Annotated in this window: 83 protein-coding genes and 3 pseudogenes; 70 read left to right on the top strand and 16 right to left on the bottom strand. The window is 46.0% G+C overall.

Annotated features, from left to right (window positions below; all coding sequences use genetic code 11):
• The first annotated feature begins 540 nt into the window (after positions 1-540).
• The 3 genes from pheS (at position 541) to pheT (ending at position 4,569) form a co-directional block, all read left to right on the top strand.
• Positions 541-1,587 (top strand): phenylalanine--tRNA ligase subunit alpha, encoded by a 1,047-nt coding sequence (pheS, locus tag STRDD12_RS03620; protein WP_066915232.1) that lies wholly within the window; start codon positions 541-543, stop codon positions 1,585-1,587.
• Positions 1,584-2,096, top strand: a complete 513-nt coding sequence (locus tag STRDD12_RS03615) for a GNAT family N-acetyltransferase (protein ID WP_066915230.1) — start codon at positions 1,584-1,586, stop codon at positions 2,094-2,096. Before pheS ends, STRDD12_RS03615 begins: the two co-directional genes overlap by 4 nt.
• 67 nt (positions 2,097-2,163) lie before the next feature.
• A complete protein-coding gene (pheT, locus tag STRDD12_RS03610) occupies positions 2,164-4,569 on the top strand; it encodes a phenylalanine--tRNA ligase subunit beta (protein WP_066915228.1) in 2,406 nt (801 codons plus the stop codon).
• 87 nt (positions 4,570-4,656) lie between these two features.
• Here pheT and STRDD12_RS03605 read toward each other — a convergent pair whose 3' ends face one another.
• Genes STRDD12_RS03605 through STRDD12_RS03595 form a run of 3 tightly spaced genes read right to left on the bottom strand, consistent with a single transcriptional unit; the run spans position 4,657 to position 6,085 of the window.
• Positions 4,657-5,004 carry a metal-sulfur cluster assembly factor gene (locus STRDD12_RS03605; protein ID WP_066915227.1) on the bottom strand — a complete coding sequence of 116 codons (348 nt, stop codon included), beginning with the start codon at positions 5,002-5,004 and terminating at the stop codon, positions 4,657-4,659.
• Between the two features lie 21 nt (positions 5,005-5,025).
• Complete coding sequence (gene gloA / locus STRDD12_RS03600) at positions 5,026-5,406, bottom strand: lactoylglutathione lyase (RefSeq protein ID WP_066915226.1); 381 nt, start codon at positions 5,404-5,406, stop codon at positions 5,026-5,028.
• A 10-nt stretch (positions 5,407-5,416) separates the two neighbouring features.
• On the bottom strand, positions 5,417-6,085 hold the full coding sequence (locus STRDD12_RS03595; RefSeq protein WP_066915224.1) for an NAD(P)H-dependent oxidoreductase: 669 nt from the start codon (positions 6,083-6,085) through the stop codon (positions 5,417-5,419).
• 276 nt (positions 6,086-6,361) lie between these two features.
• On the opposite strand from STRDD12_RS03595, the gene tuf reads away from it, so the two are divergent.
• The gene (gene tuf / locus STRDD12_RS03590) at positions 6,362-7,558 is read left to right on the top strand and encodes an elongation factor Tu (RefSeq protein WP_066915222.1); all 1,197 of its coding nucleotides are present in this window, start codon (positions 6,362-6,364) and stop codon (positions 7,556-7,558) included.
• A 216-nt stretch (positions 7,559-7,774) separates the two neighbouring features.
• Complete coding sequence (gene tpiA / locus STRDD12_RS03585) at positions 7,775-8,533, top strand: triose-phosphate isomerase (RefSeq protein WP_066915221.1); 759 nt, start codon at positions 7,775-7,777, stop codon at positions 8,531-8,533.
• A gap of 77 nt (positions 8,534-8,610) precedes the next feature.
• On the opposite strand, the gene STRDD12_RS03580 is transcribed toward tpiA, so the two are convergent.
• The 3 genes from STRDD12_RS03580 to STRDD12_RS03570 are packed head-to-tail and all read right to left on the bottom strand — an operon-like array spanning position 8,611 to position 11,925.
• Positions 8,611-9,810 carry an aminoacyltransferase gene (locus STRDD12_RS03580; RefSeq protein ID WP_066915219.1) on the bottom strand — a complete coding sequence of 400 codons (1,200 nt, stop codon included), beginning with the start codon at positions 9,808-9,810 and terminating at the stop codon, positions 8,611-8,613.
• Positions 9,810-10,619, bottom strand: coding sequence for a sugar-phosphatase (gene yidA, locus STRDD12_RS03575; protein ID WP_066915217.1), 810 nt, complete (start codon positions 10,617-10,619; stop codon positions 9,810-9,812). The genes STRDD12_RS03580 and yidA overlap by 1 nt, the downstream gene beginning before the upstream one ends.
• Complete coding sequence (locus STRDD12_RS03570) at positions 10,609-11,925, bottom strand: HD domain-containing protein (RefSeq protein WP_066915215.1); 1,317 nt, start codon at positions 11,923-11,925, stop codon at positions 10,609-10,611. Before STRDD12_RS03570 ends, yidA begins: the two co-directional genes overlap by 11 nt.
• An 89-nt stretch (positions 11,926-12,014) precedes the next feature.
• Between STRDD12_RS03570 and STRDD12_RS03565 the strand changes: the two genes are divergently transcribed.
• Both STRDD12_RS03565 and STRDD12_RS03560 read left to right on the top strand, forming a co-directional pair.
• Positions 12,015-12,413 carry a YwiB family protein gene (locus STRDD12_RS03565; RefSeq protein ID WP_082753054.1) on the top strand — a complete coding sequence of 133 codons (399 nt, stop codon included), beginning with the start codon at positions 12,015-12,017 and terminating at the stop codon, positions 12,411-12,413.
• 231 nt (positions 12,414-12,644) lie between these two features.
• Positions 12,645-15,338 carry a cation-translocating P-type ATPase gene (locus STRDD12_RS03560; protein ID WP_066915211.1) on the top strand — a complete coding sequence of 898 codons (2,694 nt, stop codon included), beginning with the start codon at positions 12,645-12,647 and terminating at the stop codon, positions 15,336-15,338.
• Between the two features lie 66 nt (positions 15,339-15,404).
• On the opposite strand, the gene STRDD12_RS08070 is transcribed toward STRDD12_RS03560, so the two are convergent.
• A complete protein-coding gene (locus STRDD12_RS08070; protein ID WP_082753053.1) occupies positions 15,405-15,686 on the bottom strand; it encodes a DUF1294 domain-containing protein in 282 nt (93 codons plus the stop codon).
• Entirely contained in the window at positions 15,683-16,474 is a 792-nt protein-coding gene (locus STRDD12_RS03555) for an ABC transporter ATP-binding protein (protein ID WP_066915209.1), read from the bottom strand. Before STRDD12_RS03555 ends, STRDD12_RS08070 begins: the two co-directional genes overlap by 4 nt.
• Positions 16,475-16,607: 133 nt before the next feature.
• Between STRDD12_RS03555 and STRDD12_RS03550 the strand changes: the two genes are divergently transcribed.
• From STRDD12_RS03550 to alaS, 17 genes are all read left to right on the top strand, one after another.
• Positions 16,608-17,720, top strand: a complete 1,113-nt coding sequence (locus STRDD12_RS03550) for an AI-2E family transporter (protein WP_066915207.1) — start codon at positions 16,608-16,610, stop codon at positions 17,718-17,720.
• Positions 17,721-17,789: 69 nt separating this feature from the next.
• Positions 17,790-19,124 carry a hemolysin family protein gene (locus STRDD12_RS03545; protein WP_066915206.1) on the top strand — a complete coding sequence of 445 codons (1,335 nt, stop codon included), beginning with the start codon at positions 17,790-17,792 and terminating at the stop codon, positions 19,122-19,124.
• Positions 19,125-19,370: 246 nt separating this feature from the next.
• A complete protein-coding gene (gene pflA / locus STRDD12_RS03540) occupies positions 19,371-20,159 on the top strand; it encodes a pyruvate formate-lyase-activating protein (RefSeq protein ID WP_156471460.1) in 789 nt (262 codons plus the stop codon).
• 234 nt (positions 20,160-20,393) lie between these two features.
• Positions 20,394-21,776 carry a UDP-N-acetylmuramoyl-tripeptide--D-alanyl-D-alanine ligase gene (locus STRDD12_RS03535; RefSeq protein WP_066915202.1) on the top strand — a complete coding sequence of 461 codons (1,383 nt, stop codon included), beginning with the start codon at positions 20,394-20,396 and terminating at the stop codon, positions 21,774-21,776.
• 18 nt (positions 21,777-21,794) lie between these two features.
• Positions 21,795-23,015 carry a hypothetical protein gene (locus STRDD12_RS03530; RefSeq protein WP_066915199.1) on the top strand — a complete coding sequence of 407 codons (1,221 nt, stop codon included), beginning with the start codon at positions 21,795-21,797 and terminating at the stop codon, positions 23,013-23,015.
• Positions 23,015-23,725, top strand: a complete 711-nt coding sequence (locus STRDD12_RS03525) for a YwaF family protein (protein WP_066916214.1) — start codon at positions 23,015-23,017, stop codon at positions 23,723-23,725. Before STRDD12_RS03530 ends, STRDD12_RS03525 begins: the two co-directional genes overlap by 1 nt.
• Before the next feature lie 189 nt (positions 23,726-23,914).
• A complete protein-coding gene (locus STRDD12_RS03520) occupies positions 23,915-24,295 on the top strand; it encodes a RidA family protein (protein ID WP_066915197.1) in 381 nt (126 codons plus the stop codon).
• A gap of 113 nt (positions 24,296-24,408) precedes the next feature.
• Complete coding sequence (locus STRDD12_RS03515) at positions 24,409-25,089, top strand: DUF1003 domain-containing protein (protein WP_066915195.1); 681 nt, start codon at positions 24,409-24,411, stop codon at positions 25,087-25,089.
• Between the two features lie 300 nt (positions 25,090-25,389).
• The gene (gene rapZ / locus STRDD12_RS03510) at positions 25,390-26,280 is read left to right on the top strand and encodes an RNase adapter RapZ (RefSeq protein ID WP_066915193.1); all 891 of its coding nucleotides are present in this window, start codon (positions 25,390-25,392) and stop codon (positions 26,278-26,280) included.
• Positions 26,277-27,254 carry a YvcK family protein gene (locus STRDD12_RS03505; protein ID WP_066915191.1) on the top strand — a complete coding sequence of 326 codons (978 nt, stop codon included), beginning with the start codon at positions 26,277-26,279 and terminating at the stop codon, positions 27,252-27,254. Before rapZ ends, STRDD12_RS03505 begins: the two co-directional genes overlap by 4 nt.
• On the top strand, positions 27,251-28,162 hold the full coding sequence (whiA, locus tag STRDD12_RS03500) for a DNA-binding protein WhiA (RefSeq protein WP_066915189.1): 912 nt from the start codon (positions 27,251-27,253) through the stop codon (positions 28,160-28,162). The genes STRDD12_RS03505 and whiA overlap by 4 nt, the downstream gene beginning before the upstream one ends.
• A 2-nt stretch (positions 28,163-28,164) precedes the next feature.
• Positions 28,165-29,562 carry a C69 family dipeptidase gene (locus STRDD12_RS03495; protein WP_066915188.1) on the top strand — a complete coding sequence of 466 codons (1,398 nt, stop codon included), beginning with the start codon at positions 28,165-28,167 and terminating at the stop codon, positions 29,560-29,562.
• A gap of 108 nt (positions 29,563-29,670) precedes the next feature.
• On the top strand, positions 29,671-30,363 hold the full coding sequence (locus STRDD12_RS03490) for a phosphoglycerate mutase (RefSeq protein WP_066915186.1): 693 nt from the start codon (positions 29,671-29,673) through the stop codon (positions 30,361-30,363).
• A gap of 185 nt (positions 30,364-30,548) precedes the next feature.
• Positions 30,549-31,256, top strand: coding sequence for an O-methyltransferase (locus tag STRDD12_RS03485; RefSeq protein WP_066915184.1), 708 nt, complete (start codon positions 30,549-30,551; stop codon positions 31,254-31,256).
• 53 nt (positions 31,257-31,309) lie between these two features.
• Entirely contained in the window at positions 31,310-32,512 is a 1,203-nt protein-coding gene (locus tag STRDD12_RS03480; RefSeq protein ID WP_082753052.1) for a peptidyl-prolyl cis-trans isomerase, read from the top strand.
• Between the two features lie 232 nt (positions 32,513-32,744).
• On the top strand, positions 32,745-33,230 hold the full coding sequence (locus tag STRDD12_RS03475) for an LURP-one-related family protein (protein WP_066915182.1): 486 nt from the start codon (positions 32,745-32,747) through the stop codon (positions 33,228-33,230).
• Positions 33,231-33,263: 33 nt separating this feature from the next.
• Entirely contained in the window at positions 33,264-35,885 is a 2,622-nt protein-coding gene (alaS, locus tag STRDD12_RS03470; RefSeq protein ID WP_066915180.1) for an alanine--tRNA ligase, read from the top strand.
• Between the two features lie 45 nt (positions 35,886-35,930).
• Here the strand turns inward: alaS and STRDD12_RS03465 are convergent, their stop codons facing one another.
• From STRDD12_RS03465 to STRDD12_RS03455, 3 genes are read right to left on the bottom strand one after another with little or no spacing between them, the layout of a single operon-like run.
• Positions 35,931-36,713, bottom strand: coding sequence for a hypothetical protein (locus STRDD12_RS03465; RefSeq protein ID WP_066915178.1), 783 nt, complete (start codon positions 36,711-36,713; stop codon positions 35,931-35,933).
• A gap of 14 nt (positions 36,714-36,727) precedes the next feature.
• Positions 36,728-37,423, bottom strand: a complete 696-nt coding sequence (locus STRDD12_RS03460; RefSeq protein ID WP_066915176.1) for an ABC transporter ATP-binding protein — start codon at positions 37,421-37,423, stop codon at positions 36,728-36,730.
• Complete coding sequence (locus STRDD12_RS03455) at positions 37,404-37,790, bottom strand: GntR family transcriptional regulator (protein WP_066915175.1); 387 nt, start codon at positions 37,788-37,790, stop codon at positions 37,404-37,406. Before STRDD12_RS03455 ends, STRDD12_RS03460 begins: the two co-directional genes overlap by 20 nt.
• Before the next feature lie 465 nt (positions 37,791-38,255).
• On the opposite strand from STRDD12_RS03455, the gene STRDD12_RS03450 reads away from it, so the two are divergent.
• The 12 genes from STRDD12_RS03450 to STRDD12_RS03390 all read left to right on the top strand — a co-directional run bounded on the left by STRDD12_RS03450 (position 38,256) and on the right by STRDD12_RS03390 (position 52,748).
• Entirely contained in the window at positions 38,256-39,623 is a 1,368-nt protein-coding gene (locus STRDD12_RS03450) for an MFS transporter (protein ID WP_066916210.1), read from the top strand.
• Between the two features lie 183 nt (positions 39,624-39,806).
• Positions 39,807-40,742, top strand: a complete 936-nt coding sequence (gene msrB, locus STRDD12_RS03445) for a peptide-methionine (R)-S-oxide reductase MsrB (RefSeq protein ID WP_066915173.1) — start codon at positions 39,807-39,809, stop codon at positions 40,740-40,742.
• Between the two features lie 174 nt (positions 40,743-40,916).
• Positions 40,917-42,461 (top strand): peptide chain release factor 3, encoded by a 1,545-nt coding sequence (locus STRDD12_RS03440; RefSeq protein WP_066915171.1) that lies wholly within the window; start codon positions 40,917-40,919, stop codon positions 42,459-42,461.
• Positions 42,462-42,992: 531 nt separating this feature from the next.
• On the top strand, positions 42,993-44,726 hold the full coding sequence (locus STRDD12_RS08065) for an SP_1767 family glycosyltransferase (RefSeq protein WP_082753051.1): 1,734 nt from the start codon (positions 42,993-42,995) through the stop codon (positions 44,724-44,726).
• Between the two features lie 29 nt (positions 44,727-44,755).
• A complete protein-coding gene (locus STRDD12_RS03425; protein WP_066915167.1) occupies positions 44,756-45,502 on the top strand; it encodes a CPBP family intramembrane glutamic endopeptidase in 747 nt (248 codons plus the stop codon).
• A gap of 101 nt (positions 45,503-45,603) precedes the next feature.
• Positions 45,604-46,320, top strand: a complete 717-nt coding sequence (gene nagB, locus STRDD12_RS03420) for a glucosamine-6-phosphate deaminase (RefSeq protein WP_066915165.1) — start codon at positions 45,604-45,606, stop codon at positions 46,318-46,320.
• Positions 46,307-47,026 (top strand): pseudouridine synthase, encoded by a 720-nt coding sequence (locus STRDD12_RS03415; protein ID WP_066915163.1) that lies wholly within the window; start codon positions 46,307-46,309, stop codon positions 47,024-47,026. Before nagB ends, STRDD12_RS03415 begins: the two co-directional genes overlap by 14 nt.
• Positions 47,027-47,271: 245 nt before the next feature.
• On the top strand, positions 47,272-48,834 hold the full coding sequence (locus STRDD12_RS03410) for a 2-isopropylmalate synthase (RefSeq protein ID WP_066915161.1): 1,563 nt from the start codon (positions 47,272-47,274) through the stop codon (positions 48,832-48,834).
• A gap of 12 nt (positions 48,835-48,846) precedes the next feature.
• Positions 48,847-49,884: a 3-isopropylmalate dehydrogenase gene (gene leuB / locus STRDD12_RS03405; RefSeq protein WP_066915159.1), complete on the top strand. Its 1,038-nt coding sequence runs from the start codon at positions 48,847-48,849 to the stop codon at positions 49,882-49,884.
• Between the two features lie 16 nt (positions 49,885-49,900).
• Positions 49,901-51,274 (top strand): 3-isopropylmalate dehydratase large subunit, encoded by a 1,374-nt coding sequence (leuC, locus tag STRDD12_RS03400; protein ID WP_066915157.1) that lies wholly within the window; start codon positions 49,901-49,903, stop codon positions 51,272-51,274.
• Positions 51,275-51,868, top strand: a complete 594-nt coding sequence (gene leuD, locus STRDD12_RS03395) for a 3-isopropylmalate dehydratase small subunit (RefSeq protein WP_066915155.1) — start codon at positions 51,275-51,277, stop codon at positions 51,866-51,868.
• A 94-nt stretch (positions 51,869-51,962) separates the two neighbouring features.
• Positions 51,963-52,748: an L-threonylcarbamoyladenylate synthase gene (locus tag STRDD12_RS03390; RefSeq protein ID WP_066915154.1), complete on the top strand. Its 786-nt coding sequence runs from the start codon at positions 51,963-51,965 to the stop codon at positions 52,746-52,748.
• 159 nt (positions 52,749-52,907) lie between these two features.
• On the opposite strand, the gene STRDD12_RS03385 is transcribed toward STRDD12_RS03390, so the two are convergent.
• The 4 genes from STRDD12_RS03385 to STRDD12_RS03370 form a co-directional block, all read right to left on the bottom strand.
• The gene (locus STRDD12_RS03385) at positions 52,908-53,360 is read right to left on the bottom strand and encodes a universal stress protein (protein ID WP_066915152.1); all 453 of its coding nucleotides are present in this window, start codon (positions 53,358-53,360) and stop codon (positions 52,908-52,910) included.
• Between the two features lie 62 nt (positions 53,361-53,422).
• Positions 53,423-54,040, bottom strand: coding sequence for a Pr6Pr family membrane protein (locus tag STRDD12_RS03380; protein WP_066915150.1), 618 nt, complete (start codon positions 54,038-54,040; stop codon positions 53,423-53,425).
• Positions 54,037-54,315: a GIY-YIG nuclease family protein gene (locus STRDD12_RS03375; protein WP_066915148.1), complete on the bottom strand. Its 279-nt coding sequence runs from the start codon at positions 54,313-54,315 to the stop codon at positions 54,037-54,039. The genes STRDD12_RS03380 and STRDD12_RS03375 overlap by 4 nt, the downstream gene beginning before the upstream one ends.
• Positions 54,302-55,066: a tRNA1(Val) (adenine(37)-N6)-methyltransferase gene (locus STRDD12_RS03370; protein WP_066915146.1), complete on the bottom strand. Its 765-nt coding sequence runs from the start codon at positions 55,064-55,066 to the stop codon at positions 54,302-54,304. The genes STRDD12_RS03375 and STRDD12_RS03370 overlap by 14 nt, the downstream gene beginning before the upstream one ends.
• A gap of 116 nt (positions 55,067-55,182) precedes the next feature.
• On the opposite strand from STRDD12_RS03370, the gene STRDD12_RS03365 reads away from it, so the two are divergent.
• The 19 genes and pseudogenes from STRDD12_RS03365 (at position 55,183) to STRDD12_RS03275 (ending at position 76,053) form a co-directional block, all read left to right on the top strand.
• Positions 55,183-55,935 carry a lysophospholipid acyltransferase family protein gene (locus STRDD12_RS03365; protein ID WP_066915144.1) on the top strand — a complete coding sequence of 251 codons (753 nt, stop codon included), beginning with the start codon at positions 55,183-55,185 and terminating at the stop codon, positions 55,933-55,935.
• A 97-nt stretch (positions 55,936-56,032) separates the two neighbouring features.
• Positions 56,033-56,542 (top strand): QueT transporter family protein, encoded by a 510-nt coding sequence (locus STRDD12_RS03360; RefSeq protein WP_066916206.1) that lies wholly within the window; start codon positions 56,033-56,035, stop codon positions 56,540-56,542.
• A 39-nt stretch (positions 56,543-56,581) separates the two neighbouring features.
• Entirely contained in the window at positions 56,582-58,540 is a 1,959-nt protein-coding gene (gene ligA, locus STRDD12_RS03355) for an NAD-dependent DNA ligase LigA (RefSeq protein ID WP_066915142.1), read from the top strand.
• Positions 58,541-58,551: 11 nt separating this feature from the next.
• Positions 58,552-59,592 (top strand): diacylglycerol kinase family lipid kinase, encoded by a 1,041-nt coding sequence (locus STRDD12_RS03350; protein ID WP_066915140.1) that lies wholly within the window; start codon positions 58,552-58,554, stop codon positions 59,590-59,592.
• Between the two features lie 333 nt (positions 59,593-59,925).
• Entirely contained in the window at positions 59,926-60,912 is a 987-nt protein-coding gene (locus tag STRDD12_RS03345) for a CPBP family intramembrane glutamic endopeptidase (protein ID WP_231853440.1), read from the top strand.
• A gap of 87 nt (positions 60,913-60,999) precedes the next feature.
• Positions 61,000-62,987: pseudogene (gene uvrB / locus STRDD12_RS03340) on the top strand (excinuclease ABC subunit UvrB).
• 242 nt (positions 62,988-63,229) lie between these two features.
• Positions 63,230-64,252: a glycosyltransferase family 52 gene (locus STRDD12_RS03335; RefSeq protein WP_066915138.1), complete on the top strand. Its 1,023-nt coding sequence runs from the start codon at positions 63,230-63,232 to the stop codon at positions 64,250-64,252.
• The gene (locus STRDD12_RS03330; protein WP_066915137.1) at positions 64,249-65,649 is read left to right on the top strand and encodes a lipopolysaccharide biosynthesis protein; all 1,401 of its coding nucleotides are present in this window, start codon (positions 64,249-64,251) and stop codon (positions 65,647-65,649) included. Before STRDD12_RS03335 ends, STRDD12_RS03330 begins: the two co-directional genes overlap by 4 nt.
• 9 nt (positions 65,650-65,658) lie before the next feature.
• Positions 65,659-66,686, top strand: a pseudogene (neuB, locus tag STRDD12_RS03325) (N-acetylneuraminate synthase).
• Positions 66,687-66,705: 19 nt separating this feature from the next.
• Positions 66,706-67,731, top strand: a complete 1,026-nt coding sequence (locus tag STRDD12_RS03320) for an acyltransferase family protein (protein ID WP_066915135.1) — start codon at positions 66,706-66,708, stop codon at positions 67,729-67,731.
• Positions 67,732-67,734: 3 nt separating this feature from the next.
• Positions 67,735-68,886, top strand: a complete 1,152-nt coding sequence (neuC, locus tag STRDD12_RS03315; RefSeq protein WP_066915133.1) for a UDP-N-acetylglucosamine 2-epimerase — start codon at positions 67,735-67,737, stop codon at positions 68,884-68,886.
• On the top strand, positions 68,883-69,512 hold the full coding sequence (locus STRDD12_RS03310) for an acetyltransferase (protein ID WP_066915131.1): 630 nt from the start codon (positions 68,883-68,885) through the stop codon (positions 69,510-69,512). The genes neuC and STRDD12_RS03310 overlap by 4 nt, the downstream gene beginning before the upstream one ends.
• A gap of 10 nt (positions 69,513-69,522) precedes the next feature.
• Positions 69,523-70,758, top strand: coding sequence for a cytidylyltransferase domain-containing protein (locus STRDD12_RS03305; RefSeq protein WP_066915128.1), 1,236 nt, complete (start codon positions 69,523-69,525; stop codon positions 70,756-70,758).
• 114 nt (positions 70,759-70,872) lie between these two features.
• Complete coding sequence (locus STRDD12_RS03300; RefSeq protein WP_066916204.1) at positions 70,873-71,385, top strand: GAF domain-containing protein; 513 nt, start codon at positions 70,873-70,875, stop codon at positions 71,383-71,385.
• Complete coding sequence (gene dnaX / locus STRDD12_RS03295; RefSeq protein ID WP_066915126.1) at positions 71,385-73,043, top strand: DNA polymerase III subunit gamma/tau; 1,659 nt, start codon at positions 71,385-71,387, stop codon at positions 73,041-73,043. The genes STRDD12_RS03300 and dnaX overlap by 1 nt, the downstream gene beginning before the upstream one ends.
• Before the next feature lie 25 nt (positions 73,044-73,068).
• Complete coding sequence (locus STRDD12_RS03290) at positions 73,069-73,761, top strand: MmcQ/YjbR family DNA-binding protein (RefSeq protein ID WP_066915125.1); 693 nt, start codon at positions 73,069-73,071, stop codon at positions 73,759-73,761.
• Between the two features lie 47 nt (positions 73,762-73,808).
• Positions 73,809-74,336, top strand: coding sequence for a ribosome maturation factor RimM (gene rimM, locus STRDD12_RS03285; protein ID WP_066915122.1), 528 nt, complete (start codon positions 73,809-73,811; stop codon positions 74,334-74,336).
• Positions 74,326-75,054 (top strand): tRNA (guanosine(37)-N1)-methyltransferase TrmD, encoded by a 729-nt coding sequence (gene trmD, locus STRDD12_RS03280; protein WP_066916202.1) that lies wholly within the window; start codon positions 74,326-74,328, stop codon positions 75,052-75,054. Before rimM ends, trmD begins: the two co-directional genes overlap by 11 nt.
• A gap of 3 nt (positions 75,055-75,057) precedes the next feature.
• On the top strand, positions 75,058-76,053 hold the full coding sequence (locus STRDD12_RS03275; RefSeq protein ID WP_066915120.1) for an NAD(P)/FAD-dependent oxidoreductase: 996 nt from the start codon (positions 75,058-75,060) through the stop codon (positions 76,051-76,053).
• Between the two features lie 179 nt (positions 76,054-76,232).
• On the opposite strand, the gene STRDD12_RS03270 is transcribed toward STRDD12_RS03275, so the two are convergent.
• On the bottom strand, positions 76,233-76,613 hold the full coding sequence (locus STRDD12_RS03270) for a DUF6556 family protein (RefSeq protein ID WP_066915118.1): 381 nt from the start codon (positions 76,611-76,613) through the stop codon (positions 76,233-76,235).
• Between the two features lie 188 nt (positions 76,614-76,801).
• Between STRDD12_RS03270 and STRDD12_RS03265 the strand changes: the two genes are divergently transcribed.
• The 15 genes and pseudogenes from STRDD12_RS03265 to STRDD12_RS03200 form a co-directional block, all read left to right on the top strand.
• Positions 76,802-77,944 (top strand): cysteine desulfurase family protein, encoded by a 1,143-nt coding sequence (locus STRDD12_RS03265; RefSeq protein ID WP_066915116.1) that lies wholly within the window; start codon positions 76,802-76,804, stop codon positions 77,942-77,944.
• An 8-nt stretch (positions 77,945-77,952) separates the two neighbouring features.
• Positions 77,953-79,167, top strand: a complete 1,215-nt coding sequence (gene thiI, locus STRDD12_RS03260) for a tRNA uracil 4-sulfurtransferase ThiI (RefSeq protein WP_066915114.1) — start codon at positions 77,953-77,955, stop codon at positions 79,165-79,167.
• A gap of 348 nt (positions 79,168-79,515) precedes the next feature.
• Entirely contained in the window at positions 79,516-80,529 is a 1,014-nt protein-coding gene (locus STRDD12_RS03255; protein WP_066915112.1) for a sugar transferase, read from the top strand.
• 18 nt (positions 80,530-80,547) lie between these two features.
• Positions 80,548-81,780, top strand: a complete 1,233-nt coding sequence (secY2, locus tag STRDD12_RS03250; RefSeq protein ID WP_066915110.1) for an accessory Sec system protein translocase subunit SecY2 — start codon at positions 80,548-80,550, stop codon at positions 81,778-81,780.
• 22 nt (positions 81,781-81,802) lie between these two features.
• Positions 81,803-83,392 carry an accessory Sec system protein Asp1 gene (gene asp1, locus STRDD12_RS03245; protein WP_066915108.1) on the top strand — a complete coding sequence of 530 codons (1,590 nt, stop codon included), beginning with the start codon at positions 81,803-81,805 and terminating at the stop codon, positions 83,390-83,392.
• A complete protein-coding gene (gene asp2 / locus STRDD12_RS03240; RefSeq protein ID WP_066915106.1) occupies positions 83,382-84,956 on the top strand; it encodes an accessory Sec system protein Asp2 in 1,575 nt (524 codons plus the stop codon). Before asp1 ends, asp2 begins: the two co-directional genes overlap by 11 nt.
• Positions 84,957-85,934 carry an accessory Sec system protein Asp3 gene (asp3, locus tag STRDD12_RS03235; RefSeq protein ID WP_066915104.1) on the top strand — a complete coding sequence of 326 codons (978 nt, stop codon included), beginning with the start codon at positions 84,957-84,959 and terminating at the stop codon, positions 85,932-85,934.
• Positions 85,931-88,311: pseudogene (gene secA2 / locus STRDD12_RS03230) on the top strand (accessory Sec system translocase SecA2). Before asp3 ends, secA2 begins: the two are co-directional and overlap by 4 nt.
• Before the next feature lie 26 nt (positions 88,312-88,337).
• Positions 88,338-89,843, top strand: coding sequence for an accessory Sec system glycosyltransferase GtfA (gtfA, locus tag STRDD12_RS03225; protein WP_066915102.1), 1,506 nt, complete (start codon positions 88,338-88,340; stop codon positions 89,841-89,843).
• On the top strand, positions 89,840-91,162 hold the full coding sequence (gene gtfB / locus STRDD12_RS03220; protein WP_066915100.1) for an accessory Sec system glycosylation chaperone GtfB: 1,323 nt from the start codon (positions 89,840-89,842) through the stop codon (positions 91,160-91,162). Before gtfA ends, gtfB begins: the two co-directional genes overlap by 4 nt.
• A 12-nt stretch (positions 91,163-91,174) precedes the next feature.
• Complete coding sequence (locus STRDD12_RS08335) at positions 91,175-91,348, top strand: hypothetical protein (RefSeq protein WP_197456648.1); 174 nt, start codon at positions 91,175-91,177, stop codon at positions 91,346-91,348.
• Between the two features lie 848 nt (positions 91,349-92,196).
• The gene (locus STRDD12_RS08480; RefSeq protein ID WP_066915098.1) at positions 92,197-97,743 is read left to right on the top strand and encodes an accessory Sec-dependent serine-rich glycoprotein adhesin; all 5,547 of its coding nucleotides are present in this window, start codon (positions 92,197-92,199) and stop codon (positions 97,741-97,743) included.
• 284 nt (positions 97,744-98,027) lie between these two features.
• Positions 98,028-99,821, top strand: a complete 1,794-nt coding sequence (locus tag STRDD12_RS03210; protein WP_066915096.1) for a KxYKxGKxW signal peptide domain-containing protein — start codon at positions 98,028-98,030, stop codon at positions 99,819-99,821.
• Between the two features lie 219 nt (positions 99,822-100,040).
• A complete protein-coding gene (locus tag STRDD12_RS03205) occupies positions 100,041-100,586 on the top strand; it encodes a GNAT family N-acetyltransferase (RefSeq protein WP_066915094.1) in 546 nt (181 codons plus the stop codon).
• Between the two features lie 259 nt (positions 100,587-100,845).
• Positions 100,846-102,655 (top strand): accessory Sec-dependent serine-rich glycoprotein adhesin (locus STRDD12_RS03200; RefSeq protein ID WP_197456647.1); only part of this gene is annotated, 1,810 nt, incomplete at its 3' end.

Genomic DNA, 102,655 nt, shown 5'->3' with positions numbered 1-102,655 from the left:
GCGGTCTTGTCGGCAATAAAACATAAGATTTCTCCTTTGGTAAACTAGAGTTTGTAACAACTCTGTAACATCCTTAATTTTAGCATAACAATCGGGGGAGGGTCAAGACTTGGTGAAGGAAAGAGACAGTTTATGAAAAATGTCCCTGCTACTAATTGCTATCGCGGAAAAGCGCTATCGGTTTATTCGCTAGTGACAGATACTAGGGGAACTTAGAATGGTATAGGTGTCTCTCCTTAAATGGGCTGGCTAGCAAATGACGGCAGGGCACTCTTGAATTTCATAGTTTTTTTTGTTACACTAGTAAGGAATTAAATAGCCGTCTTTTGAGACTAGTAAGCGCAGATGACACCACAAGGGAGTGTAGGGCATGGACTGGAACCCTACTTGGCCGATACCCGCTGAATTCACTCAATCCAAGACCCAGAAGCAAGGCCTTTTGCAAAAAAAGGTGAAAACGGATGGTACCGCGTGACAACGCTCCGTAATGTTGTCAGGCGGTTTTTTTCTTGTCTGAGACGGCCCATCATTGGAGGAAATATGTCAAAAATTGAAGAACAGTTGCAAGAACTGCGTGAAGAAACCTTGTCTTCTTTGCAAGCTTTTGGTGCAGAAAGTGCCAAAGACTTGCAAGACTTGAGGGTTTCTGTCCTAGGGAAAAAAGGGTCTCTGACTGAAATTCTGAAAGGCATGAAACACTTGTCTGCCGAAGAGCGTCCCAAGGTTGGAAAGATTGTCAATGAAGCGCGAGATGTGCTGACCGAAGCTTTTGAAAAGCGCGCAGCCCTAATCGAAGAAGCATTGGTGGCAGCTAAGCTGGCGAGTGAAAGTGTGGACGTTACCCTACCTGGTCGTCAGATTCCTGCTGGCAATCGCCATGTCTTAACCCAAACCAGTGAAGAAATCGAAGATATTTTCATCGGAATGGGCTACCAAGTCGTAGACGGTTTTGAAGTGGAACAGGACTACTATAACTTTGAGCGGATGAACTTGCCCAAAGACCACCCGGCACGTGATATGCAAGATACCTTCTATATCACAGAAGAAATCTTGTTGCGGACGCATACCTCACCGGTTCAGGCAAGGGCCATGGATGCCCATGATTTTAGTCAGGGACCCCTTAAGATGATTTCACCAGGGCGTGTTTTCCGTCGTGACACAGATGATGCGACCCACAGCCATCAGTTCCATCAGATTGAAGGCCTAGTGGTCGGAGAAAATATTTCCATGGCTGATTTGCAGGGAACGCTTCAGCTCATCGTGCAAAAGATGTTTGGTGCTGACCGCAAGATTCGTTTGCGCCCGTCTTATTTCCCATTTACGGAACCATCTGTCGAAGTCGATGTCTCTTGCTTTAAGTGTGGGGGAGCCGGCTGTAATGTCTGCAAAAAGACCGGCTGGATTGAAATCATGGGGGCCGGCATGGTTCACCCTCGGGTGCTTGAAATGTCAGGCATCGATCCTAGCCATTACTCAGGTTTCGCCTTTGGTTTGGGTCAAGAACGTGTGGCGATGTTGCGCTATGGGATTAACGATATCCGTGGTTTCTACCAAGGGGATGTTCGTTTTTCAGAGCAATTCAAATGAGCATCCGACACGTTAAACTGAGTGAAATTCCCCGCTTGTCTGAGCTGGCTAAAACCACCTATACCGAAACGTTTGGCTATGCCAACACAGCTGAACAATTAGAAGCCTACTATGCCAAAGCATACGCCCATGAGGTGTTAATGGCTGACTTGCTGGACCCTGAGTCAGAGACCTTTTTCCTTTTTCATGAGGGGCAACTGGCTGGTTACCTCAAGGTCAATTGGGGACAAGCCCAGACGGAGCAAGACTTGCCGGATGGATTTGAGATTCAACGGCTCTATATCCGTCAAGCTTTTCAAGGGCATGGTTTGGGTCAGAAGTTGTTTGGTTTTGCCTTAGATTTAGCCAAGGAAAGGGGCTTTGACTGGGCCTGGTTAGGTGTCTGGGAGGCCAATGAGAAGGCGCAGGCCTTTTATCGAAAACAGGGCTTTGAACGCTTTGGTCAGCATGTCTTTTTGATGGGGGATAAGGTTGACGTGAATTGGTTGCTCAAAAAACGATTGACGTAAACTGGCAGTTTTGCCTGTTTGATGAGAAAAGAAAGGAAAAGCACTCCAAGTGGAGGCTATCTAAATTATGTTAGTAAGTTACAAATGGTTAAAAAATCTCGTGGACATCGAGGTGCCAAGTGCTGACTTGGCGGAAAAAATGTCAACGACAGGTATTGAAGTAGAAGGGGTAACCTCACCGGCAGAAGGATTGTCCAAAATCCTTGTTGGAGAAGTCTTATCCTGTGAGGATGTGCCGGATACCCACCTGCATCTTTGTCAGGTTGATGTAGGGGAAGAAGCCCCTCGACAAATTGTCTGTGGTGCTCCGAATATCCGTGCCGGTATCAAGGTTATTGTGGCCTTGCCTGGCGCTCGGATTGCGGATAATTACAAAATCAAAAAAGGCAAGATTCGTGGTTTAGAATCCTTAGGCATGATTTGTTCTTTGGGGGAATTAGGCATTTCTGACTCAGTTGTCCCCAAAGAATTCGCCGATGGTATCCAAATCTTACCTGAGGATGCTCCTGTTGGGGAGTCAGTCTTCCCTATTTTAGATTTGGATGATGAGATTATTGAACTTTCTATTACGCCAAATCGTGCGGACGCCCTCTCTATGCGTGGCGTGGCCTATGAAGTTGCAGCCATTTACGATAAGCCAGTCAACTTAACTAGTTTTGAACTGACTGAAAGTGACCAATCAGCTAGCGATGCGATTGCTGTTCGTATCGACAGTGACAAGGCTAGCTTTTATGCGACCCGTGTTTTGGACAATGTGACCATCGCCCCAAGTCCACAGTGGTTGCAAAACTTGCTCATGAATGCTGGAATTCGTCCTATTAACAATGTCGTGGACGTGACCAACTATATCCTCATCTACTATGGTCAACCCATGCATGCCTTTGACTTGGACACCTTCGCAGACAAAACGATTGCGGTGCGTCAAGCTTTGGCCGGAGAGCACCTCGTGACCCTTGATGGCGAAGACCGTGAATTAGAGACCAGTGACTTGGTCATTACCGTGGCTGATAAACCTGTTGCCTTGGCCGGTGTTATGGGGGGTGCAGCTACAGAGATTTCTGACCAGACCACACGTGTTGTATTGGAAGCAGCTGTCTTTGATGGCACAACGATTCGCAAGACAAGTGGCCGACTAAACCTGCGTTCGGAGTCGTCTTCTCGGTTTGAAAAAGGCATTAACCTGGCAACGGTGACCGAAGCCCTGGATGCTGCAGCAAGCTTGATTGCAGAACTCTCTGGCGCTAGTGTGCGTTCAGGTGTTATTGCAGCAGGAGACCTGGATACTTCAGATGTCACTGTCTCAAGTAGTCTAGCGGATGTCAACCGTGTTCTTGGGACAGCACTAACCCACAGTGATATCGAAGATGTCTTTCGTCGCTTGGGCTTCGGCTTGACTGGAAATGGCGAGCACTTCACGGTGAGCGTTCCTCGCAGACGTTGGGACATCAGCATCGAAGCAGACCTTTTCGAGGAAATTGCGCGGATTTATGGCTACGATAAACTACCAACTAGCCTACCTAAGGACGCAGGGACTGCTGGGGAGTTGACTGCTACACAAAAATTGCGCCGCAAGGTTCGCACCGTGGCCGAAGGGGCTGGTCTGTCTGAAATCATTACCTATGCCTTGACCACACCAGAAAAAGCGACAGCCTTTACCTTGGCACCGTCACATCTGACCGAGTTGATGTGGCCTATGACAGTTGAACGTTCTGTTTTGCGCCAAAGTATGGTACCTGGTATCTTGGATACGGTAGCCTACAATACTGCCCGTAAAAATGGGGATTTGGCCCTCTATGAGATTGGGAAAGTCTTCGAACAAACAGGTGACCCCAAAAAAGACCTGCCACAGGAAAACAATCATTTTGCCATTGCTTTGACAGGCCTTGTTCAGGCTAAAGATTTCCAAACCCTGGCTCAGCCTGTGGACTTTTTCTACGCCAAGGGTATCCTAGAAGCCCTCTTTGATCGTTTGGGCTTGGCGGTGACCTACCAAGCTAAGACTGATTTGGCAGGTATGCACCCAGGACGTACGGCAAGCCTTCATCTGGGAGATCGTCTGATTGGATTTGTCGGTCAAGTACACCCCAATACCGCAAAAGCTTATGGCATTCCAGAAACCTATGTAGCCGAGTTAGACCTAACTGCTATCGAAAATGCCTTAACTCCAGCGCAAGCATTTAATGAAATTACCAAATTCCCAGCAGTTACCCGAGACATAGCTCTCTTGCTGAAGGATGAGGTTACCCATCAAGAAGTCCTTGATGCGATTTTGGCTGCAGGTGTCAAACGCCTGACTGACATCAAACTCTTTGACGTCTTTTCAGGTAACAAATTAGGCCAAGGTTTGAAATCAATGGCCTATAGCCTAACCTTCCAAAACCCTGAAGACAGCCTAACAGACGAAGAAGTCGCTCGTTATATGGCTAAAATTCAAAAATCCTTGGAAGAAAAGGTGCAAGCAGAAGTGCGTTAAACCAAAAAAGACCAGCCTATTGGCCGGTCTTTTCGTTTTATTCAATCATGAGCTGAAATCCAGATTTTATACTGGCCAATCTGCTAATCAGCGTGGGCTGATGCCTAAGGTAATCCGACCCAGACGGCTGATGCGCGTCATTTTCCAGACAGGGGTCCAAGTGACTTCGATTTTTGAAGAGGTGATCCCTGGGACATGTTGGAGTTTATCAGCCAGTTCGGCAGGCAGGGTATCTTCACACCCACAGTTGCGGTCAGTGAAGGTCATGAGCACCCGGCAATGGCCGGCCTCATCAACGGTTACTTCGTAAATTAATCCTAAGTTATAGATATCCAACTCAATTTCAGGGTCTCGTACTTGTTCAAAAACGGCGATGAGCTCCTCGCTCATGGCTTCTGCCTTTGGGTTGGCCGTGATATCCTCACGAAAGGTCATAGTCGCTCCTTTACTAGCTTTTTAAAATTGGTTTAAGTCGATAATTTCAATCTTGTAGCCATCAGGGTCTTGAATGAAATAAAAGAGTGGTGGCGTACCAGGTAATCCAGCAAGGTCAGTGACGGGATAGCCAGCTTCGACATGGGCCGCATGACTGGCTGAGAGATCGTCAACACCAACAGCGATATGGCCATAACCATTGCCCAAGTCATAAGCTTCATGCCCATAATTATAGGTTAATTCTAGCTCATAAGTTTCATCGGGAAGTCCCAGATAGACCAGAGTAAATGCAGCTTCTGGGAAATCACTTCGCCGTTTTTCCACGAAACCTAAAGCTTCTTTATAAAACTTTAGAGAGGCCTCTAAGTCTTTGACACGAATACATGTATGTAGCATTTTCATCCTTAACTCCTTATTTCCAGAAAATAACGTCCTTACGATCTTTGCGGCTTCGCCTGTGTTTGGGCTCCTCGGCGCGGTAACCAAGGGATAACATAACAGAAATGCCTTCTGTCTCAGGGTCTAAGACCTGGTATTCAGCTAGGACACGATTGACAGACTCATAATGAAACCCTTCAATCGGACAAGAGTCAATGCCTAGTAGACTGGCCGTCATCATCATATTGCCCAGAGCGATATAGGTTTGTTTGGCAGACCATTGCCAAAGTTCATGAGTTGACTCTGCAATCCCTTGGTCCTTTTTTTGAAAGTCCTCGTACCGTGCCAAGCGTTGTTGAATCGTAAGCTCATCGGTCAAGCCACGGCGGACCAAACTTTGATAGACATTGTCCGAATCATAGCGCACATCCTTAGAGGCGATGAGCAAGACAAAGTGGCTAGCCGTTTCAAGTTGTGTTTGCGCACCCCAGGCATAGGGCTTGATAGCCGCTTTAATTTCAGGGTTTTCTAAAACAACAAAACGCCAAGGTTCCAACCCGATAGAAGAAGGGGCCAGCCAAGCGCTATCTAAAATGGTCGCCAAATCCGCCTTGGGAATTTTACGCTCGGAGTAGACCCGCACAGCGGTTCGGAAATCCAAAGCCTGTCGAATGTCTTGGGGACTTAAGAAAGGTTTGTTCATTTTCGCCTCCTTATAAAGGATTATTTTCTTATCATACCACTTTTTTAAAAAAAGAACTAGCTTCTTTGTATATTTCGTCGAAATATTCTGAAAATAATAGCCGAGCATATCCAGAAAATAGACTTTTTTAAGAAAGCAGCTTAGCGAAGGAAAATACGAAAAAACCCACCCTTAGCGCTTGCATTTTCTATTTTATTTGTTAAAATAGTAAGGAAAGTTAGACTGTATTGCCTACTGTCTATCTATAAAATATATTTTATTGGAGGCTTTTCCTAAATGGCAAAAGAAAAATACGATCGTAGTAAACCACACGTTAACATTGGTACTATCGGACACGTTGACCATGGTAAAACTACATTGACAGCAGCGATCACGACTGTATTGGCACGTCGTCTTCCATCTTCTGTTAACCAACCAAAAGACTACTCATCTATCGATGCAGCTCCAGAAGAACGCGAACGCGGAATCACTATCAACACTGCACACGTTGAGTACGAAACTGAAAACCGTCACTACGCGCACATCGACGCGCCAGGACACGCGGACTACGTTAAAAACATGATCACTGGTGCTGCCCAAATGGACGGTGCGATCCTCGTAGTTGCTTCAACTGACGGACCAATGCCACAAACACGTGAACACATCTTGCTTTCACGCCAAGTTGGTGTTAAATACCTTATCGTCTTCATGAACAAGGTTGACTTGGTTGACGACGAAGAATTGCTTGAATTGGTTGAAATGGAAATCCGTGACCTCTTGTCAGAATACGATTTCCCAGGTGATGACATTCCAGTTATCCAAGGTTCTGCACTTAAAGCCCTTGAAGGTGATGCTGAACAAGAAGATGTTATCATGGAATTGATGAAGACTGTTGACGAGTACATTCCAGAACCAGAACGTGACACTGACAAGCCTTTGTTGCTTCCAGTCGAAGACGTGTTCTCAATCACTGGACGTGGTACTGTTGCTTCAGGACGTATCGACCGTGGTACTGTTAAAGTCAACGACGAAGTTGAAATCGTTGGTATCAAAGAAGAAATCCAATCTGCAGTTGTTACCGGTGTTGAAATGTTCCGTAAACAATTGGACGAAGGTATTGCAGGGGATAACGTTGGTGTCCTTCTCCGTGGTATCCAACGTGATGAAATCGAACGTGGTCAAGTATTGGCTAAACCAGGTTCAATCAAACCTCACACTAAATTCAAGGGTGAAGTTTATATCCTTACAAAAGACGAAGGTGGACGTCACACTCCATTCTTCAACAACTACCGTCCACAATTCTACTTCCGTACAACTGACGTAACTGGTTCAATCGAGTTGCCTGCAGGTACTGAAATGGTTATGCCTGGTGATAACGTGACAATCGACGTTGAGTTGATTCACCCAATCGCCGTAGAACAAGGTACAACTTTCTCTATCCGTGAAGGTGGACGTACTGTTGGTTCAGGTATCGTATCTGAAATCGAAGCTTAATTCGATTTAGTTCCCAACACAAAATAAGTCAGACAAAGAGCCTGGGGCGAAAGCCCTAGGCTCTTTTTTTGTGACATTTTTGAAAATATTCAGAGAGGCAAGAAATTTACACAAAGTTTGCGGGGAGAATGAGACAAATGTGGGATGGTTACTTTATTTTAAGGGAAAAAAATGGTAAAATAGAAGGCGAAAATAAATAAAAAAGAGGTATGTGAAATGTCACGTAAACCATTTATCGCCGGTAACTGGAAAATGAACAAAAATCCAGAAGAAGCTAAAGCTTTTGTTGAAGCTGTTGCATCAAAATTGCCTTCAGCTGACTTGGTTGAAGCTGGGATTGCAGCACCAGCAGTTGATTTGACAGCTGTGCTTGCTGCAGCTAAAGGATCAAACCTGAAAGTTGCTGCGCAAAACACTTACTTTGAAAACGCTGGTGCCTTCACTGGTGAAACAAGCCCACAAGTGTTGAAAGAAATTGGTACTGACTACGTGGTTATTGGTCACTCAGAACGTCGTGATTATTTCCATGAAACAGATGAAGACATCAACAAAAAAGCCAAAGCTATCTTTGCTAACGGTCTTTTGCCAATCATCTGTTGTGGTGAGTCTTTGGAAACTTACGAAGCTGGTAAAGCTGCCGAATTTGTTGGTGCCCAAGTATCAGCTGCTTTGGCTGGTTTGACTGATGAGCAAGTTGCTGCATCTGTTATCGCTTATGAACCAATCTGGGCTATCGGAACAGGTAAATCTGCTTCTCAAGACGACGCTCAAAAAATGTGTAAAGTTGTCCGTGACGTGGTTGCTGCAGACTTCGGTCAAGCGGTTGCTGACAAAGTTCGTGTTCAATACGGTGGTTCTGTAAAACCTGAAAATGTTGCTGAATACATGGCATGTCCAGACGTTGATGGCGCACTCGTTGGTGGCGCATCTCTTGAAGCAGAAAGCTTCTTGGCACTTTTGGACTTCGTAAAATAAGACAAAAAAAGCCAGCGAATGCTGGTTTTTTTATTGAAAAAATCTCACGAATAAGCATTCTGTGAGATTTTTTGTTTTTATGAGGATTTGCGGCGATTGTAGGCCCAGAGAGCTAGTGGGGCTAGTGGACTGGCTGAGAGAGTGAATTCCCCAATATATTCTTCAATCATCGGGTTGAAGTTGGATTTGAATTTGGTTAGACCATCATCTAATGTGCCTTCAACCCCTCCCATATTGGCCCAAATAATGCCATCAGCATAGGCATCTTCAAAGACTTTAGGGTATAAGGCGTATTGTGGGTAGAATTTCTTAAAGGCATCATTCATACCGGCATAGAGCATTTCCATGACATTGCCATAACCGACAGAAAGGATACCGGCAATAACCAGCTCGTCAGGATACTGGCTGACAAATTCTTCAAATTCGGCGATATACTTGGTAACGGAATTCTTTTGTTGGGTCAATTTGGTCAGTCGCTTTTTCTGATGCGCTTCAGTAGCATCAAGGTCTTTTTCAATCTGTGCCAGCTGGTCCTTGTACTCTTGTAGACGCTGGGGCAGATTGACTTTGGCTAAATGCAGGTAAGCATCGTCTCCGTAGACGGTCATCATTTTCGTGAAATAATCGTGATTACGCAAGGCAACCCCTTTGCGGTCTTCTGTCAGAGCGACCACATCTGCAAAGTCGCTGACTTGGTCGATACCGGCACGGAAAACGTGAACCCCGCGGTTAGTCGCATCTTTTAGTAAGCGCTTGGTGTGTTTTGGGAATGTTTTGAGAATGTCATCGCTGGTGTAAACATTGGCCTGAAAACGTGGCTGGATGGTTTCTGCGATTTCACTGGTCCGTCCTTGCCACTGGGCGCCAGCAGTAGTGAGATTTTCAATAGCAGCTAGCGTTTCTGGGTTTTCTTCAACAGTTTCACCGATATGATACTGTTTGAGTAAAAGAGCAGGGTCAAACTTGATAAAGAGTGCCTTTTGTGTTTTGGCATAGGCCTTGAGGCTATCTAAGACAAAAGTAACCAATGCTAAGTCTTGATAATCCATAACAGGCCCTCGAGGGACGTAAAGCATGGCCATGCCCAAGGGAAGGTGGCGGATGAGTACTAGGGCCGATGCCACTAATTGACCATCTTTGTAAAAGCCGAGGCGTTGACTGCCCCAGTTATCCTTGATTTGGGCCCAGTTGGCACTTTGAAGGAGATTGGTCTGCTGGCTGTTTTTGACAAAGTCATCGTGCTCTTGAGCTGAAATTCCTACTTTATAGGTAAACATTAGTCTAAAACCCACTTTCTAAGCGCATAAGCTACGCCATCTTCATCGTTGGACTTGGTAATATGTTTGGCGATTTTTTTCACTTCAGGGACGCCATTTTCCATGACAACGGGATGTCCGACCACTTCTAACATAGCGCGGTCGTTTTCCTCATCGCCGATAGCCATCAGTTGGTCAGGCGAAAAACCCAATTTTTCGGCCAAGTGAAGGACAGCAGCGCCCTTGCTGACAGTTTTTGGCATGAATTCTAGGTAGAAGGGTTTGGATTTGACGATGGTAAAACGGTCGTAAAATTCTTGCGGAATCCGTGAGATGGCCTGGTCAAGGAGGTCAGGTTCGTCAATCATCATGATTTTGACGATTTCCTTATCAGGCATCTCTTCTGGGGTACGGTAAAAGATAGGCATGCTGACCAAAGTGGCTTCGTGGACAGTGTATTTACCAATGTTTCTGTTGGCTGTGTAAATGCCTTCTTTTGTGATAGCATGCAAATGAACCCCCAGCTTACGGCTGAGAAATTCAATATCTAAATAATCTTCATAACTGAGGGGTTCTCGAATGATGTCTTCTTCGGTGGCAGTGTCTTGGACCAGACCTCCATTAAATGTAATGACATAGTTGTCTGGGTGACGTAGGTCTAATTCTTCCAGTAAGTTTTGGACGCCAGCGATTGGGCGACCAGTGGCAATCACGAATTTTACCCCAGCTTCACGAGCTTCTTTGACGGCTTTTGCCACTTCGGGGGTCACTTCGTTTTTTGAGTTCAGTAGGGTGCCGTCGATATCGACAGCAACGAGTTTAATACTCATGGGGGTCTCCTTTAAATTGGCCATTGTGGATATGGGCGGAAAAGTCTCGGTGGGCCTGGGCGAAAAGGTGGTTATCTTCCTGCATTTCGCGTGGGAAATAAAAGCGCCTATCGCCATAACTTGTCCCAGTTAGGGCGGCCACGAGGGGTGACAGTTGCGATAGCTCTACAGAGGTGCCGTCACCTTCTAAAATATCAATCTGCGTCCGAGAGTTTTTCACATCTGGCTTGTAGATGTCGTAGGGCAGGTCAAAATTGAGGTGGATGGCTGTGTAGTAGTCAGGGTCAAAGCCAACCTCTGCCACGAGATGGCGTAACAGATCGAGACCTTGTAGGTCGTCTTGCGCAAAAGTGATAGACTTGAAAATACGACGATTGATAAAGCGACTAGCCAAGTCAGATAAGATAATATCGTCAGCTTCCATCCAGGTTTGAAAGTAGGTGTTGAGCACCCCGTCGTCTAATTTGAGGTAATCCTCTAAGGTGAAGCGATTTTCCAAAAAAGGAATCAAGCGTGGGGCAGTCCTGTCAAAATAAGCCTTATGCTCCACCTCTTGGTAGAGTAACTTGGCCCGTTTTAGCAGATTTTTAAGGATGACTTCCATGGCGCGGGTAGCGGGATGGAAGTAAACCTGCATATACATCTGAAAACGGCTGACAATATAGTCCTCAACAGCATGCATCCCGTGAAAATCAAAGGCGATGCCATTGGGCACGGGGCGCATGACCCGCAAGATACGGGTCAAATCGAATTCTCCGTAGGTTGCTCCTGTAAAATAGGAGTCCCGTAAGAGGTAATCCATCCGATCGACATCGATCTGGCTAGAAATGAGTTGCACGACCTGCTTATTGGGATAGGTGTGGTTGATGACACTCGCGACCTTGCTAGGGAAATCAGGCCCTTGTTGCAGTAAGATGCGGTGGATTTCTGTCTCCGGCCCTAAAATGATGGCCTGGGTGATGGCCTCGTGGTCGGTGTCAAATAGGCCCTCGAAAGTATGGGAATAGGCCCCATGCCCGATATCATGCAAGAGAGCAGCTGTCATGGTTAGGAGGCTCTCCTTACTGTCCCAAACCGAAGCGTATTTGCGATCGAAGAGCCGAGTGACCCGTCGTGCAATTTCGTAAGCTCCTAGGCAGTGGGAAAAACGGCTATGTTCGCCCCCGTGAAAGGTAAAGGAGCTGGTTCCTAGTTGTTTGATGCGTCTTAGCCGCTGGAATTCACGGCTATTGATAAGCTGGTGAATCATGGGATGGTCCACATGGATGTAATCATGAACGGGATCCCGAAAGACTTTTTCAATCATACCTCTTATTATACTAGAATTTAAGAAGAATTTCCTTGCGGGAGCTGGCCTTTCTTGAAAGAATCTGTAGAACTTGCTAAAATAGGGCCATGCTAAGGATTCATATTAAAAACACGGTTCGGATGAACACGGAAATAGATGTTATCGAAGAAGTCTATCAAGGAGAAGTCGTGGAAAAAGGGGCAACTCTCTACCTGCGCTACCGTAATCAAGAAAATGAGCAGGTGGTCCTTAAGGGCTCAGACCAAGAATGGGTCATGTCCCGATTTTCAAGGCCCAAGTCTATCATGCGCTTTTCGGTGGAGGGGCTGACGCAGAGCTTTTTTGTAACCCATCAGGGACAGTTACCCATTTATATCCAGACCCAGTCTTTGGTCTATGAAAAAAATCGTTCTCAGGTCAGTATGTCTTATAGCCTCTACCTGGACGCGGAAGGTCAAGAGGAGTTGGCGCATTATGACTTGCTGGTTTCCTGGGGAAATTTTTAGGGCGCTATCTTGACCCAGCCTTATTTTTCGTGTAAAATAATGGGAAATAAGGGAGTAGCCGACGGAAATATCCGTGGCAAGGTCGTCAATCCGAAAGCAATTTCCGGCCTTGTCTTAAACAGCGAGACTTGTTTCTAAAAACAGGTCTCTTTTTTATGTTTATAAAATGGAGACTTCCCCTAAGCTAGCAATTTTGCTTAGCGATGAGACACCATAAGAGGAGGAACAAACGTGTCCAAAGAACAACTTAAACAGAGCTTTTTTGCCCAAGACCCCCAAACGGTTTTGGCAGAGCTCGATTCGACACCAGAGGGGTTGAGTCAATCCCAAGCACAAGAGCGCTTGCAAACCTATGGCGCCAATGAGCTTGAGGCTGGCGAAAAACGGAGTCTTCTGGCAAAATTCATCGATCAATTCAAGGATTTGATGATTATCATTTTGCTGATAGCCGCAGCCTTATCTGTTGTGACAGAAGGAATGCACGGCTTGACAGATGCCATCATTATCTTGGTGGTTGTTATCCTAAATGCGGCCTTTGGTGTATACCAAGAAGGGCAGGCTGAGGCGGCTATAGAAGCTTTGAAAGATATGTCAAGCCCTATGGCACGTGTTCGCCGAGATGGGCAAGTCATGGAAATTGACTCCAAAGACTTAGTGCCAGGTGATATTGTACTTTTGGAGGCTGGTGATGTGGTGCCGGCGGATATGCGTCTTTTGGAAGCCGCTTCCTTAAAGATTGAAGAAGCTGCCCTAACAGGTGAGTCTGTACCAGTCGAAAAAGACGTGACCAGCTCAGTTGCAGCAGATGCTGGTATCGGCGATCGCCTCAACATGGCTTATCAAAATGCCAATGTGACATACGGTCGTGGTGTAGGTCTGGTGACCAATACAGGAATGTACACTGAGGTGGGGCATATTGCAGGGATGTTGGCGGATGCCGATGAAACGGATACCCCGCTCAAGCAAAGCCTCAATAATCTTTCTAAAGCCTTGACTTACTTGATTGTAGCCATTGCAGCCATTACCTTTGTTGTCGGTGTCTTTATTCGTCACGAAGCCCCTCTTAATGGTTTGATGACTGCAGTAGCTCTGGCTGTTGCTGCTATTCCTGAAGGGTTGCCTGCCATTGTAACGGTCGTTCTCTCCCTAGGGACTCAAACTCTGGCCAAACGGCATTCGATTGTGCGGAGTTTACCAGCTGTTGAAACGTTGGGGTCAACAGAGATTATTGCTTCAGATAAAACGGGAACCTTGACCCAAAATCAAATGACCGTTGAAAAAATTTATTATGATGGGGCTATCCACGAAGCCAGTGAACCAATTGCGCTGGGCTTAGAGTTGCCACTTTTGCGTTCGGTAGTACTGGCCAACGACACCAAAATTGACCCTGATGGCAAGTTAATCGGAGACCCGACGGAAACAGCCTTCATTCAGTATGCCTTGTCACAAGGCTTTGATGTGGCGGGCCTTTTGGCCAAATACCCACGTGTTGCTGAGCTTCCATTTGACTCTGACCGCAAGTTGATGTCAACCATTCACCAAATGCCAAATGGGCAATTCCTGGTGGCTGTTAAGGGGGCGCCAGATCAGCTGTTGAAGCGTTGTGTCTCTCGTGATAAGGCTGGCGATATTGCGCCTATTGATGCTGCAACAACGGAACTCATCCAAAGCAGCAATAGGGCTATGGCTCATGAAGCCTTACGTGTTTTGGCGGGGGCCTATAAGGTGATTGACCAAGTGCCAGACGAGGTAACGGTTGATACGATTGAAAGTGACCTTATCTTTACAGGTATGATTGGGATGATTGACCCTGAGCGTCCTGAAGCTGCAGAGGCTGTTCGTGTCGCTAAAGAAGCTGGTATTCGTCCGATTATGATTACAGGTGACCACCAAGATACGGCGGAAGCCATTGCCAAACGTCTGGGTATCATTGATGAAAATGATACAGAAGACCATGTCTTCACAGGTGCTGAACTCAATGAGTTGACGGATGAAGAGTTCCAAAAAGTCTTCAAACAATATTCTGTGTATGCGCGTGTATCGCCTGAACATAAGGTGCGTATTGTCAAAGCTTGGCAAAATGACGGCAAGGTGGTCGCCATGACAGGTGATGGGGTCAATGACGCGCCATCTCTCAAAACAGCTGACATTGGTATCGGTATGGGGATCACAGGAACAGAAGTTTCTAAAGGGGCTTCCGACATGGTCTTGGCAGACGATAACTTTGCAACCATTATTGTCGCAGTAGAAGAAGGGCGTAAGGTCTTCTCCAATATTCAGAAGTCCATCCAATACCTCTTATCTGCCAATATGGCTGAAGTCTTTACCATCTTCTTTGCCACCTTGTTTGGTTGGGATGTCTTGCAACCGGTACATCTCCTGTGGATCAATCTGGTAACAGATACCCTACCTGCCATCGCTTTAGGGGTTGAACCTGCCGAACCGGGTGTGATGACCCACAAACCGCGTGGCCGCAAGTCGAGCTTCTTCTCTGGAGGGGTTCTTGGAGCGATTATCTACCAAGGTATTCTCCAAACGCTCTTGGTATTGGGTGTTTATGGCTGGGCCTTGCTTCATCCCGAACACCAAGTTTATAAAGAAATCCATGCGGATGCTTTGACGATGGCTTTTGCTACCTTGGGACTGATCCAATTGGTGCATGCCTTTAACGTCAAATCAGTCTATCAATCTATTTTCACGGTTGGTGTCTGGCGCAACAAGCTCTTTAATTGGGCAATTCCGTTGGCTTTCCTTATTTTGATGGTGACCATTGTAGTACCTGGTTTCAACCAATTCTTCCATGTGTCACACTTAAGCCTAAGTCAGTGGTTAGCTGTCTTTATCGGAAGCTTCCTGATGTTGGTCCTTGTTGAGATTGTTAAAGCCATCCAGCGGGCCTTGGGTTACGATAAGAAAGCCATCTAAAGGGCGAAAAAAGTCTAGGAATTATTCCTAGACTTTTTTTAGATTTTTCACGTGAAGACAAGGACTTCATAAAGGATAGAAGCAACTGTAGGCATAGGCCACTAGCAGACTTGTCACACAACCCGCTAGAGCTGCCCAGCGGAAATAGGATTTTTGAGAGGAGGATTTGTGGTGTAAGAAAAAGATGGCTAAAAGTGCTCCGGGTCCGCCTAAAAAGACAGCCTGTCTGAGCAAGACCTTTTCTGGGACACGCCAGCCCCCACGCTTAGCCTGCCACTTATCATAAGCGTAGCAGATAAAGACCAGGCAATTCCAGCAAAAATAAGTAAGAAGGAGGTATATCGTCATAGTTTTTGTAAATCAGGTCTAATATAAATGCGGTCGTCACCAATAGGGATGAGCTTGACAGGGCTATCGTAAAAATCACTGAGAATAGCTGACCTTAAAACCGTGTGTTTTGGTCCTTGGGCCGCAATCTTGCCTTCTTTGAGCAAGAGGACGTGACTAAAGGTCTTAGTAATTTCATCCGCATGGTGAGTGACATAGAGGATAAGAGGGGCCTGTGGGAGCGATTTGATGCGGTCGATGTGCTGGAGCAATCTTTCCTTGGCAAAGAGGTCCAAACCGCTGGTCGCTTCATCTAGAATCAAGATATCAGGGGCTTCCATGAGACTTCTGGCAATGAGCACCAGTTGTTTTTCTCCTTGAGATAAACTGGCATAGGTCCTGCCAAGCAAAAAGCCACCATCAAGTGAGCAAAGCATGTCCCGTGCCAGGGCTAAGTCATTGTCGTCATAGGCTTGGTAGAGAATGCTACTTTTGCTGGCACCTGTCAAGATGATTTGTTCACTGGTTAGATGGCGGGGGAGTCGTTCAGCGATAAAGGACCCGACGACCCCAATACGCTTACGCAGAGCCGTAATATCTCCCTTGCCATAGACGGTATCTAAGACCTGGACCTGTCCTTGAGTATACCAGTATTCCGCCATAAGAAGTTTTAAAAGTGTCGATTTTCCTGCACCGTTTAAGCCTAAGATAGCCCAAGCTTCCCCTGGGTTTACGGTCCAGTTGAGGTGACTGAGGAGGGATTTGCCTTGTCGTTTTAGTGAGACATCGGTCAGTTGAATCAGTGCCATTGCTTTCTCCTTGCTCTTTGTTAGTGGCTCTATTATACCACATCCTTTTCGGTAAGATTTGCAGGAGAGAAACGGTTTTGAGCGAGTTTGTGAGTGAGTTTATGATATAATATAGCAAAGAAAGGAGTATCTTGTGTTTCAAAAGAGCCGTTTATTTTTTTGGACGATTGAAATTTTAGCTGTTACAGCCATTATCCTATTGTGGACTTACATGTCTGAAGTGTTTACGCCCTTTGTCGGCGCTTTTCAGACCTTTGTCATTCCTTTTATTATCGGTGGATTTCTCTATTATGTCTTTAACCCTCTGGTGACCTGGCTAGAAGAGGACTTGCATGTGTCACGCCTTTGGGGCACCTTAGCCACCTTGGTTCTCTTAGTCATTTTGGTTGTTTTAGCGGTCAATAGTTTTATTCCAAATGTGATTGACCAGTTAAATCAGTTAATCAACTCTAGCCAAGATATCTATACGAATTTCCAACAGTACCTGTCTAAGTTGCAACAAAATCCCTTGTTTGAAAACATCAATGTGCAAAAAGCTCTGCAACAGTTAAATTGGTCTTATGTGGACATCTTGCAAAATCTTGTCAGTGGTGTCACGATTAGTGTGAGCAGCATCATCGGAACCGTCACTAGTATTCTGATGGCCATTGTGATTGCACCGATTTTTATGTTTTACTTGCTTAAAGATGGTAAAACTATTCTGCCCTTTGTTGAAGATAAGGTGTTAAAGACGGACAAGTATAAGATTGTCCCCTTGTTAAAGGATATGAATGCGGCGATTTCGCACTATATTTTTGGTGTGGCCATGAATTCCCTTTTCATCTTCGTCTTTTCTTATCTGGGTTATATGATTTTGGGTATCCGTTACGCCCTGATTTTTGCCTTGATTTTGGCCTTTTTAAATGTTATTCCTTACATTGGGCCTTATCTAGGTCTCTTGCCGGTCATTATAGCCTACGCAGGGACCGACTTTAATAAGATGTTGATTGCTTTGATTTATGTCGTCATTCTCCAACAGATTGATGGAATGATTATCTACCCACGGGTGGTTGGTGGTGCAGTAGCCGTTCACCCATTGACCATCATGGTGCTCTTGGTTGTCGGCTCCAATGTTGCCGGTCTAGTCGGTATGATTGTAGTCGTTCCAGTCTATGCCATTCTTAAGGAAATCGTTAAGTTCATTTACCGCTTAGCAGAGGAACGTCGTCAATTTAAACTCAGCCAATCAAAACTCTTAGATGATTAAAGACTAGCCTTATGGCTAGTCTTTGTGCTATAATGGAATAACATTTTATGAATTAAAGGAGAATTGACGATGGAAGACCCCAGCAGTCAGTCGATTATTTTACAATTTTTATTACTGTTTGTCTTAACCCTGCTAAATGCTTTTTTCTCTGCCACTGAAATGGCCATGGTTTCCCTCAATCGGGCGCGCGTGGAGCAAAAGGCTGAAGAAGGCGATAAAAAATATATCCGTCTGCTTAAGGTTTTGGAAAACCCTAACAACTTTTTGTCCACTATCCAAGTAGGCATCACCCTGATAACCCTCCTGTCTGGGGCGAGTTTGTCAGAGTCTTTAGCGGAGATTGTCGCTAAATGGCTGGGTGCTTCTGAAGGTGCCAAGACAGTCGGAAGCATTGTTTCCCTGGTCTTTTTGACCTACATTTCTATTGTGCTTGGGGAGCTTTATCCTAAGCGCATCGCTATGAACCTCAAAGACCGTCTGGCTATTGTGGCAGCGCCGGTTGTTATCCTCCTTGGAAAAGTGGTCAGTCCCTTTGTTTGGCTCTTATCGGCTTCAACGAATCTTTTGAGCCGTTTAACACCGATGACCTTCGATGATGCTGATGAAAAAATGACGCGGGATGAGATTGAATACATGCTGACCAACAGCGAAGCCAGTCTAGACGCAGAAGAAATTGATATGCTACAAGGGGTCTTTTCATTAGATTCCCTCATGGCTCGAGAAGTCATGGTGCCTCGGACGGATGCCTTTATGGTGGACATCAATGACCCGGCACGTGCGGTTGTCGCTGAAATTCTTGACCATACCTTTTCGCGGGTGCCCGTCTATGATGATGATAAGGATAAAATCATTGGGATTATTCACACGAAGCGCCTCTTGGATGCAGGCTTCAAGGAAGGTTTCGATGATTTAAATCTGAGAAAAATTCTTCAAGACCCTCTTTTTGTTCCTGAGACGATTTTTGTGGATGAGTTGCTCAAAGATTTCCGAACCACGCACAATCAGATGGCTATTTTGCTAGATGAATACGGTGGGATGGCCGGTCTTGTCACCTTAGAGGACTTGCTGGAAGAAATTGTCGGCGAAATTGATGACGAAACCGACAAGGCCGAAGTAGAAGTGCGTGAGATTGGTGAGGCGACCTATATTGTACGTGGTACCATGACGCTCAATGACTTTAATGAGTATTTCGAGACGGAGCTTGAGAGCGATGATGTGGATACGATTGCGGGTTACTACCTGACAGGAGTTGGCTCCATTCCTGGACCTGATGATAAAGAAGTCTATGAAGTCGTCGCAGAGGATAAATTATTGACCTTTGTTAATAACAAGGTCAAGGATGGCCGAGTGGTTAAACTCAAACTGACGATCTCCGATGCCCCTCACAGTTCAGAGGTAGACTAGGCTTTAGTCACCTTAAGGCACCTTGCTTGATAAAGGTGAGAATTTTAAAAAGCATCAACAACATGACATAACCTAAACCACCTGAAGGAGATGCTTCAGGTGGTTTCTTGTCTTTCACAGCCCTCACTCAGTGGAACGGATGAGAAGGGCTCAAGGTGGCGGTCGTCTTTTCTTAGACTTATTGCTAGTCTTTTTGGACGCGATGGTGGTATAATGAGGGTATTAAGAATGGAAGAGGTTACAGGCATGACGGCAGTAGATTATGGCAATGTCACAGGGCTAGTGCATTCAACGGAAAGTTTTGGGACTGTGGATGGTCCTGGGGTTCGTTTTATTGTCTTTATGCAGGGCTGTAAGATGCGTTGCCAATATTGTCATAATCCTGACACCTGGGAGATGGAAAGCAACAAAGCCAGAGAGCGGACGGTTGATGACGTCTTGCGAGAAGCGGTCGGATATCGGCATTTTTGGGGAAAAAATGGTGGGATCACGGTTTCAGGTGGTGAGGCCCTCTTGCAGATTGATTTTGTGACAGCGCTTTTTACCAAAGCCAAGGAACAGGGGATTCACTGTACCTTAGATACTTGTGCCATGCCTTTTCGAAATAAGCCAGACTATTTAGAGAAATTTGACCGTCTTTTGGCAGTGACCGACTTGGTCTTGCTGGATATCAAGGAAATCCGTGAAGAACAACATAAGTTTGTCACCAAACAGACCAATCGTAATATCTTGGCATGTGCCCAATACCTTTCAGACAAAGGCGTGCCTATGTGGATTCGCCATGTCTTGGTGCCTGGCCTGACGGATATTGATGAGGACCTAAAAGACTTGGGCGCTTTTGTCAAAACGCTGAAATCCGTGGATAAGTTTGAGGTTTTGCCTTACCACACCATGGGTGAGTTCAAGTGGCGGGAGCTGGGCATTCCCTACCCCCTAGAAGGGGTAAAACCGCCAACAGCTGCACGGGTTAAAAATGCGAAAGAATTGATGCAGACGGAGTCTTATCAAGACTATCTCAAGCGGATTGCGGAATAGAAAAATGCAGGTCCTAGACTGGGTTTTAGGATTTAGACCGACTTCTTTTGAAGTTGGTTTTTTTGTGCCTTGAACAATAGGTAATAGAAAGCTTGAAAACATGATGAATAGCCTAATTTTAAAAAGAAACAGAAGTCTTGTAAGCCAATGCTCTTGTTTTTTTGTAGGACTTACGGTCATAAAACTGAAATATGTTATAATAAAGGCGATTGTCTGTAAAGAAAAGGAGTCAACATGAGACTGACGATTGAAGAAATTGCACAGGTAGTTGGGGCAAGCCCCAGTGAAATTGCTTGGCCACAGGGGCAAGTAGGAAATATCGAATTTGATTCGCGCAAGATAAAAGCAGGAGATATCTTTTTACCTCTTCAAGGGCAACGAGATGGGCATGAATTTATCGAGACAGCCTTTGCCAATGGGGCAAGTGTCACCTTTACGGAAAAGCCTATTGTCGGGCGGCCTTATCTTTTGGTGGCTGAATGCCTTAAGGCTTTTCAAGAGCTGGCCAGCTATTATCTCGAAAAGCAGGGAGTAGATGTCATCGCTGTAACAGGGTCTAATGGGAAAACAACCACTAAGGACATGATAGCAGCTGTCTTGGCTAAAGCCTATAAAACCTATAAGACCCAAGGAAATTACAACAATGAAATCGGCCTACCCTATACGGCCTTGCATATGCCTGATGATACCGAGAAAATCGTGCTAGAAATGGGCCAAGACCACATGGGGGATATCAAGCTCTTGTCTGAGATTGCCAAGCCTCATATCGGAGTGGTTACCTTGATTGGCGAAGCGCATTTGGAATTTTTTGGCAGTCGTGAGAAAATCGCTCAAGGAAAGTTACAAATCACAGAGGGCATGGATGGCGATGGCATCCTCATTGCGCCAGCAGACCCTGTGCTAGCACCTTTTTTACCCAAAGAACAAAAGGTTATCCATTTTGGACCGGATGCTGATATTTTTGTCACTGACTATGTCGAGCATAAAAACGCTTTAGACTTTAAGACTAACTTCCTTGAAGAGGCCATTCACCTGCCGGTAACGGGTCGCTATAATGCCTGGAATGCCATGCTCGCAGCCTATATCGGCCAACTCTTGTCTATTGATGAAGCGGACATCCGTGATGCTTTGGCTCATCTGGAATTAACCCAAAACCGTACGGAGTGGAAGCAGGCAGCCAATGGCGCAGAGATTTTGTCAGATGTCTATAATGCCAATCCGACTGCCACACGTTTGGTCTTAGAGACCTTTTCCAAATTGCCTATCGCAGACGGTGGGAAAAAGCTAGTTGTTTTGGGTGACATGAAAGAGTTGGGACCTGATTCTGTTGCCCTGCACACGCAGCTCTTAACCAGTCTGTCTCCGGAAGATTTCCATTCTCTGATTTTTTACGGGGAGGACTATGCGGAATTGGCCCAGTATGCCGGACAGATGTTCCCACTCGGGCGGGTTTATTATTTCAAGAAAACTGAAAACGAAGACCAGTTCGAAGACATGGTGGCACGGGTAGAGGAGATTTTAGAAGCTAAGGACCAGATTTTGATTAAGGGAAGCCATTCCATGCATTTAGAAAACCTAGTGGCGAGATTGGAAAAGGCGTCAACAGAAAAAGAATAAGGAGTTTTGGGAATTCTCATGACATTAAAACAAAGAATCCGAACACTGCAAGCCAAGGGCGAGGCCTTTACCAAGGATTCAGATAAGCTCTTTCAAGGCACCTATACGCTGGCTTTTGTCCTTGCTATGGTGATGTCTTTCATATCCCCTCGCTATCTGCCTTGGGAATTTAAGAATCCTTTGTGGTGGACCTCTATCGGTCTGTCAGGTTTTGTTTTTGTTTGGAGTGGCTACCGCCATCAGTGGCCTAGGCTACATAAAATTGCGCTTGGTGTGACCCTGCTTAGTCTTCTCCTTTTGTGGCGAGAACCGAGTGCTTCAATGGCTACCTTCTTTCTTTTGTCTGTAGCTGTCGACCGTACGGATAGGCAGCTGATTAGACGGTTTTTCACAGCAAAACTAGTGATTGCTTGTCTTGTTTTTTTCTTTTACCTAAAAGGCTATTTACCTGATGGGCAAACGCCTCAAGTGGGAGAAATGGATAAGTTTCGCTATTCTTACGGTTTTGGCCCTCCCAACTCACTGGCTATGTTTATGTTGAGTTTGGCCATAGACTATATCTTGATGGCCAAAAAAGGGCGGTCTTTGTTGGAAATCCTCGTGCTTGCCCTCTGGGCTTGTCTGATTTATGCGGTGACAGATTCTCAAATTGTCTTTTATAGTTTCGTTGTCATCACTCTGGCCTACCTTTTCAAGCCCTTTTTGAGTCAGTATTTTGTGAGAGGTTCTGTCATTCTTAGTATTGTGGCTGTGATTTTTATTTGTGGGGTAACTTTTTCTTATTGGTTCCAGCCACAGCACCCCTTGTTGGTTTTTGTTAACCGTATCGTGACAGGGCGTTTGGCAAATGCTCACCAGTATTTAGAAGTCACACCGATTGGACTCTTTCCACAAAACGTTCCCTGGCTTTCCTACCCAGATGGGGTTCTGATTACTAATGAAAATTTCTATGTCGATGCGCTTTTGCGAAATGGTTTGATTGCTTACCTGCTCTTTCCTTTGATGATAGCTGCAGAAGTCATTCGCAAGCGATTTAGCTATTTCCACATGATTTTTATCCTATTAGCCTTTGGTATTGCTATGATTGAAAGTTATGGGGTAGATATTACCATGATGAGTATTCTCTTGTTCCCTTATTTTGCCCAACCTTTGGCTAGTGAGCCTAACCAAACACCGGCAGAAGAGAGGCTGTCTCAGCCCTATAGTCGTGTCCAAAGGAGGTTTAAGGCCAGAACATGATGTCTGACTTTTTAACCACACACCAGACCCAACCACCGACTATTTCAGTTTTTTGGTACCTGGTCATTGTTATGGTCTTTATCGGCCTGGTTACTTTGACGCTTGTATCCTATAAAAAAGACAGTTACCGCAAGTGTTTTTTAGGCCTCCAGATTTTTCAATTGCTGATTTTATACGGCTGGTATCTCTCTCATCACATTCCCTTGTCTAATAGCCTGCCTTTCTACCATTGCCGTTTGGCCATGTTTGCTTTGGTTTTCTTACCAGATCGTTGGCCTTTGAAGCAGTATTTTGCCCTCTTAGGCGTGAGTGGGGCGGCCTTTGCCTTGGGTTATCCAGTTTTTGACCCCTATAGCTTTCCTCATATTACGAGTTTTTCCTTTCTGCTGGGGCATTATTGTCTTTTGGTTAATGGTCTGGTCTATCTGTTGCGACACTTTGGTAGCGAGCGTTTGTCTGCTGGGACCTTAGTGCTTTGGACTTTTGCTTTAGATGCTTTTTTGCTGGGTGTCAATGCCCTAACAGGTGGCAATTACGGGCTTCTAAAACACCCACCCATCATGCCTGATGACCATATTTGGCTCAATTACCTTGTGGTTTCTGGCTTGTTAAGCGCCATGTTACTGTTGATTCATGCCCTCTTTAGGCGAGGTGAAAAAAGGTCCAGAAGGGTCTTAGAAACAGTGAAAGCTGAACTCCCCATAGACTAAAGAAAGCCTTGTCGTTAAGGCTTTCTTTAGGACCTGTTACAAAAGGCAATGGGCTCAGATTTTTCGGCTAGGCAGGAGGGCAAAAGCATTCTAAAGACTCATCACACAATTTTTCATTAAGAGTTCTTTTCATCACCTCTCGACTTTGGTATAATAAGGGTGATTTTACTGATGAAAAGGAGTTTTTACATGGCAAAAGTTGTGCATACCGATAAAGCCCCTAAAGCCTTGGGGCCATACGTACAAGGTCGCATCGTAGGCAACCTCTTGTTTGCTTCAGGGCAAGTGCCTCTCTCACCTGAGACAGGAGAAATTGTGGGTGACACGATTCAGGCGCAAACTAAGCAGGTTCTCAAAAATGTGCAGGCAATCCTTACAGAGGCAGGAACAGATTTTGACCATGTGGTTAAAACCACTTGCTTCCTAAGTGACATCAATGACTTTGTGGCCTTCAATGAAGTTTATGCCACAGCCTTTGCGTCGGCCTTTCCAGCTCGGTCTTGTGTTGAAGTAGCCCGTCTACCAAAGGACGTTAAGGTCGAAATTGAAGTCATCGCCGAACTAGACTAAGCTGTCATCAGAGACAAGATAGTCACGTCGGTAAGCAGGAGTAGAAAGATGACCCAGATTAGTCTTTTAATCTCGGTCAAGTCTACTCTTTTTTTTAGGGAAAGGACCTTAGCATGGTAGAATTACGCACGATTGATCCTGGCGTACGTCAATATATCCTAGAACACCATTCAGAGTTAACAGAAAGTTCACACATTTCACATGTTGATCTGGCTCAGTGGCGTCTAGAACATTTAGAAGAAATCATCACGCAAGCCAATGAAAAAAACGACCATATTCGACACAGTTATGATAAAGTTGACCAGGAAAATCGGGCACAGACCCTAGACATCCAAGAACAGCTGGACAGTAAGATTACCTTTGGGCAACGCATTGCAGATGTGGTGGCAAAGTTTGGAGGGTCTTGGACCTTCATCTTGTCCTTTTTGGCCTTCATGCTGATCTGGATGCTTTACAATCTTTTAGCACCAGCGGCTTGGGCCTTTGATAAATACCCTTTTATTTTGCTCAATCTGGCCCTGTCCACCCTGGCGGCTGTTCAAGCGCCTCTCATTATGATGAGTCAGAACCGTGCCTCTGACTATGATCGTTTGCAAGCCAAAAACGATTTTCTGGTCAATAGACGGTCTGAAGAAGAGATTCAGTCCTTGCACAAGAAAATGGACCACGTGGTTCAATCCGACCAGTCTGACCTTTTGCGCGTGCAAGAATTGCAAATGGAGATGCTGGTCAGCCTGAGCCACCAAGTCTCTCAACTCCAAGAAGAATTAAAACAAAGCAAGCTTCCAAAATAAGCTGTGGACTGTAGAAAGCCCGGAAATTTTAAGCCAGGCTTTCTTTTTTTATGCCAGAAATTGGGGAGGAAGGGCTAAACATACAGGCGAATTTTGTAAGCGCTTGAAACAGGTTCTTTGTCCTTTTTGACCATTTTTCTGAACGGGCAAGAAAGCCTTTTTTAGCAAGGATGTAAGGGATTGCAAAATCGCTTAGATGTTCTAAAAAGAAATGACTCAAACATTAACTTACAAACGCCACATTGAACTGATTTTTGTTATAATAAGGGTACCGCGGAATAAGCAGAAAGGTAGGTTTTTATGGCATCAACTCGAATTGAACTAGTGATGATTACGGGCATGAGTGGCGCTGGTAAAACAGTGGCCGTTCAATCTTTTGAAGACATGGGTTATTTTACCATGGATAACATGCCACCCACCCTAGTTCCTAAGCTTTTGGAATTAGTCAAGCCAGAGGAAAATGGCCGCATAGCCCTAGTGGTAGATATGCGTAGTCGGCCTTTCTTTTCTGAAATGACGACCATTTTGGACAATATTCAGGCAGATGAACGGATTAATTTTAAGATTCTCTTTCTGGATGCAACAGACGGTGAGTTGGTTTCACGCTACAAGGAAACACGCCGTTCGCATCCCCTAGCAGCAACCGGTCGTGTCTTGGACGGTATTACCTTAGAGCGTGAACTTTTAGCCCCTCTGAAAAACCTCAGTCAAAATGTGATTGACACGACAGAATTGACGCCAAGGGCTTTGCGAAAAGAGTTACTTGAACAGTTTTCAGACAAATCCGGTCAAGCACCGTTTCGGATCGAAATCATGAGTTTTGGTTTCAAATACGGTCTGCCGCTCGATGCGGACTTGGTTTTTGATGTGCGCTTCTTGCCAAACCCCTACTATAATCCAGAGCTTCGTGACAAGACAGGTCTTGAAGCTGCAGTTTATGATTATGTGATGGGGCATGAGGAGTCTGAGGATTTCTACACGCATTTGATTGGCCTCTTGCAACCGATTATTCCAGGCTACCAACGAGAGGGGAAATCCGTTTTGACAATTGCGGTCGGCTGTACGGGTGGCCAACACCGGAGCGTGGCCTTTGCCCATCGCTTAGCCCGTGATTTGCGAGAACTCGATTGGGTGGTCAATGAAAGCCACCGAGACAAGGATCGGCGAAAGGAAACGGTAAATCGCTCATGAGAAAACCCAAACTAACCATTATCGGTGGAGGAACGGGCATTCCTGTTTTACTCAATAGCTTGCGGCACTACGATGTGGACATCACGGCTATTGTAACAGTCGCCGATGATGGGGGCTCCTCAGGGAAGTTACGGGCTGAGACGCAATTGACACCACCAGGTGATTTGCGTAATGTTCTAGTGGCCATGAGTGATATGCCCCGGCTCTACGAACAGGTTTTCCAGTATCGGTTCAAGGAGTCAGATGGTGGCTTAGCTGGTCATCCTTTGGGCAACCTCATTATCGCTGGGGTTTCAGAGATGCAGGGTTCCACCTATAATGCCATTCAGTTGTTGGCTAAATTTTTTCACACGACTGGGAAAATTTACCCTGCTTGTGAAAATGCCTTGACTTTACATGCGGTCTTTCAGGATGGCCACGAGGTCTGTGGCGAAAGTTCAATTGCCAAATACAAAGGCATCATCGACCATGTCTATGTCACCAATAGCTATAGCGATGAGGCCCCTCAGGCCAATCGTAAAGTGGTTGAGGCCATCATGGATTCGGATATGATTGTTCTGGGGCCAGGCTCCCTTTACACCTCAATCTTGCCAAACCTTGTGATTGATAATATTGCCCAGGCCTTACGTGAGACACCTGCGACGGTGACCTATGTCTGTAACATCATGACCCAATATGGGGAAACCGAACATTTCTCGGATGCTGACCATGTGCGTGTGCTCAACCGTCATCTCGGGCAAAATGTTATTGACCTGGTTTTGGTCAATGTGGAAAAGGTCCCCCAAAGCTACATGAACACTAATCGCTTTGATGAATACTTGGTTCAGGTAGACCATGACTTTAAAGGCCTTAAAGAACAAGTGCCACGTGTCATTTCCTCAAACTTCCTAAGGTTGGAAAATGGAGGCGCCTTTCACGACGGTGACCTTGTTGCCCAAGAATTGTTGCGGTCTCTAGGAAGGCGCAGACGATGAGCTTTACTACCCAAGTTAAAGAAGAAGTGATGCAGACCTCTCAGCCCAGTTACAGTGAATTATCAGCCTTTATCAAAATGTCTGGTAGTTTAGGCCTGTCTGGTCAGGGGTTGACCTTATCGGTCACCACTCAAAACGCTAAAATTGCCCGTTATATATACGGACTCTTTGAGGACCTCTTTGAGGTCACGCCAGATTTATCCTATCACTACAAGTCCAATCTTAAAAAGAATCGTGTCTACACGGTTCTTATCAGCCAAGCCGTCGAGGCAATCTTGGCAGACTTGCGTTTGGCGGATAGCTTCTTTGGAGAAGCTCAGGGCATTTCACCTGACATTATCGCAGACGAACGCAAGGCCAGAGATTATTTGCGGGGGGCCTTTCTGGCGACAGGGAGCGTCACGCATCCAGAAACAGGGAAATACCAACTGGAAATAGCTTCTGTTTATGCAGACCATGCGACAGACCTCGCCCAGTTGTTGCGACTGTTTATGTTAGATGCCAAAATACTCGAACGTAAAAAAGGGACCATTACTTACCTTCAAAAAGCAGAAGATATCATTGATTTTTTGATTGTTATCGGTGCCATGTCCTGTATGGAAGAGTACGAATCTGTCAAATTGATGCGGGAAGCACGCAACGATATCAACCGAGCCAGTAATGCCGAAGCAGCAAATATTGCTAAAACGGTGACTGCTAGTATGAAGACCATTGACAACATTATCCGCCTTCGGGACAATCAGGTGTTTGAAGGCTTGTCCAGTGATTTGCAACAAATTGCAAACCTACGAATTGCTCATCCAGATTATTCCCTAGCCCAGCTAGGGGCTTTGCTCAATCCCCCTCTATCTAAAAGCGGGGTTAACCATCGTTTACGAAAACTCAATCAATTAGCAAAGGAGATTTAATTATGGCTTGTACAACTATTCTTGTCGGAAAAAACGCTTCTTTTGATGGCTCTACCTTGGTCGCACGGACGGAAGATTCGCCAAGCGGTCAATATACGCCGAAAGCCTTTGTGGTCGTGCAACCAGAAGACCAACCACGGCATTATAAATCTGTCTTGTCTGACTTTGAGATTGATTTACCTGACAATCCCATCCGCTATACGGCAGTACCTGATGCGGGAAACCCTGGGCCAGAAGGTTTTTGGGCTGCTTCAGGGATTAATGAAAAAAATGTGGCCATGTCTGCCACTGAAACCATTACCACCAATAGCCGTGTCCTAGGTGCAGACCCACTAGTGAAAGCTGGTATCGGTGAAGAAGATATGGTGACCTTAGTTTTGCCATACATCTCTAGTGCCCGTGAAGGGGTCCTTCGTTTGGGGCAAATCCTAGAAGAATATGGAACCTACGAATCCAATGGGATTGCTTTTTCAGATACTGAGGAAATCTGGTGGTTGGAAACCATTGGTGGCCATCATTGGATTGCCCGTCGTGTACCAGATGACGTTTATGTCACCAACCCCAATCAACTGGGCTTAGACCATTTTGAATTTGACAACCCTGATCACTATCTCTATTCAAGCGATCTGCGGGATTGGATTCGCCAACACCACCTGGATTTGAATGCGTCTAATGAACATTTCAACCCACGCTATGCTTTTGGGTCTCAAAAGGACAAGGACAAACACTATAACACCCCTCGGGCTTGGTTTATCCAAAAATTCCTCAATCCGGAAGTGCAACAAGATCCAGAATCCTTTGCACTACCATGGTGCCGTAAACCTTATCGCAAGGTGACAATCGATGACATTCGCTACCTGCTGACAGGCTATTACCAAGACACGCCATATGACCCTTATACTCGCGAAAATACCAAGATTTCGGGTTACCGGCCTATCGGGGTTAACCGGACCAACCAAACCCATATCCTGCAAGTACGTCCAAACAAACCACATGATACGACAGGTATCCAATGGCTGAGCTATGGTTCTATGCCTTACACGACTATGGTGCCATTCTTTACCCAAGTCAATGATACCCCTGCCTATCTGCGCGACACGCCAAAAACCCCATCTACGGATAGCTATTATTGGACTAGCCGTATCATCGCTGCTTTGGCTGACCGTAACCATCATGAAATGATGTCTTTGGTGGATGATTATGCAGAAGACACCATTGCTAAAGGTTATGCAGTTATCAATGCTGTAGACAAGGCACAAGCAGAAGGTACCTACTATAACCTGGAAAACAGCAACCAGGAAGTTTCCGATTATCTCCAAAAACAAACCGAAGATTTGTTGGATAAAGTTCTATACGATGCCAGCAACCATATGACCAATGCCTTTTCAATGAGTGACTAAGCCTAAGAAATTTCCCTTTTTGGGGAAAGGACTAGCTTTTTAAACAAGTTTTTTGTACAATAAAAGAGTTAACATGGCTTCGGCCAAAAATAAAGGAGACACATTCTAATGGTAAAATTGGTTTTTGCTCGCCACGGTGAGTCTGAATGGAACAAAGCCAACCTCTTTACAGGTTGGGCAGATGTAGATCTTTCTGATAAAGGAACACAACAAGCAATCGACGCTGGTAAACTCATCAAAGAAGCTGGGATTGAATTTGACCAAGCTTACACTTCAGTATTGAAACGTGCCATCAAGACGACTAACTTGGCTCTTGAAGCATCTGACCAACTTTGGGTACCTGTTGAAAAATCATGGCGCTTGAATGAACGTCACTACGGTGGTTTGACTGGTAAAAACAAAGCAGAAGCTGCTGAAGAGTTTGGTGACGAACAAGTGCATATCTGGCGCCGTTCATACGACGTTTTGCCACCAGCTATGGCTAAAGACGACGAATACTCAGCACACACTGACCGTCGTTACGCATCTTTGGACGACTCTGTTATTCCAGATGCTGAAAACCTTAAGGTTACTTTGGAACGTGCCCTTCCTTTCTGGGAAGACAAAATTGCGCCAGCCTTGAAAGATGGTAAAAACGTCTTCGTTGGTGCGCATGGTAACTCTATCCGTGCCCTTGTTAAACACATCAAAGGCTTGTCAGACGACGAAATCATGGATGTTGAAATCCCTAACTTCCCACCATTGGTCTTCGAATTTGACGACAAATTGAACGTGGTAAAAGAATACTACCTTGGAAAATAATCCAGAAAATAAGCAGTCAGGCTGAGCCTGGCTGTTTTCTTTTTCTCCTCTTAGGCGAGAGATTGCTTTCCTTTTTCTGTCCAGGCAGCGTGGAAAAGCCCTCCTGAGAGGAGGTGCTTGTTTCACTTTAGGGTTCATCTGGTCTAAAACTTGCTAGAATTTCCAAATACGCTATAATAGAAAACATGGTTGAAACATATAGTGCCAAGGCAAATCGCAACATGCGTCGGCCGGTGGTAAAAGAAGAAGTGGTTGCTTTTATGCGGCAACACCAAAAGGCAGAATCGGGCTTTTTAGCAGACTTAGAAGACTTTGCGCAGAGAGAAAACATTCCCATCATCCCCAAGGAGACAGCAGCTTATTTTAGGCTCCTGCTTAAACTTGTGGCCCCTTCGAACATTTTAGAAGTGGGGACAGCGATTGGCTATTCGGCGCTTTTATTGGCGACCTATGCCCCACAGGCGCAAATTACGACGATTGATCGCAATCCAGAGATGCTGGCTTTGGCTCAGGCCAATTTTGACCGTTACGATAGCCGCCGGCAAATTAAGCTATTATCTGGAGATGCTCAGGAACTTTTGTCAGAGATAGAGGGTTCTTACGACTTGGTCTTTATGGATTCGGCCAAGTCAAAATACATCGTCTTTTTGCCAGACATTTTGCGTCTGATGCCAGTTGGTGGTGTGGTCTTGATTGACGATGTCTTTCAAGGAGGAGACGTGGCAAAACCGTTTGAAGCAATTGCACGCGGTCAGCGCGCCATATATCGTGGGCTCAAGCGTCTCTTCGACGCCACCTTAGACCATCCTGGTCTGACAGCAAGTCTGTTGCCACTGGGAGACGGTCTGCTCATGATTCGCAAAGACCAAGAAACGATTGATTTGGCGAATTAAGCTAATTTTAAAAACTTATGGTATACTAAAACAGTTAAAATAAAGGAGTCACCATGTCAAAAAAAGAAACTAAAAAGGATGCAAAGCAACAATCAGCTGAGCAAGAAACAAAAGAAGAAGTAGTTGCCAAAGAAAGCCAATCATCTGAAAAAGAGACCAAAAAAGATGATAAAAAGCGGAGCTACAAAAAGAAGGCTGTCTCTAAAAAGAAAGAGAAAAAACCTTTGACTGAGGAAGAAAAAACCTTCAACAAGCGCGTAGCGCGTGGCTTTGCGATTGCAATTATCTCCGCAGCTGTGGGAGCTGGAGTGACCTATGGCGTGCAACATTCGGGTGCCAATAACGATACTGTTTTAGTGTCCATGAAAGGCTCTACGGTTTCTGTAGGTGACCTTTATGCAGCAACTAAAACCAACTCTGCCAATACCTCAGTTTTGCAAAACATCGTGCTTTACAATGTCCTGCAGGCTAAGTATGGCGACAAGGTATCTTCTAAGGATGTCAACACACGTTACCAATCCACATTGGAATCTCTGACAACCTACGCGTCCTACTATGGCACGACAGCTTCTGGCTATGTGGCGCAACAATATGGGGTTAGCTTGGATGCCTTTAAAAAATACTACATCCGCGAAAGTCTATTAGCGACCTATGCTTTGGAACAAGCTGCGAAAAAAGAAGCGACAGACGCGGCTATGAAAAAAGCCTATGAAACCTACATGCCTGATACAGAAGTGCAAGTGATTCAGTTGTCTGACTCAGACACAGCTAATTCTGTCTTGTCTGATGTCAAGGCAGATGGTGCGGATTTTGCTTCCATTGCCAAGGAAAAAACCGCTGCTACGGACAAGAAGTACAGCTATACTGTGAACTCTTCTTCGACAGACTTACCTAGTGATCTCTTGACGAAAATCAAGGACATGAATGCAGGGGATGTGTCTGATGTGATTAGTGTCACTAACAGCTCAACCTATGCGACTAACTACTACATCGTTAAAGTTGTGAGCCGGAAGGATAAAGACAGTAACTGGAAGACTTACAAAACACAGTTGACCAACATGATTGTCAATGAGAAGACCAATGACTCAGCTTTCCAAAAACAAGTGGTGGCCAATATCCTCAAAGAGTACAATGTAAAAGTGAAAGACAGCGACTTGTCTAACCTCCTGGCTAACTACACGGAAACCTCTAGCACAGCGTCTTCAAGTGCTTCCTCTTCTGCAGCTAGCAGTTCGTCAAGCGCAAGCTCTAACTAAGGCTTGACCATTAGTTAAGAAGCCTGTATAATAAAAACGATTGAGAAAAGTAAGATGATTAACCATCCAGAAAGGTGACGGTTGCTGGGAGTCACTTGGTAGCGTCTTACGGGCTACTCAGTTGGAAACTAAGATAAGAAATGAAGAATGACAAGGTCATTGAATGAAGGTGGTACCGCGGTTATGTCGCCCTTCTTTGTTCGATGCCTTGTCTTTTTTTGAGGGAGGGGACATGACAAAAACAGTGCATTTGCCTGAGGAATTTTCTCTAGGCCCCCGTCCGCTGGACATATGTGATGATGAAGACAGGTTGCTGTATCGCCTAGAAGCCGTAGATACTGTCGCTATTCGGGAATGGGAACTTAAGGATAGCAACCAGCAAGTGGTTTGCCGTCTGCATCGTCGCTTGTCCTGGTTGGGCCCTTGGTTTCGCTTAGACTTTGCCAAGGACAAATCACTTTTTGTGCGCTTGAAACCAAGGCGAAACAGGGCTGTCTGGCGCTGTACGGGGCAACAAAATATGACCTTGACAGGCAACCTGTGGTCGATGAATTGGCGACTGGTCAAAGACCAAGAGGTTTTGGCAAAGGTTTGCTATCAGGTCAAACGCGCCAAACGTCATTACAGCATCACACTCTATGATGAGGGCGTGCAAGATATTGTCATCAGCCTTGTGACGGCTGTCGATTTTGTCAAAGGATTACTCAAAGAATACTAAGCCGTCTAGGCTTACCCAAATAAAGGAGAACAGATGAAACAATTAACCAGTGCTCAGATTCGTCAAATGTGGCTAGACTTTTGGGCTTCTAAAGGCCATGCGGTGGAACCTTCGCAAAGTTTGGTGCCTGTCAACGACCCAACGCTTTTGTGGATTAACTCAGGTGTCGCAACGCTCAAGAAATACTTTGATGGGTCTGTGGTCCCTGAAAATCCTAGGATTACCAATGCACAAAAGGCCATTCGGACCAATGATATTGAAAATGTGGGGAAAACTGCTCGTCACCACACCATGTTTGAAATGTTGGGGAACTTCTCCATTGGTGATTATTTCCGTGACGAAGCCATTGCTTGGGCTTTTGAACTCTTGACCAGTCCAGAGTGGTTTGATTTTCCCAAAGATAAGCTCTATATGACCTATTACCCAGATGACAAAGATTCATACAACTGCTGGATTAAAGCAGGGGTAGAACCTAGTCATTTGGTACCGATTGAAGATAATTTCTGGGAAATTGGGGCTGGCCCTTCTGGACCAGATACTGAAATCTTCTTTGACCGAGGCGAAGCCTTTGACCCAGACCATATCGGTCTGCGCCTTTTGGCAGAAGATATCGAAAATGACCGCTATATCGAAATCTGGAATATCGTCTTGTCGCAATTTAATGCTGACCCAGCGGTACCGCGTAGCGAATACAAGGAATTGCCTCATAAAAACATTGATACCGGAGCAGGTCTGGAACGTCTTGTAGCTGTTATCCAAGGGGCTAAGACCAACTTTGAAACCGACCTCTTTATGCCAATCATCCGTCAGGTTGAACAATTGTCTGGAAAAACCTATGACCCAGACGGGGATAATATGAGTTTCAAGGTTATTGCTGACCATATTCGTTCCTTGTCCTTTGCCATTGGAGATGGTGCACTGCCTGGTAATGAAGGACGTGGTTATGTCCTGCGTCGTTTGTTGCGTCGCGCAGTTATGCATGGCCGTCGTCTGGGGATTAATGAACCTTTCCTTTACAAATTGGTGCCAACGGTTGGTCAAATCATGGACAGCTACTACCCAGAAGTCAGCGAGAAGAAGGACTTCATCGAAAAAATTGTGAAACGTGAAGAAGAAACCTTTGCCCGTACCATCGATGCTGGTTCAACCATGTTGGACCACTTGTTAGCTGAACTTAAGGCGCAAGGCAAGGATACCTTGGAAGGTAAGGCCATCTTCAAACTGTACGATACTTATGGTTTCCCAGTGGAATTAACCGAAGAATTGGCTGAAGATGAAGGCTTTAAAATTGACCACAAGGGCTTTGAGCAAGCCATGAAAGCGCAACAAGAGCGGGCGCGTGCCAGCGTGGTCAAAGGGGGGTCCATGGGCATGCAAAATGAAACCCTGTCTGCTATCACCGAACCGTCTGAATTCCTCTATGAGGTCGAAGAAGCGGACAGCCGCTTGGCAGTCATCATCGCAGACAATGCCCGTGTAGACGCTGTATCAGAAGGGGAAGTCCTCTTGGTCTTTGACCAAACGCCATTTTATGCGGAGATGGGTGGTCAGGTTGCTGACCAAGGAACGATTACGGATAATGCCGGTAATGTTCTCGGCCGTGTACGAGATGTGCAAAAAGCTCCTAATGGTCAAGCCCTGCACACGGTAGCTGTTGAGGGACTGCTCAGCGCTGGGGAAACCTATCATCTGGAAATTGACCATAGCCGTCGTCATCGAGTGATGAAAAACCACACAGCAACTCACTTGCTCCATGCGGCCTTGCACAATGTCTTAGGGAATCATGCCACACAAGCGGGTTCTCTTAACGAACAAGAATTTTTACGTTTTGACTTTACCCATTTTGAGGCGGTGTCCAAGGATGAGTTGCGCCGTATCGAGGAAGAAGTCAACCAAAAAATTTGGGAAGCTATCCCCGTTGTGACAGTAGAAACAGACATCGACTCTGCCAAGGAAATGGGGGCTATGGCTCTCTTTGGTGAGAAGTATGGTAAAAATGTGCGCGTGGTGACCATCGGAGATTACTCTATCGAACTTTGTGGGGGAACTCATGTCGGCAATACCGCTGAAATTGGTCTCTTTAAGATTGTCAAGGAAGAAGGGATTGGTTCTGGAACCCGTCGTATCCTGGCGGTAACCAGCAAGGAAGCCTTTGAGGCTTATCGTGAAACAGAGGATGCCCTGCGCGATATTGCAGCCACTCTCAAGGCCCCTCAAATCAAGGAAGTTCCAAACAAGGTAGCCAGTCTGCAAGACCAGCTCCAAGCCCTACAAAAAGAAAATGCCGAACTCAAGGCCAAGGCAGCGCAAGCGCAAGCAGGCGATCTCTTTAAGGACGTTCAGGAAGCCAATGGGCATCGTTACATTGCAAAACAAGTGCAGGTAGCTGACGCTGGAGCGCTTCGTACCTTAGCAGATACTTGGAAACAAAAGGATTATTCTGATGTTCTGGTCTTGGTCGCTGCTATTGGTGACAAGGTGAACCTTCTGGTGGCCAGCCGTGACAAGGCTATCCCAGCTGGACAGCTGGTCAAGTCCCTAGCACCAATTGTAGACGGACGTGGGGGCGGAAAACCAGACATGGCCATGGCTGGTGGTAGCAATCAAGCTAAAATCCCAGACCTTCTCGCAGCCGTAGGAAAGGCATTAGCATAAAACAAAACAAGAAAATACCATTGGAAAGCCCAATGGTATTTTTGCTTAATCGAGGTTGACCTTGTTGATGAGGAGATAGCGGATGCTGTAAAAGTAAACAAGCGAGAGGACGAGGTTTTCAAGGCCCATGGCAAGGTCAGCGTTGATACCGGACCAAGGGAGGTGCGTATTGATAAAGCCAATCAGTAAGGCTAGAACAAGGTAGAAGAGAAAGGCGATGACGTTTCTCGACCGGTCAAAGAGTTGGCCAAAACTAATAGCTAAGTAGATAAGTAGAGTCCCGCTGATTGAAGCGATAATAAAGGAGAGTAAAAAGCCGGTGAGTTCTAGCCAGTAAGACCAGCCAATCAGGTAGTGAGCCAAGTTTGGCACATCGGTAAATTGCCCTAGGAGAATTCCACCTATGATAATAAAGGACAAAAGCGTTGTAAAACCACTCGCCAGTTGCCAAAAGATAGCGCCAGCTACCTTGGAGACAAGCAGTTGGGAATGGCTGACAGGCAGGGTCAAGGTCAGGTAGCCTTCACGGCCATAAATGCTATCTTTGAACCGCCGGATAATCAAAAAGAGGGTAGCCAGAGCCAGGCTAATAAAGAGCCCTAGAAAGACCAAGAATATAACCGTGAAAATAATGGCTTCAAAGAGAGCGGGTTGGTAGTAGAAATCCGACTCAAATTGAGCTGAATGGATGGAGTGAATACCAGCACGGACTAGAAAAGACCGAAGCCAGACCCCCACGATGGCTGAGAGAAGTAAGATGGCGCCGTACAAGCCTAAGTACCAGCGACTGACAGATGTGATTTCGTGTTTGATAAGTTTTCCTAACATGGGAAGGCTCCTTTCTAGGCTTTAAAGTCTTGGCGGAAGAGTTGGTCGATGGACAGACCAGAAGCGGTACGCAAATCGTCAACATCGCCCTGACGAACAATTTTGCCTTGGTCGATAAAGATGACTTGGTCTAAGATTGGCTCAATATCAGCAATCAAGTGAGTGGCGATAAGCACAGTGGCTGTTGGTGAGTAGTTACTGATAATGGTTTGGAGGATATAATCCCGTGCAGCTGGGTCGACACCTCCAATAGGTTCATCTAAGATGTACAACTGAGCCTTACGGCTCATGACCAAGATGAGTTGCACCTTTTCTTTGTTCCCCTTAGAAAGCTTACGCAAGGGAAGGCTAGTATCAATAGCTAGGTCTGCCATCAAGCTTAGCGCGCGTGATCGATCAAAGTCAGCATAGAAATCAGCGAAATAGTTGATAGTGGCTTGGACAGTCATGTTTTCACTGAAATAAGTCGTATCTGGCAGGTAGGAAACAAGGGCCTTGGTCGCAGCAGAAGGCTTTTGCCCTTTGATGAGGATTTGGCCTTCATCCGTTTGTAAGAGACCATTGATAAGCTTAATCAATGTCGTTTTACCAGACCCGTTTGGTCCTAAAAGACCAACAATATGTCCAGCAGAGAGGTCAAAGCTCAGATTGTCCAGAGCGGTTTTTTTGCCGTAGCGCTTGGTCACTTGTTCAAATGTCAGTAGTGTCATGATGGGCCTCCTTAATATAGCGAGAGAGTAATTGGGGAAGTTCTTGCTCCTTGTGACCGAGTTGTGTCATTCGGTCGACAAAGGATTGTAAGATTGTTTGCGATAGTTCCTGACGGAGCAGGTCAATCAACTCCTGGTCCTCTGTTACAAAACGGCCACTCGTGCGCCGGCTATAGACCAGTTTTTGATTTTCCAACTCGCTTAGGGCGCGTTGAATTGTATTGGGATTGACGCCAGCTGTCTGAGCCAAGTCTCTTACAGAGGGGAGTTTATCCCCTGCAGCTAGTTCCTGGGCAACTATCTCAAGTTTAAGCCGTTCGACAATCTGCAGGTAAATCGGCTTATTGGTATCAAATGTCCATGTCATCGTTAGTTTCCTTTCTGTTTAAATGACTAAGGTGTTGTACCTTTGTACTAAGTGTATAATACAATAGTACAAATAAAAAAGCAAGTCTTTTTTAAGAAAAATTTTAAATTTTTTGAAGGTTAAGCTAGTCGCTCCTGTTTAGGAAGGACTATTTTAATTAGAAGGATTTGCCAAGACTTGTCGAGCTGATATGGAAAATAACTTGCTATTTCCAGAAAAATCATGCTACAATAACCTATGTAGAAAAAAGACCGTAAAAATGTGGCAGACAGGCCTTCTGTGTCTCTGCTACCACGGGTGTGATAGCTGATGCTCCCGTCCTTGCCCGACGCTACAGACGCTTTTTGGAGGCATATGCAGCTTGCGCCAGTGTTGTGGGGTGAAACCATCAATCGCCAGCTTGACGGCAGCGATTTTGGTTCACTCCTCTTTTTAGGCCTTTTCCCTAACATTTTGGAGGATGACATGAGTCATAAAGAAACCGCCAATCGGGCGGATTTATTGTCAATTTTTGCAGCGGCTTTGGTAGCCTTTGCGGGAATTCTCTCGGAAACCAGTATGAATGTAACCTTTTCACATTTGAGTCAGGTTTTTGGATTGGACTTAGGGGTCTTGCAGTGGATAACAACAGGTTACCTCTTGGCTGTAGCTGTTACCATCACCTTGGGAGCGACCTTGGCCCATAACTGGGGGGAACGTCGCATCTTATTTACTTCCTTAGCGATTTTCACTCTGGGAAATGGTGTTGCCATGCTGGCCCCCAACTTTAGTCTGTTGATGGTGGGGCGTGTCTTACAAGGTGGCGCGACAGGGATAGCGATTCCCTTGATGTTTAATCTGGTGGTTGAGCGCGTGCCCCGGCAACGTCTAGGTTTTTATATGGGGCTTTTAGGTATGGTGGTTAGTTTAGCACCGGCTTTGGGCCCAACATACGGTGGTGCTATGATTGCACGGTTTGACTGGCATATGATTTACACCTGTATCATGCCAGTTCCGATTATTTCTTTTATCATCGCCTATGTAAACCTAAAAGATAGCCCTCAAAAAGTGAAAAGACCTTTTGATGTTTGGTCTTTCTTGTTGCTAGCCGTAGCGCTCATTTCTTCCTTGGTGGCGGTATCTAGTCTTGAGGATGGCCATGGGGTCAATTGGCTCTATGTAGTGGTCTTTCTGGTGACCTTAGCCCTCTTTATCTGGCGAAGCCTGACTGTGGAGCATCCCTTTTTAGATATTCGCGTTCTGCGTTTGCCTGTGATTGTCTTGGGAATTTGGCCATTTCTGATTTTTCAATTTTCAAACTTGTCTGCGAACTTTTTGATTCCAAACTTTTTGGTGGCTCAAGGTGCCTCGACAACGAGTTCAGGCTTTTCACTCTTACCGGGTACCCTGATTGGGGCGCTTTTGGCGCCAAGTCTGGGAAAACTCTATGACAATAAGGGCCCTAAATTGAGCTTATATGGAGGCAATTTCCTCGCTTGTTTGGCCATGTTGGTTTTTGCCCTCTTTACGGATTGGCTCAACCTTGCGATTATCATTGGTTTTTATGTTGTCTTTACCTTCGGTCGCAATATGGCTTTTAGCAATACGCAGGCCTATTCAATCTCTTATGTGCCCCATGAAAAGACAGCCGATGTGACAGCGCTCTTTCAATTGGCACAGACCTTTGCAGGAGCAGTCGGGACAGCTGTAGCGGCCGTTTTGGTGAATGCCGCGCCTAATATCACCAGCGGTGGACAAAACGTTTTCTGGATGATTAGTATCCTATTAGCCATCAACTTTGTTTTCTACTGGGCCTTATTTAAGTTGGGTCCTCTGTCTCAAAAACAATCCTAATATAGAAAAGCATGTCAGCTTGGGGATAGGCCCAAGCTGACATTTTTTTGTTGACCTAGGGCTTGTCCTTGGTCTTGATTTTAGGGCAACCTACAGTTGCCCCTTTTTGACAGTCAGGGCTGACTTGCGCTAAAATAAGGACGATAGAAGCTAGCATTTGCTGGTCATTAAGGAGGGATTTCTATGGCTGAAATTTATTTGGCAGGGGGCTGTTTCTGGGGCTTACAAGCTTATTTTGAGCGCATTCCTGGTGTGGAAAAGACCAGTGTTGGCTATGCCAACGGTCAGGTGACGACGACGAATTATCAGCTGATCAAAGAAACCGATCATGCGGAAACGGTACAAGTTATCTATGATGCCAAACAGGTGAGTTTAAGAGAATTGCTCTTGTATTATTTTCGTGTGATTGATCCTCTTTCGGTTAATCGGCAGGGCAATGATCAGGGGCGGCAATACCGGACAGGGGTCTATTATACAGATGATGCAGACCGGCCAATAATTGCAGCGGTCTTTTCGGAGGAAGAAGCTCAGCTAGGGCGAAAACTAGCGGTTGAGTTGGAACCCTTGCGGCATTATGTCTTGGCTGAGGATTACCATCAGGATTACCTTAAAAAGAACCCATCTGGTTATTGTCATATTGATGTGACACAAGCAGACCAGCCCTTGATTGACCCAGCAGCTTACCCAAGGCCTAGTCAGGAAGAACTCAAGACTACCTTGTCTAAAGAAGCTTATCAAGTAACCCAAGAAGGGGCGACGGAAGCTCCTTTTCAAAATGCGTATGACCAAACCTTTGAAGAAGGTCTTTATGTCGATGTGACAACTGGTGAGCCCCTCTTTTTGGCCAAGGATAAGTTTGCATCAGCTTGTGGATGGCCTAGTTTTTCGCGACCAATTGCCAAAGAAGTGGTCCAGTACCTTGAAGACAAGAGTTATGGGATGGACCGCATCGAGGTCCGTTCTCGGTCAGGGCGAGCCCATCTAGGACATGTCTTTCCAGATGGACCAGATGACCGAGGGGGGCTGCGTTATTGCATCAACTCGGCTGCTTTAAAGTTTATCCCCAAAGATGAGATGGCCGAAAAAGGCTATGGGGACTTGCTCCAAGTCATGAACTGAGGGTGAAAAGAGGGGGCCTCTCTTTTTTAGGGGGTTACTATCCAGTCAGTTAGGAAAAAAGCGTTTTTTTACCTCTTGCCAAATGAATTTCTAACCATAAGCTAGATGAGCCCATGGACGGTGATGATTTTTTTCGGTATAATAATAAGGTTAATCAAAGAACTGGAGTAAGACATGACACTAGAAGACGCAATCAAGAAACGCCGGACCTTTGCCATCATTTCCCACCCGGACGCGGGGAAGACGACGATCACAGAGCAACTCCTTTATTTTGGAGGGGAAATCCGTGAGGCTGGTACGGTCAAAGGGAAAAAAACCGGGAACTTTGCCAAGTCAGACTGGATGGATATCGAAAAACAACGGGGGATTTCAGTAACTTCCTCAGTGATGCAGTTTGACTATGAGGGCAAACGGGTCAATATCTTGGACACCCCTGGGCACGAGGATTTTTCAGAGGACACTTACCGGACCCTCATGGCAGTAGACGCAGCGGTCATGGTTATCGACTCTGCCAAGGGGATTGAGGCGCAGACCAAAAAATTATTTGAGGTTGTCAAACACCGCCAAATTCCTGTCTTTACCTTTATCAACAAACTGGACCGAGATGGGCGCGAACCCTTGGATTTGCTAGAAGAACTAGAAGATATTTTGGGCATTGCTAGCTATCCTATGAACTGGCCTATCGGTATGGGCAAGTCTTTTGAAGGGCTCTATGATCTCTATAACCAGCGCTTAGAGCTTTACAAAGGCGATGAGCGTTTCGCCAGTTTTGAGGAAGGTGCTGACCTTTTTGCTAACAATCCTTTTTATGAGCAAGTGGTTGAGGATGTGGAGCTTTTGCAAGAAGCGGGTAACGCATTTTCCGAACAAGCTATCCTAGATGGTCAGCTGACACCCGTTTTCTTTGGCTCTGCCTTGACCAATTTTGGGGTGCAAACCTTTCTTGAAACCTTTTTAACCTTTGCGCCAGAACCACACGGGCATAAGAAAACCGATGGTGAGGAAGTTAGTCCGTTTGACAAGGATTTCTCAGGTTTTGTCTTTAAAATTCAAGCTAATATGGACCCCCGTCACCGCGATCGGATCGCTTTTGTCCGAATCGTGTCGGGTGAATTTGAGCGTGGCATGAGTGTCAATCTCCCTCGCACGGGTAAGGGCGCTAAACTTTCAAATGTGACTCAGTTTATGGCAGAGTCTCGCGAAAACGTTGAAAATGCCGTAGCTGGAGACATCATCGGGGTCTATGATACAGGGACTTACCAGGTCGGTGATACCCTGACGGTTGGAAAAAACAAGTTTGAATTTGAGCCACTCCCAACCTTTACTCCAGAGCTTTTCATGAAAGTTTCTGCTAAAAACGTGATGAAGCAAAAATCCTTCCATAAGGGGATTGAGCAACTGGTGCAAGAAGGGGCTATTCAGCTTTATACCAACTACCAGACGGGCGAATACATGCTAGGTGCTGTCGGTCAGCTTCAGTTTGAAGTCTTCAAACACCGCATGGAAAATGAATACAATGCCGAGGTGGTCATGACCCCTATGGGCAAGAAAACGGTCCGCTGGATTAACCCTGAGCAACTGGATCAAAAGATGTCCTCCAGCCGTAATATCTTGGCCAAGGATCGTTTCGATAACCCAGTCTTTCTCTTTGAAAATGATTTCGCCCTGCGCTGGTTTGCAGACAAGTACCCAGAAGTCACGTTAGAAGAAAAGATGTGATAAAGAGACAAAGCCCGTAAAAATGCGAGAAGAAAATAGGAAAACTGTCGCTGGAAGAGGAGTTCCTGGATGATTTTGTCTTTTTCGCGATGCTTTTAAGGCCTGTCCCATTCATTAGCCTTGTATCGTCTGACTAGCTCACAGAAAAACTGCTATTGCTTCGATTCGCTCCATGACCATGGTGAGGGGCGAAAGTTGTCTGTTTCGAGCAAGTGAGAGCATCAGCTCCAGCCAGAAAAAAGCCCTTAAAAAAAGACAGCAAAAAAAACTTAGCAGCTTAAGTCTTTGTTAAGGCAGGTTGGCTATACTATAGTCATCCCAAAACTTTTCTTTTTCATAAATCTCCTGAAAGTCTTCAGCCTTGGTGCTGGAGGTTTTCTTTTTTTTGTGGCGATAAGTGACGGTAAAAGGGCTTGTTTCAGCTTTCTTTTTAGGGTAAAATAAAATGACATATGGCCGTAACCTTTCTGTCATGAAAGGCTAGTGACGAACGGCTGACACCTGGTTAATGAAAATGGTGGGGAGGGAACCATGGCGGAAAAGACAGAGCCTTTGTTTGGCATTCACGTGCGGGACATTGATGAAACCTTAGACTTTATTCAAGCACACGGCTCATCGGTAGTGCGTTTAGGAGATGGGGAGATCAACCTTCTCTCAGGGGATGGGATTGCCTATCAGGACTTTGATCCAAACTTGGCAAAAGAACTCAAAAGTCTCGCTGGACAAGCTTCTACGCAAGACTTGGTGGTCTGTCTACCAGATGTTTTTGAACACCAAGAGCGCTACAATAATGATGTGATCTTTTTTTGGGAGCAACATTTAAAAGGCAAGGGGGACTATTATGCCTCACTTTGTCGCGCACCTTGGTATGGATCAACCTTTATCTCTAGACCATACATGGACTTGGCTGATAAGTCTGTGAGTGCGGGGTATTTTAAGAAGTTAAAACAATTGTGGAAGGGTCGCAAGCTTCTCATCGTTGAAGGTCTTAGTACCCGTTCTGGTATTGGCAATGACCTGTTTGCGGATGCTGCAAGTGTCTGCCGTGTCATCTGCCCACCGAAAAATGCTTATGCCGTTAAGGATGCGATTTTTGAGGCGATAGTTAAACATGGAAAAGACTGCTTGGTGCTCTTGATGTTAGGCCCTACGGCCAAGGTTTTGGTACCAGCTTTGGTAAAAGAAGGCATTCAGGCGATTGACCTTGGGCATATCGACTCAGAGTATGAGTGGTTTAAGCGCCAAGCGACATCAAAAATCAAGTTGCCACATAAGCATACAGCTGAGCACAATTACGATGTTAATATTGCTTTGGCTGAAGATGCCAGCTACGAGAGCCAAATCGTTGCTCGAGTAGGTGTTTCAGACCTATGGGGTCCCTTGGTTTCTGTTATTGTACCAGTCTATAATGCTGAAAAATTCCTTGGAAATTGCGCCAATAGTATCCTCGCTCAAAGTTATAAGAATATTGAACTGATTTTAGTCAATGATGGGTCGACAGATGGCTCGGCCAAGATTTGCGAGGAGCTCAAGGCCACGGATAGACGCGTACGGGTTCACCACAAAACAAATGGTGGGGTTGGTTCTGCTCGCAATGCGGGTTTGGAGCTAGTGCGTGGCGACTATATTCTTTTTGTTGATAATGATGATGCTATCAGTGAAGACCATATTTCAAAACTGTATCGGTTACTCAAAAAGACCGATAGCGATATCGCCATTGGCAATTTTATTACCCTTCTCGATGAGACGGCCAACATGGTTTGGCATATCGGGGCAGATAAGTACTATGAAGAGGTATACAGCCCAGAGCAGTGGTTTGCCTTTCAGTATGAGAGTCAAGATTACATGAGCCAAGTGTTCACAACCCCTTGGGCCAAGCTCTACAAGGCGGAACTCTTTGAGGATGTTCTCTATCCGACAGATGAAAAAGTAGAAGATGATTACACCACCTATCGTGTCTATCTGGCTGCAGACCGTATCGCCTATATGAATGAAGGCATCTATGTTCACCGTAAGCGTCAGGATAGCGTGACCAGCAGTGTCAATCAGGTGCATGTCTTTCCACTTAAGGCCATTGAAGAACGGCTGACCCTCTTGACCATGATGGGAATGGATACCATCATGGAACAAAGAGCTTATCGTTGGCGCTTGGAACTTCATCGGAAGGCCCTCTTAGAGGCCGGCGATATCACCAACTACAAAAAAGTCGTTCAAAAACTTCGTCTTATTGATAAATCACTCCGTCAACGAGGTATTATTGACTAAGCCTTTGCCAAAAAGTAGAAAGAAGGTCCATGCTAGAAAGACATCAGCAACCCCTGCTTAGCATGGGAGTCCTCCTATTAGTGATTAATCTAGGTTTACGCCCTTTGGCAGAATTCTTGCCGGAAATGCTCTATTATGTCCTCAAGTCAGTCTTTTTGGCCCTCGTTTTCTATTTGGGTTTTCACAGGCGCCTGGGCTTAAAGCTCTCTTTTAGACCACGAACAAGCTTTTGGGAACAGCTAAGCGTGTCCTGGCTGCTTGTCGTCTATCTCTTGTTTATCGTTCTTCCACTTTTAGTTATCGGCTTGTCGCATTATCCGCAGGCTATCTGGGACGCTCTCGTCTCAGCTTTAGTGGCTGGATTTTTGGAGGAATACATCTGCCGTGGCCTCTTTCTGCAGATGGCCTTTCAGGCTGGCAACCGCAGTTACCGTCAGGTCATGTGGGCTGTCTTTTTGTCTAGTCTCTTTTTTGGGCTGGCCCATTTGTCCAACAGTTTGATACAACCGATGAGCCATACCCTTTTTCAGGTCTACTATGCCTTTGCTTTGGGAGTTTATTTCTGTGCCCTAGTAATTCGAACGGGGAGTCTTTGGTGGGTTATAGTGCCACATTTTCTGATGGATTTTAGCGTCATCTTAGCGGCAAATGGCAGTAAGGCAAGTGGCGGACCGACCCTTCTTGGTATTATGGTCTGGTTCCTTATTCTGCTTATTGGCCTTTATCTCTTACGGGAGAAAAAGCTAGAGGCGCTTATAAAAGAATTTTTAAGTTGACAGGGAACTGTCGGCTTTTTTTGTAGCTTTTGGTTTGACTTTCAGGAGAAGGAGGTGTACCATATAGGTATAGACCAATTTTGGTATCAAGGAGGTTCATCATGAAAATTGCTATCGTTGCCAATCAAGCAGAAGGTGGTCGTATGGCTTTTTCCCTAATTGAGAAAAAACTGCAGGAGGGCTTGAAAACCTTGGGGTTAGCGACAGGCAGTTCGCCCTTGGCTTTATATGATACTTTAGCCCATTCTGAATTGGATTTTAGTCAGGTGACGACGATTAACTTGGACGAATATGTTGGCCTGTCTGCGGATAATCCGCAATCCTACCATTATTTTATGCAAGAGCACCTCTTTCAGTATAAAACGTTTGCGGCCAATTATTTGCCAGATGGCCAAGCTCAAGATTTAACGCGTGCTGCCCAAGCCTATGACCAGGTGATGACTGAACACCCGATCGATTTGCAACTTTTAGGGATTGGCCGCAATGGCCACATTGGTTTTAATGAACCTGGAACAGCCTTTGATAGCCAGACCCACCTGGTGGATTTGACAGCCTCTACCATTGCTGCGAATAGTCGTTTTTTCACAACTGAAGAAGAGGTCCCTAAACAAGCCATTTCTATGGGGATTGCCTCCATTATGCAGGCCAAGTCCATCATCCTTTTTGCTTATGGTCCTGAAAAGGCCCAAGCCATTAAGCAAATGGTGACCGGCCCTGTGACTGAGGCTATGCCAGCTAGTATTCTGCAAAAACATGCAGATGTGCAATTGATTTTGGATGCATCTGCTGCGAGTGCTTTGCCAAGTGAGACTCGATAAATTACTAGAGTGCCAGGGTGTCGGGTCAAAAAAACGGGCCAAACGGCTCCTTCAAACGGGTCAAGTCAGCATTGATGGCGAAATTGTTCGTCAAGGCAGTCGCAATTGTGATAGTGGCCTTCAGGCTATTCGTATCGCTGGTCAACTTGTTAAAGAACACGCCGAGACTTACTACCTCGTCCATAAACCCATCGGAGTTGTGACTGCTGTTTCAGATAGCCAACACCCGACAGTGATTGATTTGGTTGCGCCTGAGGAACGCCCTGAAGGGCTGTACCCCGTTGGTCGCTTGGACCGTGATACAGCTGGTCTGGTCTTGTTGACGACTAATGGTCCCTTAGGATTTCAGCTTTTGCACCCGCGCTATCATGTGACCAAGACCTATCTGGTCACTGTTAATGGCCCCCTCCTAGCCGATGCTCCCGACTTTTTCGCATCGGGGGTACGCTTTCACGATGGGACGGTCTGTCAGCCAGCCCAGCTAGAGATTCTCTCAAGTCAGCCTTTTTCTAGTCAAGCCCGCGTGACGCTCAAAGAGGGAAAATTTCACCAGGTCAAAAAGATGTTTTTAGCCTATGGGGTGAAGGTCACTGGCCTGACACGGACAGCATTTGCAGGTCTAGTCTTAGAGGACTCCCTGCAGGCAGGGGCCTATCGCCCTTTGACGGCCAGTGAACAAGCGGTTATAAAGACCTTTTTGAAATAATGGTGGGTTTTTGTAAAGAATTTTCAGAAAAATATCGCAAGACCTTGACAAATATCTGAGACAAGTCTAAAATATAGGTAACTTAACACCAAGGAGACAAGCCATGCCAGCTGTAACATCATTTGTTTTGTTGTTGCGACGAGAGGACTAGTGCAAAAGCATTAGTCCTGTTTGGCTTACCAAGCGGGAGAAAAACATCTCGCTTGGTAGCGAGGTGTTTTTATTTTTAGAAAGTGGTAGATACTATGCGTAAGGTTGAATTTCTCGATACGACTCTCCGAGATGGCGAACAAACGCCAGGCGTCAATTTTTCCATCAAGGAAAAGGTTGCCATCGCAAAACAGTTGGAAAAATGGGGGATTTCCGCCATTGAAGCGGGCTTCCCAGCGGCTAGTCCTGATTCTTTTGAGGCTGTCAAGCAAATTGCTGCAACCCTCACTAAGACAGCTGTGACGGGCTTGGCACGTTCAGTCAAATCGGATATTGACGCTTGTTATGAGGCTCTTAAAGATGCCAAATACCCGCAAGTGCATGTTTTCATTGCAACTAGTCCCATCCATCGGGAGTTCAAACTCAAAAAATCCAAGGAAGAAATTCTTGATATCATCACGGAACACGTGTCATACGCACGTTCTAAGTTTGATGTGGTTGAATTTTCACCTGAAGATGCGACGCGTACAGAGCTAGACTACCTGACTCAAGTCGTACAAACAGCAGTGGATGCTGGCGCCACTTATATTAACATCCCCGACACCGTTGGCTTTACGACACCTGAGGAGTTTGGACATATCTTTAAACACCTTCTTGACAATGTAAAGAGCGACCGTGAGATTATCTTTAGCCCTCACTGCCATGATGATTTAGGGATGGCAACGGCAAATACCTTGACAGCGATCAAAAACGGTGCAGGTCGTGTGGAAGGAACAGTTAACGGTATTGGTGAGCGTGCGGGGAATGTCGCTCTGGAAGAAGTAGCCGTGGCTCTCAATATTCGTGAAGATTACTACCAAGCTAGCAGTGATATTGTCCTCAATGAAACCATCAATACCTCTGAATTGATTTCACGTTTTTCAGGTATTCCAGTGCCTAAAAACAAGGCGGTTGTCGGAGGTAATGCCTTCTCGCATGAATCTGGCATTCACCAAGACGGCGTTCTTAAAAATCCGCTCACTTACGAAATTATCACACCAGAGCTGGTCGGTGTTAAACATAACTCTCTGCCATTAGGTAAGTTATCTGGTCGCCACGCCTTTGTCGAAAAACTCAAGGAATTAGCTCTTGACTTTACCGAAGACGATATCAAACCGCTCTTTGCGAAATTTAAAGCTTTGGCAGACAAAAAACATGAAATCACAGATGCAGATGTCCGTGCCTTGGTAGCTGGTGTTGAGATTGAAAATCCAGAAGGCTTCCGCTTTAATGACCTCAAAGTGACGTCAAATGCGGATGACACTACGACAGCAGAAGTCAGCCTCATCAACAACGATGGTGAAGTTGTGGATATTTTAGCTAACGGTCAAGGGTCTGTTGAAGCAATCTTTAATGCCGTGGATAAATTCTTTAACCAGACTGTTAAACTGCTCAGCTACACCATTGATGCCGTAACAGATGGTATCGACTCACAAGCACGGGTCTTGGTGTCTGTCGAAAATGTTGATACTGAAACGATTTTCAATGCTTCTGGTTTGGACTTTGATGTACTCAAAGCCTCAGCAATCGCCTACATCAATGCCAATACTTTGGTACAAAAGGAAAACGCTGGCGAAATCGGCAATCGTATTTCTGAACGCGACGGTATTGACGCTTAGAAAGGTCAGCTCATGACAAAACATATTGTAACCCTGCCAGGTGATGGCATTGGACCTGAAATCATGGCAGCAGGCTTGGACGTCTTAAAAGCAGTCACTGAGGGAACAGATTTCACCTATACCATCACAGAAAAGCCTTTTGGAGGGGCAGGTATAGATGCTAAGGGACATCCGCTACCAGAGGATACGCTAGTGGCTAGCCAAGAAGCGGATGCCATTTTGCTAGCGGCTATTGGTAGCCCACAGTATGACGATGCACCCGTGCGTCCGGAACAAGGGCTTCTGGCGATTCGTAAGGCCCTCAACCTCTACGCTAATATCCGCCCTGTGAAAATATTTGACAGCCTTAAACACCTGTCACCGCTCAAGGAAGACCGCATTGAGGGTGTGGATTTCGTTGTGGTGCGTGAATTGACCGGTGGTATCTATTTTGGGGAACACCTCTTAGAAAAAGATAAGGCCCGTGACCTCAACGACTATAGCCGTGAGGAAATTGCGCGTATTATCCGCAAGGCCTGCCAAATCGCCCAAGGTCGTAAAAAGAAAGTGACCAGTATTGATAAGCAAAATGTTTTGGCAACGTCAAAACTTTGGCGTCAAGTGGCAGATGAAGTGGCTGCAGAATTTCCTGATGTGACCCTAGAACACCAACTGGTGGACTCGGCTGCCATGCTGATGATTACAGACCCTAAACGTTTTGATGTGGTGGTGACGGAAAACCTGTTTGGTGATATCTTATCCGATGAATCGAGTGTCTTACCAGGGACCTTAGGGGTGATGCCTTCAGCCAGTCATTCGGCGGCTGGGCCAAGCCTTTATGAACCCATTCATGGGTCAGCACCGGATATTGCAGGGCAAGGCATCGCAAATCCGGTCAGTATGATTTTGTCTGTTGCTATGATGCTTAGGGAGAGTTTTGGGGAACACGCCTTGGCGCAACAAGTTGAAGATGCGGTGGCTAAGACCTTTAACCAAGGCGTTTTCACCCGAGATTTGGGCGGTAATGCAAGCACAAAAGAAATGACGGCCAAAATTATTGAAAATTTGTAATTAGGTGGAAAGTGCGATGAGTGGAAAGTCGATTTTTGATAAGGTCTGGGAGCGTCATGTTGTCCATGGCCAGCTGGGAGAACCACAACTTATGTATGTTGACCAGCATTACATCCATGAGGTGACAAGTCCGCAGGCTTTTTCTGGCCTAAAGGAGGCTGGACGGCGCTTACGTCGACCAGACTTGACCTTTGGGACCTTTGACCATAATGTGCCAACGGTTAATATTTATGATATTCGAGATGTCATCTCAAAAGCACAGATGGACACCTTGGCGCGCAATGTTTATGAGTTTGGGATTGACCATGCCAGCCACGGCTCCCAAAAACAGGGCATTGTTCATATGGTGGGCCCAGAAACGGGGCGTACGCAACCTGGCAAGTTTATTGTCTGTGGGGATAGCCACACGGCAACTCATGGCGCTTTTGGAGCGATTGCCTTTGGGATTGGGACCTCTGAAGTAGAGCATGTCTTTGCGACCCAATGCCTGTGGCAGGTCAAGCCGAAGAAGCTCTTAGTGCGTTTTGAAGGTCGCCCTCAAAAGGGTGTTTATGCCAAAGACTACATCTTGGCCTTGATAGCCCAGCACGGTGTCGCCTGTGGCGTTGGCCATGCCGTGGAGTACCAAGGGGAAGCCATTGAGGCCCTCAGTATGGAAGAACGCATGACTATCTGCAATATGTCGGTGGAGTTTGGCTCAAAAATGGGGATTATGAACCCAGATCAAACCACCTACGATTACCTTAAGGATAAGGAATGCGTGCCTCAGGCTTTTGAGGCTGCAGTAGCCGATTGGAAAACCTTGGTATCTGACCCAGATGCGCAATATGATAAGGTCATCACGATTGATGTGTCGACTTTAGCGCCTATGGTGACCTGGGGGACCAACCCCTCGATGGGGGTCTCCTTTGATCAACCTTTCCCTGAAATTCGGGATATGAATGATGAGCGGGCCTATAACTACATGGACATGGCCCCAGGCCAGCATGTGGGCGACATTGAGATTGGTTATGTCTTTATTGGTTCTTGCACCAATGCCCGATTGAGTGACCTGATGTTGGCGGCTGAGTTTGTTAAAGGAAAGCAAATTGCAGAGAATCTGACCGCTATTGTCGTACCGGGCAGTCGTCCGGTTAAACAAGCAGCAGAAGCCTTAGGCTTGGATAAAGTCTTTATGGAGGCAGGCTTTGAATGGCGCGACCCAGGTTGTTCCATGTGTCTGGGAATGAACCCGGATAAGGTTCCTGAAGGAGTCCATTGTGCCTCAACCAGTAATCGAAACTTTGAAGACCGGCAGGGATTTGGTGCCAAGACGCATCTGTGTAGCCCAGCGATGGCGGCAGCCGCTGCCATTCATGGCCGTTTTGTCGATGTGAGGGAGTTGGTTTAGATGGAAAAATTCACCGTATACACTGGGACGACGGTTCCCTTGATGAATGATAATATTGATACCGACCAAATCTTGCCCAAGCAATTTCTCAAGTTGATTGATAAAAAGGGCTTTGGCAAATACCTCATGTATGCTTGGCGCTATGCGGATGACAAATACACAGAGAATCCTGATTTTGTCTTTAACCGACCGGAGTACCGCAAGGCCACTGTCTTGATTACCGGTGATAACTTTGGAGCAGGGTCTTCTCGTGAACACGCCGCTTGGGCCTTGGCTGATTACGGTTTCAAGGTGATTGTGGCGGGCTCTTTTGGGGACATTCACTACAACAATGACCTCAACAATGGTATTTTGCCGATTGTGCAGCCCTTAGAAGTTCGACAACAGCTGGCGGCTTTGTCGCCAGAGGACGAGGTGACGGTTGACTTAGAAGCCCAAAAGCTTTATTCACCTGTGGGAGAGTTTTCGTTTGACATTGATGCGGAATGGAAACACAAGCTCCTCAATGGTCTAGACGATATCGGCATTACCATGCAGTATGCCGACCTTATCGATGCTTATGAAAAACAAAGGCCCAGCTATTGGCAGGAGTGAATTGTCTGAAATATTCTGACAATTCAACTTGTCAAAAGAGGCCAAACATGGTACACTAGTAAAGATTAAACCTATAATTAGATGGAGAATGCAAATGACTAAACACATTCAGTGGGATGGCAACTTATCACAAGAAGGCTTTGAAATCATCAAGGGCGAAGGTGGTGTCTTGGTAAGTCCTACCAAAGTGGGCTATATCATCATGACTGCCGATAAAAAAGGTTTGGAACGTAAGTTTGAAGCAAAAGAACGTAACCGTAACAAACCAGGCGTAGTTCTCTGTGGTAGCATGGAAGAATTGCGTGCTTTGGCTCAATTAACACCTGAGATTGATGCTTTTTACCAAAAACATTGGGACGAAGATATTCTTTTGGGTTGTATCTTGCCTTGGCGTGAAGATGCCTATGCGAAGTTAAAAGCCTATGGGGATGGCCGTGAAGAGTTGATGACGGATGTGCGTGGCACTTCATGTTTCGTTATCAAGTTTGGTGTTCCTGGTGAGCAGTTGGCCAAGGCTATGTGGGAAGAAGAAGGCCGTATGGTTTACGCTTCCTCAGCTAACCCATCTGGTAAAGGAAACCGTGGTAAGGTTGAAGGCATCGGTGAACGTATCGACTCTATGGTTGACTTAGTCATCGAAGCAGATGATTATGTGGCTTCTATCCAACCTGACAAGACCATCGAAACACGCTATGAGCAAGGAGTTATGGTCTCTATGGTTGACAAGGACGGAAAACTCATCCCTGAACAAGGGGCTAACAGCCGTTCCATCACACCATGTCCAGTCGTTATCCGTAAAGGTTTAGATATCGACAAAATCATGATGCACTTGTCTGATACTTTCAATTCTTGGGACTATCGTCAAGGTGAATATTACTAAGCTGAAAAGTTCTGGCCCTTGGCCAGAATTTTTTTATGCCATGAACTAATGAAATGAGCAGTCAGTAAGGGGTAAGAAAAAGGCCTCCGTTCTAGAACGGAGGTCTTTTAGCGGATATGAAGCATGCCTAGCTTAGTTGTCAGGCCATTTGCTTCGCTTTTAGAGGGTCTTTTCCTTATCGCGGACGATGAGAATATCAACCTTGGCATGGCGCATGATGTATTCGGACGAAGAACCAATCAAGAGGCGTTCGAAGCCATTGAGACCGGTAGCCCCCAGCATAATCAGGTCGATGCCATATTTATCGGGAATATCCTTGGCCAACAAGGTCTTGGGATTACCAAATTCGATGACACGTTGGACACGGTCTAGACCTTGCTGACGGGCTTGTCTTTCAAAGTTTTCCAATACCCCTTTGGCATCTGTTTCGAGATTTTCGTAGATGTAGGAGTCGAAGGTTGCGACGCTTTGTAAGGAGCGCGTATCAATAACGTGTGCCAGTACCAGTTCTGCACCGTTTCGTTTGGCAACGGCAATTCCTTTTTCAAAAGCAAGCTCGGATTCGTAAGAGCCGTCTACGGCAACCATGATATGTTTGTATTCTTTTGGCATATGTTCGTCCTCCTTTGGTTTTCACCTTTATTGTACTCTTTTGAAAGTGTTTTTGAAAGCGTTTATCGTTTTTTTCCAAAAAATATTTTAATGAAAAGCAACAAATAGCCACTAAAGAGATAACCAAAAAAGATAATCAGCACAAAGGACAGCACCTTTTGAGGGGCAGTGTGGTTGAGGTCGATAAACCAATAGGGAAAAGGACTGGCTTTTGTTCCTGGGACAGGCCATTTAAGCACCAAGCCATTGAACAAGGCAAAGGCAAAATAGGCTAAAGGCACTAATGTCCATACAAAAGGGTCATAAAAACGGTAGCTTTTGGTCCGGTCAAGGATGAGTGTGTCTAAAATGAAGCCAATGGGGACGAGATAATGAACAGAAAGATTTCTTAAGGTCCAAAAATCAGCTGGCTTCACATAAGGGGATAAAAGAAAGTGGTAGACGACAAAGGTAATACCAATAGCCAGAGTTACCAAACCTTTTTGGCGCAACAAGAGCCGGTTGTCGGAGCGCTTTTTGAGGTCTCGCCAGATAAGATAGATAAGAAAGCACCAGACCAACAGGTTGGAGAAGACCGTATAGTATAAGAGCATACCTGGCCCTGATTGGGAAATTTGCAGGTAGAGGCCACAGCTGGCGATAAGGGTTAAGAAAATGCGGTAGTAGCTACGTGGGGTCACGGATTCTCCTTTTCTGATTTGGTGTGTTGGGCAATGTAGGCTAGTTTTTGAGGACGTGTTTTTCGCTTAAAGCTGGCTTCGGCACTCATGGCCTGGGACTTGCTGGCAAAGCTCTCCTGATAAAGCAGGCGAACAGGCAGACGAGACCGAGTGTATTTGGCCCCTTTTCCCCTGTTATGAGTTGCTAGGCGTTTTTGCACATCGGTCGTGTAGCCGGTATAGAGCGTCCCGTCAGCACAGCCTAAGACATACATAAAGGCTTTAGGATTTGCCATAGTAAATCTCCTGGATTTCAGGGGTGTAGTCTCCTGAATCTTGATGGACAATGAGCGGAGGCAAGACGGTGAAGCCTTGTTCAGACCCATCTTTGATGGCTTCGATGAGGAGCATATTGGCATTCTTATGACTTTTTGGGTAAACAAATTGCAAGCGTTTTGGCGCTAGCCCGTTGGCTTTTAAGGTATCTAATATCTCTAAAAAACGGTCAGGTCGGTGGACCAGAGCCAGTCGACCATTGGACTTGAGGGCATGGCGAGCGACCTGACAAATACTTGCCAAATCGGTGGTTATCTCGTGGCGGGCAAGGAGGTAGTGCTCGGACAGGTTTTTGTGCGACTGCTCGCTGGCTTTAAAATAGGGGGGATTGCAGAGAATCAAATCAACCTGTGAGCGAGGGACGTGGGCCAATAGGTTTTTGAGGTCATCTTGGACGACGGTCACTTGATCTGTGAGGGCATTGAGTTCTACGGAACGCTGCGCCATGTCAGCCAGTCGTTCTTGGAGTTCCACACTGACAATCTGGGCCTGTGTCTGGGTGCTGGCAAAGAGTCCGACAGCACCATTACCAGCGCAGAGATCGACAATAAGCCCGCGCTTGGGGAGTTTGGGAAAGCGGGATAAAAGCACGGAGTCGATAGAATAAGAAAAGACCTCCCGGTTTTGGATAATCTTAACATCTGTTGAAAATAGTTGGTCCACTCGTTCGCCATCTCGTAGAGGCTGTGGCTGTCTTGTTGGCTGTGTCACCTGAGTTCTCCTTTGTCTAGTTCCCCTATTATACCAAATTTTGTGCCAGCCTCTAACTTTTCATTTTTTCTTTAGCATGTTATAATTATGGCACACTAAAAAAAGGAGATTTGCGTGTGTTTTACGCTTATTTACAATATTTTGCGACCTTCTTGCTCTATTGTGTCAATGGGAATGCCCACTATCATAATCGAAAGCGCCTGCCTGACTTAGATGAAAATGTTATCTTGGTCGCTCCGCACCGAACTTGGTGGGATCCTGTTTACCTAGCCTTTTCAACTAAGCCACGGAAGTATGTCTACATGGCTAAGCAAGAGTTGTTTAAAAATCGGGCCCTTGGTTGGTTTATCAAGATGTGCGGTGCCTTTCCCATTAACCGCCAAAATCCTGGTCAAGAAGCCATCAAGTACCCTGTCAAGATGCTCAAAAAGAGTCAGCGCTCATTGATTATGTTTCCGAGTGGTAGCCGTCATGCGAGTGACGTGAAGGGGGGCGTTGCTGTCATCGCCAAAATGGCCAAGGTGAGAATTGTACCTGCGGTTTACGGGGGACCACGCGATTTTTCAAGCTTTATCAAGGGTGCACGCGTGGATATGAACTACGGAGAACCGATCGATATTTCTGACATCAAGCGCATGAATGACCAAGGCATCGAAGAAGTGTCACGTCGTTTGCAAGAAGCCTTTGACCAGTTGGACGCGGAAAATGAAAGCTTGACCCAGGCCACTAAGTTTCGACCTCTTTGGTGGCTCCTCCGGATTCCTCTGGGGATTTTAGCTATTTTACTGACCTTATTAACGGTGGCTTTCGCTTTTCTAGCGAGCTTTGTCTGGGATCCAGATAAACACCGGGAAAATGAATTACAATAAGCTGCGGATAGAGAGTGGGATAGGAAAAGCTTGGAGCCTTTGGGCTACGCTTGTCTTGTCCGACTCCCTTTTCGCTGTATAAAGGAGAAAAATGACAATGACTTTACGTGTAAAAGATATGGCACAAATTGCTCTGGTGGCAGCCCTCTATGTGGTTTTAACCTTGACGCCACCGCTAAATGCTTTGAGTTATGGGGCTATCCAGTTTCGTCTAGCAGAAATGCTTTACTTCCTCGTTTTTTATAACCGCAAATACCTCTATGCGGTCACTTTGGGCTGTGTTCTGGCCAATATCCCCTCAAGCTTGGGCCCCATCGATATGGTCGTTGGCGGGCTATCGACCTTTGTTTTTGTCGGTTTGGGCGTTTGGCTCTTTAAAGGTTTTACCAAGGAGCGTATTTTTGGTGGGCTCTTAAATAAAGGTTTCTTCTTTTTTGCCCTCTTTTTTGCCAGCTCCATGGTGACAATCGCCGCGGAATTGCATATTATTTTGAAACTTCCCTTTTTCATGACATGGGTGACGGTTGCCCTGGGCGAACTGCTTTCCTTGCTCATCGGCGCTATCTTGTTTGAGCAGATTGGGCGTCGTATCGATCTGACTCAGTAAAAGGCGCCAGCCTCTTTAAAATTGTGGTAAAATAAAAACATGACACAAACGATGAGAGAATTGGTTGACTTGCTCAACCGGTATGCTAATGCCTATTATACAGAGGATGCGCCACTGGTTACGGATGCCGAGTACGATGCCTTGTATCGGCAATTACAAGAACTTGAAAAGGCCCATCCTGAGGCTGTTTTAGCGGATAGCCCAACCCACCGAGTGGGTGGGCTTGTTTTAGATGGCTTTGAAAAATACCAGCACAACTACCGCCTCTACAGTCTGCAGGATGCCTTTTCTAAAGAGGAACTTGAACAATTTGACCAGAGGGTTAAAGCTGTCTACCCAGATGCCCGATATGTCGCCGAACTCAAAATTGATGGCTTATCTGTTTCATTGACGTATGAGGCCGGAGAGCTGGTAGTCGGCGCGACACGAGGGGATGGTTTTGTCGGGGAAAATATCACGGAAAACCTTAAGCGCGTGAAAGATATTCCTCTGCGTCTCAAGGAAGCTGTCTCGGTGACTGTGCGAGGGGAGTGCTATATGCCTCGAGCGAGTTTTCAAGCCCTCAATGCGCAACGACAGGCGGCCGGTGAGGCTGAGTTTGCCAACCCTCGAAATGCTGCGGCGGGGACCTTGCGCCAATTGGACACTGGAGTCGTGGCTAAGCGTCAATTAGCGACTTTTCTCTATCAGCTTGCCCAACCGACAGAAGACGAGAGTCAGACGGCTGTTCTGGAACATTTGCAAGAACTCGGTTTTTCGGTCAATCCAGACCGCTTGGTCACAGCTAGTATGACGGCTATTTGGGACTTTATCCAGCAAGTGCAAACCAAGCGAGACCAGTTGCCTTATGATATTGATGGCGTTGTCATCAAGGTCGACAACCTCGAGCAACAAGAAGAAATTGGCTACACGGTTAAGGTACCTCGCTGGGCAATTGCCTACAAGTTTCCTGCAGAAGAAAAAGAAACCCAACTCTTGTCTGTGGACTGGCAGGTGGGACGAACAGGCGTTGTGACGCCGACAGCCAATCTGAGTCCGGTTAACCTGGCGGGGACACGGGTCAGTCGAGCAACCTTGCATAACGTCGATTATATACAGGATAAGGATATCCGTATTGGTGATACGGTCATTGTTTATAAGGCAGGCGATATTATTCCGGCGGTTTTGCGCGTGGTCATGAGAGACCGTAAGGCGCAGCAAGCCATGGCAGTACCTGACGTTTGTCCGTCTTGTGGGAAGGTTTTGGAGCATTACGAGGATGAAGTGGCCTTGCGCTGTATTAATCCCATGTGCCCTGCCCAACTCAAGGAACGGCTGATTCATTTTGCCAGTCGAGATGCCATGAATATCGTTGGACTGGGCCCATCTGTCATTGAGAAATTGTTTGCCGCTCAGCTGGTGTCGGATGTGGCTGACCTCTACCAACTAACGACCACCGACTTTTTGGCCTTAGAGGGAATCAAGGAAAAGTCTGCGCAAAAATTGGTGTCAGCTATTGCGGATTCAAAGGCCAATTCTGCTGATAAGCTCTTGTTTGGTCTTGGCATTCGCCATGTCGGTGGCAAGGTCAGTCAACTGCTCTTGGAAAAATTTCATTCGCTCCCTGCCTTGATGACGGCTCCTAGAGAAGAAATGGCAGCCATTGACGGGCTAGGAGAGGTTGTCGCTAACAGCATCAGCAGTTATTTCTCACGACAAGAATCCAAGGACCTGCTTCATCAGTTAGAGGCCGTTGGTGTCAATTTAACCTATCAGGGCATTGTCCTAGCTGAGCAAGCTGTTTTAGCTGGACAAACTATCGTTCTAACAGGGAAATTGGAACGCCTGACCAGAAAAGCGGCTAAGGAAAAATTAGAAAGTCTCGGTGCCAAGGTAACGGGTTCTGTCTCTCAAAAGACGAGCCTGGTGGTGGCCGGTGCCGATGCTGGCAGCAAGCTGGCTAAGGCGCAAAGTTTGGGTATTCCAGTTGAAGATGAAGCCTGGCTGGAAAACTTGTAAAGGAGGAGCTTATGTACCAAAAACGGGCCCGGTTGATTTATAATCCAACCTCTGGCCAAGAAGTCATGAAAAAGAATGTGGCGGAAGTCTTGCATATCATTGAAGGCTTTGGTTATGAGACATCGGCTTTTCAGACGACCCCTGAAGCGGATTCAGCTAAAAAAGAGGCCAGACGCGCAGCCTTGGCGGGCTTTGATTTGGTTGTGGCTGCTGGTGGTGATGGCACCATCAACGAGGTGGTCAATGGAATTGCTCCCCTTAAGCGCCGTCCTTTGATGGCTATTATCCCAACCGGGACAACCAATGATTTTGCCCGAGCTTTGAAAATCCCAAGAGGGAACCCCATCGAGGCGGCCAAGGTGATTGGTAAGCGCCAAATGGTTCAGATGGATATTGGCCTAGCAGGCCAAGACCAATATTTTATGAATATTGCGGCGGCAGGGACGCTGACAGAGCTTACTTACAGTGTGCCTAGTCAGTTGAAAACCAGCTTGGGGTATTTAGCCTATTTGGCCAAGGGGGCGGAACTCTTACCGCAGATTCGCAAGGTGCCTGTCCGCATTACGCATGATGATGGCACTTTTGAAGGGCATGTCTCGATGATTTTCGCTGCCTTGACCAATTCGGTGGGAGGCTTTGAGCAGATTGCGCCTGATGCCAAGTTAGATGATGGCTTGTTTACCTTGATTTTGGTTAAAACGGCTAATCTTTTTGACATGCTGGGCCTTATTCGGATGGCCTTAAACGGTCGGCATATTGGCGACAAAAATATTGAGTATATCAAGACCAGTCAATTGACCATCACGCCATTAGGCACGCATTCCAAACGGATGATGATTAATCTGGATGGGGAATACGGTGGCGATGCCCCCATGACCTTAACCAACCTGCAAAACCATTTGACCTTCTTTGCTGATGCGGATAATATCGCTGATGATGCCATTAGCATTGACCTAAAAGATACGGAAATGTTAGCCCTAGAAGCCATTGCCGAGAAGTTCTCTCAAGAGGTGGACCGTGTGGAAAAAGAACACGAAGAACACCATAAATGATGTCCGGTCCTCGACCAAACTGAGGGTGAAGCTTAAGACGTCACTTAGAATCAAAGTACCTGAACGCTTGAACGGCTTCTGTTTCAAGCGTTTTTTCATGCCAAGAAGTCTTTGTCCTCGACCAAGAGGGCTAAGTTTTTAGCCGAACTCTGTAGAATCTAGGAAGCAAATTAGTTCGTCTAGGTTTTGGGTCCGCTCCTTAACCAGACTTTTTTGGGAAAGGTTGCAACCTGACCAAAGGTTAGGAAGGCTCTCCTGAGGGGCTTGCTGACGCTGCTAAAATGGGATAAAATAAAGAAAAAAGGAGTCTGTTCTCATGACAAGGAGGTTTTGATGATGTCACAACATCCAATGCTGAGGGATGCGCGCTTGTCACGCTTCCCCCTGCCTGTTTGGCTAGCGGTCCCCCTGGCCTGGACCGTTACCTGGGTGGGTAGTTTTACGATTTTTCCGCTCTTAAGGCTTGTGTCTGTAGGGGCCGGTCTCTTGCTATCTGGGCAAAGTAACCTGTCGGTTCAGGAACTTGTCGGGCATTACCTTTTGTTTATCCAGCTAGCTAGCTTTGCAGGCATTATGGCCTTGGTCTTTGCTTGGGTGCGTTTGGTGGAAAAAAGGCCCCTGGTGACCTTGGGCTTTTATGGCAAGAAGTGGCTATCATCTTTGGCCTTAGGCTGTGCTATCGGTTTTCTCCAGTTTGCTCTTGTTGTGGGTCTTTTAGTTCTCACTGGGCAAATCAGCCTTTCGCTCAACTATCTCAGTGGCGATGCGCTTGCTTTTATCTTGGCCATAGCCCCCTTTTGGCTTTTACAAGGAACCACTGAGGAGTTGGTTGTGCGCGGCTGGCTTTTACCAACCTTGGCGACAAAGGTTAGCCTGGTCTGGGCAATCTTTATATCAAGTGCTCTCTTTGGCGCCATGCACCTCCTCAATGCAGGGGTCACCGTCTTGTCAGTGACCAATATCCTACTTGACGGTATCTTTTGCGCCTTATTACTGCTTTACGGTGGTAACCTTTGGTTGGTGGGGGGCCTGCATGGTGCCTGGAATTTTGTTCAGGGAAATATTTTTGGGAGCCTGGTTTCAGGCACACCAGCAGATGCTTCTGTTTGGACTTGGCAACCGGTAGGAAACTTGGCTTGGCTAACAGGTGCTAGCTTCGGCGCTGAAGGCTCTCTCTTGACCAGCCTAGTCTTACTGGCTTCTATTTTGGTTTTGGTCTATCTCTTTTGGAAAAAGAGCGATTGGAGCTGGCAGGATTTTTGGCAAAGACCACCTAAAACACCTTTCCAAAGCGCCAAAACAGGCAAATCTATTGACTAAAAATAGTTTATCACCTATAATGGTGACATCATATTTCTGAAATCCCTCTCGCTGTGAGAGTGGATTTTTTGTGAAAGGAGCACAACCGTGATTCAAAGACAAGACCACAATACCTTTGAACTGGTCTCAAAATACCAGCCATCAGGAGACCAGCCACAGGCTATTGAACAGCTCGTCGACAATATTGAGGGAGGCGAAAAAGCGCAAATCCTCATGGGAGCGACGGGGACAGGAAAAACTTTTACCATGAGTCAAGTGATTGCCCAGGTCAATAAGCCCACGCTGGTCATTGCCCATAATAAAACCTTGGCTGGCCAACTTTACGGGGAATTTAAAGAATTTTTCCCCAATAATGCGGTTGAGTATTTCGTCTCCTACTATGATTTCTACCAACCAGAGGCCTATGTTCCCTCTAGTGACACCTATATCGAAAAGGACAGTGCGGTCAATGACGAGATTGATTACTTGCGCCATTCAGCTACGGCAGCTCTCTTAGAACGCAATGATGTGATTGTGGTGGCTTCGGTGTCATCCATCTTCGGTTTGGGGGACCCACGCAACTATCGGGACAATGTCGTCAGCCTACGTCCAGGAATGGAGTTGTCCAGAGATGCCTTGCTCAATCGTCTGGTAGATATTCAATTTGATCGCAATGACATTGACTTTCAACGGGGGAAATTTCGCGTCCGTGGAGATGTGGTAGAGATCTTTCCAGCCTCTCGCAATGACAATGCTTTTCGCATCGAGTTTTTCGGAGATGAGATTGATCGCATTCGTGAAATCAACCCCTTAACAGGAAAAGTTGTTGCGGACATGAAACATATTGCCATTTTCCCAGCCACTCACTTTGTCACCCAGGAAGAACGCCTCGATGATGCCATTGCCCAAATCGCTCAGGATATGGAAAAACAGGTTGCTCTCTTTGAAAAGGAAGGAAAACTCATCGAAGCCCAACGTATCCGTCAGCGTACCGAGTATGATATCGAGATGCTGCGGGAGATGGGTTATACCAATGGGGTAGAAAATTATTCCCGTTACATGGATGGGCGGGAGGAGGGGGAACCCCCTTACACCCTGCTGGATTTCTTTCCAGATGATTTTCTTATCATGATTGATGAATCGCACATCACCATGGGACAGATTAAAGGCATGTATAATGGTGACCGAGCCCGCAAGGAGATGTTGGTAAATTATGGTTTTCGCCTGCCGTCTGCCTTGGACAATCGCCCCTTGCGACGGGAGGAGTTTGAAGGCCATGTTAATCAAATTGTCTATGTGTCAGCGACCCCTGGAGATTATGAGATGGCCCAGACAGATACGGTCATTGAACAAATCATTCGACCGACAGGGCTGTTGGATCCTGAGGTGGAAGTGCGCCCTACGATGGGACAGATGGATGATTTGTTGGGTGAAATCAATGAGCGTGTGGCCAAAAACGAACGGGTCTTTGTGACCACCTTGACCAAGAAAATGGCGGAAGACTTGACCGATTATTTCAAGGAAATGGGTGTTAAGGTCAAGTACATGCACTCGGACATTAAGACCTTGGAACGAACGGAAATCATCCGTGACCTGCGTCTGGGTGTCTTTGATGTGCTGGTCGGTATCAACCTCTTGCGTGAAGGGATTGATGTTCCAGAGGTGAGTTTGGTCGCTATTTTGGATGCTGACAAGGAAGGCTTTCTGCGTAATGAACGGGGCTTGATTCAGACCATTGGTCGGGCAGCGCGTAATAGCGAGGGCCATGTCATCATGTATGCAGATAAGATAACCGAATCCATGCAGAAGGCCATGGATGAAACCGCCCGCCGTCGGGAACTGCAGATGGCCTATAATAGAGAACACGGCATTACGCCACAAACCATTAAAAAGAAATCCGTGATTTGATTTCTGCAACAACAGTTGAAGAAGGTCAAGTAGCCGAGGAAATTGATGTCTCAACCTTGACGAAAAAAGACCGTCAGGCAACGGTCAAAAAATTGCAAAAGCAAATGCTGGAAGCCTCAGACCGCTTGGACTTTGAACTGGCGGCCCAATTGCGGGATATGATGATGGAAATCAAGGCCCTAGACTAAGGGGAGACTCCTGTAAGTAAGGTCACTTTTTGGCTGTTGACAGCCAGCCAGCCCCGAAAAGATGTCAATTTTTCGATAATATGACAATAATAACGGACGCAAACAGAGATGTGATGGCCTCCAATTCTCCAGAGAGAAATTCCTCCAAAGCTAGCCGCTGTAAGGGAATTTCTCTTTTTCTATTGTCCTAGAATTGAAATCTGTGTTACAATAAAGTAATGTTAGGGGATGCAAGGACAGGTATGAAAAAAGAACAGAAGAAGCAGAAAATGACAGGAGACTTGTATATTTGTCATACGGTTTATCATTTTTTGGTCGCTTTGGCACGTTGGCAAGAAGGGGGCCCTGTCACCTTTTGGTTGAGCACCACCATTTCCAATGCCCAGCAACTGGCTTATCAGATTCGACAATCGGGTGCGCCGGTAAGGGTTTTGGTCAAGGATAAGGATGTCTTGCGGTCAGAATTTGGTTTTTATCCGCGTCCGTTGTTAGCAGAGATGCGGGCTTTTTTGCAGTCCTTTGCTCACATTTACCTATTTAACGATGATACCCCTGAGGGATTTTTTTGTCATAGACAAAAGCTAGCCTATGTATTGCTGGAAGATGGTTATAATTATTTCACCATTGCCCATCAACAGGGTTATCCAAGAAGTCTCAAAGAAAGACTGGCAAGGCAGGTCAAACGTCGCCCTCTGATACGAGGCTACAGTTCAGCTTGTCAGGCGATTGAAATCAATAGTTGGGAAAACTTGGCCGTGAGTCAGACCGATAGTCGCTACGCAAAACTCTGTGTCTTGCCTCGAAAGGCCTTGTTTAGGCAACTGTCGTCAGAGAAAGAAAGCTATATGCAAGCCATTTTTGGCCCTGTCCCAGAAGTTAACGAAAGAGGGCGCTTAGCCTTAGTTTTGACACAGCCTCTGGCTCAGGATGGCCTGATGAGCCCATCACAGCAGGCCTATTTTTATGAAAAGGTCATCACCAGACTCCAGGCCTCGGGCTATCAGGTTCTTTTAAAGGGGCATCCCCGCGATCACTTGACTTATGACGGGATCAAGGGCGTCACCTGCTTGGCTCAAGCTGTGCCGGTAGAATATTTGGCGCTCCAAGGGAAGCTGCAACTGTCTCTGGTTGTCAGCCACTCGTCAACAGCCAATCAGTTTTTTGAAGCCCCTACGGTTAGCCAGGTCTTTTACGATTGGGCAAGGGATAGCTACGATGCTCAGTTACTGGGAGACTATGGATTGGATGAAGGGGATATCAGATGAGCCGAAATAGATTATGGTCTTCAAGTCTGGCCTATACAGTGGGTAACTTATTGATTCAAGGGGTGTCTTTTATCACCCTGCCCCTCTACACCCGAGTCATGACTCAAGCGGATTACGGGAATTACAACCTCTATTTATCTTGGGTGACCATTTTTGCGATTTTTATTGGCCTACAGGTCAATGGGAGTTTTAGCATTGCCAAGGTCAAGTTTGACAAGCGGTTTGATGATTATGTGGCAACGAGTAGCCTAGTATCCTTGCTCTTTTTTCTCATACTATCGCTGGTGGCCTTCTGCTTTAGAGGGTTTTTGGAAAGTCTGCTAGGGTTTCCTAGTGAAATAGTCATTTTTATCTTATTTCAGGCCTTTTTTAGCCATCTTCAGGCTTGTTTTTCCCAATATTTTATTCAGAATCAAGAGACCAAACACCAACTGTTCTTGTCTTTTGGTTTAACTTTTGGCAATGTTTTCTTGTCGGTTGCTTTACTGCTGGCCTTGAAAAATGGGGTTTGGGCACGTATCATCGGTGGCTTTGTTCCCTTGCTTATTTTGGGCATACTCTACTTTCTCTTTTTACTAAAAAAGAAGGTGGTTTGGTGGCAAAAGGCCTATCTCCCCTTTATCTTGGCGACATCTTTACCCTTGGTTTTTCATACCCTGGGCCACAATTTACTCAATCAACTCGACCGCATCATGATTGGCAAAATGCTGGGGATGCGTCAGGTCGCCCTCTATAGTTTTGGTTACTCACTGGGGTTGATTATTCAGATTGTCTTAAATAGCATGAATACCGCCTGGGTGCCGTGGTTTTTTGAAGCCAAGCGTCAAAAGAATAAAGAGCAAATCCAGGAATATAAAAGGCATTATCTTTTGGCCGGTACCTTTTTGACCCTGGGCTACCTGAGTGTCTTTCCGGAGTTGGTTGGTCTGATGGGAAGCAGTGCCTACCGAGATAGCCAGTCTTTCATCGCTTGGATTATTGTCAGTTATTACCTGGTCTTTTTGTATACTTTCCCAGTCAATATTCAGTTTTACCATGGCAGTACCCTTTACATTCCTGTCGGTACCCTCTTGTCAGCAGGCATCAATTTTTTACTGAATCTGGTTTTGATTGGTTGGCTAGGCATTTACGGGGCAGCTTTGGCGACCTTGTTGGCTTACCTGCTCTTGTTGGTCTTTCATCACCTGATTGCCAAGGCTAGATATCGTTACGATGAGATGACGGAAAAACATTTCCTCGTCTTGATAGGCCTTGTCGGACTTTATGCCCTTTTTATCAATCAATTTTTGGACCAACTTTGGGTACGCTGGCTGGCTTGTTTTTTCATCAGCCTGGCCTTTGCCTGGTATTATCGAGCAATCATCACACGTTTTTTACAAAAGCGCAATCTTTTTTAAGGAGTTCATATGGTTTATATTATTGCTGAAATCGGTTGTAACCACAATGGGGATGTGCAGTTGGCCCGTCAGATGGTGGATGAGGCAGTGGCCTGTGGGGTTGATGCTGTCAAATTTCAAACTTTTAAAGCCGACAAGTTGATTTCCCGCTATGCGCCTAAAGCAGATTATCAAAAGGTGACAACAGGGACAGCAGACAGCCAATTGGAAATGACCCGTCGCTTGGAACTGAGCTTTGAAGAATACCTCAGTTTACGCGATTATTGTCAGGAAAAAGGGGTTGATGTCTTTTCTACCCCCTTTGATCAAGAGTCTTTGGATTTTCTCATCAGCACGGACATGCCTGTCTACAAAATTCCGTCTGGGGAGATTACGAATTTGCCTTACCTAGAGAAAATTGGCCAACAAGGCAAAAAGGTAATCCTTTCGACAGGCATGGCAACCTTGGATGAGATTCAGGAGGCTGTTAGGATTTTGCGAGACAAGGGGACCCAGGATTTGTCCATTTTGCACTGCACGACAGAATACCCAACCCCTTATGAGGCGCTGAATCTTAATGTTATCACGACCTTGAAAAAAGCTTTTCCGGGGGTAACGATTGGCTATTCTGACCACTCGATTGGCTATGAGGTGCCCATTGCTGCGGCAGCCCTTGGTGCGGAAGTAATCGAAAAGCATTTCACCTTAGACCAAAATATGCCCGGTCCTGACCATAAGGCTAGTGCCACACCAGATGTTCTCAAGCGCTTAGTCAAGGGCGTTCGAATCGTCGAAGAAGCTCTGGGAAGATTTGAAAAAGTCCCTGAAGCAGTTGAGGAAAAAATAAAATCGTTGCCAGAAAATCAGTGGTTGCCTTAAAACCGATTGCTAAGGGGGAACGCTTCACAACTGCAAACATCACTGTCAAGCGGCCGGGAAATGGCATTTCACCCATGGCCTGGTATGACATCTTAGGAAAAGAAGCAGAGGCTGATTTTGATGAAGACCAAGTTATTGTGGATAGTCGGTTTAGGCCACAACTAAGCGACGATAAGTAAGGGGAGCTAAAACAGTAAAATGAAAAAGAAACGTTCGGCCTATTTGGATATTATTCGTGGTTTGGCTATTGTTCTCATGATTTTTGGTCACACCCTTTCTGATTTTAGAGGACAGGTCAATTTAACGACAGGGGCTTATTATGAAAATCCGCTCTTTCGGGCGATTTATAGTTTTCATATGCCTTTGTTCGCCTTGGTGAGTGGTTACCTCTTTTATTTTTCGGTAAGCAAGTACGAAACTGTCAGCCTTTTGAAAAAACGGCTTGTGCAATTTCTCCTTCCACTCTTCTTTTATGATACCTTGAGCTATCTCTTGCTTCATTCGCATTGGACCCTTTCTGGCTACCTTTTGGTTCTTCAAGGCCACTATTGGTTTTTATGGGCTATCTTGGCCTTGTCTATTGGTTTTGCTTTGGTGCATCGCTGGTTTGCAGACAGCCTTTGGGTATATGGCTTAGTCTTTGTTTTGACCTTTTTGGTCCCCAATGGATTTAAAATCTTTGACCTGTCAAAATTGTTCTTCCTCTACCCTTTCTTTGCTTTGGCCTATTTCTTTGCCAAGTATAAGGACCGACTGCTTCCCTGGGTGAAGGCGCATATCTGGCAAATTTTTCTTCTGTCTTTGCTTGTGACGGTGCTGCTTTACCCCCATTTTCATACAGGGCAATACATCTATAACAGCCGTTACTCTGTCTTGTTTCCTGACGCCTCATTTTCCCGCTTGCAACAGCTCTACAATGATGGCATTCGTTTGGGAATAGGTCTCTCGGCTAACGCGACTGTCTTCTCAGTGACCTTTCTTTTGACTCCTTGGTTGGAAAAATCTCTGCTGAAACACCCCTTGGTTTATCTGGGGCAACACAGCTTAGCCATTTATTGTATTCAGGAAATTGTGATTGTTTTTGCCATGTATCGCCTACCAGCTTTTGTCAAACCGACCTTGGCATACAATCTGCTCGAAACGCTCTTAGTCACCTTGGTTTGTATGGGGCTTGTTTGGGCCATCAATCGCTTACCAATGTTTAGAAAGTTAGGGATAGGGTAAGGTATGAAACGTATTTGTTTAGTGACAGGTTCGAGAGCTGAATATGGGATTATGAAGGGGCTGATGGCCAAGTTGGACCAAGACCCTCAAATTCAGTTGGATATTGTCGCCACTGCCATGCACATGGAAGAAATCTATGGCCTGACCTATCGCGTCATTGAGGCAGATGGCTTTAAGCTGACCAAAAAGATTCCATTAGGGCTTACAAACACGTCAAAAGCAGTTGCTGTGGCAGCTATTTCCCGCTTGCAACTGGCCTTGTCTGAGCTTTTTGAAAGCGTCACTTATGACTTGATTATCATTTTAGGGGACCGTTATGAGATGTTGGCAGTTGCCAACACGGCCTTGCTTTACAACGTGCCAGTTTGCCATTTGCATGGTGGCGAAAAAACCTTGGGAAACTTTGACGAATACATTCGCCATGCGATTACCAAGATGAGTCACCTGCATTTAACGGCAACTGAAGATTATCGTAAGCGGGTCATTCAGATGGGAGAAGCTCCTGAACGAGTAATCAATACGGGCGCATTGGGGGTGGAAAATGCCCTCAATCTTCCCCGTCTGAGCTTGGCCAGCTTAGAAGAAGGCTTAGATATCCCCCTCAAGGACTACTATGTGGTACTCTTTCACCCAGTGACCCTAGATGGGGAGACAGCAGCAGCGCAACAGATTGCGACGCTCTTAAAGGCCTTGCAGGGCATAGACCAGTCGCTGGTCTTTATCGGGGCCAACTCGGATACAGGGTCGGATGTGATTATGGCACAAATCCGCGAATTTGTAGCAGCAGCAACAGCAACCGGTCGCTATCTCTTTTCGTCTTTAACGACGCAAGAATACCAGTCGCTAGTCGCGCATTCTAAAGGACTCATTGGAAATTCTTCCTCGGGTCTCATCGAAGTGCCGTCCTTGAACCGGCCGACGCTAAATATTGGTGATCGCCAAAAAGGGCGTTTACATGGCCCGAGTGTCTTGGATGTTCCTGTAGATGAACAGGCAATTTCACAAGGGATTGCAGCTATGGCTGAGGTGACGGATTTTTCCAACCCCTATTTTCAACCGCAGGCTAGCCAAAAGGCTTACTTGGCCATTAAAGAGGCTCTCAAGGAAGGGCTGACAACGGCTAAAGATTTCTATGACATCAAAGGAGAGGTATGAAAGAACGCGTCGCATTTTTAGGGGCGGGTAGTCATGCAGATGCTATCTTACCCATTTTAGATCCTCTACGTTATCAGTTTATTGGTTTTTTTGACGATAAGCCCATCTCAGACCATGATGGCTACCCTATCTTGGGTCGGCTGGATCAGGCAGTTGCTGCACTGGAAAAGGGGCAGGTGGACAAGGTCTTTATCACCATCGGTGAAAATAAAAAACGCCAAGAAATTTTTGAGGCTGTGGCAGAAAATCACTATGATGCCCTTTTTAATATTATCAGCCCTCAGGCAGCTGTTTTGACTCCTGAAAGCATTTGTGGGCGAGGCATCTTTGTCGGCTACGGGGCTTTTATCGGCTCCAAGGTAGAGCTTGGGGATAACACGGTGGTCAATACCAACGCAATCGTAGAACACCACACGGTGATTGATGGGCATTGTAATATTGCACCCAATGCGACAGTCAATGGGCTTTGTCATCTGGCAGAAGATGTGTATGTGGGAAGCAGCGCCACGCTGGTGCAGTTGATAGATGTCGTGTCGGCTGTGATTATCGGGGCAGGGGCCACTGTGGTACGCTCGATCACAGAAAGTGGCACCTATGTGGGGCTTCCCGCCCGAAAAATCAAGTAGAGGAAATCTTATGAAACCCATCTGTATCATTCCCATCCGTTCAGGCTCCAAGGGGTTGCCGGATAAAAATATGCTCTATCTGGATGGTAAGCCCATGGCTTTTCATACCATTCAAGCTGCCTTGGATTCCCACTTGTTTGACAAAGAAGCCATCGTGGTCTCGACGGATTCATCGCTTTATTCTGACCTGTGCCGTGAGATGGGGATCAGAGTCGTCCTGCGTTCAGAAGCTCTAGCTTCAGACCAGGCAACTACCTACGATGTGCTGGAAGACTTTTTGGCGCCTTATGCGGACGAACAGGTCTTTGTGCTCTTGCAGGCAACCTCTCCCTTGCGGACTGGGCAGGACATTCGAGAAGCTTACCAGCTCTTTGACCCTTCCAATTGTCATGCGGTGGTATCTTTTTCAGCCGTTGATAAACACCCTAGCCTTTTTACCCGTTTGTCCGCAGATGGCATGGCGCAGGATATTGTTGGAATTGATAAAGGCTATCGCAGGCAAAACCAAGCCCCATTGTATTACCCTAATGGTGCTATATTCATGGCGACCAAGGGAGGGTATTTATCGGAGAAGAGCTTTTTTACGGAGAAGACCAAGGCCTATCTCATGCCAGCTCAACGGTCTTTAGATGTCGATAATCTAACTGACTTTAAGCATGCCATGGGCCTTATGGGCTTCGACTATGCCAAACAAGACGAAAAAAACAAGGCAAGTTTCGCCCGGCAGTTTGAAGCCCTGGCCGAGGCAGGTGGCCAATCCGCCCTTATTTGGGGAGATGACCGCCTTTTGGGGCTTGAACTTGCTGGATTTACCAACCAGTCATTGGCTGGTGGAAGGTTAGCAAATTTCCTAGCTCACTGTGACCACCTTTTGACAGCTGATGTGACCACCGTCTTGGTTTCGCTTGGGGTTAATGATGTGATGGTCGGGGCTGATGTGTCTAGCATCAAGAAGGATTTTGAGGGCCTATTTGACAAATTGGCGGGCCGAAAGGTTTATGTGACCACCATTGCTCACAGTCTTTTTCGCTCAGAGCTGTCCAATGCAGACATTGCAGCCATAAATGCTTGGTTACGTGACTTTTGTCAGGAAAAGGGGCTGGCTATCTGGGATCTCAATCAGCTTTTGGCAAGAGATGGCAAGCTTCGCTATGACCTGACAGATGATGGGTTGCACTATAATGCCCAAGGCAAAGCCCTCCTCCAAGCAGGCCTCCAAGACTTTCTTAAGACGGTAAAAGAGTAGTTAGCGCCCTTACTGAAAATGAACCGGTTCTGACTTGGTCTTTAGAACACTTTTAGCTAAAGATAGGGTTGAAAGATGGCTTTCAACCCTATCTTTTTTCGTATTTTTGATATAATGAAGACTATGACAAATAGAAATGAAGACAAGCAAGAGGCGTACGCATTGCTGTTGGCCCAAGCGCGAGCGCTGTTTGCAGAAGAGTCCAATCTGATGGCCAATCTCGCCAATGCTTCCGCCTTGCTCATGTTGACCTTACCAAAGAGTGTTTTTGCAGGTTTTTACCTGTTTGACGGCCAAGAGCTGATTTTAGGCCCCTTTCAGGGTGGGGTTTCCTGCGTCCATATCCCACTAGGCAAAGGGGTCTGCGGTCAGGTTGCTCAGGAAGGAAATAGCCTTATTGTCGACGACGTGCGCCTGCACGCCAACTATATTGCCTGTGACAGTCAGGCACGTAGTGAGATTGTTGTCCCGATGATAAAGCAGGGTCGCCTTTTAGGAGTTCTTGATTTGGATTCTAGGGAAGTCGCTGACTATGATGTTCAAGATAAAGAAGCTCTAGAAGCATTTGTTTCGATACTCATCGAAGCGAGCGACTGGACCTTCGCCATGTTTGAGGAAGAAAACTAATGTATCAAGCGCTTTACCGCAAGTACCGAAGCCAAACTTTTACAGAAATGGTGGGGCAACCTGTTGTTCAACAAGGCCTCAAGCAAGCTGTGGCAACTGGCAAAATCAGCCATGCTTATTTGTTTTCAGGGCCAAGGGGGACTGGGAAAACCTCAGCGGCAAAGATTTTTGCCAAGGCCATGAACTGTCCTAATCAAACCGATGGGGAGCCCTGTAATCACTGTGACATTTGTCAGGCGATTACGCAGGGGAGTTTGGAGGACGTTATCGAAATTGATGCGGCCTCTAACAATGGGGTTGATGAAATTCGTGATATTCGCAACAAATCAACCTATGCACCCAGCGTGGCTAAGTACAAGGTCTATATCATCGACGAGGTGCACATGCTCTCGACAGGGGCTTTTAATGCCCTGTTGAAAACCTTGGAAGAGCCGACAGCAAATGTTGTCTTTATCTTAGCGACTACAGAACTGCATAAGATTCCAGCGACCATTTTGTCGCGGGTGCAACGCTTTGCCTTTAAGGCGATTACACTTGGGGATATCCAAAACCATCTCAAAGCTATCCTTGACCGAGAGGCTGTCAGTTATGAGGAAGCTGCCCTGCGTCTGATAGCACAGGCGGCAGAAGGTGGTATGCGGGATGCGCTATCTCTTTTGGACCAGGCCCTCAGTCTTTCTCAAGATAATCAGGTGACCTTGGCTATTGCCGAAGATATCACGGGTGCGATCAGTCAGGAAGCGCTGACGGCTTATGTGCTTGCCGTCTTTCGTCAGGAAACCGCCCAAGCCCTGTCGCAATTGGATACGATTTTTGACAGTGGTAAGAGCATGTCACGTTTTGCAGTGGAACTGCTAAGTTACTGCCGTGACCTTTTGGTGGCCCAAGCTGGCGGACAAGTGGGCTTTCACGATGAGACCTTTGGCCAACTGGCCCAAGAGATGTCTGCCCAGACCTTGTTTGACACCATTGCGCTCATCACGCGCTATGTGCCTGAAATCAAGGGAGGCCTACAACCCAAGGTCTATGCTGAGATGCTGACCATTGCATTAAGTCAGCCAGATAACCAGACCCCACCTCAGCTACCTGCAGATCTGACGCAACAGCTACAAGCGCTACAAAACGAAATCACTCAGCTCAAAGACGATTTTGCTCGGCTGGGAGCTAGCCCAGCTAGCACCCAGTCCGCTAAGCCTGTCAAAAATACCTATACTTACAAAGTGGACCGCAACAAGGTCATGCGCATCATGCAGACAACTGTCGCAGATAGCCAGCAGTCCAAAGCTTATCTGGACGCCCTACAAGATACTTGGAATGAAATTTTAGATAGCCTGTCTGCTCCGGACCGCGCCTTGCTCCTGGGCTCTCGGCCTGTTTTAGCCAGCCAGGATTATGTTATTTTGGCCTTTGACTACAGCTTTAATGCCGAACAAACCATGAAACGGCCTAATCTCAATGATGTTTTTGGCAATATCCTTAGCAAGGTGGCTGATTTTTCACCTGAAATCATTGCTTTGGGTCAAGAGGACTTTGACAGCATAAAAGAAGAGTTCCGTCAGAGCCGCATGAGCCCCAAAGAAAAAGAAGCTCAGGCCCGTCAAGATATCCCTGATGGATTTGACTTTTTAGACGCCAAGATGGAGCGCTTTGAAGATTAAGACCCTTTTGTGAGGAGGATGCGCTATGGCAAATGAGGACAAGTGGGAACATTTTCGCCCAGATTGGGACAAGTGCTTGGCCTTTGGTTTTCGTCAAACGGGTAAGGACTTAACTTACCAAAAAGCTTTGGCCAAAGGCGATTTAATGCTCAAACTTCGCTTAAGTCCAGATGGACAGCTAGCTGTGATGGTTTGGGATGAGGGATTAGAGGAAAGCTATGAAGCCTGGCGTGTGGTCACCCCTATAAACGCCTTTGCACAAGAAGTCAAAGAGGCTGTTAGGGAAAACCTGCAAACTGTACGCAAGCACTGTTTTAGGGAAATCCCCCTGACCAGCCCTCAGGGCCAGCGCCTCTTTGCTTGGGTTCAAGAAAAGTTTGCTGACCCATGGGACCACCCTTTTTCCCGGCAACCTGATGCGACCGCCTTTCGCTTGCCCCAGACTAAGAAATGGTATGGACTGGTCATGACGGTAGCTAAGCAGAAATTAGTCCCCGCTGAGCCAGCCACTGACAAAGAAATGGTCGAGGTGATAAACATCAAAGCGCCTAGTGGCTCAGTAAATGACCTAACCAAGCAAGTAGGTATCTACCCCGCCTATCACATGAGCAAGAAACACTGGTTGACTATCACGCTGGATGATACCGTCTCAGACGAGACCTTACATTATCTTTGTGAGCAAAGTCGCCACTTGGTTCTTGGAAAAAATAAGAAATGACAAAAGTCTGGCTTGAGCTGGGCTTTTAAAAATGCTAGAATGAAGCTATGACTGAAAAAGAGTATTATCGTGTTGGAAAAATTGTCAATACCCAAGGTCTTCAAGGGGAGATGCGGGTCATGAGTGTGACGGATTTTCCCGAAGAGCGTTTTAAAAAAGGAGCAAGCTTGGCTCTTTTTGATGAGAAAGGGCGATTTGTGCAGGATGTCCTTGTGGCCAAACATCGTAAGCACAAACAGTTTGATATTATCAAGTTCAAAGGCTATGACCACATCAATGCCATTGAGGGCTTTCGTAACCACCAGCTGATGGTGGCAGAAGACCAGCTCAGCGACTTGCCTGAGGGTGAATTTTATTACCATGACATCATTGGATTGGATGTTTATGAGGGGGACCAGTTGATTGGTCAGGTTAAGGAAATTCTGCAGCCCGGTGCAAATGATGTCTGGGTTGTCAAAAGAAAGGGCAAAAAAGACTTGCTCCTGCCTTACATTCCTCCCGTTGTTTTAGCCGTTGACCTGCAAGAAAAACGTATTTTGGTTGATATCATGGAAGGTCTTGATGATGAAAATTGATGTGATGACCTTGTTTCCTGAGATGTTCGCCCCACTTGAGCATTCCATTTTAGGGAAGGCGACTGAAAAGGGGCGCTTATCCATTCGTTATCACAATTTTCGTGACTATGCGACAAAGGCGCGTCATGTGGATGATGAACCATACGGTGGTGGTCAGGGAATGCTCATTCGAGCGCAACCGATTTACGATTGTTATCGGGCGATTGACAAGGTCACCCAGCGTCCCCGTGTCCTTTTGATGGATCCTGCTGGACGAGCCTTTGACCAGTCGCTAGCTGAAGAATTGGCCCAAGAAGACCAGCTCATCTTTATCTGTGGGCACTACGAGGGCATTGATGAACGGATCAAACCTTTGATCACTGATGAGGTGTCGTTAGGCGATTATATCTTGACTGGTGGTGAGCTGGCTGCCATGACAATGATTGATGCGACGGCGCGTTTGCTACCAGATGTGCTTGGCAAGGTGGAAAGCCATTTAGACGATTCCATCTCGACAGGTCTCTTGGAATACCCGCAGTACACAAGGCCCTATGACTATGAGGGAATGACAGTGCCAGATGTGCTCATGAGTGGCCATCATGAAAATATTCGCCGCTGGCGGTTAAAAGAGAGCCTCAAAAAAACCCTGGACAGACGGCCGGATTTATTGGCCAAACGTGATTTGACAGCAGAAGAAGAAAGTCTTTTAGCTGAGATTAGAGATGAGAGGACGGTTTAAGCCATGACAGAAGAGAAACACATCGATATTACCATAATCGGAGGTGGCCCTGTCGGCCTATTTGCAGCCTACTATGCCGGTATGCGAGGCATGCAGGTTAAAATTATTGAGAGCCTAGCAGAACTGGGTGGTCAGCCTGCTATCTTGTATCCTGAAAAGAAGATTTACGACATTCCTGCTTTTCCTGCGGTGACAGGTCAAGAGTTGACGGACCGTCTTTTGGACCAGTTAGCTCTATTTGATGACCGGATTACCGTTTGTCTCAAGGAAGAAGTGCTTTCCTTTGAACAAACAGAGGCTGGTTATACCATTACAACAGATAAGGGGCAACACCAAACAGGAACCATCCTTATCGCTTGTGGAAATGGGGCCTTTGCCCCTCGCCCTTTAGGGGTGCCGGAAGAGGAAAGCTATGCCGGCAATAATTTGCACTATATTGTCCGTAACCTGCAAGATTTCAAGGACCAGGATGTGGTCTTGATGGGTGGCGGTGATTCAGCAGTTGACTGGGCTCTGGCCTTGGAACCCATTGCTAAAAGTGTAGCCTTAGTTCATCGCAGAGACAAGTTCCGTGCGCACGAACATAGTGTGGAAAAGCTGGAGGCATCAAGCGTTGCTGTCTACACCCCTTATACCCCAGCCCAACTAAAAGGAGATGGCCAAAAGGTCAGTCATATCCTGCTAAATAAAGTCAAAAGTGATGAAAGCATCACTTTGCCTTTGGACAGTTTGATTGTCAACTATGGCTTTTCTACCAACAGCAAGCATTTGAAATCATGGGGCTTAGACCATAAGCGGACCAGCGTTTTAGTTTCGCCAACCTATGAAACCAACCTGCCAGGTATCTTTGCGATTGGGGATGCGGCTGAGTATGATGGCAAGCTGGATTTGATTGCGGTAGGCTTTGGAGAAGCCCCTCTAGCGGTCAACCAAGCCATTTTACACCTCTACCCAGAACGTGATAATCGGTTAATTCATTCTTCCTCTCTTTTTGACTAAACAAGATTTGTCAAGACGAGGAAGTTGTATAAGAAAACCTCTGAATCCATGGGATGTCAGAGGTTTTTTCTTGTATTTAGTCCCAAAACGCACCTATAGCATTAGGGCTTAGCTGCTTGCTGTCGTTGTGTCAGCCGTTGTGCTATCGGCATTGTCTGTGGTCGTTGCATCGCTACTGGCTACAGTTCCACTACTCGTGTTTGTCGTTGTGTTGTCTTGATTGGTTGTGGCGGTGTTGGCATCAGTGCTAGTGCTGACATCGGAGCTAGCAGCCGTATTAGCAGAAGTGCTTGTTTGATTGCTTTTGCCTGTGGTAGTTGATTTGTTAGCATCCGTAATTTTGACGATGGTTGTTGACGTGGTATTTTTTGGGAATTGCTGTTGTTACCACTGTTTTGGAAGTTATGGATGGTGATAAGGGCTGTGATAATCCCCAAGGTCCCCCCGATAAGGGCAATGGTCTTTTGCAAGGCTGAAAACCCTTTTGCGATATGTTGAGTTGGTGCTGTCTTTGTCCCTTTTTGATGCGGTTTACTTTGACGTGAATAGTGTTCTGCCATGATGGCCTCCTTTGTCTATCATCTGAACCTATTATAGCTTTTTCCCTCAACTTTGCCTTAAACCAAGGTGAAAGAAAACCTTTTCATAAAAACTTTATTTAGCTGGACTTGCCTTCATTTTAATTTTTACAGTCCCGGACCTGAACTATGGTATAATAGGCCTATTGTAACAGAAAAAAAGGAGCGTCATGATTTATTTTGACAATGCAGCGACCACCGAAATGTCGCCTCAAGCGCTAGCGACCTACCAACAAGTGGCTACACGCATGATGGGTAACCCATCAAGCCTTCACCAACTGGGCGAACAGGCGACTCGCATCTTGCAGGCCAGCCGCCAACAAATTGCGGAACTTTTGGCTAAGGAACCTTCAGAAATTTTTTTCACCTCAGGGGGAACAGAAAGTGACAACTGGGCCATCAAAGGGGTTGCCTTTGAAAAAGCCTACCTGGGGAAACACATCATTATCTCAGCTGTAGAACACCCAGCTGTTCGTGAATCAGCTCTCTGGCTGGAAAGTCAAGGTTTTGAAGTGGATGTGGCTCCGGTTGATGCCCAAGGTCGGCTACTAATTGACGCTTTTAAGGCCCTTTTGCGAGAAGATACCATTTTAGTTTCTATCATGGCTGTCAATAACGAGGTCGGTGCCATCCAACCCTTAAAAGAAGTTGCAGCGATTTTGGCCGATAAGCCTAAGGTGACTTTTCATGTGGATGCGGTCCAATCCGTTGGCAAGCTTGCTCTAGAAGAGGTTTTACTGCCACGTGTTGACCTGGCGTCCTTTTCAGCTCACAAGTTTCATGGGCCGCGTGGGGTTGGTTTTTTGTACAAAAAACTTGGTAAAAAAATCACTCCTCTCTTAAACGGTGGGGGGCAAGAAGAAGGCTTGCGCTCAACGACTGAAAATGTGGCCGGAATTGCTGCTATGGCTAAGGCCTTGCGGTTGACACTTGAGACGGCTGAGCAAGACCGCCAAAAGTTAAAGGCCATGAAAGAGGTGCTTTATCAGGCCTTGACGGATTTTCCTGCTGTCAGCCTCTATTCCGGTCTAGCAGGTTTCGTGCCCAATATTTTGACCTTTGGAATCAGCGGTGTCCGAGGAGAAGTATTGGTTCATGCCTTTGAAAACCACGCGATTTTTCTATCGACCACCTCAGCTTGTTCCTCAAAAGCAGGAAAACCAGCAGGGACCTTGCTGGCTATGGGGGTTCCCACTAAAAAAGCCCAAACAGCGGTTCGGATTAGTTTAGATGAAATCAACACAATGGCAGAAGTCGAGCAATTTTTGACGGTCTTTCGCCTGATTTATAAAGAAACAGAGAAAGTGAGATAAGCTTAAGCATGCGCTATTCAGAAATTATGATTCGTTATGGGGAACTGTCTACCAAGGGCAAAAACCGCATGCGTTTTATTAATACCCTAAAACGTAATATTAAGAGTGTTTTAGCCGTTTACCCTCAGGTTCAGGTCGAAGCAGACCGTGATCGGGCCCACGTTTACCTTAATGGCCAAGAGTATGAGCCAGTTGCTCAATCCCTCAAAGAAGTGTTTGGGATTCAAGGTTTTTCACCTGTGGTACAAGTGGACAAAACAGTTGATGCGCTCAAAGCTGCTGCCCAAGACATTATGACAGGCCTTTACCGTGAGGGCTTGACCTTTAAGATAGCCAGTCGACGTAGTGACCACAGTTTTGAATTGGACAGCCGTGAGCTCAACCACACCTTGGGGGATGCGGTGTTTGCTGTCTTGCCGGGCATCCAAGCGCAGATGAAAAACCCAGATGTGACCTTAAAGGTTGAAATTCGAGACAGGGGAGCCTTTTTATCCTATGAGGATGTCAAGGGGGCAGGTGGTTTGCCTGTTGGAACTGCTGGAAAAGGCATGTTGATGTTATCTGGTGGGATTGATTCACCAGTGGCGGGTTACTTGGCCTTGAAGCGTGGGGTGAATATCGAGGCTGTTCACTTTGCCAGCCCTCCTTACACCAGTCCAGGCGCTTTGAAAAAGGCACAAGATTTAGCCCGTAAATTAACAAAGTTTGGGGGTAACCTGACTTTTATCGAAGTGCCTTTTACTAAGATTCAAGAGGAAATCAAAGACAAGGCGCCAGAGGCTTATCTGATGACCCTCACCCGTCGCTTTATGATGCGCATTACTGACCGTATCCGTCAAGAGCGAGGTGGTCTCGCCATTATTAACGGGGAGAGTCTGGGTCAAGTGGCTAGCCAAACCATGGAATCTATGGCAGCCATTAATGCGGTCACGACAACACCAGTTCTTCGTCCAGTTGTCACCATGGACAAACTTGAAATTATTGATATCGCTCAAAAAATCGATACCTTTGACTTGTCCATCCAACCCTTTGAAGACTGTTGTACCATCTTTGCTCCCGACCGGCCCAAAACCAATCCTAAACTCAAAAATGTCTTGCAGTACGAAGAGCGTTTGGATGTTGAAGGCCTGGTAGAAGCAGCGGTTTCAGGTATTATTGTGACAGAAATAACACCTGAAGGCAGTAAGGATGAGGTGGATCATCTAATCGATGATTTGCTTTAACAATCAGGCAACTAAATGTGTTTGAGGAGAGCCTCAAGCACTTTTTTTGCCCCTCTGTTTGCCTTTAGTAGGCTGGCAGACCGTCAATTGGTTTAGGATGAGGGTCAGTTGAAAAGTAAAGACCTAATATGTGATTTGAAGCACACATTATATCTGTCATTTTTTCGCCTTATTTGTCATAAATGGGCTATCTTGATTGAATTTTAAGCCCTAAAATATTATACTAGTAGTATTGAGCTTTACAGGTCTTGGATGACGCTTGAAATAAATGACATAATCACAACTAAATCATGAGCTTCTGAAAAGTTCTGTAAACATCAAAAGACAAAGGAATAGAATTGAGAAAAAATGAAAGTACATATTACTAACCTCTATGGGCAATCCCAGGCCAGCGTGGCGCAAATTGCTCAAAATTTATCAGCGTCTGTTGCCAAGGGCTTGGGTTTTTACGAAATCGGTGTTTATTCCTATCCAGTGGATACGGACTCAGACAGTGAACTGTCCAAGCGTATCGATGGCATGATTGCGGCTGTCGGTTGGGGCGATGTGGTGATTTTTCAGTCACCGACCTGGAATTCGACCGAATTTGATGATTTTTTTGTCAATAAGGTTAAGGCCTACCCTGATTTGAAGGTCGTTATTTTTGTTCACGATATTATTCCGCTTATGTTTAAGAGCAATGAATATTTGATTGATAAAACCATTGCGACTTACAACAAGGCTGATGCTATCATCCTGCCATCTCGGAAGATGGAAGCTGAGTTGCGCCGTTGGGGCTTAACAACCAAGAAGGTCATTATTCAGCACATGTGGGACCATCCGACGCAAAGCCTCTATAGCCGCCCACAGTTTAAAAAAGAAGTCATCTTTGCAGGGAATCCGAGTCGCTTTACCTTTGTGAATGACTGGCGCTATGACCTGCCTTTGCGCCTCTACAGTTCTGAGACACCTGAAGGGGAAAACCTCAATATTATCCCAGAAGGCTGGCGCAATGATGCGGAGCTTATCCAAGAAATGCCGCAAAAGGGCGGTTTTGGACTGGTTTGGTCGCAAATTTCTGACGTGGATTACTATGAGTGGAATATCTCTTATAAGTTGAGTTCCTATTTGGCGGCGGGGATGCCGGTCATTGTGCAAGATACCCTTTCGAATGCCAAAATTATTCAGGATAACCATCTGGGACTTGTGGTGAAAGATCTGGAAGAAGCCCAGGCGCGGATTGCTGACATGACACCAGAAGTTTATGACCAGATGGTGGAAAGTGTTCGTAAATTTAGAGAGTTAGTGATTGACGGTTACTTTACGAAAAAAGTTTTGATTGATAGTGTGCATGCAGTGATGACTGAGCACGCTTATGATTAGGAAAGAGAGTTTGTTTCGGTGATAAAAGCCTTCATCCATAAGCACAGCCAGTTGAGCCGTATTGTCTTTACCTTTTTGATAGTGATTCTTTTTATCCTAGGTCGTTACCTGCCCTTGCCCAACGTGCCTTTAGGGCAGTATCTGGCGCAAAAGCAGTCTGCCTTGAACTTGGCGGCAAGTGTGGCTGGGGGAAGTCTTTCGCAAATTGGTCTCTTTTCACTGGGACTTGGGCCATGGATGTACGCCATGATTTTAGTGCGTCTGTTTGGTATGGGCAAGCAAAATAATTCCGTATCCAAAAAACGGATGGAAATCCGTCAAAATCTCTTGATGGTAGTCATCGCTGTCATTCAAGGGCTGGGGATTGCTTTTAGCTTGACTTACACGTCAGGCCAAGTCAATTTTTTGGCCATGGTCGCACAGAGCACCTTGATTTTAGTGGCAGGGGCCTTTGTTCTTGTTTGGTTGGGGAATCAAAATGCCATGTATGGCGTTGGGGGGCCTACCATCATTGTCTTGACCAACATGCTCTTATCACAGGACCAGACCTTCCCCTTATTTGTCAAATTATGGAACAAGGGCCATTACGTCTTCGTGAGCTTTATTGTTTTGTGGACCTTGCTGGCGATTTACTGGATTTCCGTCTCTGAAAAGGCGGAGTATCGGATTAAGATGCAGCGTGTATCCATCAACAGCCAGCTGGCTGAAGAGGCTTATCTCCCGATTAAGGTTAATACATCCGCAGGGATGCCCTTGATGTATGCCTTTACCATGCTCATGTTGCCACAGTACCTGGTCATGCTCCTGCAAAATGTCTATCCAAAGCAAGACAAGCTCTGGCAAAGTATCACGTCGGCTCTGACCACAGATAACCTGATTGGTGTCTTGATTTATATTTTGATTATCTTTCTCTTGGGGATTGCTTTTTCCTATGTGAACCTCGATATTGTCAATCAGACGGAAAATCTGCGCAAGAGTGGTGACTTTATTGATGGCATTCGCCCTGGAAAACCGACACAAGCGTATTTGTCACGCTTAGTTGCTCGTTTGGGCTTCTTTTCAGGCTTGACTTTGGCTTTGGTGGCGGGGATTCCCTTGTTAGTTGGATTAGGCAATGCAGAACATTTACTCATTGCTAATGTGTCAGGTATTTATATCATGATGACAGGAATGCTTATCACTATTATGGATCAGATGGCGACCTCTCGCCTGATGAAACGGTATCGGGGACTCTTTGAGTCTGATCAGTAACTGGTAAACGAAAGAGGAATGCATGTTTTATTTTATTTCTGCTTGGTATCATTCCGAACGCCCTTGGTATGACAATACCGAATCCTGGTATCGAAGAGGTTCAGCCATGGACTTTGACGACACCATCAATCATTTACGAATGTTTTGGCATGCGCAAAAAGAAACCACGTTAGTGGTTTTTAACTATATGCCCAATCTGCGCTATTTCACTCATCGCTATGATTTGCTAGAAGTGCCAACCTGGAATGCATTTGATGCCATTCAAGACATCCAAGTTGCTGAGCATCGCATTTTGGATTATCGCGATCTCAAGTGGCCAGAGGGAGTCTCCTTTACTTATACCCCCTTTATGGTGGTTGCCCGTTTGGGTCAAGAAACGATTGCGCACATTGAGTTTGGCGATGAAGGCCAGATGGTTTGGATTGATGCCTTTGCTAAGGGGCAGTTGACGCATAAGTATGTCTTTGATGACCGAGGCTTTTTGTCTAGCATCTTGTTTTATCAGGATGGCCAACCCCACCACCAAGACTACCTCAATACCAATGGGGAGTGGCAAATTCGTGAGATGCTGACACCGACGGACCAGTCTGTGACCATCAACCCACGGGTGGCCCACCGATTTGCTCGCCAACAGTACAACCACATGGGAGAATTGGTCAAAGAGCAGGCCCGTCACTATTTTGCCCAACATGATCAGGCCGATGACGTGCTTTTCATTGCTTCTGATGCCCGTCATAACAGCATTGCTTTTGCTGGCAAAGGCAAGAAGCGGGCTGTCTTATCCTTTTTCCGCAATCGCTTTGATTTGTCACAAACCAATGACCTGATTCGTCTGATGGGGGTCAGTGATTTGGTGATTGCAGATACCAAATCCTTGGCCGAAGAACTAAAAAATCTCACACAAGAGCCTGTTGAGCATATATCTCCATTTGATACCCGGCTGACCTTGGGAAAAAGTCAGCGCATCAAGGAATTGATTATCTACTTCGTCGTGGATGCCTTTACTGCTCAAGGGCTTGAAAAATGTTATGAGATATTCTTTCGTCTGATGCGTGAAAATGAGCATGTGGTGCTGTCGGTCATTACTTATGACCGTGACCCTGCCATGGTCGAAGAGCATCGCCAACAGCTCGCTGAGCTCGTCGCGAAAGAAGATGCCAAAGAAGCGGGCGTCATTTTAGAGGATCCCAATCAGCAGCGGGGACAAAGCGAGAACACGACAGATGAGGAAGAGGATGAAACCCCACCTCGGGTCTTCTTTGACAACTTACATAGCGAGCTAGAGGTTATCGACCATCTGGACAGCGCCCGGATTATTGTGGATTTGTCGCCAGAACCAGACCTCTACACCCAGATTGCTGGGATTTCTGCTGGTATTCCGCAGATCAATGCGCAGGGAAGTGAGTTTGTCGAACACCTCAAAAATGGCTACATCATTACAACCTTTACAGATTTAGAAGAAGGACTGCATTATTATTTGGATGGCTTAGCCAATTGGAACGAGTCTCTTGTGAACTCTGTTCAAAAGATTGTCGCCTATACCTCAGGTAACTTGGTTCAAAATTTATTGACCCATCTGGATATGAAAACTGACGAAAAGCATGAAAAATAAACAAGTGATTTTACAGGTGGGCTCGCAAAATTTGCGCCCCCGCTTGAATTTACCAGAAAGTGTTGAGTGGGTCTACCTCACACCAGATGCCATTTCAACTTTTGCTTTGCAAGAAAAAACGGTTCGTGAAGAAAACAAGCAACTCAAAAAAGCTAATAAACCGCTCAAAGCAGAGATGCGTTTTGCGGCTATTTTGCTGACGGACCCATCTTATCCGGCGAGCTTATGGGACTTAAGCTTGTGGGCGGAAGCGCATGCGGTTTTGATTCCACATTATTTGCAACCGGAAAATGATATCCTGAAAGACTTTCTGCAGGATTACATGGCACAAAAGGTGGATGTCTTTGACCTGAAAAACTTAGAAACCCTCTTAAGCAAGGGGCTCTTCACTGGTCAGTATGGGGCTAAAATGCCGATTTTAGAGTATGATGTCTCCGAGCGTTTTCAAGGGGATTTCTCCTATCAGGGCAATCGTTACCTGCTTTTGGATGGCCAGTATGCCAGAGATTTCCAAGAGATAGCGCGTTTTCGCTACAATATCCCCTATGAGCAGACCCAGTTGTTGGACCTTTGGTTAGAATACCAGGTGTCTAGCAGTGTTGACCTGCGCATGGTTGTTCAGTTAATACCGGCAGGAGCGACTTCTGACATCACACAAGAATGGGTATTCACGCAAGCAGACATGGCCGAGTCTGTCGAAATTGATGCAGACTTGTCGGGCAACCTTGCCGTTTCCATCCAAGCCCGTGGGGTGGGCCAGCTTAAGCTCGGTCCCTTGCATTATCGCCTAGGACGGCATGGGTTGGGAGAATTCATCCTAGGAGGGGAACGCTTTGCGGATGAGACGCGCCAAGAGTTCATGTCTTATTTCCACCCTGGGGATGGCAAACCACCGCTCAATGTGTATTTTTCTGGGTTTAAGACGGCCGAAGGCTTCGAAGGTTATTGGATGATGAAAAGCATGGGAGCGCCCTTCTTACTCATCACAGACCCACGCATCGAAGGAGGCGCCTTCTATCTTGGGGGAGCCAGCTATGAGAAGGCCATTCGTGACTGCATCCAGGACAAGATGGATTTCCTAGGCTTTGAACCGGGACAATTAATCTTGTCAGGCCTTTCTATGGGGACCTTTGGGGCCCTCTATTATGGGGCACAATTGCCAGCACATGCCGTCATTGTCGGAAAACCCTTGGTGAATCTGGGAAATATGGCTTCCAATGAACGCCTCAACCGGCCTAATGGCTTTCCAACTTCCTTGGATTTGTTGGCTAGCTTGATGCCAGACCAGTCACAAGCGTCTGTTCAAGGGCTCAATCAACGTTTTTGGTCTGTCTTTGATCAGGCCAAGTGGCAGCAGACCATTTTGGCCATTGCCTATATGCGAGATGATGATTATGATGGGCAGGCCTTTCAAGATTTGGTCAACCATACCAAAGGAAAACCTGTAAAAATTATCGGCAAAGGTTGGCTGGGACGGCACAATGACAATTCACCGGCCATTGTTAATTGGTTTGTGACCCAATACCACAATATTCTCCGCCAAGATTTCGAAAGGGATATCTAGATGAAATACCAAATTGATTGGGTGAATGATACCAAAAATACCTATCTTTACGGCAGTCAGATGCGTTTTATTGGTCGTCGGGTTATCTTTAAGAATCGCCTAATGCCCTCGGGCAATGCCATCAAAACCTGGTCTTCTAAAAGCCAATTTCAGGCCAACCGTATTTTGCCTGAGCTTCCCTTGTTACAGCGAGGAAAAACCTATTACCTGACCTTTCAAGGGCAAACCAAACCTGAAAACAGCCTGTATTTGCGGATTGCTTTTTTCGACCGTTTTCAAAAGGAAATTAGCTTTGAGGTTTTAAAGGAAGGTAAGTCGGATTTTGTCTACCCTTTGGAGGCTTATAGCTACAGCATCCAACTCATCAATGCTGGCTGTACTGAGGTGGTTTTTGATGGGCTGTCACTCTCTGATCAGGCGGCAGCAGAAGAAGTCTTGCCCAAAGATGTGCTAGCGCCATCAGCAGACCAAAGCCACTTGACCGTTTTGTTTCTTGAAAATGCCAGACAAGATTTGCAGACCTTGAAAGAACGTGAGCTCTTTGGTTTGTCTGATGTGCTTGTGGTGGCTGACGAAGAGGCCTTAACGCATTTTTATTTGGATAAGGACTTTAACCTCTCTTTTCAAAAACAAATGCAGGCTTTGGAAAAGACCTATGCCAGGATTCGCTTTGTTGGCTATGGGCCTAGAGGAAATCTGGCTAGTCTTTACTACAATTATAAATTTCCGGGTAGTCAAGCTTATGTCACCGATGATTTTTATGATGAAAGAACCTACCAAGGTCTCCTAGATGATAGCCAGGTGCGTATCGATAAATCCTTGAACTCCCTCTTAGACCGCCTAGTCTATTCACGTGATATTATCACTTATGGATACACGGCAACGCATGATGAAGCTTTGGCCCTGATTAGCCCGACGCTGTCTTATTGGAGTCAGTTGACCTACCTTCCATTTTTGAAACCTTCTAAAACTTTATGACAAAACTAAAAGCTTATTTTACGCTTGACTATTACCGCCTCAAGCGTATTGGAAAAATCTTAGATCAAATCAATGCCTTGGAGGCGACCTTTCAAGCCATGACAGATGAGGAATTGCAGGCGAAGACGCCAGAATTTCGGGAACGTCTGGCACAAGGGGCTAGTTTAGACGCCCTCTTGCCAGAGGCCTATGCCCTGGTGCGCGAAGTGGATCGCCGTGTCTTAGGCAAGTTTCCATATGATGTGCAGGTTATCGGTGCCATTGTCCTCCACGAGGGCAATCTGGCAGAGATGAAAACGGGTGAGGGGAAAACCTTGACAGCGACTATGCCCCTTTACCTTAATGCCTTATCTGGTCAGGGGGCCATGCTTATCACTACCAATGACTACCTGGCCCTTCGAGATGCTGATGAAATGGCCCCTGTCTATCGTTTTTTAGGACTCACGGTAGCCAAAGGTGTCCCTGAAGACCCTAAAAAGAAGGTGAGCACAACTGAAAAGAAGGCTATCTACCAGTCAGATATCATTTACACGACCAATTCAGCCTTAGGCTTTGATTATCTGATTGATAATTTAGCCCCTTCGCTAGAAAAAAATACATGCGGCCTTTTCATTATGCCATTGTGGACGAAGCGGATGCTGTTTTGCTGGATACTGCTCAGACCCCTTTGATTATTTCTGGTGCGCCTCGCCTGCAGTCCAATCTCTACCAGATTACAGACGATTTTATCAGGACCTTGCGCCCAGAACTGGATTACTATCATGATAAGGAGCGTAAGGAAGTCTGGTTGACCCAAAAGGGGATTGACCAGGCAGAGCAGTATTTTGCCTTGCATAATTTGTTTGTCAAAAGTCAGCTAGAACTTGTGCGCCACCTCAATCTGGCTTTGCGCGCCCATCTCATTTATGAGCGGGAAAAAGACTATGTGGTCGAAGAGGAAAAAGTCCAGCTCCTCGATAAGGAAAATGGCCGGGTATTGGATTCGACCAAGCTACAAGGTGGCCAACACCAAGCCATCGAGGCCAAGGAACATTTGCCATTGACACCTGAAATGCGGGCCATGGCTTCTATTACCTACCAAAACCTCTTTACCATGTTTGAGAAATTATCAGGCATGACAGGAACTGGAAAACCTGCAGAAGATGAGTTTATCGAAACTTACAATATGGAAGTTGTTCGTATCCCGACGAATATTCCTGTCATCCGAAAGGATTATCCTGACCGTATTTTCACGACGCTTCCGGAGAAAGTAACAGCCATTGTTAACTTGGTTCGAGAAATCCATGAGACAGGTCAACCTATCCTCTTGGTGACGGGTTCTGTGCGGATGTCTGAACTCTTTTCAGAGGTCTTGCTGTTAGAGGGGATAGCCCATAGTTTGCTCAATGCCTACAATGCCGCCAAGGAAGCACAGATGATTTCTGAAGCAGGTCGTTTGGGGGCGGTGACGGTGGCTACCAATATGGCTGGCCGTGGTACAGACATTAAACTGACCGATGAAGTAAAGGCGCTAGGTGGTCTTGCTGTGATTGGTACCGAACGTATGGCCAATGAACGCATGGATTTGCAGATGCGAGGCCGGGCCGGTCGCCAAGGGGACCCTGGCTTTAGTCAGTTCTTTGTGTCGCTAGAAGATGACCTCATTGCCAAGTTTGGTGGTGAAGGGATGGAAAATTATTTTAAAAAGCACAAGGACCGAGTGGACTATGACCAGCCCAAAGAATTAAAAGCAGGGCGCTTTAAGCGCGTGGTCAAACGCTCACAAGCAGCGAGTGAGTCCCAAGGGATGACTTCGCGCCAGCAGACGCAAGAATTTGACCAATCGGTAAAAGTGCAACGTAATTTCATCTATGATGAACGCGCAGCCATTCTAAAAGGGTCTAGCGATGGTTTTTCGGTCTCAGATATCGTTAAACGTGTCCTCAATCGCTTTTTAGATAAGCACGCTAGCTTGGACCATTTTGCCTTGGACCGTTTTATTTTGGATAATATTTCTTACGCCTTCACGGGAACCCCTGAGGCTCTTGACCTGACAGATAGGGAGGCTGTTTTTAGCTATCTCCAAGAAATGATTCTTGCTGAACTCAAGCAAAAGCAGGCCCTTGCCGGGGGAGAATACGACCTCTTTGAGCAAACGGCTGTGCTCAGAGCGATTGATGAAATGTGGATTGAAGAAGTCGACTACCTCCAACAACTCCGTGTGGTTGTTTCTGGTCGTCAAAGCGCTCAACGCAATCCAGCCTTTGAATACCACCGTGAAGCCCTAGTTGGTTATCAACTCATGAAAAAAGACATTGAAGATTTGGCCTTGCGCTATTTGATGCTGAGCACGGTATCGCATAATCCGAAAGGTCAATTGGAAATTCATTTTGTCTAATCCCATCATATTACAGAAAGAATGCTATGACAGTTTATAATATTAACCTCGGCATTGGTTGGGCATCCAGCGGTGTTGAGTATGCGCAAGCCTATCGGGCAACCGCATTTCGAAATAAGGGTATCCCAGCTAAGTTTGTCTTTATGGACATGTTTCAACAAGATAATCTTTGTGATTTGACCCGCAATATCGGTTTTGCAGATGAGGAAATCATCTGGCTCTATGGGGCTTTTACAGATGTCAAAATTGCACCGACTAGCATGCGTTTGGCTGATTTTGAAGCCGAAATTCCCTTTCCCATTACCCGCCGTGAACCACAAGGACGTGTGGTCAAGCTCTATTGTGAGGCAGAAGACCTCTTTTATACCTGCTATTTGAGTGATGAGGAAAAACAACTCATGCATCGCGTTGAAATGGTCTCTCGAGGGAATTTGATTCGAAAAGATTTCTTTTCTTATACCCGTATCTTTACCGAATATTACACCCCAAGAGACAACCGAGCCTATCTCTACCAACGGCGCTTTTATAATGAAGATGGTAGCGTTGCTTATGATGAAATTATCGACAACGACCATAGTCTCTTTAAAATGAAGGACCGTTTGCTCCCGTCTAAAGAAGCCTTTATCGCTTATTTTATGGAAAGTTTGTCGCTGACAGCTCATGACTTGGTGATTTTAGACCGGTCAACAGGAACAGGTCAGGCTGTTTTTAGCCATGTGAAACCAGCCAAGTTAGCGGTTGTTGTCCATGCCGAGCATTTCTCAGAAAATGCAGTGACCGACGATACGATTTTGTGGAACAATTTCTATGAATATCAGTTCACCCATGCTGACAAGGTGGACGCCTTTATCTGTGCTACCCAAGCGCAGGCAGACCTTTTAGGACAGCAGTTTGCCCAATACACAGCTCATCGTCCAACTATTGTTACCATCCCGGTCGGCTCCATTGATTCTCTCAAAGAGCCCCAAGGAGACAGAAAGCCTTATGCCATGATTACGGCTTCACGTTTGGCGGGTGAAAAACATGTGGATTGGTTGACTAAGGCCGTCGTTTTGGCCCACCAAAGCAATCCTGCCATTAGCTTTGATATCTATGGGTCCGGCGGGGAAGAGGCCAAAATTAGAAAAATCATTGAAGAACAAGGGGCGCAGGATTATATCCGTTTGATGGGCCACCATGATTTGACCGATGTTTATAAACAGTACGCTCTCTACCTTTCTGCTTCTAAAAGTGAAGGTTTTGGGCTCACCCTCTTAGAAGCTGTCGGTTCAGGTTTGCCATTGATTGGTTTTGACGTTCGCTACGGGAACCAGACCTTTATTTCTGATGGGGAGAATGGCTACCTTATCCCACGATTTGAAACAGATGACGAAGGACCGATTGTTCAAGCCCTGGCGCAAAAGATTTTACAGCTCTTTGCACGCGAAGACCAAGCAAGCCTTTATCAAAAATCGTATCAATTAGCGCAGGATTACTTGACCAGTGTGGTTGAGGAAAAATGGGCGACATTTATCAAGGAGTTGACAGCATGATTAATTTGTTTGACACTTATGATCAAAATAGTTGGGATCTGCATTACTCCCTCCTGATGGCAGGCTATCAAAACACGACCGTCGCCTTAAACGATGATGGTTTCCTACCAGAAGATGTCACCTCGCCTTATCAGTTTTTCACAGGCTTTGATCAGGAAACCGAAGGGCGTCCCCTTTACTTTAATGAAGTTCCTGTCCCTGATTTTTGGGAAATTGCTGGTAACAATAACCAGGCGGAAATATTGGACTACGACCAGAAGCGTGGCGAAATCCACTACAGCCAACCGACCCACAAGCGTTTGGTAAAAACAGTGGATTGGTATGACCGTGAGGGCCGTCTGCGCGTGACAGACCGTTATCACCGTTCTGGCAAGCTCTTTGGCCAGACCACTTATAATGAGCAAGGGCAGGCAATATTTACAAGTTATCTAGCGCCTGATCAGGTCGAAGTCTTAGTCGAAAACCATGTGACAGGGGACTTGACTCTCAATTGGGAGCAAAAGGTCTACATTTTTAAAACCAAGCATGAGTTTGTTCGTTTTTATTTGAACGTTTCTGGGCTTGATACGGATCGTATCTTCTTTAATTCCTTGGGCCTGCCTTTTCTTGCTACTTACTACCTCGAAGAAAGTGGACAGGATATTCTCTTTTGGCAGGAACCCATCGGGGATGAGATACCTGGCAATATGCAAATCTTACTCAATGGTAGTCCTCGGCCAACCAAGATTATCGTTCAAGACTATGCTGCCTACGAGAAATTAAGGGCTCTAGCAACAGCAGAACAGCAAAGTCAGATTGATTTCCTTGGCTTTATCTACCCATTTGTTCGCCGAAACCAAGGCCAAGCAAACGCCTTGATTCTCACCAACTCGGATCAATTAGAACACATCGATACCCTGGTTACCCAGCTCCCTGACTTGCACTTCCATATTGGTGCCTTGACTGAGATGTCTAGTCGTCTCATGGATTTGGCCAAATACGACAATGTGAGTCTCTATCCCAATATTTCGCAGACGGCTGTGGATCATTTGGCCAAGACCTGTGATTATTATCTAGATATCAATCATTTTGGTGAGATTTTGTCAGCGGTTCGGATGGCTTTTGAAAATCATATGCTGATTACAGCCTTTACCAACACCCGTCATAATGCCGCCTATACAGCACAAGGCTTGACCTTTGCACCAGAGCAGGTGGCAGATATGGTTGCTCTCTTACAGAGCGCCCTTCATCAGGCCCAAGACCGCTCGCATTACCTCAGTCTCCAAGAACAACACGCTCATGTGGAAACAACAGAGCGCTACCGTGCCTTGATTGGCTAATAAGGAGAGAAAATGCCTAAAGAAAATCCTTTAAAAGAGTCCATTTCTGGACGCCTAGCCGAAGAGCGCTATAGCATTCCAAAAAAGAAGAAGGAAAAAAAGCCCTTTAATTTTCAATGGATTCTCATTATATCCATTTTAGTAGGGCTGATATTATCACTCATTCGTCTTTTAGCCTATTTTTAAAGCTTCCCTCAGGTGAGGGAGGGGCAGAAAGGTCCTTTGACAGCTTGCCAATCTTACCTTTGTGCCTAAGGTCTCAAAGGGCCTAAACGCTTGAAACAGTCTGTTTCAAGCGTTTTTTTTATAATAGGAGGCTTAGCCCTTGCATATAGGAGCTGAATTATCTTCTATCTATTGGTAGAACTAGGAAGAATCTACTCATAGATAAAGTCTGTCCCTGTTCTGAGCTGGGGTAATCCTCCTAGCCCTTTTGTTTAAAGACTTGTAAGAGGTCAAAAGACACCACACAGGGGGGTCTTTTATGTTGAAAAAATGCCAATCCATCTCGTGAAAGAGACGGTTTTAGAATATTACACTTTAGTGACGGAAAACGAAGAGAAAATGACAGAAAAGGTGCTTGCACCCGCCTAGCATGTCAAAAAGGTGTGTCGAATTTAACTAAATTCTCCAAGAAAGAGACCATATTTTGAAAACATAAACGGTAAAACAACAAAACGTCATCCCAAAATGTGGTCAAAAAAACAAGAGTGGTCAAAATTAAAAATGCCCATTTTTAGAGGCTTTCCCGTTGAAATATTTTTGAAATATGTCAACTTTCAGACCTTGGATTCAGGAGGAGGAGGTCTGTGGTCAGCTATTTTACCAAAGTCATAAAAGTGTAAAAGGATAACAAAATAAGCCTGTTATTTTCATGAAATGTTTTATCGCTTCATATTACACCCGTATGACGCCTTGTTAAATAACAGTGACACCTATTGTTTTCGCCAAATGTCTAGGTTAAGATGAGTATGTTCAGTGAGAGGAATAAAGCTGAATGAAAGATCTTATCCTAAATGTAGAAAGGCGATTCTATGCGTCGTAAAATGTTTAACAAGGACTTCAACGAAGTCAACCGCGAAAGTCGCGTCAAAATGCACAAGTCCGGTAAGCACTGGGTAACAACTATTATGTCCAAATTAGCACTGATGTTTGTTGCTAAAGGAAAACACGTTGTTAAGACAGAAGTTACCGTTCAAGAGCAAGACGTTGACTCCCTCAACCACTCCGGCCACGCCTACCTCAAGGGCATTGTGGCTGCTGGTGCTATTGCAGGAGGAGCAGCATTGGTTTCTCAAGGAAATACAGTGCATGCTGATGAAACAACAGGAACTATTACAGAAGCTGAACAAGACCAAACTTTGGTTAACCAAGATGTGGTAACCCTAGAAGGTTCAAGCAGTGCCTCAACCACTGCAACAGATGAAGCTTCTCTTTCCCTATCTGTGGAAGCGTCCCTCAGTGCCTCAACCTCTGAATCGCTTTCCTTGGATGCATCGCTGACAGCCTCTGAATCAGAAAGTCTCTCTCTAGAAGCCTCAACCTCTAGCTATGAATCACTTTCTGCATCAGAAGTTGCCTCACAATCTACAACAGTAGCAGGCTCTGAAGCTGCCTCAACCGCTTCAGAAGTTGCTAGCACAACAACAGTTGTTGCTGCACAAACCTCAACTAAGCAAGCAACAACGAGTGTAGAAACACAAGAATTTACAACAACTCAAACAACCAGCACTCAAGCTGCTATTAACGTGGCTACCTTGACCACTTCAAAGGTCACTACAACAGCCAACACGATTGAAACCGCAGCAGTTGCTGCGACAACAACGACAACAACAGCTGGTAAAGTGCGTAGCCGTCGTGCCTTGACAGATACTGCAGAAGTTGCGGTTTCAGCATCAGGAGCTTTGTCTACGACAGGTTCAACGTCAACAGGTGTTACAACTAACCCAGCCATCACTTTGCCAAACGGGGCACGTATCTCAGATGCAGCTCTTAAAGAACAAGGTTATGCCGTTGATCCTGCGACAGGACGCTATACATTTGCCATTTGGAACTTTGTTAAAGATGGTTCCAGCACAGGAGCTCCTTTCTCAGATCTTGGCTACTATGCTACCTTGTCAGTTGACCGTACAGCTATCAATAGTCAAACAGCTACCAACCCAACCGTTTACTTGCGTATTTTAAACAAGTCAACAGGGGAAGTGATTGAAGAACACACCCTCTATGCAGGTCAAAAATCTGTTGCCATCAATAAAGCCGCTCAGATTACTGGTGATGCCAATGTGACCTCAACATTGACCTACAATACTGCAAATGCAAACACCCTAGGGTCTATCAACATTAACTGGTCAGAGCAACTAAAATACGAAACTTACCAAGTGTTGGATGTGGTTAACCCTGGTAACATGACACAAGCCAAACCAAACGTGGAAACAGCTGTGCCATCTCGTCAAATTAATCAATCGACTAACTACAAATTGGTTGATAGTTCCTATGTAGAAGGCCAACCTTACAAACCAACTGGTAAAGAAACAACTTTAGCCAAATACACGCAAACTGGTATTGAAGGACAAGATTATGTTTCTTCAGATGCGCGTGAAATCCCTGGCTACACACGTGTTGTGGCAACAACTGATAATACACAAATCAAATCAGGTATCCTTGGGGAATCAACCGTAGGTGCTAAGTATGTTGAACTAAACGGTGGACAACGGACTTACTATACAAAACGTATCGTGGAAGTCGTCAATACAGACGGTGACACGCAAACTAAACTCTATGTTTTGGACCCATCTGCTGTCTCAAGCTTCTCAGCTTCTGATATCGGCACGACAGATGTTTCCAAATACCGTTTGGTCTACACTGGTCCTGTCTTGAAAGCTGGCACCAAATGGACCTTAACTTCAGCTGAAGAAAATCAATCAACTCGTATTTACAGTAACAACGGGGATTACTACCTGACAGTCACAACCTTCACCGATACAAACCGTGATGCGAATGCTAACATTTCAGGTTGGTACAAGGTTAATGGCACCAAGCGTACTGACGTCAATGGTATTGTTTGGGATGAAGCCTTTGGTCAAGCACCAAACCCAGCTATTTCCGGAGATAAAGGAAATAACTTCGCTAACCAAATCGGTGGACGTGACGCGACATTCGGAACTAAACCAGGTAAAGGGAATGCTGGATATAGCGGTTACTCTAATAACTACACGATTCCAACAGAAACCTTGAAATCATCTGATGTTAACTATTACTACCGTAAGGACACAACTTCAGAGTCTCAATCACAATCAAGCAGCTTGTCTCAATCACTTAGTGAATCTCAAGAGCGCTCAGAGTCTGAATCTCAATCAGTTAGCCGTTCACAATCGCAATCATTGTCTAACAGCGGTTCCCAAAGCTTGAGCAATTCAGTTTCGCAATCAGAATCTGCATCAACATCAGTAAGCCAATCAGAATCAACTTCAGTATCAGTAAGCCAGTCTGAGTCAGCTTCAACGTCTGTAAGTGAGTCAGAATCTGCATCAACATCAGTAAGCCAATCAGAATCTGCATCAACGTCTGTAAGTGAGTCTGAGTCTGCTTCAGTGTCAGTGAGCCAGTCAGAGTCTGCTTCAACATCAGTGAGTCAATCAGAGTCTGCATCAACATCAGTAAGCCAATCTGAGTCAACTTCAACATCAGTAAGTCAATCAGAGTCTGCTTCAGTATCAGTGAGCCAGTCTGAATCTGCCTCAACGTCTGTAAGTGAGTCTGAGTCTGCCTCAACGTCTGTAAGTGAGTCTGAGTCTGCTTCAACGTCTGTAAGTCAATCAGAGTCCGCTTCAGTATCTGTAAGTCAGTCTGAATCCGCTTCAACATCTGTAAGTCAGTCTGAGTCCACTTCAGTATCAGTAAGCCAGTCTGAGTCTGCTTCAGTATCAGTAAGCCAATCTGAGTCCGCTTCAACGTCTGTAAGCCAATCTGAGTCCGCTTCAACATCAGTAAGCCAATCAGAATCTGCTTCAACATCAGTAAGTCAATCAGAGTCTGCTTCAACCTCTGTAAGCCAATCAGAGTCCGCTTCAACCTCTGTAAGCCAGTCAGAGTCCGCTTCAACGTCAGTGAGCCAATCAGAATCCGCTTCAGTGTCTGTAAGTCAATCTGAGTCTGCCTCAACATCTGTAAGTCAATCTGAGTCAACTTCAGTATCTGTAAGTCAATCAGAGTCTGCTTCAGTGTCAGTGAGCCAATCAGAGTCTGCTTCAACCTCTGTAAGCCAATCAGAATCTGCTTCAGTGTCAGTGAGCCAATCAGAGTCTGCTTCAACCTCTGTAAGCCAATCAGAGTCTGCTTCAGTATCAGTGAGCCAGTCTGAATCTGCCTCAACATCAGTAAGTCAATCAGAATCCGCTTCAGTATCAGTAAGCCAATCAGAGTCTGCTTCAGTATCAGTAAGCCAATCAGAGTCTGCTTCAGTATCTGTAAGTCAATCAGAGTCTGCTTCAACGTCAGTAAGCCAGTCTGAATCTACTTCAGTATCTGTAAGTCAATCTGAGTCTACTTCAGTATCAGTAAGTCAATCAGAATCCGCTTCAACGTCTGTAAGTGAGTCAGAATCCGATTCAACCTCTGTAAGCCAATCAGAATCTGCTTCAACATCAGTAAGTCAATCAGAATCTGCTTCAGTATCCGTAAGCCAATCAGAGTCAACTTCAGTATCAGTAAGCCAGTCTGAATCCGCTTCAACATCAGTGAGCCAATCAGAATCTGCCTCAACATCTGTAAGTCAATCAGAATCCGCTTCAGTATCTGTAAGTCAATCAGAATCTGCTTCAGTTTCAGTAAGCCAATCAGAGTCTACTTCAGTATCAGTAAGCCAATCAGAATCTGCATCAACATCAGTAAGCCAGTCTGAGTCTGCTTCAACGTCAGTAAGCCAATCAGAGTCTGCCTCAACATCAGTGAGCCAGTCTGAGTCCACTTCAGTATCAGTAAGCCAATCAGAATCCGCTTCAACGTCAGTAAGCCAATCAGAGTCTGCATCAACATCTGTAAGTCAGTCTGAGTCAGCTTCGACATCTGTAAGTCAATCAGAATCCGCTTCAGTATCAGTAAGCCAGTCTGAGTCAACTTCAGTGTCAGTGAGCCAGTCTGAATCTACTTCAGTATCTGTAAGCCAATCTGAGTCAGCTTCAACGTCAGTGAGCCAGTCTGAGTCAACTTCAGTATCTGTAAGCCAGTCTGAGTCAACTTCAGTATCTGTAAGCCAATCTGAGTCAGCTTCAACGTCAGTGAGCCAGTCTGAGTCAACTTCAGTATCTGTAAGCCAGTCTGAGTCAACATCAGTTTCAGTTTCACAAAGCCAAAGCTTGAGCACGTCAGTTTCTGAATCTCAATCAGTCTCAACGTCAGTGAGCCAATCAGAATCAACCTCTGTTTCAGTTTCACAAAGCCAAAGCTTGAGCACGTCAGTTTCTGAATCCCAATCAGTTTCAACGTCAGTGAGCCAGTCTGAATCAACATCAGTATCAGTCTCACAAAGCCAAAGCTTGAGCACGTCAGTTTCTGAATCTCAATCAGTTTCAACGTCAGTGAGCCAATCAGAGTCAACCTCTGTTTCAGTTTCACAAAGCCAAAGCTTGAGCACATCAGTTTCTGAATCTCAATCAGTTTCAACGTCAGTGAGCCAGTCTGAATCAACATCAGTATCAGTCTCACAAAGCCAAAGCTTGAGTACATCAGTTTCTGAATCCCAATCAGTCTCAACATCAGTGAGCCAGTCTGAATCAACATCAGTATCAGTCTCACAAAGCCAAAGCTTGAGTACGTCAGTTTCTGAATCCCAATCAGTCTCAACATCAGTGAGCCAGTCTGAATCAACATCAGTTTCAGTTTCACAAAGCCAAAGCTTGAGCACATCAGTTTCTGAATCTCAATCAATCTCAACATCAGTGAGCCAGTCTGAATCAACATCAGTTTCAGTCTCACAAAGTCAAAGCTTGAGTACGTCAGTTTCTGAATCCCAATCAGTCTCAACGTCAGTGAGCCAGTCTGAATCAACCTCTGTTTCAGTCTCACAAAGCCAAAGCTTGAGTACATCAGTTTCTGAATCCCAATCAGTCTCAACATCAGTGAGCCAGTCTGAATCAACATCAGTATCAGTCTCACAAAGCCAAAGCTTGAGTACATCAGTTTCTGAATCTCAATCAGTTTCAACGTCAGTGAGCCAGTCTGAATCTACTTCAGTATCAGTTTCACAAAGCCAAAGCTTGAGCACGTCAGTTTCTGAATCAACCTCAACCTCTATCAGCCTCTCAGAAAGCTTGAGTACGACAGAATCACTTAGTCAAAGTACACCAGCTTCTCAATCAACCTCTCAATCCGAGTCAACATCGACATCATTGCCTGAGAGTCAACGTCCATCAGAATCTGCTTCAACATCATTGTCAACATCTGAATCTCAACCAGTGGCACCACGCCCATCTGAGGTTCTCCCAACAACTGGTGATGAAACAGCAAGTGCTGCTACCTTCTATGGTGCTGCAGCGATGATTGGAGCAGTTGCTCTAGCAAGCAAAAAACGTCGGAAAGACTAAGCTTTTCTATCAAGCATAAGATAAGATAATTTCAGCCAAAGAGTGGGTCTTCCCACTCTTTTGGTTTTTTTCACAAAAACCCTTTAAAAAGGCAAATACCTACAGTTATGGCAGGACTATCAACTAGATTTAACAAAATAGCCATGAAAAAGGTTAAAATATGACACAAATCTATGTCTTTTGCAGAAGGTTTGTGATAAAATACTGTCTTGTAATGAGATGTCTCATCTTCCTGTCAAATAAGGAATTGATAACATCTCTTCAGGAAGGGAATAAACAAGAGAATGCAAAAAAAAGAACACCTGGGAAAAGGATTCCCTGAGGCGGAAGTAAAAACTCGGGTTATTTTGTACAAGGCGGGGAAACACTGGGTGTCTTGCCTTATCTCCCGACTATTTTTATCCATCCTTAGTAAGGGAAAAGCCATCAGCCAAGCCCTTTTAAAAAAGGATAAAGAAAGTGACCAGTTAAAAAACGCGTCATCTCCCTACCTAAAAGCTGTAGTAGGAGCGGGTGCTGTCATTGGAACTGGCCTTTTAACCAGCCGAGAAAACCTGGTGCAAGCTGAAGAAGTCCTTGCTCCCACACCTGCATCCGAGGCTGCCGCAGAAGAAACCTTGGTGGGTCATGATGTCCTGACTGTCGGAGCAGAACAAGTGGAGCCAAGTTTAGAGAGTTCTCAAGCGAGTTCTCTGGCAAGCAGTGAAGGGCAAGATGAAACCAGTGTAGCGGGATCAGCCTCTCTCGAGACGTCTTCAGAAAGCAATACGGTTGTTGGTTCTTTTCGGGCAGCGACGGGGAATGGGGACACGATAGCAACTTATATTCGTCCGGGAACTGTGATTATTATTCGTGAGCCAGGGAGAGATAGTGAATCGCTGACTAATGCGGCAAGTCTCGCTATGTCAGTGAGTTTGTCGACTTCGGCCAGTCGGCTTTCCTCAACAGAAAATAGTTTGAGTCTGGTGACCAGTCGTTCTGCTTCAGAACAGTTGTCTCTCAGCCAAAGTGTTTATTGGTCTCAGTCTGAGAAGCAGAGCCAATCGCTGAGTGAATCCCTCTCCCGCCAACTTAGCTTGAGTCTATCAGATAGCCGACGTGAGAGCCAGTCCTTAGCGGATTCTTTGTCGAAAAGTCTGAGTCTTTCTAGCAGTCTATCCCAGAGTGCTAGCCTATCAAGGAGCCTTTCGACCAGCCTATCAGAAAGCGTCTCAGTAGTGGAATGGCCAAGTGTCAGCACCTCTTGGAGTAGTTCAGAGAGCCTGAGCCAATCCGAGAGTTTAGTAGCCAGTGCCTCTACCAGCTTATCAGAGAGTGTTTCTGTAGTGGAGTGGCCAAGCGTCAGCACTTCTTGGAGTAGTTCAGAGAGCCTGAGCCAATCTGAGAGTTTAGTGGCCAGTGCCTCTACTAGCTTATCAGAAAGCGTCTCTGTAGTGGAGTGGCCAAGTGTGAGCACTTCTTGGAGTAGTTCAGAGAGCCTGAGCCAATCTGAGAGTTTAGTGGCTAGTGCCTCTACCAGCCTATCAGAAAGCGTCTCTGTAGTGGAATGGCCAAGTGTGAGCACTTCTTGGAGTACCTCAACTAGTTTGAGCCAAGAGGCTTCCTTGAGCACAAGTCTGAGTGAGTCCGTTTCAGTGGCTAATCAATCTACGTCAGCCTCCATCTTACCTAGGCCGAGTGTGAGCGAACAAGTCTCTCAATCCTTATCACAGTCGACTTCTGAAACGTCTCAGAGCACTTCGAAAAGTGCATCGGATTCAAAGAGTCAGAGTGAATCATCTTCCAAAGCAGTCGCTCAATCACTGTCACAATCACGCAGTGCCTCATTGAGCCTTAGCCAAAGTGAGAGCACGGAGGGCTTGCGTTCCGAGTCCGCTTGGCAGGAAAGTTCGGAAACCATTCCGTCAGCGCGCTTGGAAACGCACCGCGAACAGCAAGGGATGGGGTCAACTGCGATTTTAACAGCTGGTGCAGTAGCTAGTGTGGGTGCGGTTGCAGGGACAACTTATGTCCTTGTGAGAAGGTATCGCCAAGGCTTTAAAGGGCCAAAGGGAGATGACACCATGTTCCCAGACTAAGCTTGTAAAAGTTACAAGAAGAAGTCTTCTAAAAATAAAATGATCTAACCGTTATGAGCTGTTCTAGGGTGTGTTGTGCCCATCAGCATCTGACTGAAATGTATCACTGATAGAAGAAGAGGTGGAAAGGCTTGCTTTGCGAGTCTTTTCGCCTTTTTTTGCTAACAGCTAATGCCAGTCTTGTGCTATACTGCTAGTAGGAAAGACAGGAGGAGAGACATGAGTTTACGCTATCAAACGGTTTATCCATTTACCAAGACGGCTAGCAGGGTCAAAGAGCTCTATCTGGGGGCCTTCCCTGAAAATGAACGCTTTCCGTTTGTACTTTTGGAAGCAGCGAGCTTGTGGAAGGGCCATGCTTTTAAGGCCTTATATGAAGACGACCAATTTGTCGGCTTAGTTTATTATTGTTTTAACCAGGAATTCTTTTACCTACTCTTTTTTGCGGTATCGCCAGATGTTCAATCGCAGGGCTATGGTGGGCGGATTATGGCAGATCTTAAAGCCAAGGCCGAAGATCGCACCTTTATCTTGATGGTTGAAGCCATGGAAGAAGAAGCTGACAATGCCCATCAACGTAAGCGTCGAATCGCCTTCTATGACCGCCATGGTTTTTCTGTGACAGACTACGATTACGTGGAGCGAGGGGATGTCTATCATGTTTTGGCAAACCAACCATATTTTGACCCCGTCAGATTTGAGCAATTTGCGAAAAAAGCTGTTTTTTCGGCTATTCCCTTGGCGATTAAAAAGCGTTCAAGCTAGGGAACTGCCTCTTGCAGAGACAAAACTGCATTGTTATTGTAACGCGAGAAATCTTAGCTTGTCTAAGGTTTCTTTTTTTACTTTTTTGCAACTTTTTGGTAATCTATTTTAAGCAAGAAGTCGTCTCGGAGAGGTAAATTGAGATGGCTTGAAAATTAGTAACATAAATATAGACAAAAGCAGATTATCTTACAGTTATAGCGCTGCTAAATGTTCTTTTTTTGCTAATCATGACGTTATCGCTTAAAGGAGAATACTTGTGCGACGCAGATCGTTTAATAAAGAATATAAAGAAGTTGACCGCAAGAGTCGGGTGCGGTTATATAAGGCTGGCAAACACTGGGTAACAGCGGTTTTATCACAGCTTAGCCTTTTTCGTGTCGCTGGAGCAAGTGACCGTTTGTTGACATCGACGCTTGAAGAGAATAAAGATGCAGACCGTTTGTCTGATGCGAGCAGAAACTACCTCAAGGGAATTATGGCACTTGGAGCCGTCTCTGGAGGTGGCGTTTTGCTGACCCATGGGCAAACTGTCTTGGCTGACGAGGCTCTGACCACCAGTTCTGCCTCAACTGGTGATACCTTAGTCGATCAAGATACGGTAGTGATTAGCTCGTCAGCAACCGATTCACAAGTTAGCGAAAGCCAATCGGTTGTCTCATCTGAAACGACGACTGAAGAGAGTACGGTAACAACAGCAACAGATAGCCTGCTATCTGAATCGCTCTCCCAGTCTTTGTCTGTTAGCCAATCTGAGTCCCAATCCTTAGCGGCATCAGAGGCTATTTCCAGTTATCAGTCTCTTTCTCAGTCTTCTTCGCTTTCTGAGGAATTTTCAGTGGTCAGTTCTGAGAGCGCCAGCGCACTTGCAGCCTCATCTCTGACGGATTCTTCAACAGAAGATGCCAAAAGTCTTCTAGACCAAAATGTTTCGGAAGCAGAACTCTTGGTGCCGATTGCCAATCGCTATGCAGCCACGCTGACAGATACGACTGCTAAGGCCCAACTTCAAGCGGCCATTGCCACGGTTCAAGCTGAGATTAGCCAATCATCGACTTTGCTGGCTGCGACAAGCAGTGCTCAAGCCTATGAGACTCAACGCAAACGTCTCAGCGATGCTTTGGATGTCATGCTGGCTAGCCTAGAAGCAGCCGGTTATACTGGTAATGGAACGAGTGCTGATGGGAGCGCCATGACTTATGCGGTGTTAGCCGCAACTGGGGATAGCTCCAGTCTGTCATTGCCAGCATATGCAACGCTTAGAGGGGATCAGAGTACCTATTATGTTAAGCGGATTGTGCAATATTCAGACCTTAACAGTTCATATACAACCAGTATCTACGTGCTGGACCCTTCAGAAATTTCTAATTTCTCATCGTCTGATATTGGCACCACAGATACGTCTAAATACACTCTAGTTTTCTCAACAGGGGACGTTGCAGCCGGGTCAGCTTATACCTACTCCGGAACCATGACGCTATCAAGTGAAAACGTTCCAACCAGTGTTACCACCCGGGTCTATAGTCGCAATGGCGATTACTATATGGATTACTGGGTTATCTATCGAGATGGGGAATATAAGCCCCAGATAACGTCTTGGTACAGCGTGGCGACTGGTCAAGCTTTGACAACTGCGCCAGATTCTAGCCTCTCTATAGGGCCTGGAAGGAATGAAAATAACGTCATTGGTGGTTCTGGTGCTGCTCGGGTGACCACGATTACCATTCCTGTTCAAGGTGTGGATTCGACCGTTGAGTCCATGAGTGTTAGCTTTTCTGCAAGTGCCAGCACGAGTGAATTACAAAGTGTAAGCGCGTCGCAAAGTGTGAGCCAAAGTCTCTCAATCTCAGGATCAGCGTCTCAGTCCCTTTCGACTTCAGTTAGTCAATCTGAGTCTACATCCGCGTCAGTATCAGCGAGTGAGAGTCTCAGTACCTCTGTCTCCGTGTCGGAATCTCTTTCAACTTCGGTCAGTCAATCCGAGTCCCTTTCTGAGTCAGTATCAGTGAGTGAGAGCCTGAGCACGTCTGTGTCTGAGTCAGAATCCCTTTCAACCTCAGTCAGTCAAT

Source organism: Streptococcus sp. DD12, from assembly GCF_001578885.1.
GTDB lineage: Bacteria > Bacillota > Bacilli > Lactobacillales > Streptococcaceae > Streptococcus.
This window is presented reverse-complemented; position numbering and strand designations above follow the sequence as displayed.

Bases quoted from the DNA above. Each gene is read 5' to 3' on its own strand.
- STRDD12_RS03270 (WP_066915118.1), bottom strand. From the start codon at position 76,613: ATGGCAGAACACTATTCACGTCAAAGTAAACCGCATCAAAAAGGGACA.
- STRDD12_RS03565 (WP_082753054.1), top strand. From the start codon at position 12,015: ATGCTAAGGATTCATATTAAAAACACGGTTCGGATGAACACGGAAATA.
- STRDD12_RS08070 (WP_082753053.1), bottom strand. From the start codon at position 15,686: ATGACGATATACCTCCTTCTTACTTATTTTTGCTGGAATTGCCTGGTC.
- STRDD12_RS03440 (WP_066915171.1), top strand. From the start codon at position 40,917: ATGACACTAGAAGACGCAATCAAGAAACGCCGGACCTTTGCCATCATT.
- STRDD12_RS03350 (WP_066915140.1), top strand. From the start codon at position 58,552: ATGTACCAAAAACGGGCCCGGTTGATTTATAATCCAACCTCTGGCCAA.
- gloA (WP_066915226.1), bottom strand. From the start codon at position 5,406: ATGAAAATGCTACATACATGTATTCGTGTCAAAGACTTAGAGGCCTCT.
- STRDD12_RS03545 (WP_066915206.1), top strand. From the start codon at position 17,790: ATGGAAGACCCCAGCAGTCAGTCGATTATTTTACAATTTTTATTACTG.
- STRDD12_RS03360 (WP_066916206.1), top strand. From the start codon at position 56,033: ATGACTTTACGTGTAAAAGATATGGCACAAATTGCTCTGGTGGCAGCC.
- STRDD12_RS03305 (WP_066915128.1), top strand. From the start codon at position 69,523: ATGAAACCCATCTGTATCATTCCCATCCGTTCAGGCTCCAAGGGGTTG.
- STRDD12_RS03580 (WP_066915219.1), bottom strand. From the start codon at position 9,810: ATGTTTACCTATAAAGTAGGAATTTCAGCTCAAGAGCACGATGACTTT.
- ligA (WP_066915142.1), top strand. From the start codon at position 56,582: ATGACACAAACGATGAGAGAATTGGTTGACTTGCTCAACCGGTATGCT.
- leuD (WP_066915155.1), top strand. From the start codon at position 51,275: ATGGAAAAATTCACCGTATACACTGGGACGACGGTTCCCTTGATGAAT.
- yidA (WP_066915217.1), bottom strand. From the start codon at position 10,619: ATGAGTATTAAACTCGTTGCTGTCGATATCGACGGCACCCTACTGAAC.
- asp3 (WP_066915104.1), top strand. From the start codon at position 84,957: ATGAAATACCAAATTGATTGGGTGAATGATACCAAAAATACCTATCTT.
- STRDD12_RS03345 (WP_231853440.1), top strand. From the start codon at position 59,926: ATGATGTCACAACATCCAATGCTGAGGGATGCGCGCTTGTCACGCTTC.
- STRDD12_RS03535 (WP_066915202.1), top strand. From the start codon at position 20,394: ATGAGACTGACGATTGAAGAAATTGCACAGGTAGTTGGGGCAAGCCCC.
- STRDD12_RS03530 (WP_066915199.1), top strand. From the start codon at position 21,795: ATGACATTAAAACAAAGAATCCGAACACTGCAAGCCAAGGGCGAGGCC.
- STRDD12_RS08065 (WP_082753051.1), top strand. From the start codon at position 42,993: ATGGCGGAAAAGACAGAGCCTTTGTTTGGCATTCACGTGCGGGACATT.
- STRDD12_RS03290 (WP_066915125.1), top strand. From the start codon at position 73,069: ATGGCAAATGAGGACAAGTGGGAACATTTTCGCCCAGATTGGGACAAG.
- dnaX (WP_066915126.1), top strand. From the start codon at position 71,385: ATGTATCAAGCGCTTTACCGCAAGTACCGAAGCCAAACTTTTACAGAA.
- asp2 (WP_066915106.1), top strand. From the start codon at position 83,382: ATGAAAAATAAACAAGTGATTTTACAGGTGGGCTCGCAAAATTTGCGC.
- STRDD12_RS03495 (WP_066915188.1), top strand. From the start codon at position 28,165: ATGGCTTGTACAACTATTCTTGTCGGAAAAAACGCTTCTTTTGATGGC.
- STRDD12_RS03520 (WP_066915197.1), top strand. From the start codon at position 23,915: ATGGCAAAAGTTGTGCATACCGATAAAGCCCCTAAAGCCTTGGGGCCA.
- STRDD12_RS03515 (WP_066915195.1), top strand. From the start codon at position 24,409: ATGGTAGAATTACGCACGATTGATCCTGGCGTACGTCAATATATCCTA.
- gtfA (WP_066915102.1), top strand. From the start codon at position 88,338: ATGACAGTTTATAATATTAACCTCGGCATTGGTTGGGCATCCAGCGGT.
- rapZ (WP_066915193.1), top strand. From the start codon at position 25,390: ATGGCATCAACTCGAATTGAACTAGTGATGATTACGGGCATGAGTGGC.
- STRDD12_RS03555 (WP_066915209.1), bottom strand. From the start codon at position 16,474: ATGGCACTGATTCAACTGACCGATGTCTCACTAAAACGACAAGGCAAA.
- STRDD12_RS03615 (WP_066915230.1), top strand. From the start codon at position 1,584: ATGAGCATCCGACACGTTAAACTGAGTGAAATTCCCCGCTTGTCTGAG.
- STRDD12_RS03460 (WP_066915176.1), bottom strand. From the start codon at position 37,423: ATGACACTACTGACATTTGAACAAGTGACCAAGCGCTACGGCAAAAAA.
- STRDD12_RS03410 (WP_066915161.1), top strand. From the start codon at position 47,272: ATGCGTAAGGTTGAATTTCTCGATACGACTCTCCGAGATGGCGAACAA.
- STRDD12_RS03210 (WP_066915096.1), top strand. From the start codon at position 98,028: ATGCAAAAAAAAGAACACCTGGGAAAAGGATTCCCTGAGGCGGAAGTA.
- pheS (WP_066915232.1), top strand. From the start codon at position 541: ATGTCAAAAATTGAAGAACAGTTGCAAGAACTGCGTGAAGAAACCTTG.
- STRDD12_RS03595 (WP_066915224.1), bottom strand. From the start codon at position 6,085: ATGAACAAACCTTTCTTAAGTCCCCAAGACATTCGACAGGCTTTGGAT.
- STRDD12_RS03275 (WP_066915120.1), top strand. From the start codon at position 75,058: ATGACAGAAGAGAAACACATCGATATTACCATAATCGGAGGTGGCCCT.
- STRDD12_RS03525 (WP_066916214.1), top strand. From the start codon at position 23,015: ATGTCTGACTTTTTAACCACACACCAGACCCAACCACCGACTATTTCA.
- pflA (WP_156471460.1), top strand. From the start codon at position 19,371: ATGACGGCAGTAGATTATGGCAATGTCACAGGGCTAGTGCATTCAACG.
- STRDD12_RS03265 (WP_066915116.1), top strand. From the start codon at position 76,802: ATGATTTATTTTGACAATGCAGCGACCACCGAAATGTCGCCTCAAGCG.
- gtfB (WP_066915100.1), top strand. From the start codon at position 89,840: ATGATTAATTTGTTTGACACTTATGATCAAAATAGTTGGGATCTGCAT.
- STRDD12_RS03255 (WP_066915112.1), top strand. From the start codon at position 79,516: ATGAAAGTACATATTACTAACCTCTATGGGCAATCCCAGGCCAGCGTG.
- pheT (WP_066915228.1), top strand. From the start codon at position 2,164: ATGTTAGTAAGTTACAAATGGTTAAAAAATCTCGTGGACATCGAGGTG.
- nagB (WP_066915165.1), top strand. From the start codon at position 45,604: ATGAAAATTGCTATCGTTGCCAATCAAGCAGAAGGTGGTCGTATGGCT.
- whiA (WP_066915189.1), top strand. From the start codon at position 27,251: ATGAGCTTTACTACCCAAGTTAAAGAAGAAGTGATGCAGACCTCTCAG.
- STRDD12_RS03455 (WP_066915175.1), bottom strand. From the start codon at position 37,790: ATGACATGGACATTTGATACCAATAAGCCGATTTACCTGCAGATTGTC.
- tpiA (WP_066915221.1), top strand. From the start codon at position 7,775: ATGTCACGTAAACCATTTATCGCCGGTAACTGGAAAATGAACAAAAAT.
- STRDD12_RS03375 (WP_066915148.1), bottom strand. From the start codon at position 54,315: ATGGCAAATCCTAAAGCCTTTATGTATGTCTTAGGCTGTGCTGACGGG.
- STRDD12_RS03335 (WP_066915138.1), top strand. From the start codon at position 63,230: ATGAAAAAAGAACAGAAGAAGCAGAAAATGACAGGAGACTTGTATATT.
- STRDD12_RS03320 (WP_066915135.1), top strand. From the start codon at position 66,706: ATGAAAAAGAAACGTTCGGCCTATTTGGATATTATTCGTGGTTTGGCT.
- STRDD12_RS03485 (WP_066915184.1), top strand. From the start codon at position 30,549: ATGGTTGAAACATATAGTGCCAAGGCAAATCGCAACATGCGTCGGCCG.
- STRDD12_RS03605 (WP_066915227.1), bottom strand. From the start codon at position 5,004: ATGACCTTTCGTGAGGATATCACGGCCAACCCAAAGGCAGAAGCCATG.
- STRDD12_RS03505 (WP_066915191.1), top strand. From the start codon at position 26,277: ATGAGAAAACCCAAACTAACCATTATCGGTGGAGGAACGGGCATTCCT.
- STRDD12_RS03490 (WP_066915186.1), top strand. From the start codon at position 29,671: ATGGTAAAATTGGTTTTTGCTCGCCACGGTGAGTCTGAATGGAACAAA.
- STRDD12_RS03330 (WP_066915137.1), top strand. From the start codon at position 64,249: ATGAGCCGAAATAGATTATGGTCTTCAAGTCTGGCCTATACAGTGGGT.
- STRDD12_RS03450 (WP_066916210.1), top strand. From the start codon at position 38,256: ATGAGTCATAAAGAAACCGCCAATCGGGCGGATTTATTGTCAATTTTT.
- STRDD12_RS03465 (WP_066915178.1), bottom strand. From the start codon at position 36,713: ATGTTAGGAAAACTTATCAAACACGAAATCACATCTGTCAGTCGCTGG.
- STRDD12_RS03390 (WP_066915154.1), top strand. From the start codon at position 51,963: ATGACTAAACACATTCAGTGGGATGGCAACTTATCACAAGAAGGCTTT.
- thiI (WP_066915114.1), top strand. From the start codon at position 77,953: ATGCGCTATTCAGAAATTATGATTCGTTATGGGGAACTGTCTACCAAG.
- rimM (WP_066915122.1), top strand. From the start codon at position 73,809: ATGACTGAAAAAGAGTATTATCGTGTTGGAAAAATTGTCAATACCCAA.
- msrB (WP_066915173.1), top strand. From the start codon at position 39,807: ATGGCTGAAATTTATTTGGCAGGGGGCTGTTTCTGGGGCTTACAAGCT.
- STRDD12_RS03300 (WP_066916204.1), top strand. From the start codon at position 70,873: ATGAAGACTATGACAAATAGAAATGAAGACAAGCAAGAGGCGTACGCA.
- STRDD12_RS03570 (WP_066915215.1), bottom strand. From the start codon at position 11,925: ATGATTGAAAAAGTCTTTCGGGATCCCGTTCATGATTACATCCATGTG.
- STRDD12_RS08480 (WP_066915098.1), top strand. From the start codon at position 92,197: ATGCGTCGTAAAATGTTTAACAAGGACTTCAACGAAGTCAACCGCGAA.
- leuC (WP_066915157.1), top strand. From the start codon at position 49,901: ATGAGTGGAAAGTCGATTTTTGATAAGGTCTGGGAGCGTCATGTTGTC.
- alaS (WP_066915180.1), top strand. From the start codon at position 33,264: ATGAAACAATTAACCAGTGCTCAGATTCGTCAAATGTGGCTAGACTTT.
- STRDD12_RS03310 (WP_066915131.1), top strand. From the start codon at position 68,883: ATGAAAGAACGCGTCGCATTTTTAGGGGCGGGTAGTCATGCAGATGCT.
- trmD (WP_066916202.1), top strand. From the start codon at position 74,326: ATGAAAATTGATGTGATGACCTTGTTTCCTGAGATGTTCGCCCCACTT.
- STRDD12_RS03385 (WP_066915152.1), bottom strand. From the start codon at position 53,360: ATGCCAAAAGAATACAAACATATCATGGTTGCCGTAGACGGCTCTTAC.
- STRDD12_RS03475 (WP_066915182.1), top strand. From the start codon at position 32,745: ATGACAAAAACAGTGCATTTGCCTGAGGAATTTTCTCTAGGCCCCCGT.
- tuf (WP_066915222.1), top strand. From the start codon at position 6,362: ATGGCAAAAGAAAAATACGATCGTAGTAAACCACACGTTAACATTGGT.
- STRDD12_RS03480 (WP_082753052.1), top strand. From the start codon at position 31,310: ATGTCAAAAAAAGAAACTAAAAAGGATGCAAAGCAACAATCAGCTGAG.
- STRDD12_RS03425 (WP_066915167.1), top strand. From the start codon at position 44,756: ATGCTAGAAAGACATCAGCAACCCCTGCTTAGCATGGGAGTCCTCCTA.
- asp1 (WP_066915108.1), top strand. From the start codon at position 81,803: ATGTTTTATTTTATTTCTGCTTGGTATCATTCCGAACGCCCTTGGTAT.
- leuB (WP_066915159.1), top strand. From the start codon at position 48,847: ATGACAAAACATATTGTAACCCTGCCAGGTGATGGCATTGGACCTGAA.
- STRDD12_RS03205 (WP_066915094.1), top strand. From the start codon at position 100,041: ATGAGTTTACGCTATCAAACGGTTTATCCATTTACCAAGACGGCTAGC.
- STRDD12_RS08335 (WP_197456648.1), top strand. From the start codon at position 91,175: ATGCCTAAAGAAAATCCTTTAAAAGAGTCCATTTCTGGACGCCTAGCC.
- neuC (WP_066915133.1), top strand. From the start codon at position 67,735: ATGAAACGTATTTGTTTAGTGACAGGTTCGAGAGCTGAATATGGGATT.